Origin of the sequence: Nitrospira tepida, assembly GCF_947241125.1 — a bacterium.
In the GTDB taxonomy this organism is placed as follows: Bacteria; Nitrospirota; Nitrospiria; order Nitrospirales; family Nitrospiraceae; genus Nitrospira_G; species Nitrospira_G tepida.
This window is the reverse complement of the sequence record NZ_OX365700.1, coordinates 3321014-3436356: the sequence shown is the minus strand read 5'-3', so window position 1 is coordinate 3436356 and position 115343 is coordinate 3321014. Positions and strand designations below refer to the sequence as shown.

107 protein-coding genes (1 of these 107 cut by a window edge) are annotated in these 115343 nt (G+C 60.7%); 76 read left to right on the top strand and 31 right to left on the bottom strand.

All coding sequences use genetic code 11. The features are described from left to right. The first annotated feature begins 27 nt into the window (after window positions 1-27). On the top strand, window positions 28-543 hold the full coding sequence (locus tag QWI75_RS16260) for an IS5 family transposase (protein ID WP_289267878.1): 516 nt from the start codon (window positions 28-30) through the stop codon (window positions 541-543). Between the two features lie 1203 nt (window positions 544-1746). On the opposite strand, the gene QWI75_RS16255 is transcribed toward QWI75_RS16260, so the two are convergent. Both QWI75_RS16255 and QWI75_RS16250 read right to left on the bottom strand, forming a co-directional pair. Next, window positions 1747-2826, bottom strand: a complete 1080-nt coding sequence (locus QWI75_RS16255) for a PKD domain-containing protein (RefSeq protein WP_289269709.1) — start codon at window positions 2824-2826, stop codon at window positions 1747-1749. 46 nt (window positions 2827-2872) lie between these two features. Next, on the bottom strand, window positions 2873-4693 hold the full coding sequence (locus tag QWI75_RS16250) for an APC family permease (RefSeq protein ID WP_289269707.1): 1821 nt from the start codon (window positions 4691-4693) through the stop codon (window positions 2873-2875). A gap of 393 nt (window positions 4694-5086) precedes the next feature. Between QWI75_RS16250 and QWI75_RS16245 the strand changes: the two genes are divergently transcribed. From QWI75_RS16245 to QWI75_RS16105, 29 genes are all read left to right on the top strand, one after another. Continuing rightward, complete coding sequence (locus QWI75_RS16245; RefSeq protein WP_289269705.1) at window positions 5087-9958, top strand: cupredoxin domain-containing protein; 4872 nt, start codon at window positions 5087-5089, stop codon at window positions 9956-9958. Between the two features lie 126 nt (window positions 9959-10084). Continuing rightward, window positions 10085-11002, top strand: a complete 918-nt coding sequence (locus QWI75_RS16240) for a carboxypeptidase regulatory-like domain-containing protein (RefSeq protein ID WP_289269703.1) — start codon at window positions 10085-10087, stop codon at window positions 11000-11002. A 21-nt stretch (window positions 11003-11023) separates the two neighbouring features. Beyond that, on the top strand, window positions 11024-11965 hold the full coding sequence (locus tag QWI75_RS16235; RefSeq protein ID WP_289269701.1) for a carboxypeptidase-like regulatory domain-containing protein: 942 nt from the start codon (window positions 11024-11026) through the stop codon (window positions 11963-11965). A 37-nt stretch (window positions 11966-12002) separates the two neighbouring features. Further along, a complete protein-coding gene (locus QWI75_RS16230; protein WP_289269699.1) occupies window positions 12003-13376 on the top strand; it encodes a HEAT repeat domain-containing protein in 1374 nt (457 codons plus the stop codon). 275 nt (window positions 13377-13651) lie between these two features. Next, complete coding sequence (locus QWI75_RS16225; protein ID WP_289269697.1) at window positions 13652-14440, top strand: hypothetical protein; 789 nt, start codon at window positions 13652-13654, stop codon at window positions 14438-14440. Between the two features lie 182 nt (window positions 14441-14622). After that, complete coding sequence (locus tag QWI75_RS16220; protein ID WP_289269695.1) at window positions 14623-15606, top strand: methyltransferase; 984 nt, start codon at window positions 14623-14625, stop codon at window positions 15604-15606. A gap of 7 nt (window positions 15607-15613) precedes the next feature. Beyond that, complete coding sequence (locus QWI75_RS16215; RefSeq protein ID WP_289269693.1) at window positions 15614-16330, top strand: DUF420 domain-containing protein; 717 nt, start codon at window positions 15614-15616, stop codon at window positions 16328-16330. A 3-nt stretch (window positions 16331-16333) separates the two neighbouring features. Continuing rightward, window positions 16334-16885 carry a PCP reductase family protein gene (locus QWI75_RS16210; RefSeq protein WP_289269691.1) on the top strand — a complete coding sequence of 184 codons (552 nt, stop codon included), beginning with the start codon at window positions 16334-16336 and terminating at the stop codon, window positions 16883-16885. Window positions 16886-16896: 11 nt separating this feature from the next. After that, window positions 16897-18006 carry a hypothetical protein gene (locus QWI75_RS16205; protein ID WP_289269690.1) on the top strand — a complete coding sequence of 370 codons (1110 nt, stop codon included), beginning with the start codon at window positions 16897-16899 and terminating at the stop codon, window positions 18004-18006. Beyond that, window positions 18003-19874, top strand: a complete 1872-nt coding sequence (locus QWI75_RS16200; RefSeq protein ID WP_289269689.1) for a cytochrome ubiquinol oxidase subunit I — start codon at window positions 18003-18005, stop codon at window positions 19872-19874. Before QWI75_RS16205 ends, QWI75_RS16200 begins: the two co-directional genes overlap by 4 nt. 23 nt (window positions 19875-19897) lie before the next feature. Continuing rightward, entirely contained in the window at window positions 19898-20569 is a 672-nt protein-coding gene (locus QWI75_RS16195) for a DUF3047 domain-containing protein (RefSeq protein WP_289269687.1), read from the top strand. 43 nt (window positions 20570-20612) lie between these two features. Continuing rightward, window positions 20613-20972 (top strand): hypothetical protein, encoded by a 360-nt coding sequence (locus tag QWI75_RS16190; protein WP_289269685.1) that lies wholly within the window; start codon window positions 20613-20615, stop codon window positions 20970-20972. Between the two features lie 55 nt (window positions 20973-21027). Beyond that, a complete protein-coding gene (locus tag QWI75_RS16185) occupies window positions 21028-21957 on the top strand; it encodes a formylglycine-generating enzyme family protein (protein ID WP_289269683.1) in 930 nt (309 codons plus the stop codon). 114 nt (window positions 21958-22071) lie between these two features. Next, window positions 22072-22896, top strand: coding sequence for a formylglycine-generating enzyme family protein (locus tag QWI75_RS16180; RefSeq protein ID WP_289269681.1), 825 nt, complete (start codon window positions 22072-22074; stop codon window positions 22894-22896). A gap of 221 nt (window positions 22897-23117) precedes the next feature. Beyond that, window positions 23118-23240 carry a hypothetical protein gene (locus tag QWI75_RS16175; RefSeq protein WP_289269679.1) on the top strand — a complete coding sequence of 41 codons (123 nt, stop codon included), beginning with the start codon at window positions 23118-23120 and terminating at the stop codon, window positions 23238-23240. A gap of 83 nt (window positions 23241-23323) precedes the next feature. Continuing rightward, window positions 23324-23527 carry a hypothetical protein gene (locus tag QWI75_RS16170; protein WP_289269677.1) on the top strand — a complete coding sequence of 68 codons (204 nt, stop codon included), beginning with the start codon at window positions 23324-23326 and terminating at the stop codon, window positions 23525-23527. Window positions 23528-23590: 63 nt separating this feature from the next. Further along, entirely contained in the window at window positions 23591-25540 is a 1950-nt protein-coding gene (locus QWI75_RS16165) for a cytochrome ubiquinol oxidase subunit I (protein ID WP_289269676.1), read from the top strand. A gap of 77 nt (window positions 25541-25617) precedes the next feature. Beyond that, a complete protein-coding gene (locus QWI75_RS16160) occupies window positions 25618-26934 on the top strand; it encodes a cytochrome c family protein (protein ID WP_289269674.1) in 1317 nt (438 codons plus the stop codon). 33 nt (window positions 26935-26967) lie between these two features. Then, window positions 26968-27927 (top strand): c-type cytochrome, encoded by a 960-nt coding sequence (locus QWI75_RS16155; RefSeq protein ID WP_289269672.1) that lies wholly within the window; start codon window positions 26968-26970, stop codon window positions 27925-27927. A 32-nt stretch (window positions 27928-27959) separates the two neighbouring features. Further along, window positions 27960-29732 (top strand): c-type cytochrome, encoded by a 1773-nt coding sequence (locus tag QWI75_RS16150; RefSeq protein ID WP_289269670.1) that lies wholly within the window; start codon window positions 27960-27962, stop codon window positions 29730-29732. A gap of 120 nt (window positions 29733-29852) precedes the next feature. After that, entirely contained in the window at window positions 29853-30473 is a 621-nt protein-coding gene (gene mobA, locus QWI75_RS16145) for a molybdenum cofactor guanylyltransferase (RefSeq protein ID WP_289269668.1), read from the top strand. 372 nt (window positions 30474-30845) lie between these two features. Then, on the top strand, window positions 30846-31769 hold the full coding sequence (locus tag QWI75_RS16140) for a glycosyltransferase family 9 protein (protein ID WP_289269666.1): 924 nt from the start codon (window positions 30846-30848) through the stop codon (window positions 31767-31769). Between the two features lie 112 nt (window positions 31770-31881). Next, on the top strand, window positions 31882-33672 hold the full coding sequence (gene argS / locus QWI75_RS16135) for an arginine--tRNA ligase (protein WP_289269664.1): 1791 nt from the start codon (window positions 31882-31884) through the stop codon (window positions 33670-33672). Between the two features lie 19 nt (window positions 33673-33691). Then, the gene (gene tgt, locus QWI75_RS16130) at window positions 33692-34870 is read left to right on the top strand and encodes a tRNA guanosine(34) transglycosylase Tgt (protein WP_289269662.1); all 1179 of its coding nucleotides are present in this window, start codon (window positions 33692-33694) and stop codon (window positions 34868-34870) included. Then, the gene (gene yajC, locus QWI75_RS16125; protein WP_289269660.1) at window positions 34867-35193 is read left to right on the top strand and encodes a preprotein translocase subunit YajC; all 327 of its coding nucleotides are present in this window, start codon (window positions 34867-34869) and stop codon (window positions 35191-35193) included. The genes tgt and yajC overlap by 4 nt, the downstream gene beginning before the upstream one ends. Before the next feature lie 39 nt (window positions 35194-35232). Further along, window positions 35233-36876: a protein translocase subunit SecD gene (gene secD, locus QWI75_RS16120; protein ID WP_289269658.1), complete on the top strand. Its 1644-nt coding sequence runs from the start codon at window positions 35233-35235 to the stop codon at window positions 36874-36876. 43 nt (window positions 36877-36919) lie between these two features. Then, window positions 36920-37837 (top strand): protein translocase subunit SecF, encoded by a 918-nt coding sequence (secF, locus tag QWI75_RS16115; RefSeq protein ID WP_289269656.1) that lies wholly within the window; start codon window positions 36920-36922, stop codon window positions 37835-37837. Between the two features lie 59 nt (window positions 37838-37896). Beyond that, window positions 37897-41076, top strand: a complete 3180-nt coding sequence (locus QWI75_RS16110) for a PAS domain S-box protein (RefSeq protein ID WP_289269654.1) — start codon at window positions 37897-37899, stop codon at window positions 41074-41076. Beyond that, window positions 41073-42512: a sigma-54-dependent transcriptional regulator gene (locus QWI75_RS16105; RefSeq protein ID WP_289269652.1), complete on the top strand. Its 1440-nt coding sequence runs from the start codon at window positions 41073-41075 to the stop codon at window positions 42510-42512. The genes QWI75_RS16110 and QWI75_RS16105 overlap by 4 nt, the downstream gene beginning before the upstream one ends. Window positions 42513-42515: 3 nt before the next feature. Here QWI75_RS16105 and QWI75_RS16100 read toward each other — a convergent pair whose 3' ends face one another. Next, a complete protein-coding gene (locus QWI75_RS16100; RefSeq protein WP_289269650.1) occupies window positions 42516-43622 on the bottom strand; it encodes a WD40 repeat domain-containing protein in 1107 nt (368 codons plus the stop codon). A gap of 223 nt (window positions 43623-43845) precedes the next feature. Between QWI75_RS16100 and QWI75_RS16095 the strand changes: the two genes are divergently transcribed. The 13 genes from QWI75_RS16095 (at window position 43846) to QWI75_RS16035 (ending at window position 57565) form a co-directional block, all read left to right on the top strand. Then, window positions 43846-44844: a hypothetical protein gene (locus QWI75_RS16095; protein WP_289269648.1), complete on the top strand. Its 999-nt coding sequence runs from the start codon at window positions 43846-43848 to the stop codon at window positions 44842-44844. Between the two features lie 20 nt (window positions 44845-44864). Further along, window positions 44865-45473, top strand: coding sequence for a 4Fe-4S dicluster domain-containing protein (locus QWI75_RS16090; protein WP_289269646.1), 609 nt, complete (start codon window positions 44865-44867; stop codon window positions 45471-45473). 266 nt (window positions 45474-45739) lie between these two features. Next, the gene (locus QWI75_RS16085) at window positions 45740-46693 is read left to right on the top strand and encodes a TorD/DmsD family molecular chaperone (protein ID WP_289269644.1); all 954 of its coding nucleotides are present in this window, start codon (window positions 45740-45742) and stop codon (window positions 46691-46693) included. A 114-nt stretch (window positions 46694-46807) separates the two neighbouring features. Further along, on the top strand, window positions 46808-47761 hold the full coding sequence (locus tag QWI75_RS16080; protein WP_289269642.1) for an ethylbenzene dehydrogenase-related protein: 954 nt from the start codon (window positions 46808-46810) through the stop codon (window positions 47759-47761). A gap of 283 nt (window positions 47762-48044) precedes the next feature. Continuing rightward, window positions 48045-49811 (top strand): B12-binding domain-containing radical SAM protein, encoded by a 1767-nt coding sequence (locus tag QWI75_RS16075; RefSeq protein WP_289269640.1) that lies wholly within the window; start codon window positions 48045-48047, stop codon window positions 49809-49811. Window positions 49812-49834: 23 nt separating this feature from the next. Continuing rightward, complete coding sequence (locus tag QWI75_RS16070) at window positions 49835-50965, top strand: hypothetical protein (RefSeq protein WP_289269638.1); 1131 nt, start codon at window positions 49835-49837, stop codon at window positions 50963-50965. Window positions 50966-50982: 17 nt separating this feature from the next. Then, window positions 50983-51792 carry a tetratricopeptide repeat protein gene (locus QWI75_RS16065; RefSeq protein ID WP_289269636.1) on the top strand — a complete coding sequence of 270 codons (810 nt, stop codon included), beginning with the start codon at window positions 50983-50985 and terminating at the stop codon, window positions 51790-51792. 32 nt (window positions 51793-51824) lie between these two features. Further along, the gene (tatA, locus tag QWI75_RS16060; RefSeq protein ID WP_289269634.1) at window positions 51825-52112 is read left to right on the top strand and encodes a twin-arginine translocase TatA/TatE family subunit; all 288 of its coding nucleotides are present in this window, start codon (window positions 51825-51827) and stop codon (window positions 52110-52112) included. 45 nt (window positions 52113-52157) lie between these two features. Continuing rightward, on the top strand, window positions 52158-53411 hold the full coding sequence (locus QWI75_RS16055; protein ID WP_289269632.1) for an NHL domain-containing protein: 1254 nt from the start codon (window positions 52158-52160) through the stop codon (window positions 53409-53411). An 89-nt stretch (window positions 53412-53500) separates the two neighbouring features. Continuing rightward, a complete protein-coding gene (locus QWI75_RS16050) occupies window positions 53501-54325 on the top strand; it encodes an ethylbenzene dehydrogenase-related protein (protein WP_289269630.1) in 825 nt (274 codons plus the stop codon). Window positions 54326-54404: 79 nt separating this feature from the next. Beyond that, on the top strand, window positions 54405-54887 hold the full coding sequence (locus QWI75_RS16045; protein ID WP_289269628.1) for a serine protease family protein: 483 nt from the start codon (window positions 54405-54407) through the stop codon (window positions 54885-54887). Between the two features lie 18 nt (window positions 54888-54905). After that, on the top strand, window positions 54906-56270 hold the full coding sequence (locus QWI75_RS16040) for a multiheme c-type cytochrome (protein WP_289269626.1): 1365 nt from the start codon (window positions 54906-54908) through the stop codon (window positions 56268-56270). 53 nt (window positions 56271-56323) lie between these two features. Next, the gene (locus tag QWI75_RS16035) at window positions 56324-57565 is read left to right on the top strand and encodes a multiheme c-type cytochrome (protein ID WP_289269623.1); all 1242 of its coding nucleotides are present in this window, start codon (window positions 56324-56326) and stop codon (window positions 57563-57565) included. Window positions 57566-57620: 55 nt separating this feature from the next. Here the strand turns inward: QWI75_RS16035 and QWI75_RS16030 are convergent, their stop codons facing one another. Continuing rightward, the gene (locus tag QWI75_RS16030; protein WP_289269622.1) at window positions 57621-57875 is read right to left on the bottom strand and encodes a hypothetical protein; all 255 of its coding nucleotides are present in this window, start codon (window positions 57873-57875) and stop codon (window positions 57621-57623) included. Window positions 57876-58054: 179 nt separating this feature from the next. On the opposite strand from QWI75_RS16030, the gene QWI75_RS16025 reads away from it, so the two are divergent. From QWI75_RS16025 to QWI75_RS15990, 8 genes are all read left to right on the top strand, one after another. Continuing rightward, window positions 58055-60805 (top strand): site-specific DNA-methyltransferase, encoded by a 2751-nt coding sequence (locus QWI75_RS16025; RefSeq protein ID WP_289269620.1) that lies wholly within the window; start codon window positions 58055-58057, stop codon window positions 60803-60805. 55 nt (window positions 60806-60860) lie between these two features. Then, the gene (locus tag QWI75_RS16020) at window positions 60861-61067 is read left to right on the top strand and encodes a DUF2281 domain-containing protein (protein WP_289269618.1); all 207 of its coding nucleotides are present in this window, start codon (window positions 60861-60863) and stop codon (window positions 61065-61067) included. Window positions 61068-61069: 2 nt separating this feature from the next. Further along, on the top strand, window positions 61070-61471 hold the full coding sequence (locus tag QWI75_RS16015) for a type II toxin-antitoxin system VapC family toxin (protein ID WP_289269615.1): 402 nt from the start codon (window positions 61070-61072) through the stop codon (window positions 61469-61471). A 10-nt stretch (window positions 61472-61481) separates the two neighbouring features. Next, on the top strand, window positions 61482-64604 hold the full coding sequence (locus QWI75_RS16010) for a BPTD_3080 family restriction endonuclease (protein WP_289269613.1): 3123 nt from the start codon (window positions 61482-61484) through the stop codon (window positions 64602-64604). Window positions 64605-64886: 282 nt separating this feature from the next. Next, window positions 64887-66938 carry a sodium-translocating pyrophosphatase gene (locus tag QWI75_RS16005; protein WP_289269612.1) on the top strand — a complete coding sequence of 684 codons (2052 nt, stop codon included), beginning with the start codon at window positions 64887-64889 and terminating at the stop codon, window positions 66936-66938. A 152-nt stretch (window positions 66939-67090) separates the two neighbouring features. Then, window positions 67091-67294, top strand: coding sequence for a ubiquitin-like protein Pup (locus tag QWI75_RS16000; RefSeq protein ID WP_289269610.1), 204 nt, complete (start codon window positions 67091-67093; stop codon window positions 67292-67294). A 228-nt stretch (window positions 67295-67522) separates the two neighbouring features. Beyond that, complete coding sequence (gene recJ, locus QWI75_RS15995; protein WP_289269607.1) at window positions 67523-69223, top strand: single-stranded-DNA-specific exonuclease RecJ; 1701 nt, start codon at window positions 67523-67525, stop codon at window positions 69221-69223. A 10-nt stretch (window positions 69224-69233) separates the two neighbouring features. Continuing rightward, on the top strand, window positions 69234-71426 hold the full coding sequence (locus QWI75_RS15990) for a RelA/SpoT family protein (protein WP_289269606.1): 2193 nt from the start codon (window positions 69234-69236) through the stop codon (window positions 71424-71426). Window positions 71427-71439: 13 nt separating this feature from the next. Here the strand turns inward: QWI75_RS15990 and QWI75_RS15985 are convergent, their stop codons facing one another. Continuing rightward, on the bottom strand, window positions 71440-71919 hold the full coding sequence (locus tag QWI75_RS15985) for a DUF192 domain-containing protein (protein ID WP_289269604.1): 480 nt from the start codon (window positions 71917-71919) through the stop codon (window positions 71440-71442). A 112-nt stretch (window positions 71920-72031) separates the two neighbouring features. On the opposite strand from QWI75_RS15985, the gene QWI75_RS15980 reads away from it, so the two are divergent. Then, the gene (locus QWI75_RS15980; RefSeq protein WP_289269602.1) at window positions 72032-72217 is read left to right on the top strand and encodes a hypothetical protein; all 186 of its coding nucleotides are present in this window, start codon (window positions 72032-72034) and stop codon (window positions 72215-72217) included. Window positions 72218-72252: 35 nt separating this feature from the next. Continuing rightward, window positions 72253-72879 (top strand): flavodoxin family protein, encoded by a 627-nt coding sequence (locus tag QWI75_RS15975; protein WP_289269600.1) that lies wholly within the window; start codon window positions 72253-72255, stop codon window positions 72877-72879. A 202-nt stretch (window positions 72880-73081) separates the two neighbouring features. On the opposite strand, the gene QWI75_RS15970 is transcribed toward QWI75_RS15975, so the two are convergent. Together QWI75_RS15970 and QWI75_RS15965 are read right to left on the bottom strand one after the other, a co-directional pair. Further along, window positions 73082-73273, bottom strand: a complete 192-nt coding sequence (locus tag QWI75_RS15970) for a bacterioferritin-associated ferredoxin (protein WP_289269598.1) — start codon at window positions 73271-73273, stop codon at window positions 73082-73084. Window positions 73274-73428: 155 nt separating this feature from the next. After that, window positions 73429-75204 carry a M3 family oligoendopeptidase gene (locus tag QWI75_RS15965; protein WP_289269596.1) on the bottom strand — a complete coding sequence of 592 codons (1776 nt, stop codon included), beginning with the start codon at window positions 75202-75204 and terminating at the stop codon, window positions 73429-73431. A gap of 141 nt (window positions 75205-75345) precedes the next feature. Here QWI75_RS15965 and QWI75_RS15960 point away from each other — a divergent pair, with 141 nt between their 5' ends. Together QWI75_RS15960 and QWI75_RS15955 are read left to right on the top strand one after the other, a co-directional pair. Next, the gene (locus QWI75_RS15960; RefSeq protein WP_289269594.1) at window positions 75346-75675 is read left to right on the top strand and encodes a hypothetical protein; all 330 of its coding nucleotides are present in this window, start codon (window positions 75346-75348) and stop codon (window positions 75673-75675) included. Window positions 75676-75694: 19 nt separating this feature from the next. Next, window positions 75695-76564 (top strand): hypothetical protein, encoded by an 870-nt coding sequence (locus QWI75_RS15955; RefSeq protein ID WP_289269592.1) that lies wholly within the window; start codon window positions 75695-75697, stop codon window positions 76562-76564. Window positions 76565-76576: 12 nt separating this feature from the next. Here the strand turns inward: QWI75_RS15955 and QWI75_RS15950 are convergent, their stop codons facing one another. After that, the gene (locus tag QWI75_RS15950) at window positions 76577-76954 is read right to left on the bottom strand and encodes a tetratricopeptide repeat protein (RefSeq protein WP_289269589.1); all 378 of its coding nucleotides are present in this window, start codon (window positions 76952-76954) and stop codon (window positions 76577-76579) included. An 88-nt stretch (window positions 76955-77042) separates the two neighbouring features. On the opposite strand from QWI75_RS15950, the gene QWI75_RS15945 reads away from it, so the two are divergent. The 6 genes from QWI75_RS15945 (at window position 77043) to QWI75_RS15920 (ending at window position 82091) form a co-directional block, all read left to right on the top strand. After that, window positions 77043-77987, top strand: a complete 945-nt coding sequence (locus QWI75_RS15945; protein ID WP_289269587.1) for a histone deacetylase family protein — start codon at window positions 77043-77045, stop codon at window positions 77985-77987. Then, entirely contained in the window at window positions 77984-79255 is a 1272-nt protein-coding gene (locus tag QWI75_RS15940; RefSeq protein ID WP_289269585.1) for a multiheme c-type cytochrome, read from the top strand. Before QWI75_RS15945 ends, QWI75_RS15940 begins: the two co-directional genes overlap by 4 nt. A gap of 20 nt (window positions 79256-79275) precedes the next feature. After that, window positions 79276-80157: a sulfurtransferase gene (locus QWI75_RS15935; protein WP_289269583.1), complete on the top strand. Its 882-nt coding sequence runs from the start codon at window positions 79276-79278 to the stop codon at window positions 80155-80157. 100 nt (window positions 80158-80257) lie between these two features. Next, on the top strand, window positions 80258-80602 hold the full coding sequence (gene smbP / locus QWI75_RS15930; protein ID WP_289269582.1) for a small metal-binding protein SmbP: 345 nt from the start codon (window positions 80258-80260) through the stop codon (window positions 80600-80602). Between the two features lie 68 nt (window positions 80603-80670). Next, window positions 80671-81465, top strand: a complete 795-nt coding sequence (locus QWI75_RS15925; RefSeq protein ID WP_289269580.1) for a nitrilase-related carbon-nitrogen hydrolase — start codon at window positions 80671-80673, stop codon at window positions 81463-81465. A 23-nt stretch (window positions 81466-81488) separates the two neighbouring features. Next, a complete protein-coding gene (locus QWI75_RS15920) occupies window positions 81489-82091 on the top strand; it encodes a YqgE/AlgH family protein (protein ID WP_289269578.1) in 603 nt (200 codons plus the stop codon). Here the strand turns inward: QWI75_RS15920 and uvrA are convergent. After that, window positions 82088-84907, bottom strand: coding sequence for an excinuclease ABC subunit UvrA (gene uvrA / locus QWI75_RS15915; RefSeq protein WP_289269576.1), 2820 nt, complete (start codon window positions 84905-84907; stop codon window positions 82088-82090). The two genes, QWI75_RS15920 and uvrA, sit on opposite strands and share 4 nt — an antisense overlap. 190 nt (window positions 84908-85097) lie before the next feature. Between uvrA and QWI75_RS15910 the strand changes: the two genes are divergently transcribed. The 4 genes from QWI75_RS15910 to QWI75_RS15895 all read left to right on the top strand — a co-directional run bounded on the left by QWI75_RS15910 (window position 85098) and on the right by QWI75_RS15895 (window position 89230). Continuing rightward, a complete protein-coding gene (locus QWI75_RS15910; protein WP_289269574.1) occupies window positions 85098-85808 on the top strand; it encodes a hypothetical protein in 711 nt (236 codons plus the stop codon). Window positions 85809-85937: 129 nt separating this feature from the next. Next, window positions 85938-86282, top strand: a complete 345-nt coding sequence (locus QWI75_RS15905) for a c-type cytochrome (protein ID WP_289269572.1) — start codon at window positions 85938-85940, stop codon at window positions 86280-86282. Between the two features lie 241 nt (window positions 86283-86523). Continuing rightward, complete coding sequence (locus QWI75_RS15900) at window positions 86524-88296, top strand: nSTAND1 domain-containing NTPase (RefSeq protein ID WP_289269571.1); 1773 nt, start codon at window positions 86524-86526, stop codon at window positions 88294-88296. Then, a complete protein-coding gene (locus QWI75_RS15895; RefSeq protein WP_289269569.1) occupies window positions 88229-89230 on the top strand; it encodes a formylglycine-generating enzyme family protein in 1002 nt (333 codons plus the stop codon). The genes QWI75_RS15900 and QWI75_RS15895 overlap by 68 nt, the downstream gene beginning before the upstream one ends. 335 nt (window positions 89231-89565) lie before the next feature. Here the strand turns inward: QWI75_RS15895 and QWI75_RS15890 are convergent, their stop codons facing one another. From QWI75_RS15890 to QWI75_RS15845, 10 genes are all read right to left on the bottom strand, one after another. After that, window positions 89566-89847 (bottom strand): CopG family antitoxin, encoded by a 282-nt coding sequence (locus QWI75_RS15890; protein ID WP_289269567.1) that lies wholly within the window; start codon window positions 89845-89847, stop codon window positions 89566-89568. Then, window positions 89844-90134 carry a DUF4258 domain-containing protein gene (locus QWI75_RS15885; protein ID WP_289269565.1) on the bottom strand — a complete coding sequence of 97 codons (291 nt, stop codon included), beginning with the start codon at window positions 90132-90134 and terminating at the stop codon, window positions 89844-89846. The genes QWI75_RS15890 and QWI75_RS15885 overlap by 4 nt, the downstream gene beginning before the upstream one ends. A 264-nt stretch (window positions 90135-90398) precedes the next feature. Further along, window positions 90399-90653 carry a type II toxin-antitoxin system RelE family toxin gene (locus QWI75_RS15880; protein ID WP_289269564.1) on the bottom strand — a complete coding sequence of 85 codons (255 nt, stop codon included), beginning with the start codon at window positions 90651-90653 and terminating at the stop codon, window positions 90399-90401. Further along, window positions 90650-90916 (bottom strand): type II toxin-antitoxin system Phd/YefM family antitoxin, encoded by a 267-nt coding sequence (locus tag QWI75_RS15875; protein WP_289269562.1) that lies wholly within the window; start codon window positions 90914-90916, stop codon window positions 90650-90652. Before QWI75_RS15875 ends, QWI75_RS15880 begins: the two co-directional genes overlap by 4 nt. Window positions 90917-91094: 178 nt before the next feature. Continuing rightward, window positions 91095-91469, bottom strand: a complete 375-nt coding sequence (locus tag QWI75_RS15870; RefSeq protein WP_289269561.1) for a type II toxin-antitoxin system RelE/ParE family toxin — start codon at window positions 91467-91469, stop codon at window positions 91095-91097. Then, complete coding sequence (locus QWI75_RS15865; protein ID WP_289269560.1) at window positions 91459-91740, bottom strand: type II toxin-antitoxin system Phd/YefM family antitoxin; 282 nt, start codon at window positions 91738-91740, stop codon at window positions 91459-91461. Before QWI75_RS15865 ends, QWI75_RS15870 begins: the two co-directional genes overlap by 11 nt. A gap of 82 nt (window positions 91741-91822) precedes the next feature. Next, entirely contained in the window at window positions 91823-92161 is a 339-nt protein-coding gene (locus QWI75_RS15860) for a DUF3147 domain-containing protein (RefSeq protein ID WP_289269559.1), read from the bottom strand. Window positions 92162-92372: 211 nt separating this feature from the next. After that, complete coding sequence (locus QWI75_RS15855; RefSeq protein ID WP_289269558.1) at window positions 92373-93389, bottom strand: ribonuclease Z; 1017 nt, start codon at window positions 93387-93389, stop codon at window positions 92373-92375. Further along, window positions 93386-94129 (bottom strand): hypothetical protein, encoded by a 744-nt coding sequence (locus tag QWI75_RS15850; RefSeq protein ID WP_289269557.1) that lies wholly within the window; start codon window positions 94127-94129, stop codon window positions 93386-93388. Before QWI75_RS15850 ends, QWI75_RS15855 begins: the two co-directional genes overlap by 4 nt. Before the next feature lie 31 nt (window positions 94130-94160). Next, entirely contained in the window at window positions 94161-95729 is a 1569-nt protein-coding gene (locus QWI75_RS15845; RefSeq protein ID WP_289269556.1) for a TolC family protein, read from the bottom strand. A gap of 130 nt (window positions 95730-95859) precedes the next feature. On the opposite strand from QWI75_RS15845, the gene QWI75_RS15840 reads away from it, so the two are divergent. Both QWI75_RS15840 and QWI75_RS15835 read left to right on the top strand, forming a co-directional pair. Beyond that, on the top strand, window positions 95860-96318 hold the full coding sequence (locus QWI75_RS15840) for a hypothetical protein (protein ID WP_289269555.1): 459 nt from the start codon (window positions 95860-95862) through the stop codon (window positions 96316-96318). A gap of 10 nt (window positions 96319-96328) precedes the next feature. Beyond that, a complete protein-coding gene (locus QWI75_RS15835) occupies window positions 96329-96976 on the top strand; it encodes a MarR family winged helix-turn-helix transcriptional regulator (protein ID WP_289269554.1) in 648 nt (215 codons plus the stop codon). Between the two features lie 104 nt (window positions 96977-97080). Here QWI75_RS15835 and QWI75_RS15830 read toward each other — a convergent pair whose 3' ends face one another. Then, window positions 97081-98676, bottom strand: a complete 1596-nt coding sequence (locus QWI75_RS15830; RefSeq protein ID WP_289269553.1) for a M20/M25/M40 family metallo-hydrolase — start codon at window positions 98674-98676, stop codon at window positions 97081-97083. Window positions 98677-98844: 168 nt separating this feature from the next. Between QWI75_RS15830 and QWI75_RS15825 the strand changes: the two genes are divergently transcribed. The 5 genes from QWI75_RS15825 to QWI75_RS15805 all read left to right on the top strand — a co-directional run bounded on the left by QWI75_RS15825 (window position 98845) and on the right by QWI75_RS15805 (window position 102232). Then, window positions 98845-99108, top strand: coding sequence for a hypothetical protein (locus tag QWI75_RS15825; protein ID WP_289269552.1), 264 nt, complete (start codon window positions 98845-98847; stop codon window positions 99106-99108). A gap of 166 nt (window positions 99109-99274) precedes the next feature. Beyond that, the gene (locus tag QWI75_RS15820; RefSeq protein ID WP_289269551.1) at window positions 99275-100030 is read left to right on the top strand and encodes a hypothetical protein; all 756 of its coding nucleotides are present in this window, start codon (window positions 99275-99277) and stop codon (window positions 100028-100030) included. Window positions 100031-100302: 272 nt separating this feature from the next. Then, complete coding sequence (rbp, locus tag QWI75_RS15815) at window positions 100303-100581, top strand: RNA-binding regulator (RefSeq protein ID WP_289269550.1); 279 nt, start codon at window positions 100303-100305, stop codon at window positions 100579-100581. A gap of 265 nt (window positions 100582-100846) precedes the next feature. Then, window positions 100847-101377 carry an FKBP-type peptidyl-prolyl cis-trans isomerase gene (locus QWI75_RS15810; RefSeq protein WP_289269549.1) on the top strand — a complete coding sequence of 177 codons (531 nt, stop codon included), beginning with the start codon at window positions 100847-100849 and terminating at the stop codon, window positions 101375-101377. 165 nt (window positions 101378-101542) lie between these two features. Further along, window positions 101543-102232, top strand: coding sequence for a S16 family serine protease (locus QWI75_RS15805; RefSeq protein WP_289269548.1), 690 nt, complete (start codon window positions 101543-101545; stop codon window positions 102230-102232). 121 nt (window positions 102233-102353) lie between these two features. On the opposite strand, the gene QWI75_RS15800 is transcribed toward QWI75_RS15805, so the two are convergent. The 11 genes from QWI75_RS15800 to QWI75_RS15750 all read right to left on the bottom strand — a co-directional run bounded on the left by QWI75_RS15800 (window position 102354) and on the right by QWI75_RS15750 (window position 111741). After that, the gene (locus QWI75_RS15800; RefSeq protein ID WP_289269547.1) at window positions 102354-103424 is read right to left on the bottom strand and encodes a cytochrome d ubiquinol oxidase subunit II; all 1071 of its coding nucleotides are present in this window, start codon (window positions 103422-103424) and stop codon (window positions 102354-102356) included. A 6-nt stretch (window positions 103425-103430) separates the two neighbouring features. Then, window positions 103431-104756: a cytochrome ubiquinol oxidase subunit I gene (locus QWI75_RS15795; protein WP_289269546.1), complete on the bottom strand. Its 1326-nt coding sequence runs from the start codon at window positions 104754-104756 to the stop codon at window positions 103431-103433. A 12-nt stretch (window positions 104757-104768) separates the two neighbouring features. Continuing rightward, window positions 104769-105830 (bottom strand): SDR family oxidoreductase, encoded by a 1062-nt coding sequence (locus tag QWI75_RS15790; protein ID WP_289269545.1) that lies wholly within the window; start codon window positions 105828-105830, stop codon window positions 104769-104771. A 46-nt stretch (window positions 105831-105876) separates the two neighbouring features. Then, window positions 105877-106080, bottom strand: a complete 204-nt coding sequence (locus QWI75_RS15785) for a hypothetical protein (RefSeq protein ID WP_289269544.1) — start codon at window positions 106078-106080, stop codon at window positions 105877-105879. A 98-nt stretch (window positions 106081-106178) separates the two neighbouring features. After that, window positions 106179-106559, bottom strand: a complete 381-nt coding sequence (locus QWI75_RS15780) for an SPW repeat domain-containing protein (protein ID WP_289269543.1) — start codon at window positions 106557-106559, stop codon at window positions 106179-106181. Between the two features lie 24 nt (window positions 106560-106583). Beyond that, on the bottom strand, window positions 106584-107144 hold the full coding sequence (locus QWI75_RS15775) for a vitamin K epoxide reductase family protein (RefSeq protein WP_289269542.1): 561 nt from the start codon (window positions 107142-107144) through the stop codon (window positions 106584-106586). Window positions 107145-107774: 630 nt separating this feature from the next. Continuing rightward, window positions 107775-108152 (bottom strand): sensory rhodopsin transducer, encoded by a 378-nt coding sequence (locus QWI75_RS15770; protein ID WP_289269541.1) that lies wholly within the window; start codon window positions 108150-108152, stop codon window positions 107775-107777. Window positions 108153-108217: 65 nt separating this feature from the next. Then, on the bottom strand, window positions 108218-108646 hold the full coding sequence (locus QWI75_RS15765) for a response regulator (RefSeq protein ID WP_289269540.1): 429 nt from the start codon (window positions 108644-108646) through the stop codon (window positions 108218-108220). A 23-nt stretch (window positions 108647-108669) separates the two neighbouring features. Further along, the gene (locus tag QWI75_RS15760; RefSeq protein ID WP_289269539.1) at window positions 108670-109137 is read right to left on the bottom strand and encodes a DUF3015 family protein; all 468 of its coding nucleotides are present in this window, start codon (window positions 109135-109137) and stop codon (window positions 108670-108672) included. A gap of 106 nt (window positions 109138-109243) precedes the next feature. Further along, window positions 109244-110398, bottom strand: a complete 1155-nt coding sequence (locus tag QWI75_RS15755) for a YihY/virulence factor BrkB family protein (protein WP_289269538.1) — start codon at window positions 110396-110398, stop codon at window positions 109244-109246. A 50-nt stretch (window positions 110399-110448) separates the two neighbouring features. Further along, entirely contained in the window at window positions 110449-111741 is a 1293-nt protein-coding gene (locus QWI75_RS15750; RefSeq protein WP_289269537.1) for an MFS transporter, read from the bottom strand. Window positions 111742-112017: 276 nt separating this feature from the next. Here QWI75_RS15750 and QWI75_RS15745 point away from each other — a divergent pair, with 276 nt between their 5' ends. The 4 genes from QWI75_RS15745 to QWI75_RS15730 all read left to right on the top strand — a co-directional run. Further along, window positions 112018-112335, top strand: coding sequence for a hypothetical protein (locus QWI75_RS15745; protein WP_289269536.1), 318 nt, complete (start codon window positions 112018-112020; stop codon window positions 112333-112335). A gap of 266 nt (window positions 112336-112601) precedes the next feature. Next, the gene (locus QWI75_RS15740; RefSeq protein WP_289269535.1) at window positions 112602-113114 is read left to right on the top strand and encodes a mechanosensitive ion channel family protein; all 513 of its coding nucleotides are present in this window, start codon (window positions 112602-112604) and stop codon (window positions 113112-113114) included. Window positions 113115-113158: 44 nt separating this feature from the next. After that, on the top strand, window positions 113159-114733 hold the full coding sequence (locus tag QWI75_RS15735; protein ID WP_289269534.1) for a DUF748 domain-containing protein: 1575 nt from the start codon (window positions 113159-113161) through the stop codon (window positions 114731-114733). Further along, window positions 114730-115343, top strand: partial view of a YihY/virulence factor BrkB family protein gene (locus QWI75_RS15730; protein ID WP_289269533.1) — the 5' portion only. The gene runs 349 nt beyond the window's last position; only the first 614 of its 963 coding nucleotides appear in the window; it begins with the start codon at window positions 114730-114732; the stop codon falls past the right edge of the window. Before QWI75_RS15735 ends, QWI75_RS15730 begins: the two co-directional genes overlap by 4 nt.

Genomic DNA, 115343 nt, shown 5'->3' with positions numbered 1-115343 from the left:
TGACGCGCAGAAACTGCGCTGGAACGAGTGCTTCCTCGATGGGAGCTTCGCGCCGGCGAAAACGGGGGCGCCAACGTCGGGCCGACCAAGCGCGGCAAGGGCACAAAATGGATGGTATTGGTCGATGGCGCGGGTACTCCGTTGGGAGCATACCTGGATTCGGCGTCCCCGGCGGAGGTCCGGCTCCTCGACGCGACGCTCGACACGATCGCCGTGACACGCCCGCATCGGCCGGGGCGGCCCCGCAAGCGGCCGGAGCGGCTGATTGCGGACCGGGGATATGACAGCAATGCCGCCCGGGCCCTGTTGGTCCGTCGCGGGATTGAGCCGATCATTCCGGCCAGGGCCAATAACCAGCGGGCCACCCCTCAGGACGGGCGCAAGTTGCGCCGCTACCGGCGCCGCTGGATCGTGGAGCGCACGATCGGCTGGCTGGGCAACTTCCGGCGACTGACCGTCCGGTATGATCGCCTGATGGACACTTATGGGGGCTTCTTTCATCTGGCCTGTGCCCTGATCACGCTTCGGAAGGTTTTGAAATGACTTCTAGAATCTGCAGGTCTATTTTTCCGAGGTTTGGTGAAGCATTGGTATTACGTTCTATTAACGTTTCTCGCTGACCCTTTTGGATTACTGGATATGGTTTCAAATCACAACATTTCGCTTCCTTCCTCTTGGTGGCCATATTTCCTTTTGACCGGGTTCGTCGTTGCAGCCATTCTTACGTATCACGAATTGCGAATAGTGGGTGTATCAATTTGAGGAGCAACTTCAAAAATTGCAAAGAAAAAAGGTGAAGATAGTTGCCGGTACAGGGTATCCATACGAGCAAGTGGACACCATCTTTGATAGTCACGGAAACGCTGCGATACGGAGACTACATCGCGTTGGCGTGAAGAATGTTGGGGGAGTCACAATCGATCGAGTAGAAGTCCAATTGGAAAAGATTGAACCACCGACCCAGGTACGCACCCCAGTGCCTCTGCGCGTTATGCACGACAGGCCCGTCACTAATAATGCTGCGAGACGTGAATTTTCATTGGACCTTGATCAAACTGAATACATCGATGTGGTGATGAAGGATGAATGGCCCGGAAACCCGGCTAATCCGTTCGTCGTTCCTCATACCGTTACATTCGTACAAACTGGGATGGACCCTCGACGATATGAGTTCACTATTTTTGCACACGGCGATGGGGCAGAGCCTGATCGAGCAGTGTTTCTTGTCGATCTTGACGACAACAACCGTCTACGGGTTCAACCTAAACAGATATCGTCTTAGTTGGCCGTCAGTTTGTCAGGATAAAGGTTTTCCTGCGAGACAACATGAGGGTCGGAAACTGAAGCCGATGGCTTGTGGTATCTAGCAGACATGCGACTGAGGATAAAGTTTGCGGGAGTGTTCAGCAACGAGAGTGCCCAGGTTATTCGTGTACAGCCTTGGGAAACAGGTGAGACGGAATGCCACCGAATCCTTTCTTTCTCCGTGACAATCCAAACCGTGCAGATCTCTCTTATCTGGAAAAACGGGAAAGCCCTCGGTGTCCATGGCGGGTCGTCGCGAAATCGCGCAGTCGCGTGGCGAGACGGGCGCGTGGAGCCGAGAAGGAGGAAGGCGTACCCACCGCGGTACGTTGACCGACTGAGCGGCGAGCCCGCCCGACTACGCGCAAATGGAAGCGCGCGTAGGCTTGTCGCAGCAGCGAATGCGCGATTGCAGCAGAAGCGTCCATGGGCAACGCGGGCTCACGGTTCCACCGTGACATCCACAAACGCCGGCAAGCTATCCGCCCCCATCTTGTCGTAGACCCGCAGCCGGAACCGGAATAGCCGCGGTTCGGAGACGGTCGGCGCGACGAAGGACGCCCGGGGCATGTTCAGATCGAGCAACGGCACCTTGCTGCCGCGGACCTGGCTCCAATAGTAGAACAGCGCTTCGCCCTCCGGGTCCCGGCTTTTGAGACCGTTCAATTCGACCTTCCGGCCAGATTTCACCGTCCGATTCTCTCCGGCGTCGGCGATCGGCGGCTCGTTCGGCTCCTCGGACAGGGCGGCGATGACCTCCAGCGCAGCTTCCTTGCCACGATTCTTGACGGTCAGGATGGTGCGGCCGCTGCCGGTCAGCCGGAGCAAGCCGTAGGGCTCCACTTTGATGACTTCGGGATTGGAAGAGATGATCGTAGTGCCGGTCGAGGGGGAGGACAGGCTCCTCGTCACGCCGTCGGCGAAGAGGCCGACAATCGGCAATTCGATAGTCTTGCCGCGAAAGTCCACCTGTTCATAGCTGGCGGCCTGTCCGATCCGGCCGAGCTTCAGGGGCTTGTCGGTTTCGAAGTCGATGGCCGTGAGTTCACTGGGAGGCTCGGCCTTGACGAGGATTTCGTCGAAGGACGTCTGAATCCCGAGCCGGCCGCGCGAAATCTCCGCCACGGCCAGGAGCCGGATAGTGCCCACCGCCTCACGCGGGATCGTCAACTTTCCCCCGAAGGGCGGGTCGTTCTCGGCGGTCGAGACCAGGGCCGGCCTTGCGACGATCGGTTGGCCGGTCGCGCTGTCCTCCTCTCGGCCCCGCGGTCCCGTGGAGAGCGACGAAGTTCCCGCCGGCTGAGGTTCGTTCTCGTCGCCCTGCACCAACGTCTCGGCATGCTCCGGATACCAATAGTACCGGACCTTGATGACGCCGGTATCCTTGCCGAGATCGACCCTGGCGGTCACGGTCTGGCCGGATTGGAATTGTCCCTGCTCGGCTGGTTCCAGGATCTTGAACGGCCAGGCCGGCTCGACGAGCAACAGGCTGAGTCCGCCGGCGGCCAGAAACAGGATCATTTCTCGTCTCATTGGGCAAGCTATCGACATGGTGGACTCCTGACGGTTATCGCTGGAGGTGGTAGGGCACGTCGGTGAGGATCACGCGCTCTTTGAATAACAGCGCCGCTTTCAACATCAAGGCGCGCTGATTGTGCAGAATGTTCTGCCACCAGCGCGCCGGCAAGATTTCCGGCAGGACTACGGTCACCCATCCGTCCTGGTCCTTCTGCAAGAGTTGTTCGATATAGTCCAGCAGGGTTTCGAGGATCGATCGATAGGGCGAGGGCAGGACGATGAGTGGGACGCCGCATCCCCATTGCGCCCATTGAATCTCGATGCGGGCGGTTTCCTCGGGATCGACATCCACCAAGACGGCGCGGACATCGCTGGAGGCCTGTCGGGCATAGTCGATGGCACGAATGACCGCGCGATTGACGCCGCCGATCGGCACCAACACGATATTGCGGCGCGGGAGCGGCGGGCGGAGGTCCCTGGAGAGCATGACCTGATCCGCGACGGCCTTGTAATGGCTGCGGATTGACCGGAACCAGACGATGAGAATGGGGATCAGCAGGATCACAATCCAGGCCCCCTGCGTGAATTTCGTCGCGGTGATCACGAGCGTCGAGATCCCCGTCGTCACGGCGCCGAGCCCGTTGACCATCAATTTCCGTTGCCATCCCGCCCCCCGTTTGGTCTTCCATCGTAAGACCATGCCGGTTTGAGACAAGGTAAAGGAAATGAACACGCCGATGGCATACAGGGGGATGAGGGCGTGGGTGTCTCCCTCAAAAATGAGTAGGAGCAGCCCGGCCAGCACCCCCAGGATGATAATGCCGTTTGAAAAGACCAGCCGATCCCCCACACCGGACATCTGGTGCGGCATATAGCCGTCGCGGGCCAGCGCGCTTCCCAGGGGAGGAAAGCCGCTGAAGCTGCTGTTGGCCGCCAGGATCAGGAGCATCATGGTCGCGGCCTGCACCACATAGTACGGCGGGCCGTCTCCGAAGACGTGATGCGCCAGTTGAGACACCACGGTTTCGTCCGCCTTCGGCGCGACGCCATGATAATAGGCCAACCCGCTGATGCCTAAGAACAAGCCCGCGAGAATGATCGACATGACGCTCATGGTCGCCGCGGCGTTCCGAGGTTCGGGCGGACGAAACGCTTTCACTCCGTTGGAGATCACTTCCATGCCGGTGACGGCGGTGCATCCTGCGGCAAAGGCCCGGCAGATCAGGAAAAACGTAAGACTCTCGAGCATCGGCGTGGCCGCGGCTTCGGAAGGCCCGCCCGGGGGGCGTCCGCCGACGAGCAGTTGCGCGTATCCCACAATGATCATGGCGGAAAGGGCCAACAACGCAAAATACGTCGGAAACGCGAAGATCTTGCCGGTTTCCCTGACTCCCCGGAGGTTGATCACCACGACCAGCGCGACCGCCGACAGCCCCAAGGCGACACGATGCTCATATAAGGAGGGCCAGGCGGAGGTGATGGCCGCGATCCCGGCCGCCGTGCTGACGGCAACGGTCAAGGTGTAGTCGATCAGCAAGGCCGCCGCCGCGACCAGGCCGGGCAGTTCGCCGATATTGGATTTTGCGACCAGGTATGCGCCTCCGCCTTCGGGGTATTCGTAGATGATTTGCCGGTAGGAGACGTTCAGGATCGCGATCAAGCCGACGATGGCGAAGCTCAGCGGAATGGACCAATGCAGCGCGACGGTGCCTGCCAGCACGAGCACCAGGAGGATTTCTTCCGTGGCGTAGGCGACCGAGGAGAGCGGGTTCGGGCAAAAGATTGCGAGGGCAAGAGTTTTGGATAGACGCTCATGCGCCGCTTGCGCCGTCTTGAGCGGAAGCCCGACGAGCAATCTCTTGACAAGCATATCGCGGCATTATCTCACAACTGGACCGGATGAAGGAACTCACGGGCTCGTGCCGCGCGTCGCCGATGGAGTCGAACTGGACACATAAAACCGGTCCTCGCAAGGTCAGAACGAATCGAAAGAACGTCGGTCTGGCCGCGTGTTTGAGGGTTGACACGTTTCCTCAACTTGAGTATCTTGGGCTCGTCTTTTTGCGACATCATCATAATTAGTCACAACCTAGTCTGCATGCCTGCCGTGACCACAGAGTCCCCTTCGGTGAAAGCCCTCGTTCAACAAACGTCTGTCGTCACTGCCGGAATCGCTCGTGTGGACGCTTCGATACATGTCTCGCCCGATTCATTCAGTCCTTATTGATCAGCAGATTCATCAACACAGCAAGGAGGCCGGTCCATGCTTAATCATCACCATCAGATTCAACCGCTTCATGGTTGGGTCAGCCTGCTGGCGGCAGGCGCCTTTCTGGCGCTCCCGCTAGTCGGCGCGGCTGAAGACACGTCCCATGAGGGCCATGCTTCGGTCCATAAGACCTCCATGGGGCACGCCACGCCGGAGTGGGCGGAACAGCTCAAGGGCCAGACCGTCGTGGAAGACGCGATGTCGGGCCGCCCGGATCGTTCGGCGCAGGTTGAGCGGCAGCATCAACGGATCATGGAGCAGATGGCCAAGGATCCGCAGGTGCAGCAGGTCAGCACGGGGAACTTCAACACCATGTCCATGATGCACCAATATGGTGCCGGCGGCCAGGACCTCCTGTTGATGTCGGATCCGCGCCGCGAACCGGTCATGGAAGGCGGGGGCAAGTGTCCCGCGTACGCGCCCGTCAAGCAGTACAACGTGCAGGCGATTAACGTCGAGATCACCCTCAATCAGTGGCTCGATTACTATCCCGGCTACATGTATGTCTTGGCGGAAAACCTCGACAAGGTGCGGGCCGAAGAGACGAAGAACAAGGAGGCGCGGGAGAAGGAAGGCTATGATCCGGGGGCGGTGCTCCCCGGCGTCCAGGCGCAGTGGATCGAGCCGCTCGTGCTCCGCGCGAATCAGGGCGACTGCGTCAAGATCAAGCTGGAGAACAAGCTGGAAGGCGTGGACGAAGTCAGCCTGCACATCCACGGCTCCTATCCGGTGATCAGCGCCACGGGCCAGGCGGCGACCACCACCAACCCGGACTCGGTGGCCAAGCCGGACAAGGCGGTGGAGATGGAATGGTACATCCACCCGGCCGCGCAGGAAGGCGTGAAGCAGTTCCACAGCTTCAGCAACGATCGCGAGTTGACGGTCCTCGGGCTCTTCGGGGCCTTCGTCGTCGAGCCGCGCGGCTCGTCCTACCTGCAGGCGCTCGGAGATCCGACCTCCAAGGACGAGGCGGCCAGCAGTGGCTGGCAGGTGATGATCGACAACGGCTCGGGTCCGGACTTCCGGGAATTCGTGTTGATCTATCACGAAGTGGGCGACGAGGCGTTCCGCCCGGTCAACAAGAAGGGCGACTTCCTGCCGCAACGCGATCCGTTGACGGACGTGTATCGGCCTGGCGCCCGCGCGATCAACTATCGCAGCGAGCCGTTCGGCATCAACAACATGCACGTGCAGCACGAGTATTTTGGGTTTGAAGACGAATCGATGGGCTATAGCTCCTATACGTTCGGCGATCCGTCCCCGACCATTCCGCGGTCCTATTTGGGCGATCCGGCGAAGTTCCGGCTGGTGCACGGCGGGTCGGAGGTGTTCCATTCCCACCATCCGCACGGCGGGACGATTCGCTGGCCGCGCAGCCCGCGGGCCATCGACGACATGAACCTCTGGGCGGTTTCCGTGAACGGGCCGGTGAAGTATCCGGTCATCCGCCACAAGACCGACCGTGTCGACGTCGAAGTCATCGGACCGTCGGAAGCGCTGGACCTTGAGACGGAGTGCGGGTCGGGCCTGTGCCAGCAACTTGCCGGCGACTTCCTCTTCCACTGCCACGTGGCGCACCACTATGTGGCGGGCATGTGGGGCTATTGGCGGGTGTATAACACGCTGCAGCACGGGGACCATCGCAACGACACGATGCCGGACCTCCGCGAACTGCCTGATCGCAAGGGCCGCATCAAGCACCCCGTGACCTCCGACAAGCTGGTCGGCACGACAGTCGATTGGTTCGGAAAGAGCTTTAAGATCGTGGACAAGGGCAAGAGCAACTGGAAGGGCAACCCGGCCGTCATCAATATCAAGGACTGGGTCGAAATGCAGTTGCCGACGCAGGGCAAGCCCGGTCACAAGGATGACGAGAAGGGCCAAATTCTGTCCTATGACGCCACCGTGCTGGATTGGATCTGGGACGGCAACAAGGCCATGTCGGAGAAGGAAAGCACGTTCGACAATCCCAAGTACAAGTCCACGCATCCGGGCAAGCGGCATCCGATCACCTTCGAGCCGACGACCGGGCGCGTGGCCTGGCCGCATCTGACGCCGCATTTCGGGAAGCGCGTGATGTTCTCCCCGAATCACGTCGGCGCGCCGTGGCTGGAACCGATTCGCCGCGATGACAATGGCGAAGAGAGCCTGGATCAGGCCAAGCCCGGTGAAAACGGCGTGTGGAGCTTGTGCCCTGAGAATGCGGGCTATAAGCACTACAACGTGCACTTCATCAAGCTCCCGATCAAGCTGGCGAAGGCGCAGGGCAAGGAGCCGCCTGTGATCGACCAGACCGGCTTGATCTATGTGTTGCATGAGGAAGAAGCGGCGATTCGCGCCAACGACGACCTCAAATATCCGCTGGTCGTCCGCGGCAACATCTATGACTGCATCGATTGGACGTTGACCAGCGAATGGGAAGACGACGACTACACGAACTTCCAGGCGTCCAAGATCAATACACATTGGCACTTCCTTCAGTTCGACAACCAGGCGTCGGACGGCGTGATCACCGGGTTCTCCTATGAGCAATCGGTGCGGCCGTTCACGATGCTGGAGAAGAAGGACAAGAAGGGGCTGCCGGTGCCGATGAACACGGTGCTGACGGCGCCTGCCAAGAAGGGGGCCACCAGCATCACCGTGAAGAATGCCGCCCAATACCACCCCAAGACCTTGATCCTGGTTGGGGCGGATAACGTCAAGGGCAACGAGGTCGCCCGAATCAAGGAGATCAAGGGCAACACGATCACCTTGACCAAGGGCCTGAAGCACGATCACCCGGCCAAGGACATCGTGACGGTCGAGTTCGTGCGGCAGCGGTTCTGGGTCGATGCGGACGTGGGCACCGTGTTCTGGCACGACCACGCCTTCGGCGCGACCACTTGGCCGCACGGCGGTTTCGGGACCTTCATTGCCGAGCCGGTCGGGTCCACCTACCACGACCCCAAAACCGGCAAGCAGATCCGGAGCGGACCGATCGCCGACATTCATACCATCGAACCGGTCGGGCATAACGTGAACGGCAGCTTCCGTGAATTGATGGTGCAGGTCCATGACACCGTCCCCCACACGGTGAACATTGTGACCGCCGGCAACCCGCCAGGCCAGCCGGTCGAGGTGGCGCTGGAAGCGGGCAAGACCGTGTCGTTCCAGATGCCGGAAAAGATCTACATGACGCCCATGCCGTTCCTGAACGGGGGAACCCATACCACGGGGAGCGGTTTGAACTTCCGGGCGGGGCCCATCGCGCAACGGCTGGCGTCCAATCCCGACGTGCATCAGGTGTTCAACAGCGCGATCCATGGCGATCCTTATACGCCGCTGCTGCGCGCGTATGTGGGCGATACGATGGTGTTCCGCCTGCTGCACACGCTGATGAACGAGTCGATGGTGTGGACGTTGTCCGGCCATACGTTCTTGACCGAACGGTATGCGGGCGACGCGAACCGGAAGAACTCCATCCATATCGGGATCGCCGAACGGTATGACCTGGTGGTGCCGAAGGCCGGCGGGCCGCGGCTGCAAGCCGGCGATTACATCCACTTCAACGGACGCGCTTCCAAGCTGTCTGAAGGTGGGTGGGGTATTCTCCGCGTGTACGACAAGGAACAGCCGGACCTGCAGCGGCTCCCAGCCGGGTATTCGGGACGGAACGAAATTCCGGCTCCGATTCCGGTCTGCCCGGCCGAGGCTCCGGTGAAGTCCTTCAATGTCGTCGCGATCGACTATCCGAACATGAAGTTCAACGCGAAGGCGCCCGAGTCCATCGAGGTGGACTTCGAGCGGACGATCCAGATCACCAATCCTGACGCGAAGATCTACGTCCTGGAGGACGAGATCGCCACGGTGGCGAATGCGCAACCGATGCCGCTGACGCTGCACGTGAACGTGGGGGATTGCATCAAGGTCAACCTGAAAAACAAGATGAAGAGCAGCCGGGCCTCGTTCTCGGCCATGTCCCTGGCCTTCGATCCGAAGGACTCGCTCGGCTGGAACGTGGGCAACAATCCGAATGACCAGACGGTCGCTCCGGGTGAGAGCCGCACGTACACCTACTATGCCGATCCTGCCAACGGCGAGATCACCTCGCTGGTGTGGGACGGCGGCAATCCGATGGTCAATCCGCGGAACGGTCTGTTCGGCGCGATCGTGGTCGGCCCGAAGGGCTCCAAGTACCGCGATCCGAAGACAGGCGCGGACGTGTCCAACAAGAATGCCTGGATGGTGGACGTCATCGTGGACCGGACGATTTCCGGCAACGAGTTCCGGACGAACTACCGCGATGCGGCCTTGTTCTTCCAGGACGAAGACAACATCATCGGGACCAGCTTCATGCCCTATGTCCAGAACGTGGCGGGTCTGACGGGGGTGAATTACCGGTCCGAGCCCTACAAGTTCCGGGAAGAGTTAGGGTGCTCGCTGGGTCGTGTGTTCCAGCCCTGCGTGGCCGACAAGCCGGAAGATCCCGTCACGCCCATCATCGAGGCGCATGCGGGCGATCCGGTTCGGATCCACATTCTGGGCGCGACCAACGAGCAGAACGGCATGTTCAGCGTGGAGAAGCATGAATGGCCGATTGAACCGTACATGCGCGGCGCGGATATGATCAGCGTCGTCGAGTATTCCGGTTCGGAGGTCATCGATGCGTTCATCCCGTCGGCAGGCGGTCCATACCGGTTGTCCGGCGACTTTACCTACAGCAACCAGCGGCTGCCGTACTCGCAGTCCGGTCAGTGGGGCTATGTGCGCGTCCTGCCGGCCGGCGATCAACGGTTGCTGCCGTTGTCCGGGGCTGCGGTCGGCGTGAAGAAGGCGCAGGCCGATTCACTGGCTGAGGCTCAGGTACAACCGGTGGCCTCCCGGTAACGTTTCATCGACCGAGAGGAACGTGTGTGGGAGGGGGAGCCAGAACATGGCTCCCCCTTCTTTTTGGTGACAGGGTCTTGTAGACTGACGAATACCTGTGTGTGAGCCGTTGAGCGGAGGCCGGTCATGGTTCGATCAATCGCAGTCACAGTCGTGGCGATGTGGGTCCTGTGGTCTGCGCCCCGAGCGGGCGCCTATGAAGAGATGGCTGTTGTGAACGGGGGGACGATTGCCGGAACGGTGACCATCACCGGCGGGAAGCCGATTCCCAAAGGATTCAACCTCATTACGTTTCCGGACCCGGTCTATTGCGGGCGGATCTCCACCGGAACCGGATGGCGTATCCTCGAAGAGTTCACCGTGTCGAAGGACGGCGGGCTGAAGGACGTGGTGGTCATGTTGGCCGACGTGAAGCGTGGCAAGCCGTTCGCCTTTACGCCGCCGACGATCGAAGCGCGCGATTGCCGGTTTCTTCCCTTCGTCACCGTGGTGCGGGACGATCATGACGTCAAGGTCGTGAACATGGATCCGGTCATGCATGACATCCAGGCCTATGAGACCTCGCATCTGGGGCCACGGGTGCTGTTCAACGTCCCTTTGCCGATGAATCCGCACCATCCCAAGTCCGGGGTCGGAGCCGAGTACCACAAGCATATTCCCGGGGAGCCGATGATCCAGAAGGTCCGCATGACCAGGGATCGCCGGATCTTCGTCATGCAGTGCGGGTTCCACGCCTACATGGAAAGTTGGGGGTTGGCCATCGAGCATCCCTATTATGCGATCACGGGACCGGACGGAAGTTTTTCCCTGGCGGAGGTACCGCCCGGCGACTATGTATTGACGGCCTGGCATCCTCAAACCGGGCCGATGTTGCAACAGAACATTACGGTGAAGGCCGGGGAAACCGCGACCGCTTCCTTTGAGTTCAAGGCGCCGATGGGACGCCGGAGCGCGCATGAGATCGTCGAGAATCCCCACTTCGGGTTGGAAGCGCTCGGACGGTCGATCGAGATCCGGCCGACCTTGGAATTGCAGAGACCCTAAACAGTCTTCGGAGGTGATGGCATGAGCCGTCATGTGGTCCGTCCCCGTTTCTGCGTGAGCCGGCTCATCTGCTGCGCGATCGTCCTGGCCCTGTGGCTTCCGGCGCAGGCATCGTCGTATGAGGTCATCGAGGTCAAGGAAGGCGGGACGATCGAGGGACGCGTGACCTTGCAAGGCGACGTGCCTGAGCCCAAGGGATTCAACCTGATCACCTTTCCCGATCCGCAATACTGCGGCCGCATTTCCAACGGCAAAGGCTGGCGGTTGCTCTATGATTTCGTCGTGGACCGGAAGGCCGGGCTCAAGGACGCCGTCGTGCTTCTGGAAGGGGTGGAGCGCGGCAAGCCGTTCGACCTCTCGGTGCCGCTCATCGAAGCGCGGGACTGCCAGTTCAAGCCCTTTGTCACCATCGTGCGCAACGGCCATGCCGTGGAGGTGGTGAACATGGATCCGGTCATGCACGACATCCAAGGGTATGAGACTTCCTTGCAGGCCGGGACGAGGGTCCTGTTCAATTCGCCGCTGCGGATGAACGCCCTCCACCACCGGGGAGATCTACATGCCACCCACGATCATGAGCCTGGACGATCATTGGTCGGGCCGATCTATCTCAACCGCGGCCGGCGGACGTTCTACATGCAGTGTGGCTTCCATGCCTTTATGGAAAGCTGGGCCATGGCGGTGAACAATCCCTATTACGCTGTGACCGGACCGGACGGCTCATACCGTCTGGACCATGTACCGCCCGGCACCTACCAGCTCATCGTCTGGCATCCGCAATCCGGTCCCGGCGTCTCCCGAATGGTCACCGTGGGGCCACAGGGGCGCCTCGTCGAGGACATCGCCCTCGAGGCGCCGAAGGGCAATCGGTCAGCGTTCAAGGTGATGGAAAATCCCCGATTCGGGCCGGAATCGCTGGGCCATCCGGTCGATATCAAACCCCTTGTCGAATACCAACAGTAAACGCATCCTCCCGCGCTTCCTCGCGCGAATGGCGGGAATGGTGGGGTGGGTCGCCGTATGGCTGGGCCTAGGCCTGCCGTTCCTCGTTCAGGATGCAGGGGCTGCTGAGGGCGTCTCTGCTCCGGCCCTCGAACGGGAGGCGGAAACCGCGTTTGTGGAGCGGCGCTATCCCCAGGCTCTGGAGTTGTTGGATCGCCTGGGCGAGAACAACGCGCTGTCCATCCAGGCGCGCAGGCTCAAGACCAAGACGCTGGTCGAACTCGGCCGCCCCAAAGATGCGCTGGATGTCTATGACCACCTGGTGCAGGAGCGCGGACGCGACGAGGAGGCGCTCTTGGAAGGCGTCGCCATGGCGTTTATTCGGGTGTTGTTTAAAGACATGCGCGAGCAAATGCGAGGCGCCGCCTATTCGGCGCTGAAGGAGTTGGAGTCCGAAGCGGTGGTGCCAGACCTCGAAGACGGGCTCAGCGACGGATCGGGACTTGTCCGCGCGCTGGCGGCCGAAGCCTTGGGCCAATTGAAGAACGGCCGGAAGTCGGCCAGGCTGCGCAAGGCGATCGAAGACCAGGCCTCGATGGTCCGGGCCAATGTCGTGCGGGCGGTCGGGCTCAACGGCGACAAGCGCGAACGACCATTCCTCGAACAGGCGCTGAACGACGAGCAACCGATGGTGCGGGTGCAGGCCATCGGAGCCCTGCTGCGTTTCGGCCATAAGGAATCCTGGGCAGGGCTGACGCAGGCCGCGCAAGCCGCGAACCCCGAGGCGCGGAGCACGGCCTTGCGCGTGATGGGAGAGCTCAAGGACCCACGCGGGTTGAAATTCGCGATCGCGGGCAGCCGCGATCCACAACCGTCCGTGCGGGGAGGGGCGGCGGCGGCGTTGGGCATGTTGGGGAAGGCAGAGGGGTTCGAGCCGCTCGTCACGCTGATGAGTGACAAGATTCCGGCGGTCCGGTCCAGCGCGGCGGTTGCGTTGGGCGAATTGGGGAACAAAGAGGCTGTCCCTGTTCTCCGAAAGGCGTTTCAAGATCCGGATCCGGGGGTGAAGGGCGCGGCGGTGGACTCGATGCTCCGATTGGGCGAGCCCTTCCCGGATATCGAGGAAGCCGTGCGTGGCCTTATGCGAGCTCAGGACCCAGGGCCTCGTTCGGCGGTGGCCAAGGCGCTGGCGCGAGGCGCGGGGCCGAATCGGCAGGCCGCGCTGGCCTATCTGGATCAGATCCTGCACGATCCTCTGCCACGCCCCAGGATTGCCGCGGCCCGGTCCCTGGGCCGCATCGGAGACCGCAACCACATTCCGGACCTCAAGGAGGCCTTGCGTGACCAGGATGCGGCGGTGCAGGCGACGGCTGCCGCCTCATTGATTCGCCTGCTGCGCCAGGATCAGCAGACGGCGCCGGCGCGTTCGTGAGCCATCCCCTTACCGCGGTCCAGAGCGTGCAGCCGGCTCATGGAGCCGGTTGTGGCACGGTTGACTCAGGATGGTGGATTCTGTATAAAAGTGGCTCTTTTGGGAGTCGGTACAGTCCCTCCGATCACTCGTGCGTCTAACTAGGGGAATGGGTGTGGCCAACCAGCTTCACGACCCCTGCCTTGTGAAGCCTTGAGGCACAGAGTAGAATTTTCCTGGGGCTGGTCGGCATGGACACCGAAAGATTTTGTTCAACCATCAAGGAGGCAGTCATCATGAAGACAGGTGCGTTACTAGGTATGTCGGGTCTCATCGCAGCCTCCTTCCTGGCGGCTCCGCTGGCGTCCTTTGCCGGCGGCACCGTGACCGGGAAGGTGACCTATGCCGGCAAGGCCGAGCAGAAGGAATTCTTGTTTTCCAAGTTCCCCAATCCGAAATTCTGTCCCAAGATTCCGAACAAGGACGTTATGGATGGGGACAAGCGGTTCCTCAAGACGATCGAAGTCGGCAAGGACGGGGCGTTGAAGAACGCGGTGGTGTCGGTTCGTGACATCGAAGACAAGGCGTTCATGGACGGGTACGGGGGCACGGATGTCGTCGCGGAGTTCTGTGATTTTCAGCCGTTCAGCGGCATCGTCGTGAACAAGAAAATGTTCCGGGTCGAGAATCACGATTCGGACCCCGACGATCCCAAGTCCGTAAAGGGCGTGCTCCACAACCCGCATTCCTTCGAGGTCAAGGGACCCAGTTCCTCCACCATTTTCAACATCGGTCTTGCCGAGAAGGGATCCAAGCTCGAAAAGCCGATCACGCTTCGCCAAGAGAAGGCCGGGTCCTTCTTCCGTCTCCAGTGCGATCAACATGAGTTCATGCAGGCGTTCTTCCTCCCGGTCCAGAACAAGCACTATGCCGTGGTGAAAGAGGACGGGACGTTCGAACTCAAGGATGTGCCGGCCGGCAAGCACAAGATCATGGCCTGGCATCCGTTCGCCGGAAAGATGGAAGCCGACGTGGATGTGCCTGAGGGCGGATCCGTGAAGGCGGATTTCCAGGTCAAGAAGTAATTCCTCGCGTGCGCTGATTCGCGTTCGCGACAGAGCGAGACAGGCGGAGGGCAGCAGCTCGGACGAGCTGCTGCCCTCTTGCTTTTCCCGGGATGGCGTTCGGCGCCGGTCCGCTCGTCGCGACCTTGCCTTTGCTCGAACGGACTCGGTATTATGCCCGGATTCATTCTGATGGAGTGCACGTGGCTCGCGATCTGACTCTGGCCGAGATTTTCCAGCTTGGATACTACTGGGAAACGAAAATCCTGTTGACCGCCGTGAAGTTGGATGTGTTTTCCTGTTTGGATGGGAAGGCGTGGACGGCGAGGGAGGCGGCCGACAGGCTGGGAGTCCATGAGGGGACCTTGGCGCTGCTGCTCAATGCGCTGGTCGCGATGCGGGTGCTGGCCGCATCGGAGGGTCGGTACGCCAATACGCCCGTGGCCCAGCAACATCTGGTGAAGACGTCTCCGCAATATGTCGGCCACCTGTTGGTCCTGCATGACGCCGAATGGGACAATTGGGGGCGTCTCGAGACGGCGATTAGAACCGGCCGGTCTTCGGTCAGCCGGCATGTGTTCGAGACCGATCCGGAGCTCGGCGCGAACGTGTTGTCGGTGCTCCATCGTATCGGTCAGCAGTCCGGCCCTGGCTTTGCGAAGCGCCTGGATGCGGAACAGGCCCGAACGATGCTGGATTTAGGAGGCGGCGCGGGCACCAATGCCATTGCGTTTTGTCAAACCTATCCCGGCCTGACGGCCACCGTATTCGACTTGCCGGAAACCTTGCGCATCACCGAGGGGGTTGTGAAAGAGGCCGAGTTGGAGGGCCGCATCCGTCTTCAGCCGGGAGATTTCAACCGCGACCCGCTGGGCGGTCCGTACGACCTGATCCTGATGTCCGACATTCTCCACTATCAAGACTTCGAGATGAACGCATCATTGGTCGCCAAGGCCTTTGAGCGCCTGTCGCCCGGCGGGAGACTGGTCATCAAGGACCGCTTTCTGGATGAAAGCGGGACGGCCCCTGCCTGGACGACCGCGTTCGCGGTGCACATCCTGGTCAATACCGCGCGAGGCCGCTGCTATAAGACGAGCGAAGCCTTGGAATGGATGAGGCGGGCAGGATTCGAATCAGCCGAAGAGCTGGAAGCCACCGCCGTCGTCCAGGGACGCCGGGCGGCCTGAGCACACGATGACCGAGTGGCTTCGACAACCGGGGTTCTTTGCCACGCATGCGACGGTCGGGGCTGACCTGAGCCAATTGATGGCGACGCTGTTCACCGCGCTGTTCATCGTGGGCTGGGTGCAGGCCAAGCGGAAACAGGGCCATGCCCACCATTGGTTGATGCTCGGCGGCATGATCGCGATGCTGGTGTTCTTCGTGAACTATTATCTGTTTCGCTCGCTCGGCGTGCTGGCATTCGAGGGGAAAGAAGGATTCGGGGGGTCCGAGGAACTCTATCATGGCGTCTTCATTCCGTTGCTGACTTTCCATATCATACTGGTGGTGATCGGGATTGTGATGGCGATCTATATGATCGTGCTGGGGTTCCGTTCGCAGGCCCTTGTCGGCGACCGGCGTGTGCTGAAGGATGCCGTGCTCCAAACGTCCTGGCGGAAGGTCGGCCTGCTCTTCGGGTCGATCACGGGCGTCGTGGTCGTCTTGTTTCTTTCCCGGGTCGTGACCGCAGGCTTTTCCATGCGCAAGATGGAAGTGTATCTCGGATTTCTGGTGTTGCTCGCGATCGTGTTCGGTCTCGAGATTCTGATCCAGCGGATCTGGCCCAACGGCGAGCGCCGTCATCGGGCGCTCGGCACCTTCACGATGGTGATCTATTGCATCCTGTTCATCACGGGCAGCGTGACGTACACCATGCTGTATATTCTCTATCCCGGGAAAATCGGGTAACGGTTGGATCCGGTCGGCAACAGCCGGCGGAAGGCACGGGTCAAAGGCATCATGCTGGTCTGTGGATGCGGGCGGTGGATGCATACGCAGGGCGTTGAGGAGCGGCTCGGCCCGGCAGGCGAGCCGATGTGGTTCGTCCGGTCTGAGTGTTTGGGTTGCGGGTTGCGCGTCGGCGCGGATGTTGCAGCCGGGGAGGCGAGCGGCGAGACGTTCGGATTGGTCGATCGGCTGATCTGGAGCGACGACGCGAAGCATTGCTTGGAGCGGCTTCCGCCCTACGTGCAGGAGCTGTTGAAGCCGGAGGTGGAGCGCTACGCGCGCGCGGCCCGGCATCGTGTCGTCACCTATGACCTGTTTGCCGAGGCCCGGCAGGGAACGGCCGTGGCCTGGGACCCTGCGGCTTGGCAACGGCTGGATCGGGTTCCGGCCTCTATTCGAGCGATGGCGCGACTTGAACTGGAGCGGACGGCCGCCGATCGCGGTCTCTCCAGCGTGTCGGTGGCGTTGATGGAGGAAGTGAAGGCCAAGTATTTCGGAATGGCGCAGAAGCCCTGATTGATCGTCTTATGTTGCACCGACTTGCGCTTCGTGTCCTGCCTCAACTCAGTCTGACCGTGACTGAACCGGCCGTTCGCTCCCGGAAGCGGATCGTAATGTTCGTCGCGGGGCTGGCCATCTTCGTGGCCTATCGCGCATTGAAACTCGTCGTGCCACTGTCCGAGGCGGTGCCGTTGCTGGTCACGAGCGGGAGCCTGGCGGTCGTCACCGCCGGGGTCTGTTATGCCGCAGGGCGACAGGCGCCGTGGTCCGATCTGCCTCGTGCCGAGCGTCCAAGCCGGTGGGCCTGGCTGCTCGGGTGGGTCGGATTCGTGTATGCGGTCCAACTGTCGTTGCTGGTGCTGGCTCTCTTGCAGGTGGCGGTGAACTATGATTTCCTGACTCACCCAGAGGGGCCGGCCATGATGGCGATCATCATTCCCAATACCGCCGTGGCTCGTGATGCGTTTGAGATCGGCCATCTGCGACGGATGGAATCGCAGGGCCGTTCGTTTCTCACGTTTCCCAGCGGCGCGAGCCTTCGCGGAATGTTGTGGCAGCGGCCGCGGGTGCTCTTGAGTTGGACGGCTGCCGGCGTGGGTGCGACAGCCTTGCTGGCGCTGGCCGTGACCTCGGCGGCTTCGGAGGGGCCGGTGCCGCTTCTCCACCTGGTGATGGCCATCTTGGCCGCCGGCTCGATTTCCCTGGCCGCCTACCTTGCCGGGCTGAACGAGTCCTCCGATTGGCTCGCGCAGTGGCGGCGCACCGGCTGGCTGGAGCTGGCCAAATTCTGGTGGTGGCCGGGATTGGCCTTTGCCGCAACCTATCTTCTGGCGGTCTATGGCCTGTTCGTATTCGCCTTGCAACGGCCCCTTCATGTCGGCTGGCAATTCGCGGCCGTTGCGGGATGCGTCGGCGGCCTCATGGGACTCTACTCCTATTATTTGGGCGCCCGCCGGTCGTTTGAAACCAGGTTACAGGGGACGATTCCCGCCGCCGTGCTGCGCTGTCCGTTCGTCATGGGATTGCTGTCGAAACAGATGGGGATGGGCGATGGCATGGTCCCGCCGCCGCAGGCGTTGCCGGTTCCGGAGACCCATCAATCCATGCCGGCCGTGACTGTGGAGCAGATCCGATGAACGCCGCAAAGCTCATCCGGCGCGGGCTGTTGTTGTGGATCGTCGTCCTTGCCGTCGGCGTCGCACCGGCCGGTGCGGAGTCTCCGATCCCGGCGGGGACGGCGACGGATTCCGTCGATGTGTTTTTCAAAACACCGGGCGTGCCCAGCGGACCGCCGGCCCCTGTCGCTGAGGAGATTGCCTATCCGACGATCGGGTCATTTGACAGCCGCCTGCTCGTCTGGTTCGTCACGCAACAGCATACCTACTTCGGCGGATTCGTCCTCGCCCTTCCGATCTTTTGTGTCTTGATCGAATTTCTGGGGCTGATCGCGCGGGACCCGGCGCTGTCCGCCAAGTATGACCGTCTGGCCAAGGATTTTGCGCGCGTAGCGTTGTTGGCGATGTCCATCACGGCGCTGGTCGGGAGCGCCATGCTGGCCTTGTTCATCCTGCTGTATCCGCACTTCATGCAGTATATGGGCGGCACCTTCAAATCCATGATGCCGGCCTATGCCATCGTATTCCCTGGAGAAGCGCTGTTATTGATTATCTACTACTACAGTTGGGATCGCCTTGCTGTGGCGGGGTGGAAGTGGATCCATGCCGCCATCGGGGTTGTCACCAACGTGTTTGGCGGCGCCCTGCTGTTGCTGGCCAACGCCTGGGCGGCGTTCATGATGTCGCCGGCGGGCGTGGACGCCCAGGGTCGGTTTCTCGGGAACGCCTGGCATCTGTTGCATTCCGCCTTGTGGAATCCGTTGAACGTCCATCGTTTTCTGGCCGACATCATGTCGGGAGGCGCGGTGGTGCTGGCCTATGCGTCGTACCGCTTCCTGACGAGCAAGGAACCGGAAGAGCGGGCCTACTATGATTGGGTCGGTTATATCTTCCTCTTCGTGACGGTCTGTGCGTTGCTGCCGATGCCGTTCGCCGGCTATTGGCTGATGCGGTCCGTCTACGCCTGGCGTCAGAGCATGGGCGTAACGATGATGGGTGGACTGCTGACCTGGCTGTTCGTCGTGCAGGCGCTTCTGATTGGCGCGCTGTTTCTCGGCATTAACTACTATCTGTGGCAAAGTCTCGCGAGATTGAAAGGTGGGGAGCGATATCAGCAGTATACGCAGTTTCTCGTGTGGGGCTTGATGATCGTCGTGATGGTGTGGCTGACGCCGCATACGGTCATGATGTCGCCGGGCGAGCTGAAGGCGATGGGCGGGGCTCAACATCCGGTCATCGGCAACTACGGCGTCATGTCGGCCAAAAACGGCGCCGTGAATTTGATGATCTGTCTGACCGGGCTGAGTTATATCTTTTACCGCCGCGCCAATCGGACGATGACCGTGCCCTGGGTGCGGAAGGGGAACCTGGCCATCGGGGTGCTCTATCTGCTGGGAATGGGACACATCACCTGGCTGTCGATCTATGGGTTTTATCTTCCCGCCAGTCTCCGGGTGGCCTTGTCAGGTCCCCAGGCGCTGACGACGTTGACGGTGGTGATGGGAGGCGCCTTGATCAACCGCGCCATGTTGCGCGGGGCGGTGGTGCATGGGCCAGTCCAATGGGGCCGCATGACGGATCGCGGCATGGTCGGACTGTTCGCCATCGCGGCGGCGTTCACGTGGGTCATGGGGTTGATGGGCTACATTCGTTCGTCCGGGCGGCTGGCCTGGCACGTCAGCGAGCTGATGCCGGATGTGTCGCCCTGGGCATTCACTCCCTCGCTTGGGTTTGCGGCCAAAATGGTGACGTTGAACATGGTGGTGTTCTGGGTCGCGGTGCTGTTCGTCTTCTGGTTGAGCGAGAAGGGGTTGGCCTCGGCCGCGGACCGACGCGCCGCTTCGGCTAAGTCGCCCGCCTGGGTTCCAACTCCAACGCAGGAAACTTAGCTTGTCTCACGATGCGAGGTGCCATGCTACGCAAGAGGGAAGGATTCGTGTGGCTGAAGCGGCTCTCTGTGCTGGGAGGGGCGCTGCTAGGACTCGCCGGCACGTTGGTCTGCGTCGACGAGAGCCGCGCGGCCGAGCAACTTGTGCTGGAAGCGTTTCAGGCCAAGGAGGCCGACGGCTTCCCCAGTCTCTGGGAGAACGAGAGCCAGCGCAGTGAAGCCCGGGCGAGAAGCGCGTATAAGGTCCATGATGAACAGGGCAACGGATTTCTGGCCGCCCGGGATGCCGATCAGCGCATCAAGAAGAAAAAAATCGACTGGGATCCCAAGGCCTACCCGGTGTTGACCTGGCGCTGGCGTTTGCTGAAGGCTCCGGCGACGGCCGACCCCATCGCCACGCTTTACGTATCGTTGGATACCGATTTCTTTTTCATTCCCGTTTTCACGAAATACATCTGGAGCGCCACCAAGGCGGAGGGGCTTCTGAGCGAAGGGAGCATGTTCAGCGGCGCGGAGATCGTGGTCCAATCGGGAGCAAAGCCCATCGGCGAATGGGTCGAAGAAACCGTGAACGTGTATGAGGACTTTAAGCGGATTCATGAACACGAACCGGCCCCGAAGGCCTGGGGCATTTCGATTTTGAGCGGCCCTGGCGTGGAAATCGATTTCGGCTCGATTGTGGCTAGGGCCCGATAGGGGCTTCGCCGAGGTCCCGCGAATATCAGGACGCGAGTCGCCTGTGAGTGGAAAGATTATCGACGTGGTCCTCGGCATTGCCGTGATGGGAACGGTGGGCGTCCTGATCGGCGTGAATATGGGAGACGTGTCTCTCCCGGTGGCCGCGGGCCTCGGAGTGGCGCTCGGCACGGTTGTGGGATTGCTCGGCGGGCGGCGGTTTCTCTTCAGTATTTTGATCGGCAGCGTGTTGGGCGGGCTCCTCGCCTGGCTGGTGGCCGGCGCGGACCGCATGTCTGTCGGAGCCGGTGCGGGCGCCGCCATGGGCGGGTTTCTGGGGGTGCAGATTTCAATGTTGTTGGATGCCTGGGCGGAACGAAAGCGGGAGGCGGCCTCCACGGAGCCGCCGGCGCCGAACACGTGACTGCGCTCCGATGGTTTGGCGGGCATGTGAGCCTCGTGGGTGAAGGTCAATCAACATGGATAATAACAAGGTCCTGATCGGATCGATCATCTTCGTCTTCGGATCGTTCTTTCTGATGATCGTCGGACTGATGAGCCAGTCGTATGACAATAAGAAAGCGCGTGAGGAGGCGCTGGCCCAGCTTAAAAGAACGGAAACGCAAGCGGTGCCGGCCGTGTCCGAGCAGGACTATTCGATGTACAAGACGTTCGTAGGCGAGGACGGGCACGAAATGGTGCAGATCCCTGAAGGACCGTTCCGCATGGGCAGCACGGAAGGCGACCCAGACGAGGCGCCAGAGCATCAGGTCTATCTGAGCACCTATTACATCGACAAAAAAGAGATCACCCAAGGGGAGTACGAGCAATACGTCAAAATGACCAAGCGCGGAAAACCGTTCATTCCGGTGTTCGAGGACGATATTACGAAGATCACCAAACCGGAACTGCCGGCCATCGGGATGTCCTGGGCGGACGCGACTGCCTACTGTAAATGGGCGGGAAAGCGCCTTCCGACTGAGGCAGAGTGGGAGAAGGCCGCTCGCGGCGAAGGGCGTCGCCGCTATCCCTGGGGGGATGATTTCGGGTCCCATCGCGCCAATCTGGACGGCGCCGAAGATGGATTTAAGTATCTCGCGCCGCCTGGTTCATTCGAGGCGGGCCGAAGTCCGTACGGCCTTTACGACATGACCGGCAACGTGGCCGAGTGGGTGGCGGATACATATGATGAGCACTATTATGCGAAGTCGCCCTTTCGAGATCCTCAAGGGCCCACCGAAGGCGAACATAAGGTGATTCGCGGCGGGTCCTGGAGAGAGACCGCGCATGGAGCGCGGGTTGCGAAGCGGTTTCAGGCCAAGATGTGGCGAACGGACAGTTCCATCGGATTCCGATGCGCGCGGGACGGAGAAAAGTCTGCGGCCGGTTCTCAGAAGTCGCAGGGCTGAGGCGGCTTTGCTTCGGGTGACGCTATGCTCGAAACGAGATTCAAAGTCGCGATTCTCATCGCGGTCGCCGTATTCGCCGGTCTTCCGATCATGGGGATTCTCCGCGGCACCTCCTTGACCCCATTTGAAAAAGTGGAAAATCCCTCGGGTCGCTCACTTACCCAGTCATTGCCGTCCCAGGATCTTGGTCGGGAAGAGACACCCATTAACGAAGAGATGGTATACATTCCCCCCGGGCCGTTCATTCGCGGCTATGACCAGGGCGGTTTTGACGAAGCGCCGCAGAGGGAGATCTTTTTAGACGGCTTTTCGATCGATCGTTATGAAGTCACGAACCATCAATATGAGGCCTTCGTCGCGGCCAGCGGTCATCGAAAGGCGGGACCGCCTTCCCGATATGCGAAAAACATGGCACGGATGCGCTCCGCAAACCAGCCGGTGGTTTACGTGTCTCATGACGACGCGCAAGCCTATTGTGCCTGGAAAAACAAGCGACTCCCGAGCGAGGCAGAATGGGAAAAGGCCATGCGTGGTCCGGATGGGCGGCTGTGGCCCTGGGGCAACGAGGAACGGCCTGGAAGCGCCAATTGGGCCCGCGTACAGGATGGGGCCGAAGTGACCGCCCCGGCCGGGTCATTTCAAGACGACCGCAGCCCTTATGGGGTGATGGATGGCGCGGGCAACGTCATGGAATGGGTTGCCGACTGGTATTTGGAAACCGCGTACAGGGACTCGCCGGAGAAGAATCCGCCCAGCCCGGAGTACGGCATGTTTCGTGTTCTCAGGGGGGGAAGCTATACGACGACAGGGGGAGACGTAAGGCTGACAAGCCGAAACAAAATGGTTCCTGATTTTCGGGACGAAACCATCGGATTTCGCTGCGCCGTGAGCGGAAAATGGGGTGGAGATCAGAACAGGAAAGAGGCCGAAAAATCATAGAATATCAAAGTAATAGAGGATGAGAAACACGGCCAAAATGATGTTGACAACCATGCCGGCCAAAACTATAATGTCAAACAATTTTGAACTTTTTTCACCCATTTGTTTCCCCTTGCCGAATGAATGTCGCGTGACTCCCTTAGCACTTGCCTCGTGGTGTGTCAAGGCAAAACCTTAGGATGAAGAGCTATCAGTTATCACCTGAAGAGGAGATGTGAACCATGGCGGAAGTTGTTCAGGATCCAGAATGGAAAATAAAACTCGGGAAGATGATTTTCTACGTCACGCTGGCGGTGGGCCTGTGGTTTTTCTACTGGTTCGCCGGAATTCAGTGCCCCTGTTGAACCCGGTTTAAATACGGACCTGAAGGAGCCGGGGGCGTGACCATTTTAAGCTTCTACTATTCAGAGTTTAGGAGGATCGAGCGATGACAAGTCCATACTTTTGGCTTGCGACGTTGATCGCGGGGTTTGTGCTTCTGTTTATAGGGGCCAAGTCCAAGACGCTGTTGAACAATACGGTCTTCGCCGTTGTGGTGTCGATTCTCATCGTGGTTTCTTATTTAACCCTGGTGGATCACTACCTGATGGACATGCAGGGGTTGGATTACTGGTACCTCTTCCGCAATTAGTTTTAGTGTCATAAGGAGCGATCCGAGATTCGGGCATATTAGAATTTTTCAAGGAGGTTAGCCATGGGCAGTGTAGGGCGAAAAAAAATTCTGTCGATCATGGCGTTGAGCGTCATGGTTGGCCTCCTTCTTCTGCCGATCATCTCTTCGATTCCTGCTCTTGCCGGAGGCGGTGGACCTGCGGCGGGTGGTCCTCCGCCTGAAGTGGCGGCGGCGAAGAAAGATGGGGATAAGAAGGAGGAGGCAAAAGTCGAGAAGGGACGTGACGTTTATTACAAGATCGAAGGCATTGTGTCCGGCGCTCCGGCGCCCAAGACAACCGATGGAGAGAAGGATTACCCCCGGTACAACTTTGAGAGTCGTGTGCTGATCTGGTTTGCCAACCAGCAGCATCTGTACTACGGAAGCTTCGTGCTGGCGGTGCCGATCTTCTGCATGATCATCGAGTTCGTGGGGGTGGTGTCGAAAGATAAGGCGATGGGCAAAAAGTACGATCAGTTGGCCTACGACTTTATCAAGATCAGTCTGACCGCCTATTCATTGACCGCCATCTTGGGCGGGATCCTGATCTTCACCTTTCTTACGCTCTATCCTTCCTTTTTCGGTTACCTGTCGAGCATTTTCCGTCCGGTCATGCATATCTATGCCTTGATGTTTGTGGCGGAGAGCGGGACCCTCTACATCTACTACTACGGGTGGGACAAGATGAAGACGGGCTTTCTGAAGTGGATTCACCTCAGCATGTCCGTGATCTTGAACGTTATTGGAACCGTGCTTATGTTCCTCGCTAACTCTTGGATCGGATTCATGATGTCGCCGGCCGGAGTTGACGAGCAGGGGCGCTTCCTCGGAAACATCTGGCACGTGCTGCATACAGCTCTGTGGAATCCCCTCAATGTACATCGCATCCTTGGCAATATGGCATTCGGAGGGGGCGTCGTGGCGGCCTATGCGGCCTATCGATTCCTCTCTTCCAAGACCGATGAAGACCGTGCGCATTATGATTGGATGGGCTATGTTGCCATGGCCATCGGGGTGGCGTTCCTCATCCCGTTGCCGTTCGCCGGGTATTGGTTGATGCGGGAGGTCTATGCCTATCGCCAGCAGATGGGGATCACGCTCATGGGAGGTCTGCTGGCTTGGTTGTTCATCATCCAGGCAACCATGATCGGCATCCTGTTCTTGAGCACCAACTATTATCTCTGGCAAGCGCTTGGCCGTATGAGAGGCGCCGAAAAATACTTCCGCTACATCAAGTATTTGGTGTTTCTCCTGATCGTTGGATTTACCGTTTTCATCACCCCTCATACCATGGTGATGACCCCCGCAGAGTTGAAGGCTATGGGAGGCCAGCAGCATCCAGTGTTGGGCAACTACGGGGTCATGTCGGCTAAGAACGGCGGTATTAACGTCATTATTACGACTACCGTTCTGAGTTTCATCTGGTATCAGCGAGGGAACAAGGTATCTACGGTGTCGTGGTCGAAGTTTGGGAACATCTTCATGGGGGTGTTCTTCTTCTTTGCGTATTTCAACATCGTCTGGCTGGCGGTCTACGGATACTACATTCCGGCCAACGTCCGAGTCGGACTGTCAGTTCCTCAGGTCGCAACGACGCTTTCCTGCCTGTTCATGATGGGGGGGCTCAACCTCGTCATGCTCAAAGGAGCCAAGCAGATGGGGGAGGTGGAGTGGGGCAAGATCTCCGCCCGCTCCCAATATGCCCTCATTATGTTGGCGACAGCGTTCACCTGGATGATGGGGCTGATGGGGTATATCCGCTCATCTGTCCGGTTGTTCTGGCACGTTAATGAAATCATGCGCGATAACTCACCATGGGCATACACCCATACGGTTGGGTTCGGCGCCAACATGATCTCATTTAACGTGTTGTTCTTCTGGATCAGTATTCTCTTTGTCTTCTGGGTCGGGTCGCTGACGAAGAAGGCGGCGCCGGTTGAAGCGAAAGCTCCGGCTCCAGGGGGGGCCCCACAGCCAGTGGGTGGCCACTAATACGAGCTGTCCATTCTTGGGGATCCCGGTCCTAAAGGGTTGGGGTCCCCTAAAGCTATCCTGAGGAGGATCGAGCTGTGGGGAATCTACTGTCGACTGCATTGGATATGGGATGGCCAGTCCTGGCTTTGCTCGCAGGCTTACTGGTGTATTTTCAGGTTTCCATCTCAAATCCTGATGTAAAGAAACGGGCAACATTCAAGACTTTCATCGGTATGATTGCGACCGTGATGCTCTTTGTCGCAATCGCGAATTACAAGATCAATTTCTTCGCAGAAAGCCGGCTGCTCCCCGTGTCATTGGCGATAATTACCGCCATGACGCTGATGATGGGCCTGTATTTCGCCAATCTCAGCGCCTTGTTCAAGATCGGCGGCATGATGTTCTTCGTCGCAGCGTTCTTGTCCGGCTATGGGAATTGGCTACCTCAGGTTGAGGGTGGATTTCCTCCTCCTGAGGTCAAGTTAGACTTCAACTCGATGAGCCCTCAACAGTTGGCCGATGAGGGGGAGAAGATCATTTTCGGCGGCGTGGGGCAAAGCAAAGTGCAAGGCGCCATCGGGAAGGGGCAGTGTCCTCTTTGTCACGGATTTAACCAGGGGTTTCTCAGCGAGCGCGCCCCGAACTTGTGGGGTTTGCCGGGAAGACTTGAAGAGCGACTGAATGATCCTCGGTATCACAAGGGCAAGCCGCAGGACAGAGATACGGTCGAGAAAGAAGCGTTTCCGGGGGCCGGAACTGCAGAGACAGGGCAAGAGTACATTGCCGAATCTCATGCCTGTCCAAACTGTTATGTCGTGGCGGGTTTCGGAGTCAAGGGTACGAATGACAAGGAAAGCCCGATGCCCAAGATCCATAAGCCTCCGATCTCTCTGTCCATCGGAGAGCTGGCGGCCGTCGATACCTGGATCTATGTGCGGGAGGGCAAAGATGCTCCCTCGTATGATGAGATTGCGAAGTCGTATGAGAAGTTCATCCCGGAATCGGATCGTCCGGCTCAGCAGGAAGAAAAGAAAGACGCTGGTGGAGGCGGGGGTGGATTGTTGGCTGACGGATCCGAGCCTGTCGATCAAATTTTTGCGAAGGCGCAATGTATCGTCTGCCATACGATCCCCGGTATTCCTGGAGCCACAGGCGCAGTAGGTCCAAAACTCGAGGAGGGGACCAACGCCCCGCTTCGAATCAAGTCTGCGGATTACAAGGGGACCGCGAAGACGACTCGTGAGTACATTATGGAGTCGGTCATCAACCCGAGCGCGTACGTCGTGAAGCCATTTGCCGACGGCGTGATGCCTAAGATCTTCGGTCAGAAGCTCAGCGCGGGAGCGATCAACAAGATCATCGATTACCTCTCGCAAGTCCAAACGGGAAAAGAACCCCCGAAGATCAACTAGGGAATATTTGAGCCCAAGAAGGAGAGTAGAATCATGACCTGGCTAAAGTTGGTCGAAGGGTACATGCCGATGCAGATGATATTTGAGCTCGCCTTCTGCGTCGGTGTGTTTGCCTTGCTGAGTTATGTGCTGAACAAGAGCGGGCTCGCGATGTCCCGGTTCTGGCAGGGTATCTTGTTTTGGGTCTTTCTCGTGATGTACCTGAAATACAGGATCTATCCGCCGATTCCGTTCAGCGTGAGGGCTATGTATGGAACCGCCGCGCTCGTGGCGGTCTTCATGTGGCTGTCCAGCAACGAAGAGGATTGGAAAAAATTCAAACAACCGATTCTTAATGTGTTGGACGCGAATACCGGACTGCACAAGTTTCTCCGTACCGTATGGCTGGTCGCATTACCCCTGCTCATCGGTGGCTTTGCGTATAATTCGTTCCTGCCCAGTCTGGATGAGCCTATCGAATTGCGAACCGTCCATCCGGCTCCCCCGCAAAACACCAAGGTGCATGGCAAGACGTTTACTCTTCAGACCGCCTACAACCCCTATCGAGTGAATCTCGAGGGAAAGTTCGATGAGGACTTTGCCAGAAAGCTCATCACCGAGCAGAGCATGGGGCGTCTGATGCAGCAGAAGCCGGAAGCCAATCCCTGGGATCCGAACGCCCAAGGCTATATCAAGTACGTTCGCGAGGGGGGAGAGATTTTCTTCCAGAACTGCCACTTTTGCCACGGTGACAATCTGAACGGCCGGGGCCTTCACGCCTTTGCGTTCAATCCTATTCCGGCGAATTTCACCGATCCCGGGACATTGGCGCAGCTTCAAGAAACCTTCGTTTTCTGGCGTGTGGCCAAGGGCGGAATCGGTCTTCCACCCGAGGGGTTCCCTTGGGCGTCCGTTATGCCGCCGTGGGAGCAACATTTGACCACGGATGAGATTTGGAAGGTCATTCTGTTTGAATACTGGCATACGGGTTACTATCCCCGTACATGGGATTAATTATTCACGAGCAAGGCGAAGAGGGACAAACCATGACAATGCAGAAAGGAACTCGTTCCAAGGCCCTTCTCGGCCTCGCCACGGCAGGGTTTGTGCTGCTTTCCGGCAGCGCAGTGGTCACGGCTCATGCCGAGCAAGCTGCGCCCGAAGGGTTCAAAAGCCAGACGCTTGCTCCGGAGCCTCCTGCCGACATGATTGAGGCCGGGAAGCGTGTGTATTTTACGAAGTGTGTCTGGTGCCATGGTGTGGACGGTGCGGGGGATGGCCCGGGGGCAGATCGGTTGTGGCCTCGGCCGCGCAATTTCAATCAAGGCACGTTCAAGATCCGCCATACGGCGAGCGGCGAGTTGCCTCTGTTCAACTACAAGGAACAGACTCCGGGAAAGAACGACCTCTTTGAGACCGTGACCCATGGGTTGCCGGGATCTGCCATGCCGCCGTGGGAAGGTATTTTGACTGAGGAACAGCGGCTACAAGTTTTGTCGTTCGTGACCACCCAGTTGGTCAAGGATCGCAAGTTCACCGATAAAGATACTGAGACGCAAACCGTTCTTCAATTGGCCGAGATCAAGCAGGTTCCCGCAACCAAGGAAAGCATCGAAAAGGGAGCTCAGTTGGTGGTCGATAAGAAGTGTATTGAATGCCATGGCGTGACTGGCCGCGGTGATGGGAATGCCTTCAACTTGAAGGACGACTGGGGATTTTCGATCCAACCGGCCAATTGGCACAAGTGCTGGAATTTCCGCGGGAGCCGTCAGGATCCTTACAATGTGAAGAATATTTTTAGAACCTTCTCCACGGGGATCAACGGGACGCCGATGCCCTCGTTCGCGGACAGCACGACGCTGGAGGAGCGCTGGGATATTGCCAATTTTGTCAATTCGCTCTGTGAGCGAGACAAGGATGGCAATCCTCTGGAAATTGATCCGTTGACGGACAAGCCGAAGATCAATTTCGTGGTGCGCTCCGGTCCGGTCGAGGGCGACATTTCAGACGATCCGGACAATGAAATGTGGACCAATCGGGAGCGGAGAATTGTAGCGCTCGGGGGGCAGATTACCCATAAGCCACGGAATTTCGTGACCCGGATTGACGATGTCTGGGTAAAGTCCCTGTACAACAACGACAACATCGTGTTCTTGTTCCAGTGGGATGATCGGACAAAGAGCGTGGCCGAGGAAAAGCCAGAATGGGATCCGACCGAGGTCAATCTAGATACGTACGGGGTCAAGGAGCAGGCTCCCAAGACAGGCGAGCCCGGGTCGATTGCCGCTGCCCAGAACAATTATCGGGCGTTCAACGATGCGTTTGCCTTCCAATTCCCTATCAAGTGGCAGGAGCTTCCCCCGCCTGCTAAACCTCGGTATCTCTGGGGCGATAACAAATACCCGGTCGATATCGTGAAATGGGAAGCGGACGGCACTGTCCGGTCTTTCAAGGGGACCGGATGGGATCAGGACTTTGAAGAGCGCGATGACTTTGAAGAAAAGCTGAAGGTTCTGAAATCCGAATGGAAAAACGGTCGATGGACGCTGATGGTGCAGCGTCCGCGCAAAGACGACTACGAGGAGTATGCGTACTTTGAAGCGGGCAAGTATATTCCGACTGTCTTCTTCGCGTGGGATGGCCACAATGGCGATGCCGGCAGAAAGATGTCGGTGTCGGCCTTTTACTATACGATCCTGGAACCGCCGATTCCGAAGGAAACCTACATCTATCCGGTGCTGATCGGACTCGGTGTCGTGGTGCTGGAGGGGTGGGTCCTAGCCCGCCGGGCCAATAGGAGGAAGGGCAAGACCTTCTAGGTTCCGGTTGACGTTTCGTGAGATGAGAGAGGGGGTGGGATTATCCCACCCCCTTTTTTATTTCAGCGATGGGCGTGGATTGGTTGGTGAACAGCCCGCGGAAATCAGAAAATCATTGGCATGTCACAATCGACAAAGATCGAGAACGCAACCGCGCTGGTACTGGCCGGAGGACGAAGCGTTCGAATGGGGGAGGATAAGCGGTTCATCAAGGTCGGCGGACGGACACTGTTCGATCGGGTCCTCGATAGCTTGGAGCCTCTGTTTGAAGAAGTCATCATTTCAGTGGCCGTGGAGTCGGATTGGCTGCCGGTCAGAGGGCATCGGGTGGTGCCTGACGCGCTACCCAATTGCGCCACGCTCGGGGGCGTCTACAGCGGTTTGTCGGCATCAGATCGGGACTGGGTGTTTGCGGTCGCCTGCGATATGCCGTTCGTCAACCCGTCCGTGATCCGCACCCTGGCGGATGCGCGCAATGACGCGGATTTCGTGATTGCCAGAGTAAAGTCGCGTCTCCAACCCATGCACGCGTTCTACCGAAAGACCTGTCTGCCTGTATTGGGCAAAATGGCGCAGAACGGAGATTTGAGACTGCAAGGGCTGGTCTCCAGCTCGGCATTGCATGGCCTCGTGCTGACGGACGCGGAGGTGATCCATGGCAGTGAGGAGGAGCTGTCATTCTTGAACGTGAACACGCCCGCTGATTTTGATCTCGCTCGGCGGTTACTCAAGCCGGCATAATAGGCTTCGGGGTCCGGCTATCCGGTTCCATGCTCCCGTGGTCGTAAGGCATCCAGCGAAAACCTTTTATGAATTCTCTCGGAGATCAACGTTCCCTGCCTGGGTGACAGAAAATTTCCCACAGGATGCATAGAAGGCAGATCGTCCGACCCATTGAGGCGTTCCTCCAAGACGAATCTTCCGACATGTCAGGGCGCGGCCGGCCTAACGATGAAGAATACTTCCCGGGCAACCGTTGGCCGTTCCGGTGCAACGGGTGAGAACCTTGCGCGTGGCATGAGGGCAAAACTTGCGGACGCGGCCAATGTCCTGCTGGTCATTCACCCTGGGACATTGGGTGACGTCTTAGTGGCGATCCCTAGTTTGAGGGTCATGAGAGCAAAGTTCCCTCGGCATGATCTGGCCCTGGTGGCCAGAGGGGAAGTCGGAGACCTGCTCAAGCAGGCTGGTGAAGTGTCGCAGGTCTGTGGCTTAGAAGGAGCATTCGGCAGTACATTGTTCGGCGGAGAGCCTATCCTGCCCTCCCCATGGCGCGAGTGGTTGGGACGGTGCGATCGAGCGATTGGGTTTCTCTCCGATCCGGAGGGAACAGTCAGAGCGACATTGGACCGCTTCGCCATTGCCCACGTCACTCTTCGGTCGCCCTTCGACGGCACACTGCAAGCCATTCACCAGTCCGCTCGCTTCATTGAAATTGTCGACCAGGCAGTGCCGACGAAAGTAAGGCTTGTCCCGCCGTTGCAAATTTCTCACAACCGGCGGGCAGAGGCGGGAGAAATCTTGCGGAGCATGGGAGTGAAGCTTCTGGGCGATGGTCTGGTAGCCGTGCATCCCGGGAGTGGGAGCCCGCATAAATGCGCCGATCCTCGACTCTATGCCGGTGTCATCACGTGGGCGTGGGATCGAGGTGGCCAGGCTGTCATGATAGAGGGCCCAGCGGACGGAGAGGCGGTATCGGCGGTCACGGGGCTGCTTTCGCACAGACAGGTCCCAATCCTGAAACAGGACGACCTGAACGTCCTGGCGGCCGTCCTGGCGCAGGCCTCGCTGTTCGTTGGGAATGATTCGGGAGTGACGCATCTGGCGGCCTCGGTTGGAACGTCGACCGTGGCGCTGTTCGGACCGACCGATCCTTCCCGCTGGGCGCCGATCGGCCCGGCCGTGCAGGTCTTGCAGGGTGGCCCGTGCGGATGCCGGCCGGACTGGTCGCGCGTTCGGACTTGCGAGGCACGACCCTGTCTCCGCATCGATGTGTCGACGCTTCTCTCCCTCTGCCAACGTATCGTAGGCACGTAAATTCACCGATTGAGCGGCGGGATGGCAGGAGCCGCCCTTGTACCCTGTCTTCCAGATATGCTAGAGTGCGAAGTTAATTTTCTCCTTTGAAAATGACCAGTTAGGAACGCTCATGTCGCGCGGAGTCGTACGGGAAAAAATCGAGGCGTTGCTCCACCAGGCCCTCCGGCAGGCACGGGAACGAGGAGAACTGAAGGCGGATCCCATGCCGTCGATCACGCTCGACGCTCCCAAGAGGCCGGAATGGGGGGATCTTGCCTCGACGGTTGCCATGGCGCTGGCGGCCCCGGAACAAAGGGCGCCTCACGAGATCGCCCAAATCATCGTGAGCAACATGGCCGAGCGCGAGCGGTGGCTCGATCGCGTCGAGATCGTGCGGCCTGGATTTCTCAACATGACCGTGAAGCGTGAAATGTGGCTGGAAGTCTTACGGGAAATCGAACGACTGGGGACCCGCTACGGCACCAACCAACTGGCGCAGGGGCAGCGCCTCCTGATCGAGTTCGTCAGCGCCAACCCCACCGGTCCGCTCCACGTCGGGCATGGACGGGGAGCCGCGGTCGGCCAGGCGCTGGCCAATTTGTTCGAAGCGGCGGGCGCCGAAGTGGTGCGCGAGTACTACATCAACGATGCCGGCCGGCAAATGAAGCTGCTCGGGGCGTCAGTCCTGGCGCGCTATGAGCAACTCAACGGCCGCGAATCGCCGGTGCCGGAGGACGGTTACCAGGGACAGTACATCGAGGACGTCGCCGCACAGGTCCTCGCACAGGTGGGCACGGCCTTCCTTCAACTGCCGAGGGAGGAGGCGGAGCGGCGATGCCAGAGCGTGGCCTATGATCGGCTGGTGAACGAGATTCGAGCCGATCTCGCCCGGTTCGGCGTGACGTTTCAGTCATGGTTCAGCGAGGCGTCGCTTCAACAGTCCGGGGCCGTCCTCCGTGTCGTTCAGGAGCTGAAAACCCGCGGCCTGATTGTGGAACAGGAGGGCGCCATCTGGTTCCGGTCGTCCGCCTACGGCGATGAGAAGGATCGGGTCGTGCAGAAGCAGGATGGTGACTTCACCTATCTGGCCTCCGACATCGCCTACCATCGCGACAAATTGCTTCGGGGCTATGACCGTCTCATCAATGTCTGGGGCGCCGACCACCACGGCTACATTCCGCGGATGCAGGCGGTCATGGAGGCCTTCGGATATCCGAGGACTCACCTGGGAGTGGTCCTGGTCCAGATGGTCAGTCTGCTTCGCGGCGGGAAGAAGGTGGAAATGTCGAAGCGCGCGGGGGAATTCATCACGCTTCGCGAGGTGATCGACGAAGTGGGGGCGGATGCGGCCAAGTTTTCCTTTCTCATGCGGCGTTCCGACACGCATTTGGATTTCGATCTGGAATTGGCCAAGCAACAATCCGCCGACAACCCCGTCTATTACGTGCAATATGCCCACGCCAGGGTGGCCAGCCTCTGTCGGGTTGCAGAATCGCGAGGCATCACGGTCCCTGATCCCAGCCAAGCCGATCTGTCCGCCCTGGCCGACCCGGATGAATTTGGCTTGATTCGGAAGCTGTCGCTCTATCCGACGATCGTTGAAGGCGCCGTGCTCGCGATGGAGCCGCATCGCGTCGCCGTCTATCTCCAGGAACTGGCCGGTCAGCTTCATGCCTTTTATTTCCGACACCGTATTCTCCCGCCGGCTGCGGAGGCCGAGGTGGAACAGGAAACAACGGCCCAGGAATCGGAAACGAAGCCTGGAGCGACGGGAACAGACGCGGCGGCACTCTCCTCCTGTCACCGGGACGTGCTGACGCCTGAATTGACAGGCGCGCGGTTGGCCTTGATGCGACAGGTCCGCCAGGTGATTCACAACGGGCTGGGCCTTCTGGGAGTGTCGGCGCCGGAGCGGATGTAACCCCACGGGAGGAGCGGGCGTGTTTGCATTTCGCGTGCACCAGGAGGATGTTTCGAGCAAGGCCAGGCGCGGCACGCTGGCCACGCGACACGGCGCGATCGAAACTCCGGCCTTCATGCCGGTCGGGTCGCTCGGCGCCGTCAAGGGGATCAGCCCGGCAGAATTGGAGCAGCTTGGGTACGGGTTGATTCTCAATAATGCCTATCATCTGTTCCTGCGCCCCGGCCATGTAGTGGTGCAACAACTGGGAGGATTGCATGCCTTCACGGGGTGGCAGGGCGCCATCCTGACGGACAGCGGCGGCTTCCAGGTGTTTAGCCTTGCCAAACTTCGGCGGATCTCCGATGAAGGCGTCACTTTTCAATCGCACTTGGACGGGTCTTTGCAGCATGTGACGCCCGAACGGGCCATGGAAATTCAGGAAGCGCTCGGGGCGGACATCATCATGGCGTTTGACGAATGTCCCGCCTTGCCGGCCGATCGCAGGCAAATCACGGGGGCGGTCGCTCGGACGGCATCCTGGGCTCGGCGTTGTCTGGCGGCAAAGCGTCGTTCGGACCAGGCCCTGTTCGGGATCGTACAGGGAGGATTGGAAGCAGACCTGCGGGCTCAGGCGGCTCGCGATCTGGTCTCATTGGGCTTCGACGGCTATGCGGTCGGAGGGCTCTCCGTGGGAGAGGACAAACCCTCCATGTACCGGATGCTCGACGTGACGGTGCCGGAATTGCCGGCGCAAAAGCCACGGTATCTGATGGGGGTCGGAATGCCCGAGGACCTGGTCGAGGGCGTGGCCCGCGGGATCGACATGTTTGATTGCGTCGTGCCGACCCGCCATGGCCGCACGGGCTGGCTTTTTACAAGAACCGGCCGGGTGCTGATCAAGCAGGCGCAATATGCCCGCGATGCAGGTGCGATCGATCCGGAGTGCGGATGCCCGGTCTGCTGCCGCTATTCCCGGGCCTATCTGCACCATCTGTATCAGGCCAAGGAAATGTTGGGGTTGCGACTGAACACGCTGCATAACCTGTGGTACTTCGCCTCGCTGATGAGGGACATCCGGTCCTCGATCGAGCAGCGGACGTTCGCTGCCTTTCGACAGGCGTTTTACCGGTGCCGCCAGGAGGCGGAGTCGCCGGAGTCAGGGACGGGACGGGAGGCGGCTACGGGATCCGTGATAAGCAGGGAGGAATCATCGTGAATTGGCTGGTATCGGAGGCATGGGCGCAGTCCGGCAATGGAGGAGGGGGAGGGCCGGGTCTGTTGCTGTCGCTGATTCCATTCCTCCTGATTTTTGCCGTGTTCTATTTTTTGCTGATTCTGCCGCAGCAAAAACGGCAGAAGCAGCTCAAGGAGATGCTGGACCAACTGAAAAAAGGCGACAAGGTGGTCACGGCATCAGGGATTTGGGGCACGATCACGAACATCGGCAAGCACACCGTCACGTTGCAGATTGCGGATAACACCAAGATCAAGATGCAGCGGGAACACATCGCCCGGGTGCGAACCGAAGAGGATGAGTAGATCCGAAGAAGACGATTGGGCTGAGACTGTGGAGCGCGCATGAAAAAAGTCGGCGGTCGGTTGACGTTGTTGCTGGTTGTGGTGCTGGTGTCGGTCATCTGTTTTCTCCCGTCCTATCCGGCGGTCTATCGCGAATTGCCCGATTGGATGAAGAAGGTGCTACCCAGCAAGGGCATCTCGCTGGGCTTGGACCTGCAAGGCGGCATTCACCTGGTCTTGGAAGTCGAGGAGGACCGCGCGGTCGAAATCGCCGTCGATCGGGCGGTGACGTCGCTCCAGGATGCCTTGGCAGACAAGAAGCTCGCGGCGGAGTCGGTTTCGCGGACCGGCCCGACGCAGTTGATGGTCACGGCGCAGAACGCGGAAGGCAAGAGTCAGATTCAGAAGCTGATCGACGAGTTTCCCAGCTTTTACGAGGTGGAAGGCAAGGGGAGCGGAAACAGCCTGGTCTGGGAGCTGCGCGAGGCCGAGATCAAGCGCATCAAGGACACGGCCATCAATCAGGCGCTGGAGACGATCCGCAATCGAGTGGACCAGTTCGGGGTGGCGGAGCCCTTGATTCAGCGCCAGGGGCTCAAGCAACTGGTCGTGCAATTGCCGGGGATCGAAGACCCGAAACGGGCGAAGGACCTGATCAAGGAGACCGCGATCCTCGAATTCAAGCTGCTGGATGACGGCAGCAAGATGGCGCTCGACCTGCCGGCGCGCGTGGACAAGGGCAAAGAGGAAGAGGTGCTGGCCAAGATCAAGGACAAGCTGCCCGAGGGCGACGAGGTGCTGTTCGAGCGCGTGATCGACAAGGATCTGGGCCGCGAGTACCGCATCCCTTATCTGGTGAAGAAACGCGTGATGTTGACGGGCGACGTGTTGAGCGATGCGCGGGTGGCCATCGGCCAGTTCAACGATCCCTATGTGTCCGTCACGTTCGATACGAAGGGGGCGCGGGAGTTCGAACGGATCACCGCCGAGAACGTGAAGAAGCGCATGGCGATCGTGTTGGACAACACGATCTACTCGGCGCCGGTCATTCAGGAACGGATCAGCGGGGGGCGCGCCCAGATCAGCGGGACCTTTACGACCCAGGAGGCCAACGATCTGGCCATCGTGCTGCGGGCGGGCGCCCTGCCGGCTCCCTTGAAGATCATTCAGGACCTGACGGTGGGGCCGTCGCTCGGCCAGGACTCCATTGAAAAGGGCGTCAAATCGACGATTTTCGCCGGGGTCCTCGTGGTCGTCTTCATGGCCACCTACTATCGCCTGTCCGGCGTGATCGCCGATTTCGCACTGGCCTTGAACCTGATCTGCCTGATCGGCGCGCTGGCGGCCTTGAATGCCACGCTGACCCTGCCGGGCATTGCCGGGATCATTCTGACCATCGGCATGGGCGTCGATTCGAACGTGTTGATCTTCGAGCGGATTCGGGAAGAACTCCGCCTTGGGAAGCCGATTCGGTTGGCGGTGGACGGGGGCTACGACAAGGCGTTGCTGACGATCATCGATTCGCACGTCACGACCCTCATCACGGGGTTTGCGCTGTTCCTGTTCGGAACCGGCCCCATCAAAGGATTTGCCGTCACCCTCTGCATCGGCATCATCATCAATCTCTTCACGGCCTTGGTGGGTACGAAAGTCGTCTTCGACCTCATGAATCGCCGGACCAAAGTCGAGCACCTCAGCATTTGAATCAGTGTCGGCAACGGGAAGGACAGAAGGACAAAGGAGTCGCATGTTTGAGATTCTGGGAAAGACCAACGTGGATTTCATGGGGAAACGCCGGGTGGCCTTTGCGTTCTCGGGTTTCATGGTGCTCCTTGGCCTGGTGGCCTTGGTCCAGATCGCCCGGGGGCAGGCCAACCTGGGGATCGACTTTGCGGGCGGGACGGCCGTGCAGTTAAAATTCGAGAAGGCCATGACCATCGAGGCGGCGCGCAAGACCCTGGAGGCGAACGGTCTCGGGCAGGCCGAGTTGCAGGAGTTCGTGGCCGAGAACAAACTGCTGATCCGCGTGAAAGCCTCCACGACCATCGAAGAGAAGGTCGCCGAGCGGATCATGGCGGTGTTCAGCAAGGAATTCCCCGACAACCAGTTCGTCGTCGAATCGACCACGGAGATCGGGCCGACCATCGGGAAAAAATTGCAGCAGGATGCGATGATCGCCGTGTTCATTTCTTTCGTCGGCATCATCGCCTACATCGCCGTGCGGTTTCGGTTCGTGTTCGGGGTGGCGGCGGCGCTGGCCACGTTTCATGACGTGCTGGCGGTGCTGGGGGTGTTTTTCCTGCTTGACAAGGAGATCACGCTGCTTGTCGTGACGGCGTTGCTGACCCTGGCCGGCTATTCGCTGACCGATACGGTGGTGGTCTTCGATCGCATTCGAGAGCAGCTCCGCCAGCGGCGCCGTGAGCCGATGGACCAGGTGATCAACGGGGCGATCAACCAGGTGCTCAGCCGGACGATCGTGACCAGTTTGACCGTCATCTTGGTCTTGCTGCCGCTGACGTTCGCCGGGGGCGAAGTTCTCCATGATTTCTCGCTGGCCCTCCTGGGAGGCGTCGTGTTCGGCACCTATTCGTCGGTGTTCGTGGCCAGTGCGTTGTTGCTGGCTTGGCCTGGCGGCGAAGCTCAATTGGCCAGGCGGACCTGACATCGCGCCGGGCTGGCGAATCGCGGAATTCTGCCGGTCGTCCAGCAAGAGGTCGCGTCATGGCAGTCTGGAGCCGGTCGCATAGCTTGCAGCGCAAGATCATCACGGCCATCGTGATGGTCGGCCTGTTGCCCCTCTCGCTTTCTCTGGTCCTGACCTATTTCGAACAACGCCGGGCCCTGCGCGAAGTGATCGGGGTCAACTTCAAGGAAATCGCCCTGGATGCCGCCCGGCGGGTCGAACTGCAAGTCACGCGCGGCATCAACGAGGCGCAACAGTTGGCGGCGGTGCCGTTTTTGCGCACCTCGGTGACCGAGGCCAACCGCAGTTATGAAGGCAAGAGCGAGGAGCAGATTCGCGCCTTTATCAGGGACTGGCAACAACGATGGAAGAACCGGGCCAAAGGCAGCGAGTTTCCGCTGTTCATCAACCGGATCGTGACCAACTATCTGATCCGGTGGCACGATGTCCGCAAGTCGGATTACGTCGGCATTTTCGTCACCGATGAACGTGGTGCGCTGGTGGTGAGTTCCATTCCCCAGGTCGAGTATGATTATGGCACGGCGCCCTGGTGGCAGGGGATCAGGAAGGACGAGGGGAATCGGGTCTACGTCAGCGACCTCTATTTCGATCCCTCCTACGGCACCCACGTCCTGAGCGTTTCGGTGGCGATCATCGACGATCAACGCAAGACGGTGATCGGGGCAGTGACCGTATTATTGCGCCGCGACGCGCTGTTCCACGCGATTTCCGAGGTCGTGGTCGGCCAGACCGGGCATGCCATGCTGCTGGGTACGGACGGCGCCGTGCTGATGTGCCCGGTGCTGGCGTTGGAGGAGCACGTGGTCGGGCCGGATGTCGTGCAAGCCCTGGCGACCGTCCACGGCGGGTGGGCGGAAGTCGAGAACGACACGCACGGCGGTCGGCAGGGGATCGTGGGATTTGCCCCGGTGCGGCTGGGCGAGGATTTGGTGCCGGGCAGCCTCGGGGGGCGGCGCTGGATCACCTTCGTGCGGCAGAGCCCGGAGGAAACCTATGCGTCATTGAACCGGCTGCTGTTGAAGGTGGCGCTGTACGGGCTCGTGGTCTTCGCGGTCTTGTGGGGCACGGGGATCGCGGTGGCGCGGCGTATCGTCAAGCCGATCCGCACGCTGCGGGAGGGGGCCCAACGCCTCGGCAGTGGAGAACTCGACCACCGCCTCGATCTCAAGACGGGCGACGAGATCGAAGAATTGGCGCTGGCGTTCAACCACATGGCGGCCAATCTGAAGGATTCGTTCGGACGGTTGCAACAAACCATGTCCGACATGCGCCGGCTGCAGGAGCGTTATCGTGATCTGATCGAAAACTCTCCGGAAATGATTCATCAGCTCGACCGCACCGGCCAGTTCGTGCACGTCAACAAGACCGAGCTGGAGAAGCTGGGCTACAGCCTGGATGAAATGCTCGCGATGCGGTTGTGGGAGGTCGTGCCCAAGGGCCGGGAGCCCGAGATCCTGGCTTATTTGGAGCAGCTCCTTGCCAAGGGACACAGCCGAATCGAAACGGTGTTCCTCACCAAGGACGGGCGGCCGATCGACGTGGAGATTCACACAACCGCCCTGTTCGATCCGGAAAGCCACGGCCTGGTCTATTCCAGGGCCTTCGTGCGAGACGTATCGGACCGCAAGCAATTGGAGCAGAAGCTGCAACGCTATACGCTGCAGCTTGAGCAGGAGGTCGCCGACCGGACCCACGAATTATCGACCTCGCAAGCGCGGTACAAGGCCCTGTTCGATTTCGTGGCGGATTCGGTCTTCATGGTGGATCACAATGGGATCGTGGTGGCGGTCAACAAGCGGGAAGAGCAGGTGTTGGGCTACCGCGAACAGGAGATGGTGGGGCGCCGGATTCTGGACGTCGTGCCCGCCCGGTATCATGAAGATCTGGCCTGCATGATCGGGACATTGGTGCAGGGGCAACGCCGCGTGCCGACGCAAGAAATGGTCGTGCTGACCGGCGAGGGGGAGGAGCGGCATGCCGAGATCGATCTCATTCGCGTGGAAACCGGGGAACTTCCCACCGTGATCGTCCAGGTTCGGGACATCACGGAACGGAAGCGGCTGGAGCGGGAGCTGCAAAGCCACCGCGAAGAGCTGGAAGTGAAGGTGCGGGAACGGACGCGCGAGATCGAGGAGACGAAGCAATACCTTGAAAACCTGCTCGAAAACGCCAACGACGTCATCTATACCCTGGACGTGGATCAGCGATTCACCTATGTGAACGGCCAGGTTGAGTCCTGGGGGTATCGCAAAGACGACCTGATCGGGCGGCCGTATCTCTCGCTGCTCTCCAAACGGCACCGCGGCCGGCGGCTCAAGAACACCTTGGATATCGGCGCGAAGCAGGTGTATGAGGTCGAGGTCGTCAGCAAGTCCGGAGAGCCGCGCTCGGTCATGGTCAGCGTCTCGCCGCTCTGCGATTCGGACGGCCGCGTGACGGGCGTGCTCGGCATTGCGCGCGACATGACGGACAAGAAGCGGTTCGAGCAATACGTGAGAAATTCAGAAAAATTGGCGTCGGTCGGCAAGCTGGCGGCCGGCGTGGCGCACGAGATCAACAACCCGCTGGGCGGGATTCTCAATTGCCTCTACAACTTCCGCAAGGGCACGTTGCCGCCGGCCCGGCAGGAGGAGTATCTCTCGGCGATCGAAGACGGGCTGCGGCGGGTCCAGAAGATCGTCCGGCAATTGCTGGACTTCTCACAACAGCACGAGCCGGAGTTAGCCCCGACGGACATCAACAGCGTAGTCGATCGGGTGCTGGTGCTGACGAACCATATTTTCGTGGCCAACCATATCGTACTGGATACGCAGCTCGGCCGGGACCTGCCGGCGCTGATGATCGACCGCCACATGATCGAGCAAGTGCTCATGAATCTCGTGCTCAATGCCGTGCAGGCGCTGCGGGGCGGCGGCAAGGTTTCGATCCGCACGCGCGTGATCGAAGGGGTGTGCCAGGTTCAGGTCCAGGATTCGGGCTGCGGCATTCCGCCGCATATTCTCCCGCGCATTTTTGATCCGTTCTTCACGACCAAGGCCACCGGAGAGGGCACGGGACTGGGATTGTCCGTGAGCCTCGGGATCGTCGAGCGCCACGGGGGCCGGCTGTTGGTGGACAGCGAGGTCGGGCGGGGCTCGACGTTCACCCTGTGTTTGCCTGTGGTACGGGAATCCTATCCCACCGAGAAGGCGCGATGAGTCCGACCTCGATTCTCCTTGTCGACGATGAGCCGCTGATGCGGCTGTCCATGCTCGACGCCTTGAAGGCCGTCGGCTATGACGTCCAGGCCGCGGCGACCGGGAACGAGGGCAAGGATCTCCTGCTCAAGGGCCAGTTCGACATCCTCATCACGGACCTTCAGTTGCCGGGGATCGACGGCCTCGGCCTGTTGCAACTCTGCAAGGAACCCTCCCGGCGGACCGAAGCGATCATGATCACGGCGCATGGATCGGTGGAGACGGCGGTGAATGCCATGAAGGCCGGGGCCTACGACTACATCACCAAGCCGTTTCAGATGGACGAGCTGCTGTTGGTGGTGGAGCGGCTGTCCAAGGTCCAGGCTCTGAAACGGGAGAACCAGCAGTTGCGGCAGCAGTTGGAAGGCAAGTTCAACTTTCAAGGCATCGTGGGGCGCAACGAGCGGATGCGGGCGGTGCTGGAGAAGGTCAAGCTCGTCGCCGGCACGGACTCCACGGTCCTCGTGGTCGGCGAGAGCGGGACCGGCAAGGAACTGGTTGCCAATGCGATCCATCACCACAGTCCCCGCAAGGATCAGGCGTTCATTAAGGTCAGTTGCGCTGCCCTTCCCGAAACGCTGTTGGAGGCCGAATTGTTCGGGCATGAGAAAGGGGCGTTTACCGGAGCGTTGCGCCAGCGGAAAGGCCGGTTCGAGCTGGCTCACCGGGGCACGTTGTTTCTCGATGAGATCGGAGAGATCTCGCTGGTCGTCCAGGTCAAGTTGCTGCGGGTGTTGCAAGAGCGCCAGTTCGAGCGGGTCGGGGGCAACGAAACCATCGAGGTCGATGTGCGGTTGATCTGCGCGACCCAGAAGGACTTGAAAAAGGAAGTGACGCAGGGTCGGTTTCGGGAGGATCTGTATTACCGGCTGAACGTCGTGCCGATCATGTTGCCGCCGCTGCGCGAGCGGCGGGAAGACGTGCTGATGCTGGCCGAGCATGTGTTGGGCAACCGCTCGGAGCACGTCAAGAAGGCGATCAAGGGCCTCTCGCCCGCGGCGGAGGAGCTGCTGTTGCGCTACTCCTTCCCCGGCAACGTGCGCGAGCTGGAGAATATGATCGAACGGGCCGTCGCGCTCGGGCGGGAGCGCGAGGAGATCCAGCCCTGGGACCTGTGCGGCTATGCGACCTGTCCATTCCTGGGCGGCATGCCCCAGGAGACATGCGGATTCTGCAGCGAGGGGCTCACCGGGCGGATCGAGCGGAAGGATGCGAGCGAGTCGCTGGCGACGGCCCGGGAACGGTTCGAGCGGGAGTACATCCTCTCGGTGCTGGCCCAAACCGAAGGCAGCAAGACGATGGCGGCGAAGATCCTCGGCCTGTCCCGAAAGGGACTCTGGGAGAAGTGCAAACGCTACGGGATCGCGATCGGCGCCACGGAGCCGGAGGAAGACTGACCGTCAGCCCTCCGTCTCGGTCCCGCCCTCCCACAACTTCACGGTACGGTCCCACGATCCACTGGCCAGCCGGCGGCCGTCCGGCGAGAAGGCGATGCTGCGGATGGGGCCGGTGTGGCCCTTCAGGGTCCGTACCGGACGCCCTGTGGCGAGGTCCCACATCTTGATCGTATTGTCGTCGCTGGCGCTGACCAGCACCCTGCCGTCCGGCGAGATCGTCAACGCGCGGACCCATGCCGCATGGCCCTTCAACATGCGGACTTCATTGAGCGTGGGCATCTCAAAGAACTTGATGGTGGTGTCGCGGCTGCCGGAAATCAGATACTTTCCGTCCGGCGTGAAGGTCAACGCGCCGATCCAGTAATCCATCGGCTTCTGGAAGCTGCCCTCGTCAATTATGTAATACCCGCGGGTCTCGGTCGTATCCTCCTCGTCGTCTTTCCAATGGCCGGCGATCGTGAGTTTCTCTTCCCCGCTCGGCAGCACTTCCCACAGCTTGATTTTGCCGATGTCGTTGCCGCTGGCCAGATGGACGCCGTCGGGCGAGAAGGCGACACAGACGGACCAGTGGTTGTCGTATTGGTCTTTGCCGAGGAGGGTCATCAACTCGGTTCCGGTGGTGACCTCCCAGATTTTGATGTCCTTGTTGTACGCGCCGCGCGCCATCATCAGGCCGTCGGGCGAAATCGAGAGGCTGACGACGTTGTGGTCGTAACGGGTAAAGAGGAGCTTCTTGGGTTCGCCCGTCTGAGGATTCCAGAGGCGGATCGTGCGGTCGTCGCTCCCGGTGGCGAGCGCCTGGCCGTCCGGCGTAAACAGGGCCACGCGGATGTCCTGCGTGTGCCCGCGTAGCGAGCGCAGGAGGCGGCCGGTCTCGATATCCCAAATCCTGACGAGACGGTCCACGCCGCCGCTTGCCAGGGTTTGCCCGTCGGGCGAGTAGGCGACGGTCCAGATCCCATGGGTGTGGCCGCGGAAGGTACGGACTTCGCGGCATCCGGCCTTCCAATGGTCCAACAGATTGACCGGTTCCGCCGGCGGGGACGGTGGCGGAACCGTGGACACGGAAGGAGAAGGAACGGTCTGGGTGTGGCTCGTGTGCTCGCTCATGCCGTCATCCTTGTTGGCGGTTCGTCGTCCGGAACGTGCGTCGTGCCCCGCCCCGGCTCAGGGACCGGTTTGCATTGGAGGAAAACCGATCGGTATAATCGTGGAAGCCCAAATCATAGGCAATGGCTCAAAGCCAAGTCAAGCCGGTGAACGGCGCCCTTGCGCAGGGCGGACCGCGATCACCCGCGCGTAGTGTGCAGGCTCTACCAGAGAGAGGGGACGAATGGACATCCGATTTCAACCGGCGTTGCTGCAAGAAGTCATTGATTCCTTCATCGAGAAAACGGAACGCGAGGGGGACCCGACCTATTACAAGGAGTTTCACGAGTTGGCGGATCCCATCTATGAAAAGTACACGCTGGAGGACCGGGAGCCGGAATTCAAGAAGCTCTACCAATATCTGTTCGGCACCTGGGGGTTTTCCGACATCATCAACTCGGCGTTCGACGAATATCCCATTCTCAAGGAGCGGGTCGGGATCGTGTTGATCAAGGGGGTCCTGAAGGAGGCGGAAGAGGGCGTCGATATTCTTCGCAAGTGGGGCGCCGTCGAGCAGGACCTCGCCAAGCAGTTCGAGCAGAAGGGATTGAAGGGGGTCGGCATCAAGCTGATCCCGAGACGTTTTTACGATCCCGCGCTCTCCCGCTATTGCCGCCACGAGCTGATGCACATTGCGGACATGCTGGATCCGGAGTTCGGTTACGATCCGGACACCAAAGTCGGCCAGAATCCGGGAGAAGAAACCCTCATCCTCCAGCGCTACCGGGTGCTCTGGTCGCTGTATGTGGACAGCCGGCTCGAGCGGGCGGGCAAGGAAATGATGCTGACCAAGCAGGATCGGTTCAAGGAATTCCGGTCCTGGTATCGGAAGATCCCGCCGCCACAGTTGAAATCGGTGTTTGAAGGGCTCTGGCAGACCGAGACCTTCAACCATTCCGAACTCGTGGAAATGGCCACCGATACGCTTCGGGTTATGGACCGGGCGATCGATGTGGAGGGCGGCGAGGTCCCGGAGACCCAGAACAAGGTCATGCTCATGCCCGGGTTCCCCTGTCCGCTCTGTCGCTTTCCGACGTACTCGTGGGTCGAAGACCTCGACACAAAGGTGGAAGGATACGTGCTCGACTTCATTCGCGAGAACCATCCCGGCTGGGATGTGCAGTACGGAGCCTGTGACCGGTGCGTCGAGGTGTATAAGCTCCGCGCCGACGGCGTCATGTAATATTATGTAGAGGAAGAGGCGTGGCACGAGTCATGGCAGCCAAGGACGAATACGGGCGCCGCCAATTTTTCAAGGATTCGGTCGTTTCCATTGCTCGGGCGGCCTACGAATTTAAGAAACAAAGCGATGTCAAGCCGCAGCCAGTGGCTGCCCCCGCGCCGCCCCGGCCGGATTTTCTTCGCCCTCCCGGCGCCGTGGAAGAGGCGCTGTTTTTAGAACGGTGTACGCGCTGCCAGGATTGTGCCAAGGCCTGTCCCCATGGCAGCATCGGCTTCCACACAGGGGATGGTACGCCGGTGATCTATCCCGATCAGGCGCCGTGCTATCTGTGCGACGATACCCCTTGCATCCAATCCTGCGCGACCGACGCCTTGCTCACCCTTGCCGATCGCGCGGAGGTCCGGATGGGCCTGGCCGTCGTGTCCCATCGATTCTGTACGGCCGGTCAGGGGTGTCACGCCTGTGTGTCACAATGCCCGATGCACGCGCTGGAGATGGATTTTGAGACGATGCGCTTGCACGTGCTCGACGACCGGTGCGTCGGATGCGGAATCTGCGAACATATATGCAAATCCGTCAATGATAAGGTGGCCATCAAGGTCTATCCGCCCCGCGTCCCGGCCTCCTAGGAGCCTGTCCGGCAGTCCTGAGGGCCTCCGCGAGGAGAGGTATGGAGAGGGGGGAATTCAGGACATGTCAAGAGGGATCTCGCCGGGGCAGGGGGGCTGCCGGGAATTTTTGAGCAGCAGGAGGCGGCCTATGGTTCTTGCTTGACACAGTTTTGTCCTTTACCTATGATACGCCAGCCTGGCCACAGGTTTGTGCGCTCGATGCAGATCATCGACGGAAACGATCGCGTTTCCATCGAGTGTAAAACCGAGGGGGTGAAAATAGAATGACTGGGAAACACAGTGCCACCAGCGGTTCCGCCACGGTCGTTCCCGCCACAGCAGCAGTGAAGGATTCTCCTGCAGTCGAGCGAGCGCTCAATCGAAGCAAAGTCTATCTGTTGATCTCGTGGAGTCTCCTGTTCCCCGAGGATGATGAGTTTCTCGACTATCTCCAGTCCGGTGAATTTGTCGAGGACGGACGCGCCGCGATCCAAGGGCTTGATAAGGCTCTCGCCGGAGCGGGCGGGGAGCGGGCCACTCATCGGCTGCAGGCCATCGGTCAATTGCTCGACGATGTCGAGCGGTGGGTGGCGGCGGAATGTTCCAACTGGAAGCTGGAAGATCTCCAGGCCGAGCACCGCCGCGTCTTCAGCAACGTGATCACGCTGGATTGTCCTCCCTACGAGACCTTGTTCGGCAACGACCACGTGTTCGCCCAATCGCATGTGATGGGGGACATCGCGGGATTCTACAAAGCCTTCGGCGTGGAACTGTCCAAGGATATCCATGAGCGTCTGGATCACCTGAGCGTCGAACTCGAGTTCATGCATTTCCTCGCCTACAAGGAATCCTATGCGCTGTGCCATGACGGACCCGAGAAGACACAAATCGTGGTGGACGCGCAAAAGAAGTTCGTCAAGAATCATATCGGTCGATGGGTTCCCCTGTTCTCCCGTATGCTCTCCAAGAAGTCCGACTCAGGGCTGTTCCGCTTCATCGCCGATATCTGTGGAGCCTGGATGGACTTCGAGGCTGCGTACCTCGGAGTGACCCCCCAACCCTATTCTGAAACGGATTATCGTCCCGCCACCTTCAATGCCCCAGAAGGTCAGACCTATGAATGTGGCGCTCAGGATCGCGGTAACGAATTGAGCATGCTCTTGAGCGAGGTCGGGGCGCAGTCTTTTCTGGACAAGCAGGAGGAAAAGGAGGAGAAAGGGCCGTTCGGGACGGCGTAAGGCTCACGATCGCCGTGCTGTTTTTTCATGTGGGGCGTTCCATGCACTTATTGCGGAGTTTGGGTGAACGGTTTTTGAGTTCTTAATCCTACTTATCGAGAGGAGGGCATATTCATGAGGCTCGTGCAGACACGCAGCAAAAGCCTAGTGTTTGGCATTCTCGTCTCTGCTCTGGTCGTCGGCGTGATGCTGACGATTGGGCAGATCCCTCTGGCGGTCAGCCAACCGGTGACGATCCCGGTCAAGGCGATCAAGGGCCCCATCCCGATGGATGGAGCGAATCCTCAGTGGGAAGGGGTGCCGGGCGTGATGATCCCGCTCAGCGGGCAGACCATCACGACGCCGATGCACCCGAACTTCGCCGTCAAGACGGTCTTCGTCAAGGCCGTGTCGAACGGCAAGGATATCGGCTTCCGGGTCGAGTGGAACGATCAAACGAAGAACGATACGACGATCGGACCGCAGGACTTCCGCGACCAGGCCGCCATCCAGTTCCCGGTGAATACGTCCGGCGCGCCTCCGTTCCAGTGTATGGGGCAGTCCGGCGGGACCGTGAACATCTGGCGGTGGAACGCCGAGTGGCAGAAGGACCTTGGAAAGGACAGCGCCGGTCTCTGGGATGTGGATGACCAGTATCCCGGCATTTTCTGGGATTATTACTTTGAAGAACCGGCCGGCGGCGTGACCTATCCGGATCGGATCGGCCGGAGCCTTGGTCCCTTCAACCCCGGTATTTGGTCCGGCAACATCATGTCGGATCCGACCCTGCGGGTGAGCTCGGTCGAGGACCTCAATGCCAACGGCTTCAGCACTTTGACGACGCAGGCCCATCAGGATGTGATCGGCAACGGCGTGTGGGAGCCCTCCGGCTCGGTGAAGGGCGGCGGATTCACCGGTCCGACCTGGCGTGTGGTCGTGAAGCGGACGCTGGAAACCGGCGACCCGAACGATGTGCAGTTCAAGGCGGGAGCCTCTGTGCCGATCGCGTTTGCGGCCTGGGACGGCAGCAACGTCGAGCGGAACGGCATGAAGGGTATCTCCACCTGGTATACCCTCAAGCTTCCGTGAGGAAGGCTGAGCGAGGGAGCGGCCGAGGATCGCGCTAGCCGAATCGGTCGTTCCGTGAGTCGAGAAAAGCCCCGAGGGTTGAAAGACCTGTCGGGGCTTTTCATTTTGGACGCGCCGACTCCAAGCCGGACGAGCCTGCGCGGTTCCCGCGCCGCATGTCGAAGTCTGGCCCGGCCGTCTGCGCTCCGCCGGGGTTGCAATTGCGCGAAGGCGGGGTGTATAAAAATTCGAGATTCTTCCGCAATTCAGGGGTCTTGGGTCCAAACACCGTCAATCGAGGCACATGAAGATATCTCTGGTCTTTCCTCCGACATGGCATCCCTCGCAGCCGTATCTCAGCTTGCCGTCCTTGACCGGGTTTCTGCGGCAACACGGTGTGCAACAGGTGGGGCAGCGAGATATCGGCATCGAATTGCTCGATTGGCTGCTCACGCGCGAGTATGGCGTGGAGGTCTACGAGCGGCTGAACGACAAGGCCAAGCATCTGGAGCGGCAGGCGCAGGGCGAGTCGGGCCCGGGCAGCGCCGAGCACTATGCCCGTGTCGTGGAGTCGTTGGATCGGTTTCCGTACCTGATCGATCGGATCGAGCCGGCCAAAGACACGTTGCGGGGGGAAGGCTTTTACGATCTGGAACGGTACCGCGAGAGCCTGTTTCTCGTCGACAAATGGCTGGAGCTGATTTCGACCCTCTATTTTCCCACCCGGTTGACGGTCGTTGACAATCAATTCAACAGCTATTCCCTCTACTCATCCAAAGACTTGATGAAAGTCATTCGCGATGAGGCGCAGAATCCCTATATCGATTTTTTCCGGCAACGGTTTCTTCCTTCCATCCTGGCGGAATCGCCGGACTTGGTCGGCGTCTCGATTACCGCCACCTCCCAGATCGTCCCCGGGTTGACGCTCTGCCGGTTGATCAAGGAGGCCAATCCCGGCCTGCATGTAACGATCGGCGGCAGCATCTTCACGCGCTTGGTGGACAATCTCCGGCGTTGCCCGAGCCTGTTTGATCTCACGGACGATTTCATCGTGTTCGAAGGGGAGACCGCACTGCTGGAGTTGGTGAATCAACTCAGCGGGAAGCGGGACTACAGCAAGGTTCCCAACCTGATCTATCGCCAGAACGGCAAGATCACGGTCAACCAGCCTTTTTATTCGGAAAATATCGGGCAGCTTCCGGCCCCCGACTACGACGGTTTCCCGCTGGATCTCTACCTGGCTCCGGAAACCGTCTTGCCGGTGCAGTTCTCGCGCGGGTGCTACTACAAGGACTGCGCCTTCTGCGCCTTGACGCTCGACCATCAGAATTTCCGGCAAAAAGATCCGGGCAAGACGGCGGATGACCTGGCGATGATGCGGGACAAGTATGACACGCCGTACTTCTTCTTTACCGACGAATGCCTGGCGCTGTCGCCGACCAAGCGGCTCTGCCAGATTTTGAACGAGCGCCGCTTGAACCTTCAGTGGACGGCGGAGATGCGCTTCGAAAAGAATCTCAGCCGCGAATTGCTGGAACAGATGCGCGACGCCGGCTGTCTCAAGATCGTTTTCGGGCTGGAGACGTTCAACCAGCGCATGATGGATTTCATGAAGAAGGGGATCAAGCAGGAAAGCGTGCGGCGGATCACGAACGATTGCATCGACCTGGGAATCGCCGTGCACTGTTACGTGATCGTGGGCTTCCCGACGGAAACGGAAGAAGAAGCCCTGGAGACCATGAATTTCGTCGTGCAGAATTCCAAGCTCCATGATTCCTACGGCTTTTCCTGCCAACCCTGCCTGTTCGACCTGGAGAAGGAAGCGCCGATCATGAGCGATCCGGGCGGGTACGGCATCCGGCGGATCATGCGGCCCTCCTCGGAGGATCTCAGTCTCGGGTACTTCTACGAGGTCCAAGAAGGCATGACGCCGGATCAGGCGGAGCGGGTCTACCAGCATGTGTATGAAAAGATCAGCGAGGTCGTGTGCGAGCTGCCGTTTAACTATTCCATGGCCGACGGCCTGTTGTATATCGCGCGGGCCAAGTCCACCGTGCCGTCGGCGCCGTAACGGGCCGGAGTGAGAGTGAATCGATGACGACCCCGATGGCCGCGGAGAAGACGATCGGTCGGGTCGATGAGCAGGGGCTGCTGTTCGAGTACACGATCAAGCTCACCCTGTTCGCCGGCCTGCTGGAGCTGATTCTCTATCGGCTCACGTCCCGCCTCGGCATGCATTTCAGCAAGGTCGCCCAGGAGCACGAATCGGTGCGATGGCTCTTCAAGGGGCTGTCCTCGATCGGATTCGTGCTGCTGAACGTGGTGGCGCTGCTGGTCTTCCTGGCGCTGGGGCTCCTGCTGGTGCGCGCCGTTCATGCCGCCTCCGCCTCCTGGCTCGAACGGGCCATCTGGCCGCCGGTGGCGCTGCTGCTGGTCTTGACGTTGGCCTATGTGGTTCTGGTCATCGCGCAGGTCGAGATGGGCATGCTGGCGTCCGTGGCCTACAATGCGGTCGCCTGGCTCGCGATCCTGCTGCTGGTCGTCCATTATCTGCGGACCCATGCCTCCTGGAGCCAGCGGATCTTCGTGCTCACCTTTTTCTTTGGGATTTCCGGCTGGCTCTATTTTCAAATCATGTCCACGACCTACGGCGTCCTGGGGATCGCCACCCCCGTCCCCTTGGTGCACGAGATCAGCCGGGGCGGGGAGGCCCTGATGGTGCTCGCCAGCATCCTGAGCTTTGTAGCGTTCGGCGCAGAAGGGTTTTGGAGCCGGAACCGCCGGCAGCGCCGCCGGGTGATCTGGTTCGGGGTGGTCGGCGGCGGCATCTTTCTTGCGCTCTTCTTCATCGATTTCCTGCTTGGCGCCTATGATCCGGAGGCGGCCTTCCGGATGCGGAAAGCCGGGGAGGGGATCAGTTGGATCTTTCAAATGGGGATGGGCTATACCTTCTATCTGCCGTTCGCCCTCTATCTGGTCGGCCTGTTGTGCTGGTCCTATACCGTGATCAAGCTGGTGCGGATGGGCCGGTTGGCCGGCTATGGGATCGGGTTGATGTTCACCGCCGGGTATGCCTTGCAGTTGTCGCATTTGACGCTCATGGTGGTGCTCGGCCTCATCCTTCTGGGCTTGGACCGGCTGAAGTTGGCTGCGGCCGATCCGCAAGCTGAGACGCAGGAGTCGCTTGTGCCATCATCGAGCCCGCTGGTCGGGACTCACTCATAGAGACGAACAGGAGCACCATGGAACAGCAGACCCCATCACCATCAGAGCCCGGCAGCGCGGGCGTGGCGTCCGAAGAGCATCCGCTCTCGCCGGACGAAGAAATCAGCGAACTCGAAAAACTACTGGCTGAGGAGCCGGATGACTTTCAGGCCCGGTGCCGCCTGGGGGAACTGTATTTCAGCAAGGGCCGGCTGGACGACGCCTTGACGGAGGTCAAGAAGGCGATCGACATGGCCGAAGGCCTTCGGGCAGAAATGAACCGATCGCTGGCGATGTACTATTCCAATCTCGGGACGATCTACGCCACCAAAGGCATGGTGGATGAAGCGGAGGCGCAGTTCAAGCAGGCGCTCACCGTCTTCTCGGGCGACGTGTTGAGCCTGTTCAATCTCGGGCGCCTCTACGCGGACCGGAAGAATTTCCTCCAGGCCAAGGAGCATTTCGAGCGGCTGGTGGAGATCACGCCGGAGGATCCGATCGCCTGGTACAACCTGGCGGGCGTGTATGTCGAGCTCGACAATCCCCAGGTATCGGATTACAACACGATCGACATGGCCATGCAATGCTACATGCGCACGCTGGAGCTTGATCCGAAGCATTTGGAATCGAGCTTCAAGCTCATGGAGGTCGCGCTGGTCCACAACAAAGTCGATCTGGCCATCCGGGTGATGGAGAGCGCGGTCGAGCACAATCCCGATGAGCCGCTGGCCCACTACAATCTGATCAACGTCTATGATAAGTGTAAGATGTTCGAACAGGCCGAGGAAGCCAGAAAGCGCCTGAAGGAGCGGTTCTCGAAGCGGGCTAGGGAAGCGAGCGCGCCGTAACGTTACACCCTAAGCGAAGGAGTACCCCGACCATGTTTGGAAGTCTGGGATTCACAGAGCTCATTCTCATCCTGGTGATCGTGCTCATCATCTTCGGCGCGGGCAAGCTGCCGCAGCTCGGCGAAGGACTGGGCAAGGCCATCAAGGGGTTCAAGAAGTCGGTGCACGAGGCGGAAGCGATCGAGGCCGAAGCCCAGCAAATCGCGGCCGCCCAACAGGCGCAGTCGACGGCGGCGCCGCCACAGGCGCCGGCCCAACCGGCCGGCGCGACGGTGGCGGACGTCCAGGCTGCCCCGGCGCCTCAGGCTCCGCGGGCGTAATCCTCAGCAACGGGCGGCGCCGACGCGCGAAAAGGAACGTCATTCATGGAAACCCAGGTCCAGTTGCCAGTCGGATGCATCGAACGGTTTGCGGGCAACGGCAAGGCGCGGAGCACCGGCGACGGCAAATTGGCCGTCAAGGCCGGCATCCCCTTGCCGCACCACGTCACGCTTGATCGTGACGAGGCGTGGCTCTACATCGCCGAGTCCGGATCGGATCGCATCCGCCGGGTCAATCTCCGCGAGGGCACGCTGCACAACTTTGCCGGGATCGGCGAAACCTGCTACAGCGGCGACGAGGGGCCCTGCGGGGAAGCTGGCCTGTACCTCCCGCTGGACGTGGCCGTCGATTCGCAGAACAATCTGTACGTCTGCGACAGCGGCAGCAATCGAATCCGGAGGATCGACGCCGAAACCGGCATCATCACCACGGTGGCCGGCACCGGACAGTTCGGCTTCAACGGAGACGGGCCGGCTCTGGACGTCAATCTCACCTACCCGGCCGCCATCGCGATCGACCGCGACGACGTCATGTATATCGCCGACACCCAAGCCCATCGCGTGCGGCGGTTCGACATAAAACGCGGCCTGATCGAGACCATTGCCGGCTTCTGGACGAGCGAGGACGACGAGCGCGAACAGCCGCTGGTGGCAAAGAATCTGGTCGTGCTGTCCGGCGACGCGATCGGCATCGACTTTACGGGCGACGACGAATGGCTGCGTCCCGGCTGCGCCGAGGGGGTGGACCTGTCCCTGTACCTGGACGACGGCAAGTCGGCCATGGAGGCCAGGCTGTACGATCTGGTCGGGATTGCGGTGGGACCGGACGGCCATATCTATGTGGTGGACAAGGGCAGCAATCGGGTCCGGAAGATCGACCGCCACAAGGGGACGATCTCGACGGTAGCCGGCAAGTGCTTTTACGGCTTTGACGGCGACGGCAAGCCGGCCGTGAAAGCGATGTTGCATGCGCCGGAAGCGGTCACGTTCGATCAGCAGGGCCATCTCTACATTTCCGACACCATGAATCACCGCGTGCGAAAAGTCGATGCCCAGACGGGGATGATCGCCACGATCGCGGGAAACGGGGACAGCGGCTACGAGGACAAACACATGGGCGGCTGCGGCGCGGCCCGCTTCGTGGCCAAGGACGAGGTGCTTCAAGCCAAAATCGGCGATGCGCCAGTCGCCACCGAGGCGGTGGTGAATTCCCCCGTGGGATTGGCGTTGGATCGCCAAGGGCATCTGTACGTGTGCGAGCGGGGAGAAAATCGGGTCCGGCGAGTCCGGCTCTGGTAACCGGCCCCGCAGACAGTTGACAGCGCACCAGTCTGGTACGCGACCATGGGCGATCGTGTGAGGCGTACCATCGTGAAAGGTCGGATCCGGTGCCACTACCTTCAGCCCGTCTGTCGCTTCGTGCTCCTTCTACGATCCTCCTCTCGTGTCTTCTCTGCGCGACGCTCCTTGCCTGGCTGGGCGTGCCCCTGGTCGGCTCGGAGGGCATGGTCATCCGCGCCCACCTGGTAACGGGCGAGATCCCAAGCAGCCCTGACGACGCGGCCTGGGAAAAAATCCCGGTCATGACGCTCCCGCTGAGCGGCCAGGTGGTGACGCGGCCCGTGTGGCCGGAGCCCACTGCGCGCGCGCTGACGGTCCGGTCCGTGCATAACGGCAGCGACATCGCCTTTTTGCTGGAATGGCAGGACAACACGAAAAACGACCGCCTGACTCCGGGGACGTTCCGAGACGGGGTGGCGATCGGGCTGCCGCTGGGCGACGCCCCGGCCTTTTTCTGCATGGGGCAGCTTGACCACTACATCAACATCTGGCATTGGAAGGCCGACTGGCAGAGCGACGTCGATCGCCGGGCGGCCAAGGCCGGCGAACGGCAGAAGGGCGGCGTGCGGACCTTCGAGGTGATTCCCCGCCGCGCCTCCTCGGTGGAGGATCTGGTCGGGGGAGGCTTCAGTACCTTAACCAGCAAGCAGAGCCAGGGCCGCATTCAAGGCAAGGCCATCTGGAAGGACGGGGTGTGGCGCGTGGTGATGAAGCGGCCGTTGGCCTCTACCGATCAGGAGAACGAGGCCAAGTTGGTGCCGGGACGGGTGCAGACGATTTCGTTTGCGGTCTGGAACGGAGAGAACAAGGAACGAAACGGGCAAAAGGCTGTGGCGCCCTGGTTTCAGCTTTCGATCGATCCGACCGTGTGAGCCGGTTGATGAGCGGAAAATGGGCGGCGGCCTCTGAGTGAGTGAGAAGGCCGACGCAGCGAGGAAAGGAACGGATCGAGTGGCGAGCTTTCCGCGTAAGGCCGCCGGCCAAGAAGCCCTGCCGTCCGGTCGGGCTTTTTTTGTTGCCGGAGTTGTGCTTCTGACCATCGTGGGAGGGCGGCTCGATGCCTTTGCCCAGGCTTCTATAAAGGGTTGCGAGATGAAAGAAGAAGAGGCGATGGTGTTGGGAGAGGAGTTCGGCATCGCCGTCGGGCCGGTGGACGAGGAGATTCAAAAACAGCTCAAGCTGCAGCGGGCCGAGGGGGTGGTGGTGTTCGAGGTGATCGGCGGGACTCCCGCGGATCTGGCCGGGATCAAGGTCGGCGCGGTGGTCAAAGAGATCGACAAGATCGACATCAAGACCATGAGCGATTTCGGCTGCGCGCTCCAGCGGGCCATGAAGACCGAGAATTTCACGGTCGGGACCTATGAGACGGCCGACCCATCAGACCCGGTCGGCTGGGGCGTGAATTTTCATTTCGTGCGCATCCTGAAGGACTGACCAGGCCGTGAGGAGGGCATGACGACGTTGCGGACGTGGCGATGGATCAAGGCGGGCAGCCTGTTCCTGATCGCGGTGCTCATGGGGGCCGTTGCGGTCTACGACGGGGCGGTCGCGCAGAAACCGGACGGGCCGGCGGGAGCCGGCGCCGGGGACAAACAGGCAGGCCAGGCCTCCGGCCAAGCATCGGATGGCGTGGAAGGATGGGTCGCCGAAATCGAAAAGACCTTCATCCGGTCGGAGGATTGCAAACAGTGCCATGACCGCCATTACGAAGAATGGAAGGGCATGCGCGAGCAGACGCCCGACCTCAAGACCTTCGGCCGCGTCGATGCGGCGCTGCTCCACGGGACTTCGCTGGAGTCCCCGGTTTTCAAGACCGTCTTCGGCCTCTGGATGCAGACCAAACCGACCGCGGAGCAACAGACGAAATGCTTGTCGTGCCATGTTCCGGCCACGACCGTCTATCCGCAACATGCGGGGAAAATCGCCGAGCAGGTGCTGAACGGAAAGGTGACGGTGGAGGGCATCGGGTGCGCCTCCTGCCACCTGATCCATGCCATCGAACCCAACGGCGGGCCCCCGCCGACCTTCAAGATCAAGCCCGGGAGCACGCTCTACGGCCCCTACAGCGATCCCGAAGAGAACCTGGTCCATACGGCCGAACAGTCCGACCTTTATCGCGGCGCTAATTTCTGCGCCTCGTGCCACTTCGACAAGGTCAAGGACGTCACGAAGCGGGACCTGCCGGGCGAGATCCTGCAGGGGACCATCTGTCAGGATTGCCACATGGAGCCCTCCACCGGCAGCTCCACCTCCAAGCGCGGGTCGCTCACGCGGCAGATCGGACGCCACTGGTTTCGCGGCGTGGTGATTCCGGGGACGCTGCTCAAGAACCGGAACCTGCAAGCGGAATGGATGCCCCGGGTCGATATCGAGGCGACGAAATCGGCCAACTCAGTCGCCGGCACGGCGCTCGTCAGGGTCGGCAGTTTGCCCCACAGCTTCCCGGACGGGGACCCGGTGCTCAAGCAATTCCTGCTGACGATCACGGTCAAGGACGCGCAGGGGAACGTCCTGACCACCGAAGAGAAGCGGTTCGGCCTGCCCTACGAGCAGATTCTCAGGGGACCGATCCCCGACCCCTTCATCAAGGGAGGGACCACCAGAAAAGTCCCGTTCTCCCATACCTGGCAAGGCGCGGCGGTTCCGGCATCCGTCGAAGCCGTCTTGACCTATCAACTCATCCCCGAGCCCTCGCCGGCGCTCCGCGATCAGTACCTGGCGACGCTTCCGAGTGAAGATGAACGGAAACGCGCCGGGAACATCATCGACGAGTACATTCAGCCGCGGGTCCTGACCTATCGAGTGAAAACCTTGTAGCGTCGTCGTGCCAGGAGCAAGCACCTCGGCTGGCTGGTTGAAGGGGGGCTGTTGTGAATCGAGACAAGGCATGGAGGAAGGGCGTCATCGTCGGGGCGGTCGGGATGGTGGTCCTGCTCGTCGGCCTGTCGCTGGAATCCGGACGGGCGGAAGAGGCGGCCAAGGGCAAGTTGCCATTGGAGAAGGCCTTTCCCCTCGCCGCCAAATGCAAACGGTGCCACGAGCGGGTCTATGAAGAATGGGAAACCTCGCCCCTGTCCCGTTCGCTGCATTCGCCGGCGTTTCGCGCCGCCATCGATCAATATTTGGCCTTTTCCGGCGGGAAGGACAAGGCCCTCTGCCTGCGCTGCCATGCGCCGCACATCAAGGAGTATCCGGATCTCGCCGAGTCCTTCATCAAGCAGGTGCAATCGGGCGATCCCTCGATCGACGGCGTGGCCTGCGCGCAATGCCACCTGATCAAAGAAGTGGATCGGACGGCGCATCCGCCGATGCCCAAGTACGATGTCGGGAGCAAGACCCTCTACGGGCCCTACAAGGACGCCGCGCCGAACCTGGCCCATCAATCCGCGGACCTGGACCTCTTCCGAAAGTCCTCCCTCTGCTTGAATTGTCACCTGACCGTGCCGACCGCGGGCAACCTGGGAACGAGCAATGATCTGCTGGGATCGTGGGAGACCAGCAAGGCGGTGAAGTCCGGCAAGGAATGCCAGACCTGTCACATGCCGGAGCAGCTTGGCGAATCGGCCAACGGAGAGAACAAGCGCAAGGTCGCGAACCACACCTTCCCCGGACGAGTCGGGAAGCTGCGCCAGGAGGCCGCGAAGCTGGAGGTGACCAGCGAGGTGCAGGGCGAGAAGACCAAGGTCACGGTCAAGGTCCACAGTCTCGTGCCCCACAGCCTGCCGACCACCCATCCGGGCTGGGCCAGCGTGGCGCTGGACTTGACGATCAAGGGCAAGAACCTCCGGACGGTCCATACCGACAGGCGGGTATACGGCAGGAAATACCTGGACGCCAAGGGCCAGCCCACGGTGTTCGACTTCGAAGCGGTCAAGGTGGCGGAAGACACTGTGCTCAAGCCGGAGGAGACGCGGGTGGAAACCTTCACGTTCCCGACCCCGAAGGACACCAAGAGCTTCGACGTGGAGCTGTCGCTCAACTACGCCCCCGTAGCCGGACCGAGCGCGTTTCTCCAGCGCATCGAGGCGGAATCCCCCAAGGGGGCGCAGGATCCCGTGTTCGAAGCCGTGCCCATCACCAAATACGCGGAGAACGTTCCGATCAGCAAGTGACGGCGTTCGCCGCGGATGAAGAAACGGTGAGTCAGGACGGGCGGACGGCTGGGCGTCAATCGGCAATGATCGTCGAGCCGGGGGATTTCATCTTAAAGATCTGAATGGCCGCGTACATGCCCTTGGCGGGGTGATTCAGGATCAGGCGGCAATTGGTCACGCGCGTGTCGATCAGCTCATAGGCGCCGCCGCAGTAGTAGATGTCGCAATCGTCGAGCGTGCAGTTCTTGTAGACGTGGCTGTCCAGGGTCAGTTTGGCCTTGCTGAACTCCTGCCCTTCCACCACGATATACTCCGGCGCCATTCCCATCGGGTCCTCCCTCCGTGATCCGCGGACTATAACAAACCGTCTTTCATCGGCGCAAACCCGGCCCGCGATCCCGTTCCCTGCGCCGCAAGCCCGGGAGACAAGACAGGGCTGGACCTTTTGAACCGGTTCTGCTTTACTTTGCCGCCGACACGTGTTTCCACTAAGTTGGAGCCGGTTCGATGGCGAAAGCATCCCCACGCAAGCCCGCCGGAAAGAAAACAGCGGCGCCCTATCAGCACCCTGACGCCAAGGGGCTCCTGCGGCCGGACGTCGGCACGCAGGCGCAGTTCAAGAAGAAGCAAGCGCCCAAGACCTACCGGTACGACTCCTCGCTGTCGCCGGCCCTCGATTGGGATGCCACGAATCCGGCGCGGGAACAGGGCGAGGCCTTGATCGCAAGGCTTGAGCGGCACATCGCCGAGTTACGCGTTGCATCCATCCCCTCTCCCTCGATCGGAGAGGGCGGGGGCGAGGGTGAAGTCGCCAAGGCCCTGCGTCAGGCCGAAGAGGCGCTGCGCGAACTCAAAACACTCAGCAAGCCGTTCTTAAACTGGGCCGGCAAAGCCGAGCGACTGTCGTTCGACGTGCCGACCTTACCGCTCTTCATTCACGAGCGGCTGTCCACCAAAGCCGTCATCGAGACACTGGCCGGGCACAAGCGAGACCAGCAGCAAACGATGTACGACCTGTTCGGCGATCCGCAGCATTCGATCACGGATCAGGTGCTCAAGGCCTACGAGTATCAGGATAACTGGACGAACCGGATGGTCCTGGGCGATTCGCTCGTCGTGATGAACTCGCTGCTGCATTACGAAGGGCTCGGCGGCCAGGTCCAGATGATCTACATGGACCCTCCCTACGGCGTGAAGTTCGGGAGCAACTTCCAGCCCTTCGTCCGCAAGCGCGATGTCAGCCACAACGACGACGAAGACATGACCCGCGAGCCGGAGATGGTCCAGGCCTATCGGGACACCTGGGAACTGGGCCTGCACTCGTACCTGACCTATCTGCGCGACCGGCTGCTCTTGGCGCATGATCTCTTGACCCCCAGCGGCAGCATCTTCGTCCAGATCAGCGACGAGAACCTGCACCATGTGCGGGAGGTGATGGATGAGGTGTTCGGGGCAGACAGTCATGCTGGACTCATATCGTTTCGAAAAACCTCGGCTCTGACATCTGGCTTAGTCGCTCAAAACGCTGACTATCTCATCTGGTACTGTCGTGACTTGAGCAAGATAAAGTATCGTCAGCTTTATGGAGAAAAAGGGTCGGACAGCGATCTTAGCTTTTATTCCTATGTCGAGTTGGCGGATGGATCTCGTCGCCGTGTATCTAAAGATGAAGCTGTCGGTTCTCTCCCCAGAGATGCGAAACTATTTTCGGTGAGCGATCTCACAAGCAGCCATTTCTACAGCGAGGGCAAGACCCCTTTTGAGTATGAAGGGAAATCCTATGTGCCTGGTTCAAGGTTTTGGACGACTTCTCCAGGAGGAATGAGACGTATAGCTGAAGCTGGGCGCATCTATGTAAGTCAAAACTCTCTCAGATATGTTCGGTATCTCAACGACTTTCCTTACCAGCCCTTGACCGCCAATTGGACTGACACTATTACGGGGCAATATTCTGAGCCACGCATATACGCGGTCCAAACCGCTACGCGAGTTCTCCAGCGCTGCCTCCTCATGACCACCGACCCAGGCGATCTGGTGCTGGACCCGACCTGCGGCAGCGGCACCACGGCTTACGTTGCCGAGCAATGGGGCCGGCGCTGGATCACGATTGATACGAGCCGCGTGCCGCTCGCCCTGGCCCGCCAGCGGCTGCTGACCGCCACGTTTCCCTGGTACGAGTTGAAAGACCAATCACGCGGTCCGGCCGGCGGATTCGTCTACAAACGGAAACAGAACAAAAAGGGCGAAGAGGTCGGTGGCATCGTTCCGCACATCACGCTCAAGTCCATCGCGAACAATGAGCCGCCACAGGAGGAAGTGCTGGTGGACCGCCCGGAGGTTGAAAACGGCATCACCCGCGTGAGCGGGCCGTTCTGCTTTGAAGCCACGATCCCGACGCCGGTGGATTGGGAAGGGGACGGTGTTGAGGATTCCGGGACTGTTTCAACCGAGGCCTACGGTTCCTTTGTGGATCGCATGCTCGAAGTGTTGCGCAAGAGCCCGGTGCTCCGGCTCGAAGGGAACAAAACTGTCACGTTGAAGAACATCAGGCCTCCGGCCAAGACCCTTTCACTGTCAGCAGAAGCCCTCGTAGCGAATGGTCAGGATAGGCCGGTGGCTTTTGTCTTTGGACCAGAGAACGGCGCGGTGAGCGAGAAGCTGGTCTATGAAGCGGCGCGGGAGGCCCATGCCAAGAGTTACACGCACCTCTACGTGGCCGGCTTTGCCATTCAACCGAATGCGAGAACGTTGGTGGAGAAATGTGCCGACGTGATGGGTGTTCCCGCCACCTATGTGCAGGCGACGCCGGATTTGATGATGGGCGATCTGCTCAAGAACATGAGGTCGAGCCAAATCTTCAGCGTCTGCGGCCAGCCGGAAGTCCAAGTCAAGAAGCTCAAGAGCCCCTCACCCCGCAAGGGCGAGGCTGTGCAATACCAAGTCGAGCTGCTTGGTTTGGACGTGTTCGATCCCGTCACGATGGAGGTCGATCATAAACCCGGAGCCGATGTGCCGGCCTGGTTCCTGGACACGGACTACAACGACCTCTGCTTTCACGTCTCCCAAGCCTTCTTCCCTCGCACCAGTGCCTGGGACAACCTGAAAAAGGCCCTCAAGGGCGAATATGAAGAACACGTGTGGGATCATCTCTCCGGGACGACCAGCGCGCCGTTTGAGGCCGGCGAGCACAGGCAGATCGCCGTCAAGGTGATCGACGATCGCGGCAATGAATTGCTGGTGGTGAAGAAGCTGGCGTAGAGTAGTGGTACAGAAAAACCTCATCCGGCCTGTCGTTGTGTATTGGAGGGAAACGATGAAGACTTTAGAAGAACTTGTGCGAGAGCTTCCGCCTGATATGCAAGAAGAGGTTCGAGAATTCGCACAATACTTGTTGGAGAAGCGTGTCAAGGGCAGGAAGAAGTATTTGGCGCAGACCTGGGCTGGCGGGCTCAAAGAATTCCGTGGCCAATACACCTCACTCGAGCTTCAAAAGAAAGCGCTCGAATGGCGGGGGGATTGAGGATGTATTTGGTCGACACGAATGTCTGGTTGGAGCGTCTCCTTGAGCAGGAACGATTTGAGGAAGTTCGTCGGTTTTTCGATTCAACCGAAACCGGCAGACTGTTTCTCACCGACTTTTCCTTCCACTCGATCGGGCTGGTTTTGACAAGGCTGAATAAGAGCGGCCTCTTGCTGAATTTCACGCAGGATGCCCTTCTGGAAGGTGCCGTGTCCTTGGTCCATCTCGCGCCGGAAAACACGCACGCTCTTGTGGACGTGATGCAACAGTTCAGGCTGGATTTCGACGATGCCTATCAGTATGTGGCTGCCGAGAAGCATAATCTCGTTCTCGTGAGTTTCGATTCGGATTTCGATCGTACGGAACGTGGAAGAAAGACCCCTCAGGCGGTATTGCAGGCCTAACCGTCATCCGATGAGCGGCTACGAAGTCCCCGAGCCGATTCTGAACTCCCCCTTCGATGAACCCACCGAGCATTGGCACATCGTGGAAGGCGAGACCCCGGAACGGCGGACGGGGCGCCGGCCGGCGATGTATTTCTATCGCGATCCCAAGGCCAAGCCGGACACGGAAGCCGGTCGAGTGGTCGGCACGGCCATCGAACTGACACTCGTCAACCACATTCGCGCCCAGATCAAGAGGTGGCGCCTTGAGGGCTATCCGGGCGTGACGAGAACGACGCTGGAGTTGTTGCAGTGGTGGCGACGGGACGGGCGGGCGCAGCGACTCTTCTTTGCACAGCTCGATGCGGCGGAAACGATCATCTTCCTCACGGAGGCGAGGGCCGACTTTCGGCAGGGGATCGATGTCCCCCAGGAGGAGGTCAGCGAGGACAAGCGGAAGGACGGTTTCGCCGGATTTCTCCGCTATGCCTGCAAGATGGCCACCGGCTCGGGCAAGACCACGGTGATGGGCATGCTGGCCGCCTGGAGCATACTCAATAAGGTCAACGACCGAAGCGATGCGCGGTTTTCCGATGTCGTCCTGATTGTCTGTCCGAATGTGACGATCAAGAACCGCCTTCGGGAATTGGACCCTGACGCAGGGGAAGCGAGCCTGTACCGCACGCGCGATCTGGTTCCGTCCCACCTGATGCCGTTGCTCACACAAGGCCGAGTGCTGATCACGAACTGGCATGTGTTCGAGCCCCAGGCCATCCAAACCGGCGGTGTCGGCGCGCGCGTGACCAAAGCCGGGGTCGAAGTGCGGGCGAAGGAGACCATTACCATCAGTGCCAAGACGACGACGGCACGTGGCACTCGATATCTCACCTTGGAGGATTTCGAACGGCAAGTGGACGCCGGGCTGTTGACGGTACTGGGCGAGGAGCGCGAGAAGGACGGCACGCTGAAGAAGGTCACGGTGGAATCAACGAGGCATGTGGAAAGTGATACGGCGCTCGTCAACCGCATTCTTGGACGAGAAGTGGGAGGGAAGCAGAACATCCTCGTGATGAACGATGAAGCCCACCACGCCTATCGAATCGTGCGTGAGGAGCGCGAGGAAGGCGAGGACGATCTCTTTGGCGAGGAGGAAGAGGCCGAGGACTTTTTCAAAGAGGCGACGGTCTGGATTGACGGGCTGGATCGTGTTCAGAAACTGCGCGGCATCAACTTTTGTCTCGATCTGTCCGCCACGCCCTATTTCCTCGGTCGCGTCGGTCAGGACACGAATCGGCCTTTTCCGTGGGTGGTAAGCGACTTCGGGTTAATCGACGCGATTGAGTCGGGCTTGGTGAAAATCCCTCAGCTTGCGGTGCGCGATACGACCGGGAAGGAGATTCCCGGGTACTTCAATATCTGGCATTGGATTCTTCCTCAACTGACCCCGGCTGAGCGCGGAGGGAAGAAGGCAAATCCGAAACCTGAAGCGATCCTGAAGTACGCCAACCATCCGATCGCGATGCTGGGCAGCCTCTGGGACAAGGAACGAGAAAGCTGGGTGGCTCATCGCGATGATCCCCGGCCGCCGGTCTTCATTCTTGTCTGCAAGAACACGCAGATTGCCAAGGTGCTCTATGAATGGTTGGCGGAAGATAAGGCCCCGACGGGGATTCCTCCCGTGAAGATCGAAGGGTTCAAGAACAACGGTCGGCAGAATACGATCCGGGTCGATTCCAAAGTGGTCCATGAGTCGGATTCCGGCGAGGCCAAGAATGATGAGGTTCGCTGGATGCGATTCACGCTCGATACCGTGGGAAAGATGGCTTGGCCGGCGGATCGTGTCGGCCGACCGCTCTATCCGGAAGGTTTCAAGGAACTGGCCGACAAGCTTGGGCGTCCGGACCATCCGCCCGGGCGGGATGTGCGGTGCATTGTCAGCGTGGGCATGCTCACGGAAGGATGGGACTGCAACACCGTGACCCATATCATCGGGCTTCGTCCGTTCATGTCTCAGTTGCTCTGCGAGCAGGTGGTCGGTCGCGGGCTGCGCCGCGCGACCTATGAAGTTGGTCCGGACGGGAGACTCACAGAAGAAGTGGCAAAGGTGTTCGGCGTTCCCTTTGAGGTGATCCCGTTTAAAGCGAATACCCAGGGACAGCCGCAACCTCGCGTCAAGCGATACCACGTCCATGCCCTTCCCGCCAAAGCACAATTCGAGATTCAATTTCCTCGCGTGGAGGGCTATACGCAAGCGATTCGCAACAAAGTGGCCGTGGATTGGGCCACTGTTCCTCCACTCGTTTTGGAACCTGGGCGGATACCACCAGAGGTCGAAGTCAAAGGACTCCATAGCACGCTGCAAGGAAAGTTGACTCTTGCCGGTCCAGGCCGCAGAGAAACGGTCTCGTTGGAGGAGTTGAGAGCGAAGCTTCGCTTGCAGGAAGTCGTGTTCGATCTCGCCTCCGCTCTGACCAGGGACTACGCTTCGCAGAGCATCTGTACGGTGCCAGCCCACCGATTATTTCCCCAATTCGTTGCCATCGTGAGGCGGTTCGTGGATGAAAAGGTCCAGGCTCCTCCGCCGACATCGAAGAAGGATGTCATCCTCTCTCCCTACTACGGTTGGGCGATTGAACGGTTGCTTCCGAATATCCATGGAGATACACGGGCCGGCGAAGCGCCTGAAGTGCCGCGCTATGAGTCCCGCCGCGGCCCTGGATCGACGGCTGACGTGGATTTCTGGACGAGTCGTGATGTGCGTGAAGTGGTAAAGAGCCATCTCAATTATGTCGTGGCGGATACCAAACAGTGGGAGCAGTCGGCGGCTTATCATCTCGACCGGCATCCCGCGGTCGAGGCCTTTGCGAAGAATGCAGGACTCGGGTTCGCGATTCCCTATCTGCACAACGGCCAGATGCACGACTATGTGCCGGATTTCATTATTCGACTGAAGGCCGAGTCCCCATGTCACGTGATCCTGGAAACCAAGGGATACGACCCGCTCGAAGAGGTGAAACGGGCTGCGGCCGAGCGGTGGGTCGCGGCGGTGAATGCCGACGGGACCTATGGCTGGTGGGCATACTCATGCGTGAAACGCGTGAGCGATATTGCTCGTATCCTCGCCGATCTGACGCCCCCTGCGCACCGCACATGAGGGTGTTCCGTTCTCTAACGGGCTTTCCGTTTGCTATGGCACGGCCCCGCAGGGAGGGCAGAGGTCACCTGAGGGCTCAGCCCCCACCTTTCGGCTTGATCCCTGAAAGCCGTCCATATAAAATGGCCCGATTTCTCACGTAGTTATCCGCGCAGATCCAACCCGCTCCATCCGCGGTTGTCCCTTCGCAGACTCCTGTTGCAACGTTCTGTCGATGGGCTGAAGGCACAGGGAGCGGCATGAACAGACGGAGCGTCTCACCCATGGCAGGAGGACAAGACAGTGAGTGATTCAGCGATTGTGACGTTTGCGCTGGTGGCGGCGGCGGCCGGTATCGCCTACGGGCTCTATTTGGCCATGTGGGTCTTCAAGCTGAATGCGGGCAATCAGAAGATGCAGGACATCGCCAAGGCCATTCAGGAAGGGGCCGGGGCTTACCTGAACCGGCAGTATCGCACCGTCGGCATCGTGGCGGCGGGGCTCTTTGTGGTCCTCTGGACCGCCGGTTTCGTATCCGAGAAGTTCGGGCTGCTGACCGCCATCGGGTTCCTGGTGGGAGCGGGTGCCTCGGCCATCGCGGGCTATGTCGGCATGATCATCGCGGTCCGCGCCAACGTCCGGACGGCCCAGGCCGCGCACGAGGGCATGAATGCCGCCCTGACCGTGGCCTTCCGCGGCGGAGCCGTAACCGGGTTGCTCCTGATCGGGCTCGGCCTGCTGGCGATCACGGCCTTCTACACGCTCGCCCAGTCCCTTGCCGGACAGGAGAAGGCGATTCATGCCCTGCTCAGTTTGGGATTCGGCGGGAGCTTGATCTCGGTGTTCGCCCGGGTCGGCGGCGGCATCTATACCAAGGCGGCGGACGTGGGCGCCGACCTCGTCGGGAAGGTCGAGGCGGGTATTCCCGAAGACGACCCCCGCAATCCGGCGGTGATCGCGGACAACGTGGGCGACAACGTCGGCGATTGCGCCGGCATGGCGGCGGATCTGTTTGAAACCTATGCGGTCACGACGGTGGCGGCCATGGTGCTGGCCTATACCCTGTTCAAGGGGCAGACTCAACCGATCCTCTATCCCCTCGCGCTGGGAGCCGTGACCATCTTTGCGACGATCATCGGGATTCTGTTCGTGAAGGTCAGCCCCGGCGGCGAGATCATGCCGGCCCTGTACAAGGGCCTCTTCGTGGCGGGCGGAATCGCGGCGGTGGCCTTCTTTCCCATCACCAACGCGATCATGGACGGGGTGGGCGGCGTGAGCGGCGTCAGCTACTATATCGCGGCCCTGCTCGGTCTGGTCGTGACCCTCGCGATGGTGTTCATTACCGACTACTACACGTCGAAGAGTTTTGCGCCGGTGAAGGACATCGCCAAGGCCAGCGAAACCGGCCACGCGACGAACATCATCGCCGGGCTGGCGGTGGGGATGCAGGCGACCGCCTGGCCGGTGGTGGTGATCGGCGCGGCCATTCTGCTGAGCTTCTGGATCTGCGGCGGGGCGGAGGGCGGCGGGCTCTATGGGGTCGCCGTGGCGGCAGTCTCGATGCTCTCGATGGCCGGCATCGTGGTGGCGATCGACGCCTTCGGGCCGATCACGGACAATGCGGGGGGTATTGCCGAGATGGCGCATCTCGGCAGCGAAGTTCGCAACATCACCGATCCGCTGGACGCGGTCGGCAACACGACCAAAGCCGTGACCAAAGGGTATGCGATCGGCTCGGCTGGCTTGGCCGCCGTCGTCCTGTTCGCCGAATATGCGCGCGAGGTGGAAAAAGGCAGCGCCGCCAGCAGCTTCGATCTTTCCAACCCCTCCGTGCTGGTCGGGCTGTTCCTGGGCGGGATGCTGCCCTTCATCTTCGGCTCGCTCTGCATGAAGGCCGTGGGGCAGGCCGCGGGCCTCGTGGTCGAAGAGGTGCGCCGGCAGTTCCGGACGATCAAGGGGATCATGGAGGGCACGGGCAAGCCGGAATACGGCACCTGCGTGGACATCGTGACGCAGGCGGCCATCAAGAAGATGATGGTGCCGGGCATTATTCCGGTGGCCTCGCCGATCCTGGTCGGGGTCATCCTGGGCCCGCAGGCCTTGGGCGGCGTCCTGGTCGGGAGCATCGTGACTGGCCTTTTCGTGGCGATCTCGATGACCAGCGGCGGCGGCGCCTGGGACAATGCCAAGAAGTACATCGAGGAGCAGGGCAAGAAGGGCACGGAAACCCACAAGGCGGCCGTCACCGGCGATACGGTCGGCGATCCCTACAAGGACACGGCCGGTCCGGCCATCAACCCGATGATCAAGGTGATCAACATCGTGGCCTTGTTGATCGTGTCGCTGATCGTGTGAGGCGTCGGAGCAATCGGATTGAAGGGATCGACGGGATCAGTTGCGGCGAATCTTCGGCGGCTTGACGGGCTGAATCTCCCTAGAGTATGGTGACCGGTAGATGATCCATCACGGGTACGGAAACGTCCACGGGCGTGACTGGGAGGTGCTCCATGGAAAAGCAGGAACGGAGACCGGAAACCAGAAAAGAGCCGCAAGCGAAGGACAAGGACGAGGTCAAAGCCAATCCCAAGGTCGTCGAAACCGGGAAGAAGCTGAAAGAAGACATCGATAAGCTCGTTGATGAGATCGACGACGTGCTCGAAAAGAACGCCGAAGAATTCGTGAAAAACTACGTGCAAAAAGGTGGTGAGTGACTCGAAACCCGAGTCACTCACGTTTCCGCACTTCCGACCGCGCTTCTCTTCTCTCCACTATCCATCAGCCCCTGGCCCTGCCGGCCGAGTTCCGCAGCCTGCTTACCGACCCCTCCACCGCATCGGTCGCCGGTTCGTTTGACATGGGCTTGCCGGCCCGCTAGACTCGCGCACCAATCGTTCAACGACCTACGCACTCATCCTCGCACCGTTCCTCTTCCTGGAGCCATGCGTTCTCGACTTTGGATTTTCCCCACGATCGATCAGGACCGCCAGAGAGGGCTTTCGCAGGCCTTGACCATTTCGCCCGTGACCGCGTCGGTGCTGCTCGCGCGCGGAATCACGAGCCAGGCGGAAGCGTCCCGCTGGCTGGGAGCCGAGAGCGTCTCGCTGCATGATCCCTTTCTCTTGCCGGATATGGAGGCGGTGATCGACCGACTGGAACAGGCTCGTATGGCCGGCGAGCTGGTCTGTTTCTACGGCGACTATGACGTGGACGGGATGTCGGCCACGAGCCTCTATGTGACCTTCTTCGCAGCCTGCGGGCTCCGGACCTGCCTCTATATTCCGCATCGCATCCAGGAAGGCTATGGGCTCAATGAGGCGGCGGTGCGGCGGCTCCATGCGCAGGGCGTCACGGTGCTCGTGACGTCGGATTGCGGGACCACGTCGCACCGCGAAATCGCGGCCGCCAACGAACTGGGCATGGATGTCATCGTGACGGACCATCACCGGACGGACCAGGCCATGCCGCCGGCCCTGGGGGTTGTGAATCCTCACCGTCGGGACGCCAGCTATCCGTTCCCGGCCCTCTGTTCGGGCGCCCTTGCCTATAAGGTCTCGCAGGCTTACTCCATGAAGTATGGGGGCGCGCCGGAGGTCCTGGCCCAGCAGGACGATTTGGTGGCCCTCTCGACTGTGTCCGATGTCGTCCCGCTGGTGGACGAGAACCGCCTGTTCGTCCGGCGCGGCCTGGCGCTCATCAACAAGGGGACCCGCCCGGGCATCCGCGCCCTCAAGGAGGTGGCGGGCCTCACGCGGCCCTGCAATACCGGGGTGCTGGCCTTCAAGCTCGTGCCCCGGCTGAATGCCTCCGGACGCCTGGACCATGCGAGGCTGGGCGTCGAACTCCTCACGACGCCGTCTCAAGAACAGGCGCGCAGTCTGGCTGAACGTCTGGATGCCCTCAATCGGGAACGCCAACAGATCGAAGAAGGCGTGGTCGGGGAGTTGACGGCGGAGCTCGCTGCCGCGGCGGAGCTGTCCGCAATCGTCGAATGGTCCCGGCAGTGGCATCTGGGCGTGGTCGGGATTGCGGCCGCGCGCCTGGTTGAACGGTACCATCGGCCCGCCGTCGTCCTTACGGTCAATGACCAGGGAATCGGCAAGGGGTCCGTGCGCAGCGTGCCGGGGTTCGACGCCTACGAGGCGCTGGCCGCCTGCCGCGATCTGCTCGACGGATTCGGCGGCCATCCGGGCGCGGCCGGCTTGACGATCCGGGAGGAGCGGCTGCCGGCGTTTCGCGAGCGGTTCCAAGCCCTGGCCGGCGGGCATGAAGCGGTCAGGCAGGTCCCTACGTTGCGACTCGATGCTGAGGTACAATTAGCCGACGTGACCCTGAAGCTGATCCGCGAGCTGGACGCGCTGAATCCCTTCGGCGAGGGGAACCCGGAGCCGCTCCTGGCGGTGCGGAATTTGAAGGTGTTGGATGCAAGGGTCGTCGGGGACAACCATTTGAAATTGACGGTGAGACAGGGGCAGTCGTTTCCGTTTTCCAGCATCGGCTTTCGCATGGGGTCGCTGGCCGAGCGGGGCATTCCCGCCCATCAACCGGTGGACCTGGCCTTCGTGCCGGAAGTCAATCGCTGGGGAGGGTTGGAGCAAGTTCAACTGCGCATCCGGGATCTGCGGCCGACGCCTGCGTCATAAGGGACGGGCCATGCCCTACGAAACCATCACGGACATCGATGCGCTGATCGCCCGGCTGCAGAGCTACTATGCCGACGCGGACGTCAATTTGATCCGCAAGGCCTATGACTACTCGGCCAAGGCGCACGAAGGCCAGACGCGGAAGTCCGGGGAACCTTACCTACATCACCCGCTCGCCGTGGCGGGCATTCTCACCGCCTTGAAGAGCGACGAGCATGCAATCGTCGCCGGCCTGCTGCACGACACGCTCGAAGACACCCTCGCGACGCATCAGGAGTTGGAACGCCAGTTCGGCAAGGAGATCGTCCGGCTGGTCGAGGGGGTCACCAAGATCGGCAAGATCCCCTTCAAGAACTACGAGGAAAAGCAGGCGGAGAACTTCCGCAAGATGGTGCTCTCTATGGCGGACGACATCCGGGTCGTCCTGGTGAAGCTTGCCGACCGCCTGCACAACATGCGGACCCTCCAGCATCACCGGGCGACCAAGCAGCAGGAGATCGCCCAGGAAACGCTCGAAATCTATGCGCCGCTCGCGAATCGTCTCGGCATCGGATGGTTGAAGAACGAGCTGGAAGACCTCTGCCTGCGCTATCTCAAGCCCGATGTCTACGAAATGCTGGTCCAGAAGGTCGCCAAGCGGGACGAGGACCGCCAGCAGTACATTCAGGAAGTGATCCAGGTGGTGAAGCAGGCATTGGACGAGGCTGCGCTCCCGGGGGAGGTGCACGGCCGGCCCAAGCATCTCTACGGCATCTACCAGAAGATGCAGAAGCAGAGCATTTCGTTCGAGGAGGTCTATGATCTGACCGGGATCCGCATCCTGACCGACACCAAGATGAATTGCTACGGCATCCTGGGGTTGATCCATTCCCTCTGGCGTCCGGTGCCGGGCCGCTTCAAGGACTACATCGCCATTCCGAAATCGAACCTGTACCAGTCGCTTCACACGACCGTCGTGGGGCCGAAGGGGGAGCACGTCGAATTTCAGATCCGCACGGAGGAGATGCACCGGGTGGCGGAACAGGGCATCGCCGCCCATTGGAAATACAAGGAGCAGGGGGCGGTCGATGAGAGGGACAGCAAGGCCTTCAGTTGGCTGCATCAATTCGTCGAGTGGCATCAGGACCTGCCCGACAACCGGCAGTTCATGGATTCCGTCAAGCTCGACCTCTTCCACGACGTGGTCTACGTCTTCACGCCGAAAGGCATGGTCAAGGAATTGCCCCGCGGGTCTACGCCGGTCGATTTCGCCTACGCCATCCATACCGAGATCGGCAACCACTGCATCGGCGCCAAGGTGAACGGCAAGATCGTGCCGCTGAAATACCAACTGCAAAGCGGCGACGCGGTGGAGATCCTGACTTCATCGACGCAGGTGCCGCACAAGGATTGGCTCAAGTTTGTGCGGACCTCGCGGGCCAAGGCCAAGATCAAACATTGGATCAAGGTCGAGGAGGATCGGCGCAGCGCCGAGATCGGTCGGCGGTTGTTGGAAGTGGAGCTGAAGAAACACAATATCGCCCCGGCGCAGCTCCTCAAGTCCGAGCAGTTCACGGAGGTCGCGCGGGCGTCCGGTTATGACTCGGCCGACGACCTGGTGGCGGCGGTCGGCTACGGGCGGGTGGCGAGCTCGCAAGTCGTGAGCCGTCTCCTTCCCCAGGGAACGGAGGAGCCGCAACGAACGGTCCAGGAGCCGGCCGCCTCGACGAAGGCCGGCGGTCCGAAGAGCGACGAAAAGGGCGTCAAGGTCAGGGGGGCGCGCGATCTGCTCATGCAGTTGTCGCGCTGCTGCAATCCGGTGCCGGGCGACCGCATTCTCGGCTATATCACGAGAGGCCGCGGACTGACCATCCACGCCGTGGGCTGCCCGAATCTCGATGCGTTGGACTATGACCGCGATCGGCTGGTCGAGGTGGATTGGGACACGTCGGTGCCCAGCACGCACGACGTGAAGATTTCCGTCTTGGCGGTGGACCGGCCGGGGGTGTTGGCCAACGTGTCCTCCTCCATTGCCGGGTGCAACGCCAACATCAGCCGCGCGGAGATCACGACCAGGGAAGACCGGAAGGCCGTCTTGAACTTCGTGATCGAGGTGACGGATACGGACCACCTGAGCAAGGTGCTGCAGGCGGTCGAGCGGGTGGAGGGCGTGATTTCTGCCAAACGCCTGCGCGCCTGGCAAGACCACCGGACTTCGGCGTAGGACCTGGTCCTTCTCAGGGAAACTGGAGTTTCACGCCCTTCTTGAGCTTGAGCGCCTGCGCGCGTCCTCCCGCCAGTTCCAAGACATACATCGCTGGCTCGTTCGATTGATACTGAGGGCAGCCGTTGTCGGTTCTTGTACAGATCGGGGCATTCGCCTCGATATGCACGATGGTTTTGTGCTCGTTCAGCCAAATGATGTCCAGCGGCATCCTGGTGTTCTTCATCCAAAAGGTCCAGGGTTGCGCCTCTCCGAAGATGAAGAGCATCCCATGGTTCTCGGGAAGCGACTCTCGGTACATGAGGCCCATGGCCCGCTTCTGCGGCGTGTCGGCCAACTCGGCCTGGATGGTCGCTCCTGAAGGAGTCCGGATGGGCAGCAGGAACTCTGCGGCCGCCGCAGTCTCGCTCATGCCGAAGAGCGGCGCAAGGGCCAAGGAAAGCGCAAGCGTAGAAACCAGATGGGCGAATCGATGACGGTGAAATGGCAACATGGCTTGAGAGGAGCCTAGGGGCTGCCCGCCAGCCTGTCAAGCCTGGCGCTGTCCTCCTTGCATTGCCGCCGGTTGATGTGCGATTCTCGGTCGTCTGTCAGGAGGCGAGTCGATGAAGGAAAAACGACGGGTGCTCTATAAAAAGGGCGTGTTCGTCTGTCCCAAGTGCCGGCAATCCTATGTGCAGGACAAGTGGTTGGAGGAATGGCGGATTCGGTGCCACAAATGCGACTACCGGGGCACCCTCACGGAAGTGTCCGTCGAGGAACATCTCGACGAAGAGACCATCCGGTATTGAGCCGGCCCATTCCAGACTCCGTGTGTGACCGTCCAGTGAAGCCCGCTCGCGCTGCCGTCCTATTGATCATCGCCCTGGCCGGTTATTTCCTGTTCGAGGCCGGCCACTCGCCTCTTGACGCCTGGGCGCATGAGGCCGGCCGTCCCATTACCGTTCTCGTCACCTACCATTCCGGAACCGGTCACACCGAAAAAATGGCCCGTGGCGTTGTGGAAGGGGCGAAAAGCCTGGCGGGGACGACCGTCGTCGTCAAACAGGTCGAGCTGGTGACGGCCGAGGACCTCTTCTCCGCGGACGCGCTGGTCGTGGGCTCGCCGGTCTATTGGTCGAACATGGCCGGGCCGGTCAAAACCTTCATCGACAATTGGCAGTTCAAGTTCGGCGTCTGGCCCGATCTCAAGCTGAAGAATAAGGTCGGAGCGGCCTTCGCCACCGGCGGGCAGGTCTCGAGCGGCAAAGAACTGACGATGCTCGGCATCCTCGCCGCCATGCTGGGGAATCAGATGATCGTGGTCAGCGGGGGCGGGGCCTTCGGGGCGTCGGCGACGACCGAGGGCGACAGTCCCGGAATCGACGACAAAGAACTGGCTGCGGCAAAAGAGCTGGGGCGTCGAGTGGCCGAAGTGACACACCTCGTCGTCCGCGGGCGATCCGAGCCATAAATAGTCAGATCCCTCCCTCCGGCATTGCTCTTTTGCAGCATCTCCTCCCGTCCGTCTCGTCGAATGGGGCATCAATCCAGCCTTGTGAGGTTCGCGAGCGTTATCACGCGCGCATCATCGCGTGGGAAAGCGGTCATCAAAAAACAACGGACAGGGCGAAGAGGAGGTATGGAAGAGGTCAACCGGGAGAATCGGCCGGGATTCAATGGGGGAAAGGGGAAAGCTGTCCCGCAGCTAACTGAACCAGGTCGTCGATGTTTTCGGCGCAGCGTCCGCAGCAGCCCTCATCGTTCAAGCCGAACGAGGCGATCAATCCGGCGCCGGTGATCTGGCCGCATCGCCCCGCTTGCTGCACATCACTCTCGGTCAGACCCTTGCAGAGACAGACATACATGATGATCGTCCTTTCTCTGGTGCTACGTGGTCTTGCCAGGTAACGATTATGAGAACCGTTATCAACATAATACCGCGAGAGCGCGTTTGAGTCAAGGGCCATTTCAAGATTTTCTTCCCCGATGTAGTCTGAATAAATCGATGTCTATCAATAACTTACGAGATCGTCTTTTCGAGATCGGTCACCATTTCCTTCAGGGTGTCGAATCCGGATTGCCAAAAGGCCTCGGAGGACATGTCCACCCCGACCGATCGAAGGATCTGGTCCGGCGATTGGGACCCTCCGGTCGCCAGCAGGTTGAGATAGCGCGGGATGAAGGCTTGGCCCTCCTCCTTGTACATCCGATACAGCGCCAGCACGAGCAGGTTGCCGAAACTGTAGGCATAACAATAGAAAGGGCTGGCATAGATGTGGGGAATCGTCAACCATTCCCACTGAAATTCCTTCGGGACCGGCACCGCCGTCCCCAGTTGTTCCCGCAACAGCCGTAGATACTCGGCCGCCACCTCTTGCACGGTCGCGCCTTGGGCGATCAAGTCGTGCGCCGAACGCTCGAACTGGACGAAATAGGCCTGGCGCATGATCGTGGCGTAGGCGTCGTCGAGCTGGGCCATCAGCAGTCCCTGTTTCACCTGTTGGTTGCGTTCCTGCTGGAGGAGGGAGTCGGACAGGATGCGCTCGCCGAACACGGAAGCGGTCTCCGCTAGCGGCAACGTGGAGTGAAACGTAAAGACCGAATGCTTGGCCGCCATCATCCCATGGACCGCATGTCCCAACTCGTGGGCCATGGTCGCGACCTCGCGGGCCTCCCCGGTGAAATTCAGCAGCACGTAGGGAGTCATGCCCGGCACGATGCTGTAGCAATAGGCGCCCCCCATCTTGCCGGGCTGCGTGCGGGCATGGACATGACGCTCCTTGAACACCTGCTCCGCCAGGTCGGCCAGGTGCGGCGAGAACGAACGGTAGGCCTCCAGAACCAAGCGCACCGCGTCCTGGTAACGGAACCGTTTCTCCGCCGTTCGCACCGGCGCATAGATGTGGTAACGAGTCATCCGCGGGAGACCGCAGAGACGGGCTTTGAGCTTAAAGTAGTGCTGAAACACCAGCGCGTTCTTGGTGCAGACGGAGAGCAACGCGGTCACCGCGCCATCGGGCACGTCGTTCTGGAGATTGCGGACGCTGAGCGGCGCCGCAAACTTGCGAAGATCGAGTTGCTCGGTCTTCCAATCGTTCACCAACATCTTGTAGGTTTCGCCCAACAGGTCGCGTTGTGTTTCGAATACCCGGTACAGTTCTCGGTAGGCCGCCTCGCGATGGCGCGCGTGGGGGCTGCGCACGAAGGCGGAGAGTTGCTCCCGGTTGAGCGTGCGCCGCTTCCCCTTCACGGTCAGCGTGAAGGAGAACCCGTTCGTCACGATCTCGTAGAGCGTGGTCAAGGCCGTGCGACCGGTCGTGTTCTTCAGGTTGATGACCTGCTCTTCCCGCTCCGACAGCGTGTGGGGACTGAAGCGCCGGATCGTATCCAGGTGATAGCGCAGATCTCCCGCCGCCTCGCGCAGACGATGGGCGTTCGTCTCGTCCAGGCCCTGCCACCAGAGATCGAAAAATAGCAGGCGATTCTGAAGCGCGGCGAGCCGCTGTTCGACGGTGGCCTTATGGGAGCGGGCCTTGGCATCCTTGGTGTTTTCCGAATACCACAGGTAGGCATGGGCCCCGATCGTCGTGGAAATGGTGGCGATCTGTTCGCTCAGGTCGAGGACGTTGCGAAACGAGGCGGTGGACAGGTCGGGAGACAAGGTTTCTCGGAAGGATTCGAATTGCGCCGCCAGCTCTTCCAGCTTGCGCAGCGACCGGCCGACATCCTGTTCTCCCTGCGGAAACAGATCGGAGAGAGTCCATTGATCTCCATAGGAGGGCGGTGTCCGGGACATGGTTCGTGTTCTCGATGCGGGACCTGTGGCCATCAGTCTGTTCTCCTCTTTTGCCTTGGCAAGGGACGGGGGCTACTTGTATCACAATCCGGCCGGTTTCTGGAGCGTTGACTGAGGTTTCCCGGATGTTAGAATCCAGCCATGACCGAGCAGGAAATCAACCGGGCCGTGCTGTATGTCACCGCGGCAACCTCCTACGATCGCGCGCTTGTCGAGCGGATCGTCCGCACGGGCTTGCTGGAACTGGAGTCGCTGGCGGCAAGCGAAACCCTTTCCTGCGGGCGGGACCCGCTGCTGGAATATGTCTGCCAGTGGACCATGAAACGGACCGGACAGGCCGAGCCGCTGGTGCGCGAGGTCTTGGGGTGCGCAGGCCGCTGGCTGGACGAGGCTTACGATGAGATCGCCAAGCACCATCCCGAACTGGTCAAGCCGTCGGGCGAAGAGGGAAGCGGATTGACGTCGGTGTAGCGAATCATGCGAGGAAACCATGGTGCGGTTCAGCGAGGCCCACGATGTCGGCCGGCTCGTCGCTCCGGAGTCGGGCCTGCGCGGTCGGGAATGGTTGCCGCGAGGGAAAGGGTTTTGGCGGCAACTCGCGAGGGATTGGGAGCGGCTCCACGGGGCCTGCCACGATCGGGCCAGCCAGCGCCGCTTGCAACATCTCCAGCGGCGATTAGCCAGTTCCCATGTCGGCGCGCGTGAATCGGCGATCGCCGAGCTTGACGTGGCAGCTAAGATCCACCGGGCCGGCGGGTCGGTGCTGTTCCTTCCGGAATCCGTCGCGCGGACGGCGGACTTGGAATGTTGGTTCGGAAGCGAGCGGCTGTTTATCGAAGTCACGACCATGATCGGCGCGTCGAAGCGGCCGCACGGCGTGGCTCGTCACCGTGCGGCCTTTCAGCATGAGCCGGAAGGCGACTTCACCATCGGCGACCTCCTGATCAACCGGATCTTGGCCAGGATCGGGCAGAAGGCCCGCCAGTTGTCCGACTACTGCGCGCCGGTTCTTCTGGCGGTCCATGTCCGGCAGGCCCTGGACGGCCGTGACCAGGATCGGCCTGCAAGATTCGAGGGGGGAAAGCGAAGGCATAGCCTGGTCCCGCTGGACCTGAGAAGGCTGGCTGGGGCGGTGACCAACCTCCTGCTGCCCTTACGCCATTTGAGCGGCGTGCTGTTGGCTCTATGGGATGTGGAGGCCCTGCCGGCTCCATCCGGCGTGCGCTTGGCCAATGTGGAGATCGCCGAACGAGCCGGCGGCGATGCCCTGCATCCGATCCATCGAGTCTGCGTGCTCAATCCGGAGAGCCGGTTTCAGGTGGGCGAGGGGGGACGTCACGGTCTTCGCGCCTTGCTGTAATCGCCTGTATGTTCATCCGATCGTCTGGAGAAGTGCTTCGAGATTCTTGGTGACCATCGCGTCGCCGTTCTTGGTGGACACCTCGATGCCCTGCCGGCAGATCTCCCTGCAACGATCCAGCCGCGCAAGTTTCTGAAGCGATTGGGCCAGGGCGAGGTAGGCTGCGGAATAGGCCGGTTTGACACGGATGCAACTCTCCAGCGATTCGACCGCCGCGTCCCAATTGCCATCGTCCATGTAGGCCTTCCCCAGTCCGAACCAGGCCACCTCGTCGTTCGGGTCGATCGCGAGCACCTTCTTCAATGGTTCGATGCGGGGATTGGGCACGCGGTCCTCCTGTCTCGCTGTGAAGCCGTTACGGCGGTTTCGATCCGGCGCAGACCGTAGCATGCTCGCTCCGCATTGTCTACCGCTCGCAGCGCATGCTACGATCAATTGCCCTTTTCTTCATTCGAATGCATGATCCGACAGAGCAAGCATGGCGCGAACCGGCTTCGTTTCCGATCCACAATACTTAGAGCACGACATGGGATGCGGCCATCCGGAGTCTCCCGACCGTCTCCGCGCCATCACCAGGCAACTCGAATCGACCGGGGTGATGGATCGGTTGGTCCGCATTCAGCCGCGACCGGCGGAAGATCGGTGGATTACGGAGATCCATTCCCAGTCCTATGTTGCTGGGCTCAAGCACAGGTCACCCTCGTCCGGCCGAGTCCAGCTCGATCCCGACACGTCCATCTCGCCCGGGTCGCTCCAGGCCGCCTACCTGGCGGCCGGCGGGGCCTTGGCCGCCTGCGATGCTGTGCTGGACAACCAGATCGAGCATGCGTTCTGCGCTGTCCGGCCTCCCGGCCACCATGCGGAACACAACCGCGCGATGGGGTTCTGCCTGTTCAACAACGTCGCGGTGGCGGCCCGATACCTCCAGAAGCGGCACGGCATCGGCCGGGTGCTGATCGTGGATTGGGACGTGCACCATGGAAACGGCACGCAACAGAGTTTTTACGAGGATGATTCGATTCTGTTCTTCAGCACGCATCAATATCCGCATTATCCGGGAACCGGCCGTGCGACCGAGTCCGGAGCCGGACCAGGGGCCGGCTATACGATCAATGTGCCCCTATCGGGCGGGGAGGGGGACGAGGAATACGAGGCCGTGTTTCGCGAGGTGCTGGTCCCCGCGGCCGACCGGTTCGAGCCGGAGTTCGTCATCATCTCCGCGGGGTTCGATGCGCATCGGGATGATCCGCTGGCCAGCATGGGGCTGACGGAACGGGGCTATGCCTCATTGACCGGCATCGTGGCCGAGATCGCCGCGAAGCATGCCCGGAAACGAATCCTGTCCTGCCTTGAAGGCGGCTATCATCTCCCGGCCCTGGCGGCCTCGGTCGAGGCGCATCTGCTTGCGTTGTTGGCTGCATGACTCGCTGGATGAAGATCGCGCTGGCGGGGTTGGGCCTCGCCGGGCTGGCGTACTTCTATTACACGGAGATCAAGCCGGTGGTGATCTTTGGTCTCCGCGACGACTATGCCCGCGCGATTCCCTATCAGGCGGTCCCGGCCGGGTTGGACAGCCTCAAGGCCGAATCCTGCGGGACCTGCCATCGGGAGATCTATGAGGAATGGAAGAGCAGCATCCACGCGCAGGCGTATGACGATCCGTTCTTTCAGGCCTACTGGGCAAAGGACAAGCACATTTGGGTCTGCCTCAACTGCCACACGCCGCTGGAAAACCAACAGCCGACCTTGATCAAGGAGATTCCCAGGGGACGCGTCGAACGGGCGGTGCAGGAGGTCAATCCGCGGTTCGATCCGGACTATCAAAAGGAGGCCATCACCTGCGCCGCCTGCCATGTCCGCGACGGGGTCATTCATGGACCCTACGAAGATTCCGCCGCGCCGCATCCCACCAAGTTCGATCCGAGCTTTCGCACGGCGCAGATCTGTTATCGCTGCCATAATGTCGTGTCCGGGCCGGCCCAGTTCTACAACGTGGGACCCTGCGGCACCTATGCCGAATATGAAGGCAAGTATTTCATGCAGGAGCGGGGATTCATCTGTCAGAGCTGTCACATGCCGGAAGTGGACCGTCCGGTGGCCGACGGATCGCCGATCCGGCGGGGCCGCCGGCACCTCTGGCGAGGCGGGCACGATCCCGACATGATCAAACGGGCCGTTGCGGTCGAGGTCACGGCTGAACCTCGTCGGCCCAAGCCGGGCGATAACGTGACCTTCACCCTGACTCTGGTCAATGCCGGCGCGGGCCATAAGATTCCGACTGGCGATCCGGACCGGCATTTCACCGTGGAGTTCGACGTGGAGGACGCGAGCGGGCGGGTGGTTGCGCACCAACAGGACACGATGGGGCGCTGGATCCTCTGGCAACCGGCCATCCTGGAGTTGTACGATAACCGCCTGTTGCCGCTGGCCAGTCGGGACTACCGATTCCGCCAGAAGTTCCCGGGCGGGGCGGAGCGGCTGACGGTGAAGGCCCGTGTGCGGTACCATATCCTCACGGACGGGCAGCATGAGATGCTGACGAAGAAATATGGCTTGACCGCCGATGATCCCTATTCCTTCGTGATCTATGAGCGGGCATTTCCTTTAACCGACGACTTGCCCGGCCTGCTCCAGGCCGCGTCAGGCTCCGACACCCAGGCCTGTCGCGCCGATGGCAAGGCCGCAGGGTAAGTCGCAGACGAGGCATCGCGATGAATCATCCCTACCTGATCGACACCGAAACCTTGCAGCAGAATCTGGGACGGCCGGGGTTAGTCGTGCTGGATGTCCGCGGAAAGGCCGCCTACGAATTCGGCGGGCATATTCCGGGCGCCGTCCATTCGACCTGGCACGAGTACAGCGATCCAAAGGCGGTCGCCAAGGGAGTGCTGGACCCGGACATCTCCAAGCTTGAGCAGAAGATCCGGACGCTCGGCATCAACAACGAGAGCGACATCGTCATCTACTCGAATCCCTTCGACAACTGGGGCGACGAAGGGCGGATGTTCTGGATGCTCACCTACCTCGGGCATACCCACCTTCGCATTCTGGACGGTGGATGGGTGAAGTGGGTGGAGGAGCGTCGCCCTTACGAGTACGGGCGTCCGTCGGTTGCTCCGGGAAATTTCAGGGCCACGGTCAATCCGGACGTGAGTATTCTCAAAGACGATCTCAAACGCCTTGTCAAAGGCCCTGAGGCGAAACGGCTCACGATCCTCGATGCGCGGAGCCTGGAGGAGTACTTGGGCAAGGAGATGGTGGGCATTCCAAGACCCGGCCATATCCCGGGCGCGCTGAACGTGCCCTGGAACGCGTTCCTCAATCCCGATGCCACGCTCAAGAGTCCGGAGAAGATCAAGGCCGTGCTGGAAGAGAAAGGCCTGGCCGATGCGGCGGATATCATCTGCTATTGCACGGGAGGCGTCCGCTCGGGATGGCTGTGGTTTGTGCTGAAAGTGCTGGGGTACCCGAAGGTGAGAAACTATGCCGGGTCCTGGTGGGAATGGAGCCGCGACTTTGCCGCGCCGGTGGAGAAGGATGCCAGGGGCTTGCAACATGTGCTGGGGCAAGACGAGTCGGTCCGGCCTTCTTGACTCAGCGCGTCCGGCTCAGTAATGTGAAACCACAAGGGCGGGTCCTTCGACGGCGGTCGGTGGAGCACACCCAATCACGCACCTACCAAGGAGGAGAACGATGAATAAGATCACGGTCATGGCTCTGGGAGCCTTCGCGCTTCTGGCGGCTCCTGTCGCATCGAACCTGGCGCTGGCGGCGGCGAATCCGCATGTGGCGGAGGCGCTCGATCATGCCAAGGGCGCGGTCACGCATGGACAAGAAAACCATGCCGGGGAAGTCGTGAAACATGCGGAGGAAGCCCTCAAACATGCGCAAGCGGCTCAAAAGGACATGAAGAATCCTCACTTGGATGAGGGCGTGAAGCATTTGAAGGAAGCCATCGAGCACGGCAAGGCCGGGCATGCCGACGTGGCGACCAAACATGCCGAGGGCGCGGTGACGCACCTGTCCGAAGTCAAGTAAGCACAGGTCAAAGCGGGCGTCGAAACGGGCAGGATTCTTCCTGCCCGTTTTTGCATGGGGACTATCATATGCGCGTCGGGTATCTTCAGTTCGATCCGATCTTCGCCGAGGTGAAGCGCAACCTCGACCGGGTCGCGGAGCGTCTGAGCCGCGAGACCTGCGACCTGATGGTGTTGCCCGAATTGTTCGCCTCGGGTTATCAGTTTGTCTCGGAGACCGAGGTGCGGGCGCTGGCCGAACCGGTTCCGGATGGTCCGACCACTCAACGATTGGTCGAAATTGCCCGCGAACGGAACATGCACCTGGCGGCGGGACTGCCGGAGCGCGGGACGGACGGCTGTTACAATTCCGCCGTGCTGGTCGGGCCGCAAGGCTTCATCGGCCTCTATCGAAAGACGCATCTGTTTTTTGAAGAGACCCTGTGGTTTCGCCCGGGGAATACCGGGTTTCAGGTATGGGATCTCGGGGTGGCGAAAGTCGGCCTGATGGTCTGTTTCGATTGGTATTACCCCGAGTCCGCCCGCACCCTTGCTCTCAAGGGGGCGGAGATCATTTGCCATCCCTCGAACCTCGTCTTGCCCCATTGTCCGGACGCCATGGTGACGCGCAGCCTGGAGAACCGGGTGTTCGCGATTACCGCCAACCGCATCGGCACGGAGGCCAGGGGCGGGAAGCCTCCAATGACCTTCATTGGGAACAGCGAGGTCGTCACGCCGCGGGGCAAGATCCTCCAACGCGCGCCCCGCGACCGAGAGGAGGCGGCGGTGATCGAGATCGATCCGGCGGAGGCGGCCAACAAGGCGTTGAATCCGTATAACGACCTGCTCAAGGATCGCCGGGTGGAACTGTACAATCCCTCGTGATTGGTCACAAGGCGGCGTGAAAGGTGGCAGAGCCGGCGCGTGAGGCTGAAATGAAGGAATTGTTTCAAAAGGCTCCGCTCGGGAAGGGGATCTTCCTGGTCGCTTCGCCGGCTCTGCGCGATCCCAATTTCCGCCAAACAGTCGTGCTGCTCTGCGAACACAGCGCCGAAGGGGCGCTCGGATTTGTCGTGAATCGGCCGACGGCCATGGGTCTGTCGGAAGTCTTGCCCCAGATCCCGATTCTGGAGGGGCAGCGCCATGTGTTGTTTTCGGGCGGGCCGGTGCAGACCAACCAGGTCATGGTGCTCTATCGGCTCCAGAATTTGCCGGACGGCAGCCACCATGTCTTCGATGGCGTCTTTCTCGGCGGCGACTTCAAGTTGCTCGATCAGATCTTGACGAGCGAGAACACGACCGAGCGGTTTCGGGCCTACGCGGGCTACTCCGGGTGGGGGCCCGGGCAGTTGGAGAATGAAATGCAGTCCGGCTCCTGGATCACGCTGCCGGCCGATCCGGCGCTGGTCTTCGAGACCGATCCGGCGAAGGTGTGGGCCGAGATTCTCCGTTCGCTGGGCGAGCCGTTCAGGATTTACGCTGAGATGCCGTTCGATCCTAATCTGAATTAGGAGGGACGCGCCGCTACATTGTTGGCCAGGGCGGCGGCCAGAAACCGGCCGGTGTGCGATTGACTGTGCTGCGCCACCTGTTCCGGCCGTCCCTCCGCGACGATCCGCCCTCCTGCCTCTCCGCCTTCCGGTCCCAGGTCGATCACCCAATCGGCGGTCTTGATCAGATCCAGATGGTGCTCGACCAACACCACCGTGTTGCCGGCATCCACCAGCTTGTGCAGCACGGCGATGAGTTTTTTCACGTCTTCGAGATGCAGGCCGGTTGTCGGCTCGTCCATGATGTAGAGGAGGTCCCGGACGGAGGAATCCTTCAGTTCTGCCGCGATCTTGAGCCGCTGTGCCTCGCCTCCCGAGAGAGTCGTCGCCGGTTGTCCAAGCCTGAGATATCCCAATCCGATCGATGAGAGAAGGTGAAGCTTTTCTTGAAGTGTCGGCGAGCCGGTGAAAAACGACAAGGCCTCATCGACGGTCATGTTCAGCACATCGTGGATGGTCTTGCCCCGCAGGGTCACGCCGAGCACCTGCGGCTTGAACCGGCGGCCTCCGCATTCCTCGCAGGTCGCGTAGATGTCCTCGAAGAAATACATCTCCAGCTTTTCGTAGCCGTTGCCCTGGCAGCGCTCGCAGCGGCCGCCGGTGGTGTTGAAGGAAAAATGCGCCGGCTTGAGTCCCTGCTTTTTGGCTTCGTAGGTGGCTGCGAACAGTTGCCGGATGTCATCGAACACCTTCATATAGGTAACAGGGTTGGAACGGGGCGTGCGGCCGATCGGTTCCTGATCGATCAGCCGCACGCCCTTGAGATGCTCCAATCCTTTGATCGCCGCGAATCGCCCGATCGGCAAGGATTCGACCCGAAAGGCGCGGGCCACCGCCCGATAGAGTGTATCCTCCACCAACGTGCTCTTTCCCGAACCGGAGACGCCCGTCACGCAGGTGAGCGTGCGCAGCGGAATCTTCACGCTGATGTTCTTGAGGTTGTTGGCGCAGGCGCCGGCGATCATGAGGGCCTTGCCGTTGCCGTTGCGGCGCCGGGACGGAATCGCGACGGATTCGTCGCCGCGAAGGTACCTGGCCGTCAAAGCGCGGCGATCCTGCGTGAAGACCGAACGTGAGGCGGCGCAGACGACTTCTCCGCCCTTCTCTCCGGACCAGGGGCCCAACTCGACGATGAAGTCCGCCGCCTGAATCATCTGGGGGTCATGCTCCACCACCACAACCGTGTTGCCGGCGTGGGATAGATCTCGCAGAATTCCGGCCAAGGTTTCCGTGTCGCGCGCATGGAGGCCGATGGTCGGTTCATCCAGCACATAGAGAGTGCCAACCAGTTTCGATCCCAACTGATTGGCCAGGGTGATCCGCTGGGCTTCGCCCCCGGAGAGGGTCCTGGTCTGGCGAGATAGGGTCAGGTAACTCAACCCGACGCGGAGCAGAAAGCTCAGCTTCGTTTTGATCTGCGCCAGCAGGTCGGCGGCAATCTTGGCATCGAAGGCCGAGAGCGAGAGGCGATCGACCCAGGAGGCCAAATCTTCGACCGTGAGTTGCAACAGGTCCGCAATGTCACGGCCGTCGATTTTGACGTAGCGGGCCTCCGGCCTCAGCCTCGTGCTGTCGCAGGTGGGGCAGGGAAAGGGGCTGCGGTACCGGCTGAGAAACACGCGCACGTGCAGCTTGTATCGCTTGCCCTCCAGATATTCGAAGAAATCGTTGATGCCCTCCATCTTTTTCCCGTCGCCTTGCCATAAGAGCCGGCGTACCTCCTCGGGCAGATCCTTGTAGGGAAGGGTGAGGTCCACGCTGCGCCGCTTCATCGCGAGCAGCATCTGTTGCTGCCACCAGTCAGTGCCGGGCTTGGTCCAGGGCTCGATCGCGCCGTCGCCAAGCGAGCGGGCACGATCCGGCACGACCAGGTCTTCGTCATACTTGAGGATGTTGCCGAAGCCCTTGCATTCCGGGCAGGCGCCGAGCGGATGGTTGAACGAAAAGAGCAGCGGGCGGATCGGCTCGAAGGACCGGCCGCAGGATTGGCAGCAAAAGCTTGTGCTGAACGTCCGCGTACCCTGGCCGATGACCTCGACCCGGCAGGTCCCGTCGCCTTCATGGAAGGCCGTCTCGACGGCTTCGGCCAGCCTCGCGCGGCTGTCGTGGCGCAGGATCAGCCGGTCTAAGACGACGAGCAGGGAATCGCGATTGGTCGTGGGCAACTTGGTATCCGGCTGGAGGTCGATCAGCGTCTCCCCGCACTTCAGCCGGACGAACCCTCTGGTCAGCAGGGATTCAATCAGCGAGCGATCGTGTTTCGGGCCTTGATCTCTCAGCGGGAAGCAGACCATCGCCCGGCCCTCGGGAAATTGTTGCAGTAGCTCGTCCGCGACCGATCCTGGGGCATAGCTTCGCGCCTCAATCTGGCAATCCGGACAGACTGGCTTGCCGATCTTGGCGAACAGAAGCCGCAACAGGTCGGCGATTTCGGTGGCCGTGCCGACCGTCGAGCGGGAGGTCCGGACCGGGTTCTTTTGTTCGATCGCGATGGCCGGGCGGATGTTGACGAGCCGGTCCACGTCGGGCCGATCGACCTTCTCCAGGAACATGCGCGCATAGGTCGAGAGCGATTCGACATAGCGCCACTGCCCTTCGGCGAACAGCGTGTCGAAGGCGAGCGAGGACTTGCCCGATCCGGAGACGCCGGTGACGGCGGTCACTCGATTGTGGGGAATGCGCAGCGAAATGTTCTTGAGGTTGTGCTGGCGCGCCCCTTCGATGATGAGGTCGCCGGAGCCAGTGCCGGAATCAGATGGAAGAGCAGTACCAGCCATCGCTACATCCCTGAGAGGAGGCAAAAACAAACCATCCTAGCAAGGGGCCTCCGCCAGAGCAACGAGCTGTTGTCGTTGAGCGCGATTTCTTGATTTCCGCAATGGGAGTCGGGGTGTGCCTCGAAGGAGAACCGGGTACAATAAAGCATGACGGCGGTCTCGTCCGTCCGTCGTTGCGGGATGTGCGCTCATGCCGGCTGCTGTCTTTGCCATCATTCTCCTGCTTAGCCTGCCCCAGATCGCGCCTGAAATTGCCCGGGCCGACAGCTCTCTTCTCCGGCCGTTTTGGACGGAACAGGCGATGTTCCGGTTTGGGGATGAGGTGTACTTTGTCGGCGTGGCTTCCTGCGCGCGAACGGCCGAAGAGGCGCGGTCGCGGGCGTTCGACGCGGGCATGAAAGAATTGAACGCCTATGCGCAGGGGCGAGACACCTCCCGCCTGTTGATCGAGACCGCCATGGTCTATGAAGAGCCGGATGCGCCCGGCTGTCCGAAAGGCACCACTTCGGCCTGGCGGTTGCTACGCGTCAATCAAACGAAGGTCGCAGCCCTGCCGAAACGGGCGACGATTCCGGAGCGGTCGCGCAAGGCGCCAACCTCGGAACAGGAAGAGTCCAAACCGTCGGAAACTGCACCGATTACACCGCCGCCTCCATCCCCTCCAATCCAAGACCTGTCGCCGTACGCCGGGATGAGCCGCGATGAGATCGCGCAGCGATTCGGCAAGCCCAAGACGATCAAGAAACGGGGGCAGGAGGAGATCTGGACCTATTCGGACACGGGATTGACGATCACGTTCAGCCCGGATGAAACCTTGATCAGTTGGACCGTCACCGGCAAGCCCAATGCCGAGCAGCGGCCTCGGCGATCCGAGCCGACCGAAGCAGCCGGAACGGCCTAGCTTGTCGAACCGCCGAAGTCGACAGAATCGATTAAGCCGTCGAGTGAGCCAAGAGCAGCAGAATCGTCACAGCCCGAATCCCCGCAGCCTGAACCGGTCCAGCAGGTGCTGGCGCTGCCAATGATTCCCTTGTCCAGAGATCCGGTCGCCGAAGGGCGGGCCCTGTTCAACGGCAAGGGGGCCTGCAACACCTGCCACGGTCGGGATGCCGACATGTTTACGGATGTGAGGCAAGAGATATTGTTCGGTGTCGCGCCGGGCTATATCCCGCCCATCATCACGCCCTTTGCCGGACCTTCTCCGCGCCGCGTGCCGCCGAACCTGCGTGATTGGTTCGCACTCCGGATCAGAACCGACCTGGAACTCTACCGCGCGATCAAGGACGGCATCGGCGGTTCGACCATGACCGGCACGCGCCACCTCTCCGACCGCGAAATCTCCGACCTCATCGCCTATCTGAATTCGCTGCGCTAGCCTGATCCATTTCAGTCGAAAAGCGGACCATTTTTTGGCTCACTTCTGGGGCTTCATCATTCCAGCCACCTTGCCTTAATCTGCTGAAAGCGTACAATCCACGCCATTCGGGCGATGCTCCGTAGGTACTGTCTGCGGAGTGACTTGGTGACCACATTCAGTCGTTCAAGTTGTGAGAGACCAATGTCTCCTGATCACTTCGATGTGTTCCTGAGTTACCACTGGCGCGATCGGGAGCCAGTTGAGCGCATCGCGCGATCACTCCGCGATCAGGAACCTCAAGCCATTCCTCGATCGCTGGTATCTCGTGCCCGGTCGACCGTGGCCGCAGGCGCTGGAACAGACACTGGCTTCGTGCCGTGCGGTCGCCGTGTGCATTGGTCCCGGTGAGATGGGGCCATGGCAGCAGCGGGAATCAAACTTTGCGCTGGATCGGCAGGGGCGCAAAGCGGACTTTCCTGTCATGCCCGTGTTGCTGCCGGGCTCGGATCCGGTACTGGGCTTCCTTGGCCAGAATACCTGGGTCGATTTGCGTCAGGGAACGGATGATCCGCTTCTGCTTTCGCTGCTTGCCGGAGCTATCCGAGGTGAAGCGCCTGGGCCGGACCTTGCCGAACGCATCAGAGTCACCCGTGCGACCCTCTGCCCTTACCGCGGCCTGCTCTACTTTCGGGAAGAGGATGCGCCGTTCTTTTTTGGGCGGAACGCCGCAATCCGGGATCTTTATGAGGCCATCCGTCAGCATCGATTCATCGCCGTAGTCGGGGCATCGGGCTCCGGCAAGTCGTCGGTCGTGAGAGCCGGCTTGGTCCCGCAGCTACGGCAGGAGAAAGACACGACCTGGGAAGTCGCGACACTGTTTCCTGGCGATGAACCGCTGAAGGCCCTTGCGCGGGCGGTATCGCCGCTCCTTGAGCCGGAAACGATGGATGAAACAGATCGCTTGTTGAAGATCAACAAGCTCGCGGACGCCTTCGCGAAGAAAGCAGTCAGCCTGCACGACGTCGGCCTGCGCATTTTGGAAAAACAATCGGGAACGAATCGGTTGTTGCTCGTCATCGATCAAGCCGAGGAACTCTATACGGTCGCGAAGGATGATCACCAACGCCGCCGGTTCATCGATGAAATACTCGATGCCAGCGAGAGAGGCTCATGGACCGCGATTCTCACAATCCGCGGGGACTTTGTCGGAAAGGCGCTCTCCTATCGCCCGCTCTCCGACCGACTGCAGGGCGCGCAGGTCAATGTGGGACCGATGACGCGAGCCGAATTGGAGCAGGCCATCACGTCCCCGGCCCGACGCGTCGAACTGTCCTTTGCCGCCGGTTTTGTGACGCGGATCCTGGACGACGTTGGTGATGAGCCGGGCCATCTGCCCCTGCTCGAATTCGTGCTCAAACGCTTGTGGGAGGACCGCCAAGGGCCGGAGCTGTCGCACCAGGCCTATGAAGCCATGGGCGGATTGCAAGGCGCCGTGGCGAAAAAGGCCGAAGCGGTCTTTGCCAAGCTCACGCCCCCGGAACAAGAAGCGGTCAAACGCGTCTTCCTTCACGTGGTCCGAGCGGGCGAGACCGGTGACGATACCCGCCGCAGAGCGGCGCTCTCAGAAATCGGCTCGGCCGCCATGGATGTCGTCAAAAAACTCGCGGACGAGCGACTGCTCGTCACGAATCGCGCGGTGGCCGGAGAAGAGACCGTCGAAGTCAGTCACGAAGCGCTGATCCGCCAGTGGCACCGGTTGCAAGGATGGCTGAATGAGGATCGTGAGTTTCTGCTGTGGCGGGAACGGTTGAGAGGGCGCGTGAACGAATGGCAGCAAAATACACAAGACGACGGCGCCCTGCTCCGAGGTGCGTTGCTGGTGGAGGCGCAACGCTGGCTCTCTCAGAAAGCGGACATTCTCACGGATGAGGAAAAAGAGTACATCAGGCAGAGTGCCGAGGCTCGTGAGCGGGCGGCGCGGGCAGAGCGGCAACGGGCCGAGCACGAGCTGGCACAGGCGGCGCCTCGCTGAGGAAGCGGCCAAACGTGAAGAAGCCGAACGCGCGCGAGCCGCCGCGGCCGAACAAGCGCAGAAGGCAGCAGAGGATGCGCGGCAAGTGGCCGAGCGAGCGAGGCGACGACAAAGGTATTTCAGCCTGGCGCTGCTGATCCTCCTCGTGGGGCTCTGGATAGCTACCTGGCTCTGGGAGAAGAAGTATAACGTCGATCAGGCCATCCTGAAAGTTCAATCCTTCTTTGTCAGCATCCAAACCGAGCCAGAGATGGTAATTGTGCCAGGTGGCGTCTTTCGGCGAGGTGACTTATACGGTACAGGAGGGTCAAACGAGCAACCCGTGCAGGAGGTTACGCTCAAACCGTTTGCCTTGGGCAAGTATGAAGTTACCTTTGCCGAATATGACCGGTTCGCCTTAGCCACGGGTCGGACGTTGCCCAGTGATATGGATTGGGGACGTAGGTCTCGTCCGGTCATCAACGTATCTTGGGAAGATGCGCAAGCCTATGCTCAATGGTTATCCGAAGCGACTGGCAAGCGCTATCGGTTGCCGACGGAATCCGAATGGGAATACGCGGCGCGAAGTGGAGGAAAAGATGAAATTTGGGCAGGCACATCCGATGAGCGCCAGTTGAAGGACTATGCTGTGTACCGCAAAGCAAATCGCACAGAGGAAGTTGGCAGTAAGAAGCCCAATGGACTTGGACTGTATGACATGAGCGGGAACGTGTGGGAGTGGGTCAAAGATTGTGTGCACGACGATTACAGAGGGGCACCGAGGGATGGGTCGGCCTGGTTAGAAGCGAACGATGGGAATTGCGACAGGCGCGTGGTACGGGGCGGCTCCTGGAGCTACGGTCCCTGGGACTTGCGTGTCTCGAATCGGGGTAAGGGCGACCGCCATCTCGTGAACATCGATGCGGGCTTCCGTCTTGCTCAGGACATTCCGTAACCCTTTGCTCTTTGACCCTTTACCCTTCCGAAATTCTTCCTCGCCCGATTTTTGATCGGGAGAGGGGTGGGGTGAGGGAATCATGGCTGCCACCGTTCCGCAGGCCGTGCAATCCTGCCATGAGCTGCTCAGCTGGCTGATTCCGCAGCTCGACAAATTTCCCCGATCCCGGGGTCTTACCCTGGGCGAGCGAATCGAAATGCGGTCTCGAGCATTCGTTCATGCTGAGCCAGTCGAAGCATGAGGCAGTCGCAGCATGAGCCCTTCGATCGACTCAGGACAGGCCAGTCGAAGCACACCGGTCAGGGTTTCCGCAGCCGGCTATCCGGGTCTGGTTAGTTCGTGTGTGGCGCAGAGCGGCTTACGTATTTATGAAGAATGCTGGCTATCAGACTTTGATAGGGCAGGCCTTCCTCGGCGGCTCGCCGCTTCAGCATTTCAAGGTCAGCGGTCGATAATCGGATATTGATCCGGGCATCCTTGCGCATGTAACGGCGGGCGGCTTCCATGGCTTCTTTTCTGGCCCTGTCCTGATTCTTGACCGGTCTGAAGGCGCCACGCTCGTAATCAGCGATCAGCTTTTCCTCGTCTTCATCCAGCACAGTTTTCTTCTTCATGGTGTGCTTCCTTTGGCACGGTTTCTGGTGGCTTTTCGGCTGGGATAGATCGTCTTTAGAAACAGTGTCCGGTGTGCTCTGACGACCGGGACGACGTAGATATATCCCTCAATATCGACCTCATAGAGAAGCTGGTTGGGATAGCGCTCGCGGTCGTGGTGTTCCAGCACCCGAACGAGATTGCCGCCTTCGATCAGCGCGATGATCTGTTCGAAGCTGATTCCTCGTTCTCGGATGAGCCAGGCGTTCTCGTCCGGGTCGAAGGCATAATCCGATTCCTCCATCATATTGCGGTAGGCTATGACGATGTGTGCCTGTTGTCAACAGTAAGTTCGCCCACAGTGAGTCCGCCCGCACGGTGCATTGGTATGGTGCCGGCCCGGAGCCGGCCGGTCTACGGACCGGCCGGCTGAGGCAGCGGGTGTCCATGAGCCCGCTGCCCGGCCTCCTGCCGGGGCGGGAACGCCGAAGAGAGGGCCTGGGGTGAGGCGATCGGGGCTGGTCGGCAATCCGACGGCCCCGACGCTGCCAGATCGCTTCCGCACGCGGACCTAACGATAGACGTCTTTCCGGTGCTCGAGCGACAGGACGTCCAACCATTCCGATCCTTCCCTCCGGTACAGAATGCGGTATGGCCAGACACGGTAGGACCAGACCTTATCTTTCTGGAACTTGCCTTTGAGTGGCTTGCCGTCGAGGGGGTGTTGCGCAAGATGGCGGAGGGCGTTCTTGATTCTCTGGCGGGTCAACTCATCAAATACGGTCAAGTCCTTGACGGCCTGCGGCGTCAGCCGAACCTCCCTCACTGAGGCTCACCAAAGACTCGCTCAAACGAACGAAGCTTGCCAGCCTTGGCTTGCTTGAGTCCTCGCTCCAGCGCTTTGACGGCCTTTGGATTGGACAGTAACTCCAAGGTTTCTACCCAACTCTCGAATTCATCTGCACCCATGACGACGGCTTTCGGCAGGCCGTTCTTGGTGACGACAAAGCGCTCGGATAAGCGATCGGCTTTTTCCACCAACATGGAAAACTTCGCCCGGGCTTCCTTGAGAGAAATGGTACGGCTCATGGTGCCTCCTATCCGAATGCCAGTGTACAGAATTAAGGTCACCGTCGCAAGATTCGTGTGCTCATAAACCCCGTGCGCATTCATCGCAGCGCCGACCACAATAATCGCACGCAGCCCATGTATACGGTGAGCGATTCTATCTTGGTCGGCCAGAAGCTGACGCCATTTGTTGAGCCGGCTATTCCTCCAGCCAGAATTGCGCGAGATCGAATGAGAGTTGCCGATGGTGTTTGATCGAGAGGAAGATCACCTCGTTGCGGCGGACGAGGTACAGGATCAGATAGTCGTCCATGACGTATTCCCGCAGGTCGTCGCCCGGTCGAAGCATCCGGCGCAGATCTTTTACGAGTGTCTCGGCCTTGGTGGATTGCACCGTCCGTTCCAGAAAGGAGCAACCCGATCGAGGGAAACGGCAGAGAGTCGGAATGATGTCGTCGAACAACCGGTCCAACAGGCGCGTGAAACGTCGGCGGCCGTCGGGACCGAGAAAGACTTCGATGGCGGTGAGGTTCGCGGAGAAGTTTTCGGCGAAGACCGGACGTTTACCGGCCATGCCGCGACTTGAGTTGGGCCAGGCTGAGCCTCTTCTTGGCTTTCAGGTCGGTCAGGCCCTTGATGGCTTCCTGCAGCAACCCGACATGGATGTGCTCGCGCTCCAAGCGGTGGTAGTAGTCGAGGCGCTCCGCATCGATGAGTGCGGCGCAACTGCCCCCGTTTTTGGTGATGATCTTTTCGCTGCCCTTGGCGCGAACTTCCTCGCAAAGCTCCGTCAGCTTCGCTCTGGCATGGCTCAACGAGATGATGTCTTTGGATGTGATGGCCATGAGTGGCTCCCCTTGTACCCTGTCAGGTGCAGTCTAAATACTGTACAGGATTCTGTCAAATCATGATCCGCACAGCCGAGTGCTATTTCAGCGCCAGCCGCAATAGCCCCACGCAGCACATGTAGACCGTGAGCGAGCCGGCCATGGTCGGCCAGAAGCCGAACCGGTTGAGGCCGAAGATCATGAAGCCGACGTAGGCCAGCCAGGGGGGCACGAACCACAGGAGGTGCTTGGCGTAGATCAGGGTCGAATCGGTCCCGCCGTTCATCTGAATCAGCATGAAGGTCACGCCGGTGATGGCGGGAAACGTGCTCGCAAAGGCGGCCAGAAATCCCTCTCCCTTGGCCCCCAGGTAGCTCGATACGCTTACGACCAGCCCGCCGATCAGAAAATACAGCGCATACTTCGCGAACTCACTCATTCAACCCTCCTTGTCCGTCTGATCCAGATGCGATGTGGCGAGGATGCAAGCCGATTGCGCCGGAGAATCGAGGACCCACTCAGGCGCGTTCGGGCGGGAGGCGGAAACTGACTGAGTCTGCGAAGGAATTTCCGAGGGACCCGCCCCAACGCGACGAAATGGGTCGATTTGGAGGCGTTGAGCGCGCGTCCTTGCCACATCGAAGTCTGTCTCATCCAGCAAACGCATCCATCGCCTCTCGCTCGATCAATCCCCCCTGCCCCGTGTAGCGCGGCGAAAAGTGAAAGACCACCAGTTTCAACACCTGCGCCTTTCGCGCCATCAGTCCGGCCTGTCGCGCCGTCAGATGATACCGGTCCCGCGCCTTGTCCGCATCGGCATCAAGATAAGGCGCCTCGCAATAGAACAGGTCCGCGCCTCGGACCAGCGCGACGATCTTGGCCTCGTTCTCCTCGTCATAGCGGGCGTCCACGACGTAGGCGATCTTCTGGCCGCGAGTGATCTGGACGAACCGCTCGCGGACCTCGCCGAGCACGAATTCCCGCTCCTCTCGGCGATGCTCGAAATAGAGCGTGGCGGTGAAGCGGAATTCATCCGGCTTTCCCTGCCAGAGGTACTGTTTCACGTCCTTGAGCCAGGAGCCGACCGGGAGCCCTGCCGCATGCAGTCGTTCCCTCAGAATGTTGACGTGGAACTGCTCTTCGAGGGCATAGGCGAAGGAAGGGATCCGATGGTTCAAGGCCACGGCCTTGACGGTGAACATGGGATCTTCCAACACGGGAAAGGCGCCATCATCGGCCGCCGTGGTCGTCGGCTGCGCGTGAGCGCGCCGCATCGTGAACGCTTCGGCGGCATGAAACGTCGTCACCTGCATCCGGCCCTTGTCGAACTCGCGGACCTCGATCGTCAGGGGATAGCCGTCCACCAGGTTCCAGGTATAGCCGCGCAGCTTGCCGTCCACGTTGGCGGAAAGACCGGGAGGACCGTACAGTCGCAGGGTCTTGCCGCGCCCCAGGGCCACCCGCAGCACCTGGTCGAAGCCGATGAAGTGATCCATGTGCGTGTGCGAGATGAAAATGTCCTGAGCCCGCAACAACCGGGTCGGCCCGAGCGAGAAGTTCTGGCCGAGGTCGAACAGGAGGGCGCGCCTGGCCCAGGCGATATCCACATATAGGCCGGGATCGCCGAAGGTGTCGTTGACCAAACAACAGGAAAACGATGGCCTCATGGCATGCCGGGCCGGTGGTCAAGCCACCAGCGAACGGAGAGATATAGGATCATCACCTCGACTGCATGGGCGGTGATCGTGGCGTAGAGGTTGCGGCGCCGCAACCAGATGGCCCCCCAGATGAGGCCGTCCCACACCGCGATCCAATGCAGGTATTGAAAGGTTGCCACCATGAAGGGATCGAAGGCAAATGCCAAGGCCGACAGCGACAACGCCAGGAGCAGGGCCACCTCTCGGCCTTGGGAAGAGCACCAGGCCGTCAATAGATAGTGGAGCCGGCCCAGCAGAAATCCACGATAGTTCACTTCCACGAGCAGCGCGATCCCGCTGATGAACCAGGGGACCATGACGAGCAATGGGAGAGTGGCATGTGGTGTGTCTCGCAGGAACCCGATGTCCTTGCCGAGTCGTGGGACCAGCCAGATGATCACCAAGCTGTTGATGACGCCGAGGGACAAACCGACGGCGGCACCCAGTCTTAACCCATCGACACATCGGTTCCGGCTCAACCCCAACCGTTCGATGGGATGTCGGTTCAACGTCACCCACGCGGCCAGGCAGAGATAGGCGAGAATTTGCGGCAGGAATTGAACGACAACGGACGATTGATACGAGCGGGGCAGCAGATAGAAGGCGAAGGTGGCGAGCAGGGGAGGCAGCGACAGGGCCGCCGCCCGCTCCGAGCCGCCGTCCTCTTCAGCCTGTGTCGAGCGCGATCCTCTTGCTCCAGGGGCGGGCATTGATCGGATCGCATCGCTCGTCCGGCCGGCGCTAGTCCAACTCAATCTTGTAGAGGTCGAGCGCAGTGGCCTTTTGCCGGTTCAGATTCGAGAGCGACTTGTTGTAATCGACGATCGCCCGCAACTCATTCCCCTGCGCCGTGGCCAGGTCGCGTTGGAAATCCAACACAAACCGCGTGGTGCTGAGCCCGACCTTCAGCCGCTCCTGCTCGGCCTGCAACTGCTTCTCCGCCATGATCCGCGCTGAGCGAGTGGTTTCGATGCGTTTGAAGTCCGTCTGCACGCGGCGGATGGCTTCGCGGACGGCGAGGATGATCTGTTGCCGTACGCTCTGCAGCGAGGTCTCGGCGTTGCGTTGCTCCAGTTGTCGCTTATTATAGGTGCTCCAGGCGGACCGGTTGCCCAGTGGATAGCTCAGGACCAGGCCGGCGCCGTAGTTGTAATAGTCGCCGCCGAAATTGCGCTTCACGCTGTCCGGATAATCGGCGCCGAGCCCCGCGAGACCGGTGGTGCCTTGAAACGAGAGGGTGGGCAACAGTTGGTTCTTGGCGAACTTGACGTTCAACTCGCTGGTCTCCACGTTCTTTGAAGCCTGGAGGATTTCCGGCCGCCGTTCCAGCGCCACGTCGATCGCCTCCTGGGCGCTCAAGGGCTCCAGCGAGTGTTTCGGCTGATCGACCGGAATCAGCCGGACTTCCTGCCGCAACAGGTCCTCGGACGGGTTCATCAGCCGCCGCAACTGGTCGCCCTGGTCGAGGATCGACTTGTCCGCCACCAGGACCTGTTCGACGCGCGAAGCCACCGCCGCTTCCGCTTGCAACACATCCACGACCGACATGACGCCGGCTTTGGCCTTGGCCCGGTTGGACGCGAGCAGTTCCTCCGCGGCCTTGAGGGCCGCCTGCGCGACTTTCAGGTTCTCGATCGAGAAGACGACTTCCCAATAGGATTGTTCCACGGAAGCCAGGACCCCCAGCACCCGGTCGCGGAAGACGTGTTCCTCGACCTTGGCATTGTTCTGCGCCACCTTGATAAAGGTCTGATTCAGCTCGATGCCCGCATTGCGCAGCAAGGGTTGGGTGAAGGTCAGCGCCAGCCCGCCCGTATAGGAGGGATTGAACAGGAAGCCCGAGGCCACGTCCGCGTTGACGTTGGTGCGTTGCGGGCTGTAGTTCAAATCGATATTGCCGCCCGTCATCAGGTTGGAGGTCACATCGAGCGTCACGGCATGGTTGCGCTGGTCGAACGTCTGAATATCGGTCAACTGACCTTGCGTGCCGCCGAACACCGGTCGATTCAAGGGATTGACCGTGCGGGTGTAGGTGCCGTTCAAGCTCAGCGTCGGATCGAACTTGGCCTGTTCGATGATGATGTCCGCCAGCCGACTCTCTTTGGTTTGGCGACTGATCGTGATGTCGAGGTTGTTCTTCAGGGCTCGGAAGACGGCGTCCTCCAGCTTGATCGGTTCCCGCTGTTCCTTCGGTGCCGCGGCCGGAGGCGGCTCGGCTGTGTGGCTGGGGAATGGCTCAACCAGCCCGAACGCAACCAACCCCGCCGTCAACAGTGCCCCAACGCGGAAGCGAATAAGACCCTCTTGCATGACCGACTCCTTGGTGAGAGAAAAGCGTGGTAGGAAAAGGACAGCACGTATACTATCCAACGGATGATTGGCTGTCACTGAGTATCTCGTGTATGATACAGAAGACGTTATGGACCGACCGATCAGTACGATGAGACTGACACAAAAACGATCGGCTCACGGCACGACTCGCTGGGCGCTTCGGTGGGTCCTGTGTGCCGCGACCTTGCTCCTGAGCGCGCCGGTCACCACCGAGGTCTGGGCCCAAGCTGCACCCTCGGGAGGCAGCAGCGTGTCCGGGGTCCGCTCGTTCGACGGCGGCGTCGGGCCCTTGTTCAGTCTTGTCGGACCCGGAAACCTCTATTTGGACGGGTCCGGGACTCAAGGCTACATCTACAATTTTGGATCGTTCCAAACCTTTAACTTCAGAACTCCCGGCGGACAGGCCTGGTCCGGCGCCCAAGGATTGCTCGGCCCCCAACTGTCAATCGGGCTGATCCAGGGAGCCAATCAGGTCGGCGCGCCGGTGGTGTTGCCTCCGCCGCCGCGATCGGTGGTGCCCCCGCCGCCGGTGCAATCGACCGTGCTCGATATCGAAGATTTTCCGTAGAGAGGACGTCATGGCCGAGGTGAATCACGAGCCGTTGCAGAATCGCATCGCGAACGGATTGGCCAAGATCGCGCTCGCGATCAAGAGCCGCGCGTGGCGGGAGGGCGGCAATCAATGGCTGCCGCCGTTGCAGGCCCAGACATTGCGGCTCCTGTTGAAACGGGTCGGCCACGACACCCCGGTTTCGCTGATTGCGCAGGATCTGGCGGTGACGATGCCGACCGTCTCCGAGATGCTGCGGGTGCTCATGCGCAAGGGGATGATCAAGCGGGTTCAGTCGAAAGATGACCACCGCGTCTTCAACATCGAGTTGACGGCCAAGGGCAAGCGCGAAGCCGCGCGTCTGTCCGAATGGCCCTATCTCCTGGCCGCCACGCAAGACCTGTCACAGGCCGAGCAGGTCAGTCTCCTCAAGGCGACGATCAAGGTGATCCGGTCGCTTCAGGATCAAGGCGAGATCTCCACCGCCCGCATGTGCGTCACCTGCCGGTATTTCCGTCCTCATGCACATCAGGATGAGGTCAATCCGCACCATTGCGAATATGTCGATGCGGCGTTCGGCGATCACCTTTTGCGCGTCGACTGCTCCGAGCACCAGGCGGCTCCCGACGAAGCTCAGCAGGCCAACTGGTCGGCGTGGCTGAAGACCGGCTCTTAGCCCGCTGTTCTCCCTCCCTCATTGCTTCCGGTCCGATCCCTTCGCTGTTCACCTTGTTTCGCCATTTCCCGGGCGGTGTGTTGGGAGCCAGCCGTGAATGCCGGTCACGGCTGGTTTGCCAGGCTCCATGCCAGCGCCAGCACATAGCGGGTCGCGGACAGCAACACCTCTGGATTGATCGTCTCGATCCGGTCGCCGGGTTGATGAAAGTGCGGATGGGGGCCGCCGCTGACCACGGTGACGGTCGGCACTCCCGCTTCCTTGAACGGCACATGGTCGCCGCCTGGGAAAAACCCAAAGAGGTCCAGCTTGTCGGCCAGCTCGGCCTGCTCCCCCGCCCGAGCCGCGACCGACTTGTCCAGACCCGTCACCCCGACGGTGAGGCGTCCGTTCCCGATGCCCGCATGGTCGATGTTGATCATGACCTTGGTCTGAGCCAGCGGACGGGGCGGCCGCTCGACATAGAGTTTGGACCCCCACAGGCCCTGCTCTTCCCCGCTGAAGGAGACAAACACGAGAGATCGAGCCGGTTTGGCGCCCGATTCCATGAACAGTCTGGCGACCTCCAGGATGACGGCCGTGCCGGAGGCGTTATCGTCCGCGCCGGGAAACAGGAGCCCGCCTTGCCGGCCGAAGTGATCGCGATGTGCGCCGATCACGATCGCTTCATGACGCAGGCTTGGGGCCTTGCCTTCGATGATCCCGACGACATTGCAGAGCGTGCCGGTGCCGGTCGTGCTCTCCCAACGCAGGCGGAGTTGCGCGTCCGCCTGGCGGCTCTGCGGCAGCCTCTTCTGTTGGATCTGCTCCTGCACGTTCTGCAAGGAAAATGGCTGCTCTCGGCCGGTCCCATGGAGGATTGATTCCACCAGGGCGGGACTGGCCCAGGCTCCCGGCAAGGTCTGCTCCTTCGTGAGGTCTTGACTGCCGTAATAGGCCAGCGGGTTGGTGCCGACGCCTCGCCTGGCTTCGTAGGGGCTCATGACCGGTCCGGTGACCGTGAGGGAGCCGACGGCGCCCTTGGATTGCGCCGTGCGGATCTTGTCCGCATGCGAAACCGCCCGCTCATACCAGGTGGGCTTGCCACGCAGAAAGACGACGACATGTCCCTTCACGTCCAAGCCCTGATACTCTTCATAGCCCTGCGCCGGATCGGAAATTCCATATCCCACGAAGGAAACCGGCGCCTGAAGATCTACGGACGGCGAGTCCAACATCGGGAGATAGTCGGGGCCGGCGACGGCCGTGGTGACCAGATTGCCTGCGATGACTTGCAAGGTCGGGGGAGCAGGCAGGCTGAAGACCGGCGCTTTTGTTCCCATCATCCAGGGCTGAACCAGGGACGCGAACGATTGGTCGAGCGCTTGGTCTTGTACCGGAGTCCCCTCCGGAGGCGTTCCGGCTCGGAGCGGTGCTGGGACGAGGGGCAACAGTCCAAGGGTGCGCCAGCGCTCCGCCACCCACCAGGCCGAACTGAGGTCTTCGGGCGTGCCGGTTTGGCGGCCCTGGAACTCCTCGCTGCTGAGGCGCCGCACGTCCGCCATCAGGCGTTCCGGATCTATCCGGTTCAGGGCTTGACGCAACGGGGCCGCATCGCGAGCCTCCTGCGCGGACGCCGCCGGGACAAGTCCCGCTGCCGGTGAAAGCCAGAGGCAAGCCGACAGGAACCAGGAGAAAAACCTCTGTTGATGATGTGTCATAGGGATCGATTCAGCCCTGAAGCCTATCACGGTTGTTGAACGGCTGCCATGTCGATCCGGAGGATACAATGTGTAAATGGCAGACCGCCATCTTGCCGTCGTGGATGCAAGAAGGCTATAGTCCTGGCCAAGTCTCCAGTGGTGGCGGTGGTGCGGAGCGTGGCTATTATGGCCGATTCCAACAAGGGCCTGTACGATCATCTGTATGAGCGGTTCTTTCGAAACCGCGACAAGGTGAAGGGGTACGATTTTCAGCAGGCTCCGGTCGGCAACCTTCCGCCCCCCGTCGTCACATTTCCCGAGAAGATTCGATGGTGGACCCTGGACCGTTGGAAGCGCCGGCAGCGGATTCGCCAGGAACGGGACCGCCGGCTCCAGGAGATTGTGCAACTCAAACGGAGGTCTCCGTCGTCCCCGGCTTCTTCTCAATGACTCCCGTTTGAGAGCCGCAGGGAAAGGACGAGGGCGCATGAACAGCCGGACCATGTAATGATAATGAGAGGGAGAAGACCGTTCGCCGTCTTTTTATGAGGTCACGACGATTATGCTGAGGACATATACGCCATTTACGCCATTGTATTGTAGGTTTTCGAGCCGCATGCGGCCGTTGAAGATGTTGGCTGGGATACTCTCTGTGCTGCTCTGGGGGACCCCGGGCCTCGCCCCGGCGGTGGACTATGAGACAACACAGCAAAAGGAGGAGCGGCTGAAGCAACAGACCCAGGCCGACCTGTTTCGCCAATGGAGTTTCGATACCGATATCCCAGGTAAGACCCCGGCAGGGTTCGCTGTCCACGCGAGGGATGGCGACAAACCGGCGCAGTGGGCCGTCCAATCCGGCAAAGACGCCCTGTCCCTGCCCAACGTCCTGACGGTCACCGACGGGTGCAACGGTCAATGTCTGCACATGCTGGTGGTCGAGGGATTGATCTACGAATACCCCGACATTTCGGTGCGCTTGCAAGGAGGGCCGCCGGAAGGTCGCTCGATTGGAGGGATGGTATTCGGGTGGCAGGATTCCCGGAATTTTTTCGCCGCCCTGGTGGATTTGCGCAGCATGACGCTGGAAGTCATCAAGGTCTTTGACGGGCAGGAGAGCCGGATCGGGCATACGCAGCTCAAGGCCAAGCCTGCCGCCTGGCATACGCTCCGCGTTCAGCGCAATACAATCGTCAGCCAAGACTTCTTCGAGATCTCGTTCGACCGTAAGGTGGTGCTGAGCGTGCGGGACCAGGCCTTTGGCTTGGGGCAGGTCGGTCTGGCCGTCCGGGGAACCGCGGATATCCGGTTTGATAATTTTCACGCGGCTCCGTTGTTTTCCCAGCGTCCCTTGTCGGACCCGGCCCCCTATTGACCGTGGGCGGGCGATTAGGGCCGAAAGCCGGCATCGGCGCTTGCTTGCAATTCCTTGTGGCCTGAGCTAGCATGAAGTCGCTCTGCTCAGAAGAGGCCACCGAGCAGAGTGTGAAGCCGCAGGGCCTGAAGTAGATGTTGTTTTGCCGGGAATCAGCTCGGAAGTCCGACCAAGTCGCGGTTCTACTTGCGCCTTCGGGCCGCTCCTTCCTGCCAGTGTGCCATTCTCGAGTCCAAGACAACATTGGGTTTTCTTGAAGGAGGTGGACCCCAATGGGTTCCAAAGTCTATGTCGGCGGGTTGCCCTATTCGACCACTGATCAGCAATTGAACGATCTGTTTGCCCAGCACGGCAACGTCACGTCCGCGCGGATCATCACCGATAAGTTCACCGGCCAATCGCGCGGGTTCGGATTCGTCGAGATGGCGACGGATGACGAGGCGAAGAACGCGATCACGGCGCTGAACGGGACGCAGTTTGGCGGTCGGACCCTGACGGTGAATGAAGCCAGGCCGCAGGAACCTCGCTCCGGCGGTCGCGGCTCCCACTAATCTCTTCGGTCTCGCACACGAAGCATCTTCACTGGCGGGGCCGCGCATCGCGATCCCGCCAGGTCACTTTGAGGGGACAGATGCCATCCGGGACGGCTGATGCCGGCAGGGGGCTCCTCACCGGTTCCTCTGTCAGGCGCCCCAGCCCCGGCTGGTTGCTGTCCGCCTCACCGCTGTTCTCTTCCTGGAACCGGTTTCTGTTCCCGTCGGTCCGTTAGATCGTCTGTGAAGTCGGGCGATGACGCACATCGCCGAAGGAGTTGCGATGAAGGCTCGCATGCTGGGTTTGGCGTTGTTCATGCTGGGGGTAGGATTGTGCGGAGGCGAAGCCGCCACGGCCGTCGTGCAAGACCCGGTGATTGGAGAAGGGATGACCGTGACGTTGGAATATACCCTGACGTTGCCGGATAAGACCGTGGCCGACACCAATGTTGGCAAGGCGCCGTTCTCCTATGTCCACGGGGCCGGTCAGATCGTGCCGGGGTTGGAGCGGGCGCTGGCGGGGATGAAAAAGGGACAGAGCAAGCATGTCGAGGTAGCAGCCGTTGATGGATACGGCGCCTATGACATGAAGAAGCGCGTCTCCGTGGAAAAAGCCAAGTTGCCGGACGGTCTGAAGGTGGGAGACCTGTTGCAGTCTCCGGACGGGCAACTGGTCACGGTGCTGAAGATCGAGGATGCGCAGGCCTTGCTGGATTTGAATCACCCCCTGGCCGGCAAGAACCTGACCTTCGATGTGAAGGTCCTCAACGTGGAAAAGACGGAGGCCGGCCAAGCCGATCACCCGACAAAGTGACCGCTGCGGCAGGAAGGGGAACGCTCCGGCATCCTGCGCCAGGTCACTCGGCTGTCCGGAAATCGCCGCGTCACCCCTGTCACGCGACGAAGGGCGGTATGCTAACTATAGGTAGTCGAGCACAGAGCGTACAGCATGCACCGTTCGGATCATGAGGCTATCGGGATGGACAAGAGGCTGAACTACGCCGGCGTCTGGCTCCTGCTTCTCTCGGGCTTGTGGGCGTCGCTTCCGGATTGGGCGTGGGCGAAAGGGGAAGATGTCGTCTGGCGCCGCGTACAATCCATTCGCATCCTGGGGACGACCGTCAACCAGCGCAATGAACTGGTCGGCGCCGTGGGGGAGGTGGCAGTCGGGCTCGAGCGACGCCAGGATCGACAGGGGATCATGGTGACGTTTCGCAACGCGCCGGGACAGTTCTCGCCCTATGCCCAAGGGGCGGTGCTGACCGCGATCGATCGGGTGGCCAGGCAAGCGCATCTCGATACGGACTCTTGGTCGGTCTCCTTTGCCGTCATTGATCCCGGAGTCGTGGTCTACGGCGACAGCCTTTCCGCCATGGCGGGAATTGCGGTTGCGGCGTTGGCCAAGGGAGATGAGATCCCGCGGGATGCCGTCATGACCGGGACGGTCACCGAGGACGGCCACATCGGCTCTGTCGGCCAAGTCCCGCTCAAGGTCAAGGCGGCGGGAGAAAAACATCTCCGCCGAGTCTTGGTGCCGGATGAAACCGACGTGTCCGACGCCGATTGGCAAACCCCGTTCTTGATGCAGGTTTCGCCGGTGCGGTCCGTGTCTGATGCCTATGAAGCCTTGACTGGCAGGTCGCTGGAAGACTCGTCTCCTTCACGCTGAGCGTTACGCTTCCTTCCCCTCCTATCCTCTGTGCTCATCCAGGCAGGTCAAACCCGTTCCCGTTCAGGGCGCATACAGATCTGGTCTGAATCTTGACCGATTCCGTGCGGCCCATTCTCAGTCACTGCGTGGTTTGATCCGTAGCTTGATCAGGATGGGGGCTGTCCCGAATGTGGCTGCCTTTGAACAGCCGGTACAGGATGTAGAGGGAAGGGAAGAGCAGCAGGGCCCCCAGAAACAGGCTGGCGAGGAGCAGGCCCATCGTGCCGGGAGGGGCGGAATCGAAGAGGGTCAGCGAGGGCGCCACGATGTAAGGGTATTGGGCCGAAGCCCATCCCCAGAGGATGCCGATCGCCACAGCCGCGGCGGCGAGGCGAGCCGTCCGGTCGCGGCCGGTCCGGACGGCGACGAGGCTCGCAATTGCCGCCAGAGCCGTGAAGCCGATCAGCACAAGACCCAGTCCGGTATGAACGAGGCCCTGGTAGATGGCAGGCGCCTCCCGGCGGGCCAAGGCCAGGGCGATGACGCCGAACAGGATCGTCGCTCCCCATGAGACCGCCGCTTTCACGCGAAAGACACGTTTCAAGTCCTGATCGGTAGCCTCAACGGTCAAATAGACCGCAGCAAGAAATGTGACGAGCGCCAGCGAGAGCCCGCCGACCGCCAAGGGCCAGGGCGCAAGCCAGGGTCGCACGAAGCCCTCCGTAAATCCGACAGCCTCCCGGTCGAGCCGGCCGGAAGAAATCGCGCCGATCACGATACCCAGCATGATCGGACTCAGGATGCTGGAGAGACCGAACAGCCATTGCCAGAATCGCATGACACTGTTTCGCTCTATCCGGTAGGGATCGGAATCCGGATCATGGGTGCGAAACACGAAGGCTGAGCCGCGCAGCACGATGCCGAGCAGCAACAGCGTCAGCGGAATGTGCAGTCTCGTGGAGATCACCGCGAAGGCCGCGGGAAAGGCCGTGAACAGGACCGTCACGACGAGAATCAGCCAGACATGGTTGGCCTCCCAGATGGGCGCGATGGCCCGGTCGATCACCCGCCGCTGTTCCTTCGCCCGTGGGCCGGCGGCAAACAGGCTCCAGACACCCGCGCCGAAGTCCGCGCCCCCGGTCAGCACGTAGAGTGTCAGCGCAATCAGCAACGCTCCAGACAGGAGCAGTTCAAGGTCGATCATCGTCATGATAAATCACAACCCGGCTTGAGACTCCCTGCGGCGGTGTTCGGCAGTGGCGGCGATGTGGCGCCACATGGTCCAGATGACGATCAGGGCAAGGAAGCCGTAGACAAGGGTAAAGGTCGTCAATGGGACCCATAGGCCCGGCATCGGCGTCACCGCCTCCGCGGTGCGCATGAGCTGGTACACGACCCACGGTTGCCGCCCCACTTCGGTGACGGTCCAGCCCGCTTCGATGGCCAGGAAGCCGAGTGGAGCCGCGACGACGAGCGCCCGAAGCAATGTCGCATCCTCATGAAGCGGCGTCTTCGTTGCTCCCCGCCATCCACACCAGAGGCTCAACCCTGCGAGGACGAATCCCGCCGCGACCATGACTTGAAAGGCGAGATGGACGACCGCGACCGGGGGCCAATCGTGTCGGGGCGTCCGGTCCAGTCCGGGGACCGTGGCATCCGGGTCGGCATGGAGCAACAGGCTGAGACCATGGGGAATTTCGATCGAATAGGGAACGGTGCCGGTCTCTTCGTCCGGAATCCCTCCCAGGTGAAAGGGCGCGCCCGCCTGGGTCTGGAACAGCGCCTCGATCGCCGCGAGCTTGGCCGGCTGGTCGTGGGCCACCGATTGCGTGAGCACATGGCCGCTGACAGGCTGCAACAGGGCTGCCACACCTCCAACCCACAGAGCAATCCCGAGCGCGTGGCGATGGAACCGATCCCCCGGCCGTCGCAGCAGGAGAAAGGCGTGGATGCCGGCGACGAGAAAGCCCGTTGCCGCGAGGGCGGCCAGAACCATATGGAAGCTTTCATGCCAGGCATGGGGGCTCCGCAGCGCGGCGAGCGGATCGATCCGGACCGGTTGCCCATCCGCCAACTCGAATCCGACCGGCACGTTCATCCAGGCGTTGGCTGTCACGACGAACAGCGCCGAGGCGACGCCGCTCATCGTGACGATGAAGCCCGCCGTCAGATGGGCCCAGGGACTCATGCGGGACCACCCGTACAGGTACAGGCCCAAAAAAATCGCCTCAGCGAAGAAGGCGAATCCTTCGAGGGCGAACAAGGGACCGATCAAGGGGCCGGACCACTCCATAAAGGCGGGCCACAAGAGACCCAGTTCAAACGACAGGACCGTGCCGGAGACCGCTCCGACGGCGAACAAAATCGCCGTACCCTTCGCCCAGCGTTTGGCGAGGAGCAGGTACTGGTCGTCCTTGGTCCTCAGCCACCGCCACTCCGCCAGCGTCATCATCGCCGGCATGGCGATGCCGATGGCGGCGAACACGATGTGGAAGGCCAGGGACATGGCCATCTGGGCGCGGGCGGCGAGCAGGTCGCTCATGCCCGTCCGATCCTATCTGGAGGCCGGTGCGTGGATCGCACGGTTCCGGCGGGGCTGGCGGTCGGCAGCTCGGCGGGTTCGCATGAGCCAGAGGCCGGCCATCGCCGCGGCTAGGAAGAGGAGCGGGCCGCGGTGCTGGTTCGCCCACACTTGCAGGCTTGAGGTGCGGGCTCCCCCGTCGAAGAGACCATGGGCGCCGTAGTCGCCGGGCAGCGGGGAGTGGAGATTGTCCGGACGATCAGGGTCAATGGGGTCGCCGGTCTGTTGTGAATCGTATCCGACATGCGCCAGGTAATGGTCCAGGAGTCCGGGAATGAACTTATCGCCGACGATGGCCTTGACGGTCGGGAATCCGATCCAAAACTCGCGTCGCGGGTGGTACGCGACCCAATGAACGGCATCGGCAATCACTTCGGGTTGATAAATCGGCGGGACCGGTTGGGGATGCCGAGGCATCCGGGATCGGATCCAGGAAAATTGCGGGGTATTGACCGCCGGCAAATGGACGGTCGAAAGGCTGACACGGCTGCCGTCGTGAATCAGTTCGGAACGAAGTGATTCCGTAAATCCTTGCACGGCATGTTTTGCGCCGCAATAGGCGGATTGCAAGGGAATCGACCGATAGGCCAGGGCGGATCCGATTTGGATGATCACCCCGCGATCCCGCGGAAGCATCCGACGCAGGGCCGCCAGGGTGCCGTGGACGTAGCCGAGGTAGGTCACCTCCGTTACTCGCCGATATTCCTCCGGCGTCATGTCCATGGCCGGAGAGAGCACCGATACCATCGCATTGTTGATCCAAATATCGATCGGACCCAACTGTTGCTCCACCTTGGCCGTGGCCTGTTCAACCTGTTCCGCGTCGGCGACGTCGGTGGGCAGGACCAGCGCCTTCCCGCCGGCTTGCTCCACCTCCTGCCGCGCCGCCGTCAATCCGTCTACTCCCCGGGCCAGCAATCCGATGAGGGCGCCCTCCCGGGCGAAGCGCCGCACGATCGCCCGGCCGACTCCGGCGGAGGCCCCCGTCACGACCACGACCGGTGGGCCTGTGTGCTTCTGGGTATCGTTGTCCATGTCCCGGTCCTTCGGCCTTTAGTGATAATTCCAATAGTCTGTCTTCTCATCGCGACGCATCTGGCGTGGGATCGTAACCTTCGAACGGATGATCTCCCAGGGCGTAGACGATCATGACGGCGAACACGAGCATGATCAGATAGAATGCGAACCGGAATGCATTCGAATAGGGAGTCGCAAAGAAACCGAATGCATAGAGGGCTGTCAGGATCAACAGCCCGAACGCCCCGGCAGCCAGCAGGGTCATCATGCCATCACCATTCTTTCTCCAGTAGCCTGATTCATGACGGTTCGTGACGACAACGGCATGTCGGTGGTTGCAGTCGAAGCGTTCATGAATCATGCGCGCTAGGCGTAGGACTTCTCTTCTCTCTTCGATTCCGATTGACCGCGTCTCCTCCAGATCCCTGTCCATCCGTCGCCGAATCGCTCTTTCAAGGCCCCCGGAATTCTGGCCATGAGCACGACCAGCAGGCCGATCGAGAAACTATGGAGAGTCTGCCGGCTCGAATAGTCGAAGACCAACGGCGACAGCATGAGCCAGACCCCCAACGTCAACGTGATCCACCGGACTGATCTCACGGATTCCGACATGGCGATCGTCGCACAAGTCAGAATGAGGGGGCCGATGACGTGATCATTTGTTCCCGCCGGACCGCCGTAGCCCAGGAGACTTGGGGCGGCCATCAACCACCCGCCGACCAGTACATTGACCAATCGAGGCCACACGGATCCCTTCTTCCTTTCAGGCTCCTATGCGTGGACGACGGCCGTCCGGTCGTCTCCCTTCCAGAACGCGCGCCACAGGGGAATGTTTTGGTCGTGTGCCCGTCGTAAAAACTGTAAGCTCGCTAGCACTTCATCCATAGCCGGGCCGATCATGACGACGGAGATGATCGCGGAGGCCAGGCACAGCGTGCACCACGCTTCCAACAGGACCGGCTGTGCGATGACCAATAAGACACTCACGATGCCCAGCGGACCGACGGCGAAACCGAACAACAGCACCATCCAGGGCATGGTTCGCCACCGCCTGGTGCCGCCGATCGCGCCCGTGACCGCGTCGAGTGCATAAGCAAAAGCGCCGAGCGCGGCGTCGGGGATCGGCAACAATTGAGAAAGAAACGAGTGCAAGACCTCTCGGCTGCCGGATCCGAAAAAGGGTTCCCAGACGTCGTCCACGAGGTTGAGTTGATATCCCGCCAGGTAGGCTGAGATCGCCAATCCCAACAGCGCCACGCCGATCAGCCACAGCCGCTCCCCCCATGACGAGGGGTTGTACGTCCAGCCTGGCGGGTGTGGCGGATCCGTCATCGTGTCGTCCCACGATCAGGTAGACCGAGCCTCACTATGACAGGAAGCCAACCGGAGATCCCCTAGGCAAGACCCTGAACCGTCTTTATCCGAGTCCCACGGTCGCGATGGTCGAAACCGGATTTGCGGTCCCGTTAGTGGGTCATGAGGGAAGCGGTTATCAGGGTGCCGCTAATCCTAATCCGAAAATAATCCAGGCCCCACAACACCGTATTGCCCTCGCCCCCACGAGGGAGGGTGAGGGGCACATCCTTGTGGCCTACCCTCACCATTCTCCTCTCCCCTCCCTGGGAGGGAGAGGATGCAGTATCGAGGCGAATGAGATCGTCGTCTCAGGTGAAATTATTTTCGGATTGGGGCGCTAATCCTGGAGCGAGTTTACTGGGAGGAGGCTCGTCCGGTTCTTTTCTTGCCGGAGGGGTTCGGCCCGGTTCCTTGACGGGAGGGGAGGGGTCCGGGGGCTCTTCGCGAGGGGCCGGAGGCCGGCTTGGAGGTTGGGAAGGCGGAGCGTCAGACTGCTGGGCGGATCGGGGCCGATCTTCCCGTGTGGCCAGCGTCATATTGTGAACGGCATATTTCATGAGAGCAGACCAGGCGTGCGACCGGTTGTGCCAGCCGGTGTGACTTCCGTCACTCGGCGGCGGCAAAGGCAATCGTGCTCAACAGCGCATTCGCCGCCTGGCGCGAATCCAGACGCGTATGTTGCACGACGATCGGCACGCTGGATTCAATCACGCTGGCGAAGTCAATGTCCGTCGGGATCGGCTCGGGATCGGTCAAGTCGTTGAAGCGGACATGTTTGGTCCGCCGCGCCGGGACGTTGACCCGATAGGGTCCGGCCGGGTCGCGGTCGCTGTAGAAGATCGTGATGCGAACCTCGGCATCCCGATCGCCGGTGTTCAGCAGGCACACCGTTTCATGGCTGGTCATATGGGGTTCCGGACCGGTGCTGGAAGGAGGAATATATCCCTCCGCGATGGCCCATCGTGTGCGTCCTACTGATTCCATCCCGTCTCGTTCTCCATCTGTGTGATATTGATAAGGAGAGGGCCGAGGTGCCCGCGAGCAACCCGTCACGAAATACCGGCCAGCTCCACGCCCGTGTCGCGGGCGGGAGCCGGCTCTCCATGTGTGGCTTGTCGAACGAGACAGAGCACCTGATAGAGGTCAAAGGGTTTCGGCAGACAGGCGTACAGGCCGGCGACCACGTCGGCCGGGCCATGGGCCTCGCTGGCCAGCACGATCATCGGACGCTCGGGCCATCGCTGTCGGCAAATCCTGATGAAGATCACATCGCCCGGTTGAGAGAAGCAACAGTCGGCCAACACGGCGTCATAGCGACGCCGGCCCATCGTCGCAAGGGCCTCGAAGCGATCGGTCGCTTCATAGGCGTTGTAGCCGTTGCGCATCAAGGCCGAAAGGAGGAGATCGCGAACCGGCGCATGAGCCTCTACCACCAACACCCGCTTTCCATACCCATCCAATCTCGCCGCTTCCGTCATGGCCACACCTCGCTCTCTGCGCCCTACTGATCATTTCCGCTTCTCATCGCCCACGCGGTATCGACAATGCGTCGCGATGACTCGATTCCCGTGATCGTCTCATCAAACAGCGTCGCGTAGCCGCTGCGCATGCTGTGGCGGAATTCCTCGTGTCGTTCCTGCGGCACGCCGGCCAGGGTGGCGAGCGAGGTCACGTATTCTCCGCTCCCTCGGGCAATATCAGCCCGCAGGTTGTCGTAGGAGTAGGCGGTAAAGAAGATCATCCGTTGCCTGGCTCTTAGGAGAGAGTCGCCGGCCGACGCGCCCGGCGTGGTGCTTGACGTGAATTCCGATATCGGCTCCAGCAATTCACCAATGGCTCGCGAGGTGCCGTCGCTCAGCGCCGACGTTGCTTCGAAGGGGGCTTTGGTCAATTCGACGGTCGCGTCGGTGGTGCAGCCGGACAGGGCCAGCAACAGACCGGGAACCAATAGATTGCGGAAATGTCTCATGTCCTATTCTCCTGGGTGAGCGGCGTCTCGTCCTGATCATAGGACGAATCGAGTCCCATGCACCTAGGAGAATCCACAGGTTTCGCATGGTTCGCCGCTTGGACTCTTATCCGCGCCGGGCCTCGCCCGTCCGGAGGTTTTCCCTGCGACGCAGTAGTTGAAGCCCCCACCAGATCAGCAACGTCCCGCCCACCCACCGGTCCCACTGCCCAAGCGGCCGGCTGGATGACCGTCTCACACCGCCTGCTTCCAAGCGATCCGGCCCGTAGGCTGCCGAGGAGGCAGGCGTGGCGGTTGTTGATCGCATGGCGGCCGATGTCCGGTGAAGCCCTGCGCGTGGATGCCCGCCCCCGACATTTTGTTCGTCAACAGCGACGGCTTGTTCGGTAGGCACAATGGCGGTTCCGCCGGCATTCGCATACACCTGTGTAAACTCAGCGCCGAATAACAGGATCTGCGCCGAATAATAGACCCATACCAGCACGATCACGAGCGATCCAGCCGCGCCATAGGCCGATCCGACATCACTCTTGCCCAGATAGAGTCCGATGAGAATTTTGCCCAGCGTGAACAACAGCGCCGTGATGCCCGCGCCCACCCATACGTCCCGCCACGCGATGCGGGCGTCCGGAAGCAGTTTGAACATCATGGCGAACAACACGGTGATGACTCCGAGGGAGAGGAGGAAGTTCAGCGCCTGGAGCAACAGTTCCGGCGCGGGGAGCAGGCCGCCGAACCAGGTCCCCAATGCGGAGAGCGCGGCGCTCAGGACGAGCGACACCAGCAGCAGAAATCCCGTTCCCAGCACGGCCATGAGCGACAGGAACCGATCCTGAATCAACCCCCACATGCCGCGTCCCGGCCTCGGTTTCACCCCCCAAATCGTATTGAGTGCATCCTGCAGTTGTCCGAACAGGCCTGAGGCGCCGAGCAACAGGGTCCCGCCGGCGACGGCGGTGGCAACAATTCCGGTGGATGGCTGGTTGGCACGCTGAAGCATGTCACGGATGGCTTCGGCCGACTGTGGCCCGACTAAACCGGCAAGCTGGGTCAGAATGTGACTCTTCGCCGCCTCTTGGCCGAAAAACAGGCCGACCATCGCAATAATAATGACCAAGAGCGGCACGATCGCGAAGATCGTGTAGTAGGCCAGGGCTGCGCCGAGCCGAGGCACCTTATCCTCGCTCCACTCGATGGCGGTTTGCTTGAAGAGCCCCCACAGGACTGCAGGGCGAATCGAGGACCAAGACACCGATTTCATGGCCTTTGCTCCTTCACAGGGGTGGCGGATGGGCGGTCTCGTAAGCGGGATCATCCCGTCGCGGTCATGTGTTTCGGTTCACGAGAGCGCAGGAGGAAGCACCAAGGGATCAACACCGCGGTCAGCACGGCGGCCAGAATACTCACGGCTGCGATCGCCACGAGACTCGCGATCGGTCCCATGCGATCGGCGATCCATCCGCAGGCCGTCATTCCGACCATGGCCGCCACGAGCGTGCCGATATTGAAGACGCTGAATACGCGCGCCAGCATGTTCTTGGGAGTCCGTTCCTGAAGCGATGCGGAGACGAGCGGATTGACGACGCCCGAACTGGCCCCGATGGCTGCAATCAAGCCCGCGCTCGCGACGAACGAAGTCATCAGCGTGAGCCCAAGCATCGCCCCGCCGCCAACCAAGGCCGCCGCCGCGATCAACCAGAGCCTCCCGCACAATTCTTCCGGCGGATCGCTGAACATCCACAGGGTCACGGCCAACAGGCCCAGGCTCAGGGAAGCCCACTGCCAACCGAGTTCGACGGAATCGGCATGGAGATAGTCCTTGGCCAGCACCGGCAAGAGATAGACAAACCCCGTCGAACCCAGCATGAAGAGCGACGCCACAGCCATCAGCAACAGCATGAGCCGGTGCTTATGGAGGACGAAGCGAATCCCTTCCATCAGATCATGCAGAGCGGCCTGCAGCGGGGAGGAACGACCGGCGGGGCGTTGTGTTTCCTTGACATGGATCGGGACTTTACAGAATACGGACAGCAGAAAGGCGCCGGCATTGGCGTACAGCACATTTTGGGCGCCGATGCCTGCGATCAGCATTCCGCTGATGGCTGGTCCCAGGAGCTGACCGATCGTCATGGTGCTTTGGTCCAGCGCGTTGATCTGCGTCAGTTGGTGAGGCTTGACCAAGAGCGGTTCCATCGCCTTTAACGCGGGTCCGAAAGCCATGGAGAACATGGCCGTGGCGAACACCAGCACATAGAGCGACGGGAGGGTCAACCAGTCCATCCAATAGAGCGTCGGGATGAGAGTCAGAAGTCCCGCTCTGGCCGTATCGATCACGATCATGGCCGTGCGTTTCGAGACTCGATCCACCAACACGCCCGCGAAGGGGCCGAACAGGAGCGGCGGGAGGGTCTGGAGGATGCCGATCATCGTCATCTTCAGCGCCGACCCGGTCAGGTCGTAGACGAACCACAGCAACGCCACCTTGGAAAGCCCTTCGCCGACCTGAGAGATCGCCTGTCCGACGAACAGCCACATGACGTTGCGATTCGTCAGGAGCCCCCTCACCCTCACAAGGATCGAGGAGACAGCGGTACCGTGGGCCATGATCATCCCTGTGTCATGTGGTTCGAACAGCGCAAGACGACTCCATCACAGACCCGATCCTGCTCCTACTGGGGGAATGCCGAGCAGGTTCCCATCGTATGAGCACCAGTTGGCGCGAGGAATGGCTGAGAAGAAACCAACCGGTCCACTGGATAGGTGGGCTAGGCCTTTTACTAGTTCCGTCACTGATGTGGGCAGGAGAGCATGGGTTCGTGTGCAAAGAGGATTACGCTGAGCATGTCAGCTCATCGTCCGCAAGCACCAGAAAAGGAGGAGATGGCTATGAAAGTCTTGATGGTGTCCTTGTTCGCAGCCGGAATCTTGAGCTTCGGCATCGGCGTTGCGGGAGCGGCTGATCCCATGTCCGAGAAGGAAGCCTCGCCGACGTTGAAGGAGCGCATCATGAAAGATGCCGTGAAAGGAACCTTGATGAAGGTGGAAGGAGAGTACTACTGGATCAAGGACGAGGACGGCAAAACGACGAAGGTCCACGTTGACAAAAGTACGAAACTCGACAAGGTCGTCGAAGGTGACAAGGTCAAGGCCTACATCACCGATAAAGGCCACACGACGACGCTGCAACGTCTGGATTGAGGGCCAAGCCGGTATCGGGCGCCACCCGCCGAACAGAGGTGAATGGAGCTGGCGCCGGCCATGGCGCCAGCCTCCTCCTCGATGTGTGTTGCACAGGCTGCAAGCAGATGGCTCGTCCCCCACAGATCCCTCCTGCTCAGGGTGACCGTATCAGCGAGGATCGTCGCAGATGAGTTTCATGGACTCAAGGCGACGTCTGATTGCCATTGCGCGGCTGCATCGGAGCACGATGGCCTGCTGCTTCTTGGTCGTAAGTCGGATGCGCCATGATCGAGACCTTCCTCACTGAGATGGAGCATCAACTGGCGGCCTGGACGCCGAAAATCGGCATGGCGGTTCTGGTTCTTGCCGGGTTCTGGATCGCCAGTTCCGTGGCCCGTAAGGTGATCGTGAGGCTGGCTGCCAATACGGAGGCCAATCTCAATTTCGTGTTGCGTCTCGCTGCACGGGTCGTGTCCGGAGCCCTGCTTCTGTTCGGTTCCGTTACCGCGCTCGGAACGATCGGGGTGAACGTCTCCGCGCTGGTGGCGGGCTTGGGCCTCACGGGGTTCGCCTTGGGATTCGCGATGAAGGACATTCTGTCGAACCTCATGTCCGGTCTGCTCATTTTGCTGTATCGGCCCTTCAGCATCAACGATCGGATCACGGTGACGGGATTGGAAGGGTTGGTCACGGAAATCGACCTGCGCTATACGAGACTGGAAAAGGGGAGTCAGACCTACCTCATCCCTAATTCCTTGCTGATCACCAATACGATCGGTCTGAACCGGCCGGAATGAATGAACGCGAAGCGCGAAGACCACGCACGATTAACGGTTGACGGATGGCCCAGCCGCTGACAATTCCTCGTTGGCTCACATGGACGGTCGGGATCATGGCCGTGCTCGCCGTCACCGTTCTGGTCGCGGCGGCGGTCGCGGATGAGCCGGTCCGCCGTTATGTCGAACAGCGGGTGAATGATCAGTTAACGGTAAACGGCTACACCCTCCGCATCGGCGAATTGGATCTGCATCCGCTGTCCTTCTCGCTGGATCTCGATCAGGTCTCGCTGGTGCAGAACCGGCATCCGGAGCCCCCCGTGGTCCAAATTCCCACATGGCATGCCAGCGTCCGCTGGACCGAGCTGTTCAAGGGAAGGCTTGTCAGCGATCATGTGATCCAGCGGCCGGCGATCAATATGACGCGGCCGCAGGCCAAGACGGAGATTCAGGAATCCCGGGACGACCGGTGGCAAGACGCGGTGCGCAGGATCTTTCCCCTTCGGATCGATGTGTTCAAAGTCGAAGATGCCGACGTCACGTATTACGATCATCCCAAGGCCAGGCCGCTGGAGTTGACTGAGGTGCAATGCGAGGTCTCGAATATCAGCAACCGTGGACCCGAGCAGGAATATCCGTCGACCGTCAAGCTCGACGCGCGGCTGCTCCAAGGCCGCATCAAGGCCGAGGGAAAGGCCAATTTTCTGGCCAAGCCGTTCGCGGGAGCCGAGGTGGACTTCGATCTGGACAATGTCCCCGTAGAAGGTTTCATGGGGGTGACCGGGCGATACAGCCTGCTGTTGAAAACCGGGGTGTTGACGGCGAATGGCCGCGTCGAATATTCGCCATGGAAACAGGCGGCGGACGTCCGGAACCTGCTGTTGGAAGGGGTCAAGGCCGATTATGTCTATCGCCGACATCCCCGCGATGACGCAAGGCGAAAGCACGTGGCCGAGATCGTGGAGGAGGCGCGCAACAATCCCGTCCTGGTCGTGACCGTGAAGCGCGGCAAGGTGCTGGGCGGCGAGTTCGGGTTCGTGAACCGATCCGTCGATCCGGACTACCGGCTGTTCGTCGGCGACGTGAACGCGGAACTGGACAACTTCAGCACCCGATTGAAGGATCTGGAAGGCGGGGATGCGGTGGTCAAGCTCACGGGCCGCCTCATGGGAACCGGCCGGACCGTGGCGACGGGGACGTTCCGGCCCGAAAAACCACATCCGGATTTCGACCTGGACGTGCAAATCGTCAAGACTGAGCTGAAAGCCTTGAACAATGTGTTTCGCGCCTACACCGACACGGACCTCTCCAAAGGCCATCTGTCGCTCTTCAGCGAGATCTCCATCAAGAACGGCCGGGTGAACGGATATGTGAAGCCCATCTTTAAGGACGTGGAGGTTTTTGATCCCGATCAGGACGCCGACAAGGCCTGGACCAAACGGGTCTATGAAAGGGTGATCGAAGGGGTGGTGGAGTTATTGAAGAATGAGGAACGGCAGCAGGTCGCCGCCGAGACCGACGTCTCCGGCCCGGTCCCCAGCCCCCGCGCGGATACGTGGAAGATCGTCGGGACGTTGATTCAGAACGCGTTCTTCAAGGCCATCCTCCCGGGGCTCGAAAAGGAGTACGGCAAGGCATGAAGACGGGATCGACCACCGCCTCGCTCGACAGCTCGTCCCCCGCCTACAATCCATGGAAGCTGGGCGGGCTCACCCTGCGTGAACTGGCCGGGCGGTTGTGGCATGAGATGGAGCGGGACGAGCTGCTTGGCCGCGGGGCGCAACTGGCTTACTATTTTCTGTTGTCTTTGTTTCCCGCGCTCATTTTCCTCACCGCCCTGATGGGATTGTTCCCGATTCAGAACGCCATGCCCGAATTGATGGCCTATCTCCAGAATGTCCTGCCAGAGGACGCCCTCTCGCTCGTCCAGCGTTATTTGGAGCAGGTGGTGCAAGGGAGCGGCGGGAGCCTGATCTCCTTGGGGCTTCTGGGCGCCCTCTGGGCGTCCTCCAGCGGCGTGACGGCGATCATTGAATCGCTGAACACCGTGTATGGAGCGAAGGAGACCCGGCCGTTTTGGAAAGTCCGGTTGGTGGCCATTTTGCTCACGATCGCGCTGGCCGGCTTCATCATCCTGTCGGTCACGCTCGTGCTCTATGGAGAACACATCGGCTCCTGGATCGCGAGTTTTGTCGGGTTGGGCTGGCTGTTCGAGCTGGCCTGGGTCCTGTTTCAATGGCCGGTTGCGAT

What these genes read in the sequence shown, in the direction of transcription:
- QWI75_RS16095 (WP_289269648.1), top strand. Translation starts at nt 43,846, where the DNA reads ATGGACATCCGATTTCAACCGGCGTTGCTGCAAGAAGTCATTGATTCC.
- QWI75_RS15950 (WP_289269589.1), bottom strand. Translation starts at nt 76,954, where the DNA reads ATGCTACGGTCTGCGCCGGATCGAAACCGCCGTAACGGCTTCACAGCG.
- QWI75_RS15820 (WP_289269551.1), top strand. Translation starts at nt 99,275, where the DNA reads ATGCGGCCGTTGAAGATGTTGGCTGGGATACTCTCTGTGCTGCTCTGG.
- uvrA (WP_289269576.1), bottom strand. Translation starts at nt 84,907, where the DNA reads ATGGCTGGTACTGCTCTTCCATCTGATTCCGGCACTGGCTCCGGCGAC.
- QWI75_RS15800 (WP_289269547.1), bottom strand. Translation starts at nt 103,424, where the DNA reads ATGACGATGATCGACCTTGAACTGCTCCTGTCTGGAGCGTTGCTGATT.
- QWI75_RS16070 (WP_289269638.1), top strand. Translation starts at nt 49,835, where the DNA reads ATGACGACCCCGATGGCCGCGGAGAAGACGATCGGTCGGGTCGATGAG.
- QWI75_RS16025 (WP_289269620.1), top strand. Translation starts at nt 58,055, where the DNA reads ATGGCGAAAGCATCCCCACGCAAGCCCGCCGGAAAGAAAACAGCGGCG.
- QWI75_RS16255 (WP_289269709.1), bottom strand. Translation starts at nt 2,826, where the DNA reads ATGATCCTGTTTCTGGCCGCCGGCGGACTCAGCCTGTTGCTCGTCGAG.
- QWI75_RS15860 (WP_289269559.1), bottom strand. Translation starts at nt 92,161, where the DNA reads ATGAGTGAGTTCGCGAAGTATGCGCTGTATTTTCTGATCGGCGGGCTG.
- QWI75_RS15865 (WP_289269560.1), bottom strand. Translation starts at nt 91,740, where the DNA reads ATGGCCATCACATCCAAAGACATCATCTCGTTGAGCCATGCCAGAGCG.
- QWI75_RS15750 (WP_289269537.1), bottom strand. Translation starts at nt 111,741, where the DNA reads ATGGCCCACGGTACCGCTGTCTCCTCGATCCTTGTGAGGGTGAGGGGG.
- recJ (WP_289269607.1), top strand. Translation starts at nt 67,523, where the DNA reads ATGCGTTCTCGACTTTGGATTTTCCCCACGATCGATCAGGACCGCCAG.
- QWI75_RS15925 (WP_289269580.1), top strand. Translation starts at nt 80,671, where the DNA reads ATGCGCGTCGGGTATCTTCAGTTCGATCCGATCTTCGCCGAGGTGAAG.
- rbp (WP_289269550.1), top strand. Translation starts at nt 100,303, where the DNA reads ATGGGTTCCAAAGTCTATGTCGGCGGGTTGCCCTATTCGACCACTGAT.
- QWI75_RS15940 (WP_289269585.1), top strand. Translation starts at nt 77,984, where the DNA reads ATGACTCGCTGGATGAAGATCGCGCTGGCGGGGTTGGGCCTCGCCGGG.
- QWI75_RS15760 (WP_289269539.1), bottom strand. Translation starts at nt 109,137, where the DNA reads ATGAGACATTTCCGCAATCTATTGGTTCCCGGTCTGTTGCTGGCCCTG.
- QWI75_RS16155 (WP_289269672.1), top strand. Translation starts at nt 26,968, where the DNA reads ATGACCTGGCTAAAGTTGGTCGAAGGGTACATGCCGATGCAGATGATA.
- QWI75_RS15745 (WP_289269536.1), top strand. Translation starts at nt 112,018, where the DNA reads ATGGCTATGAAAGTCTTGATGGTGTCCTTGTTCGCAGCCGGAATCTTG.
- QWI75_RS16080 (WP_289269642.1), top strand. Translation starts at nt 46,808, where the DNA reads ATGAGGCTCGTGCAGACACGCAGCAAAAGCCTAGTGTTTGGCATTCTC.
- QWI75_RS15805 (WP_289269548.1), top strand. Translation starts at nt 101,543, where the DNA reads ATGGACAAGAGGCTGAACTACGCCGGCGTCTGGCTCCTGCTTCTCTCG.
- QWI75_RS15990 (WP_289269606.1), top strand. Translation starts at nt 69,234, where the DNA reads ATGCCCTACGAAACCATCACGGACATCGATGCGCTGATCGCCCGGCTG.
- QWI75_RS16150 (WP_289269670.1), top strand. Translation starts at nt 27,960, where the DNA reads ATGACAATGCAGAAAGGAACTCGTTCCAAGGCCCTTCTCGGCCTCGCC.
- QWI75_RS15935 (WP_289269583.1), top strand. Translation starts at nt 79,276, where the DNA reads ATGAATCATCCCTACCTGATCGACACCGAAACCTTGCAGCAGAATCTG.
- QWI75_RS15885 (WP_289269565.1), bottom strand. Translation starts at nt 90,134, where the DNA reads ATGATGGAGGAATCGGATTATGCCTTCGACCCGGACGAGAACGCCTGG.
- QWI75_RS15795 (WP_289269546.1), bottom strand. Translation starts at nt 104,756, where the DNA reads ATGAGCGACCTGCTCGCCGCCCGCGCCCAGATGGCCATGTCCCTGGCC.
- smbP (WP_289269582.1), top strand. Translation starts at nt 80,258, where the DNA reads ATGAATAAGATCACGGTCATGGCTCTGGGAGCCTTCGCGCTTCTGGCG.
- QWI75_RS16185 (WP_289269683.1), top strand. Translation starts at nt 21,028, where the DNA reads ATGGATAATAACAAGGTCCTGATCGGATCGATCATCTTCGTCTTCGGA.
- QWI75_RS16000 (WP_289269610.1), top strand. Translation starts at nt 67,091, where the DNA reads ATGGAAAAGCAGGAACGGAGACCGGAAACCAGAAAAGAGCCGCAAGCG.
- QWI75_RS15945 (WP_289269587.1), top strand. Translation starts at nt 77,043, where the DNA reads ATGGCGCGAACCGGCTTCGTTTCCGATCCACAATACTTAGAGCACGAC.
- QWI75_RS16165 (WP_289269676.1), top strand. Translation starts at nt 23,591, where the DNA reads ATGGGCAGTGTAGGGCGAAAAAAAATTCTGTCGATCATGGCGTTGAGC.
- QWI75_RS16065 (WP_289269636.1), top strand. Translation starts at nt 50,983, where the DNA reads ATGGAACAGCAGACCCCATCACCATCAGAGCCCGGCAGCGCGGGCGTG.
- QWI75_RS15810 (WP_289269549.1), top strand. Translation starts at nt 100,847, where the DNA reads ATGAAGGCTCGCATGCTGGGTTTGGCGTTGTTCATGCTGGGGGTAGGA.
- QWI75_RS16030 (WP_289269622.1), bottom strand. Translation starts at nt 57,875, where the DNA reads ATGGGAATGGCGCCGGAGTATATCGTGGTGGAAGGGCAGGAGTTCAGC.
- QWI75_RS16225 (WP_289269697.1), top strand. Translation starts at nt 13,652, where the DNA reads ATGAAGACAGGTGCGTTACTAGGTATGTCGGGTCTCATCGCAGCCTCC.
- QWI75_RS15770 (WP_289269541.1), bottom strand. Translation starts at nt 108,152, where the DNA reads ATGGAATCAGTAGGACGCACACGATGGGCCATCGCGGAGGGATATATT.
- QWI75_RS16175 (WP_289269679.1), top strand. Translation starts at nt 23,118, where the DNA reads ATGGCGGAAGTTGTTCAGGATCCAGAATGGAAAATAAAACTCGGGAAG.
- QWI75_RS16205 (WP_289269690.1), top strand. Translation starts at nt 16,897, where the DNA reads ATGTTGCACCGACTTGCGCTTCGTGTCCTGCCTCAACTCAGTCTGACC.
- QWI75_RS16250 (WP_289269707.1), bottom strand. Translation starts at nt 4,693, where the DNA reads ATGCTTGTCAAGAGATTGCTCGTCGGGCTTCCGCTCAAGACGGCGCAA.
- QWI75_RS16085 (WP_289269644.1), top strand. Translation starts at nt 45,740, where the DNA reads ATGACTGGGAAACACAGTGCCACCAGCGGTTCCGCCACGGTCGTTCCC.
- QWI75_RS15870 (WP_289269561.1), bottom strand. Translation starts at nt 91,469, where the DNA reads ATGGCCGGTAAACGTCCGGTCTTCGCCGAAAACTTCTCCGCGAACCTC.
- QWI75_RS16245 (WP_289269705.1), top strand. Translation starts at nt 5,087, where the DNA reads ATGCTTAATCATCACCATCAGATTCAACCGCTTCATGGTTGGGTCAGC.
- QWI75_RS15785 (WP_289269544.1), bottom strand. Translation starts at nt 106,080, where the DNA reads ATGATGACCCTGCTGGCTGCCGGGGCGTTCGGGCTGTTGATCCTGACA.
- QWI75_RS15890 (WP_289269567.1), bottom strand. Translation starts at nt 89,847, where the DNA reads ATGAAGAAGAAAACTGTGCTGGATGAAGACGAGGAAAAGCTGATCGCT.
- QWI75_RS16010 (WP_289269613.1), top strand. Translation starts at nt 61,482, where the DNA reads ATGAGCGGCTACGAAGTCCCCGAGCCGATTCTGAACTCCCCCTTCGAT.
- QWI75_RS16195 (WP_289269687.1), top strand. Translation starts at nt 19,898, where the DNA reads ATGCTACGCAAGAGGGAAGGATTCGTGTGGCTGAAGCGGCTCTCTGTG.
- QWI75_RS16200 (WP_289269689.1), top strand. Translation starts at nt 18,003, where the DNA reads ATGAACGCCGCAAAGCTCATCCGGCGCGGGCTGTTGTTGTGGATCGTC.
- QWI75_RS16110 (WP_289269654.1), top strand. Translation starts at nt 37,897, where the DNA reads ATGGCAGTCTGGAGCCGGTCGCATAGCTTGCAGCGCAAGATCATCACG.
- QWI75_RS16100 (WP_289269650.1), bottom strand. Translation starts at nt 43,622, where the DNA reads ATGAGCGAGCACACGAGCCACACCCAGACCGTTCCTTCTCCTTCCGTG.
- QWI75_RS16240 (WP_289269703.1), top strand. Translation starts at nt 10,085, where the DNA reads ATGGTTCGATCAATCGCAGTCACAGTCGTGGCGATGTGGGTCCTGTGG.
- QWI75_RS16055 (WP_289269632.1), top strand. Translation starts at nt 52,158, where the DNA reads ATGGAAACCCAGGTCCAGTTGCCAGTCGGATGCATCGAACGGTTTGCG.
- QWI75_RS16235 (WP_289269701.1), top strand. Translation starts at nt 11,024, where the DNA reads ATGAGCCGTCATGTGGTCCGTCCCCGTTTCTGCGTGAGCCGGCTCATC.
- QWI75_RS16015 (WP_289269615.1), top strand. Translation starts at nt 61,070, where the DNA reads ATGTATTTGGTCGACACGAATGTCTGGTTGGAGCGTCTCCTTGAGCAG.
- mobA (WP_289269668.1), top strand. Translation starts at nt 29,853, where the DNA reads ATGTCACAATCGACAAAGATCGAGAACGCAACCGCGCTGGTACTGGCC.
- QWI75_RS15980 (WP_289269602.1), top strand. Translation starts at nt 72,032, where the DNA reads ATGAAGGAAAAACGACGGGTGCTCTATAAAAAGGGCGTGTTCGTCTGT.
- QWI75_RS15850 (WP_289269557.1), bottom strand. Translation starts at nt 94,129, where the DNA reads ATGCCCGCCCCTGGAGCAAGAGGATCGCGCTCGACACAGGCTGAAGAG.
- QWI75_RS15855 (WP_289269558.1), bottom strand. Translation starts at nt 93,389, where the DNA reads ATGAGGCCATCGTTTTCCTGTTGTTTGGTCAACGACACCTTCGGCGAT.
- QWI75_RS15830 (WP_289269553.1), bottom strand. Translation starts at nt 98,676, where the DNA reads ATGACACATCATCAACAGAGGTTTTTCTCCTGGTTCCTGTCGGCTTGC.
- secF (WP_289269656.1), top strand. Translation starts at nt 36,920, where the DNA reads ATGTTTGAGATTCTGGGAAAGACCAACGTGGATTTCATGGGGAAACGC.
- QWI75_RS15790 (WP_289269545.1), bottom strand. Translation starts at nt 105,830, where the DNA reads ATGGACAACGATACCCAGAAGCACACAGGCCCACCGGTCGTGGTCGTG.
- QWI75_RS15765 (WP_289269540.1), bottom strand. Translation starts at nt 108,646, where the DNA reads ATGACGGAAGCGGCGAGATTGGATGGGTATGGAAAGCGGGTGTTGGTG.
- QWI75_RS15840 (WP_289269555.1), top strand. Translation starts at nt 95,860, where the DNA reads ATGAGACTGACACAAAAACGATCGGCTCACGGCACGACTCGCTGGGCG.
- QWI75_RS15755 (WP_289269538.1), bottom strand. Translation starts at nt 110,398, where the DNA reads ATGAAATCGGTGTCTTGGTCCTCGATTCGCCCTGCAGTCCTGTGGGGG.
- QWI75_RS15910 (WP_289269574.1), top strand. Translation starts at nt 85,098, where the DNA reads ATGCCGGCTGCTGTCTTTGCCATCATTCTCCTGCTTAGCCTGCCCCAG.
- QWI75_RS16020 (WP_289269618.1), top strand. Translation starts at nt 60,861, where the DNA reads ATGAAGACTTTAGAAGAACTTGTGCGAGAGCTTCCGCCTGATATGCAA.
- QWI75_RS15835 (WP_289269554.1), top strand. Translation starts at nt 96,329, where the DNA reads ATGGCCGAGGTGAATCACGAGCCGTTGCAGAATCGCATCGCGAACGGA.
- QWI75_RS15955 (WP_289269592.1), top strand. Translation starts at nt 75,695, where the DNA reads ATGGTGCGGTTCAGCGAGGCCCACGATGTCGGCCGGCTCGTCGCTCCG.
- QWI75_RS16215 (WP_289269693.1), top strand. Translation starts at nt 15,614, where the DNA reads ATGACCGAGTGGCTTCGACAACCGGGGTTCTTTGCCACGCATGCGACG.
- QWI75_RS15970 (WP_289269598.1), bottom strand. Translation starts at nt 73,273, where the DNA reads ATGTATGTCTGTCTCTGCAAGGGTCTGACCGAGAGTGATGTGCAGCAA.
- QWI75_RS16140 (WP_289269666.1), top strand. Translation starts at nt 30,846, where the DNA reads ATGAGAGCAAAGTTCCCTCGGCATGATCTGGCCCTGGTGGCCAGAGGG.
- QWI75_RS15960 (WP_289269594.1), top strand. Translation starts at nt 75,346, where the DNA reads ATGACCGAGCAGGAAATCAACCGGGCCGTGCTGTATGTCACCGCGGCA.
- QWI75_RS16170 (WP_289269677.1), top strand. Translation starts at nt 23,324, where the DNA reads ATGACAAGTCCATACTTTTGGCTTGCGACGTTGATCGCGGGGTTTGTG.
- QWI75_RS16075 (WP_289269640.1), top strand. Translation starts at nt 48,045, where the DNA reads ATGAAGATATCTCTGGTCTTTCCTCCGACATGGCATCCCTCGCAGCCG.
- secD (WP_289269658.1), top strand. Translation starts at nt 35,233, where the DNA reads ATGAAAAAAGTCGGCGGTCGGTTGACGTTGTTGCTGGTTGTGGTGCTG.
- QWI75_RS15775 (WP_289269542.1), bottom strand. Translation starts at nt 107,144, where the DNA reads ATGACGGATCCGCCACACCCGCCAGGCTGGACGTACAACCCCTCGTCA.
- argS (WP_289269664.1), top strand. Translation starts at nt 31,882, where the DNA reads ATGTCGCGCGGAGTCGTACGGGAAAAAATCGAGGCGTTGCTCCACCAG.
- QWI75_RS16105 (WP_289269652.1), top strand. Translation starts at nt 41,073, where the DNA reads ATGAGTCCGACCTCGATTCTCCTTGTCGACGATGAGCCGCTGATGCGG.
- QWI75_RS15985 (WP_289269604.1), bottom strand. Translation starts at nt 71,919, where the DNA reads ATGTTGCCATTTCACCGTCATCGATTCGCCCATCTGGTTTCTACGCTT.
- QWI75_RS16040 (WP_289269626.1), top strand. Translation starts at nt 54,906, where the DNA reads ATGACGACGTTGCGGACGTGGCGATGGATCAAGGCGGGCAGCCTGTTC.
- QWI75_RS15825 (WP_289269552.1), top strand. Translation starts at nt 98,845, where the DNA reads ATGGCCGATTCCAACAAGGGCCTGTACGATCATCTGTATGAGCGGTTC.
- QWI75_RS15845 (WP_289269556.1), bottom strand. Translation starts at nt 95,729, where the DNA reads ATGCAAGAGGGTCTTATTCGCTTCCGCGTTGGGGCACTGTTGACGGCG.
- QWI75_RS16230 (WP_289269699.1), top strand. Translation starts at nt 12,003, where the DNA reads ATGGTGGGGTGGGTCGCCGTATGGCTGGGCCTAGGCCTGCCGTTCCTC.
- QWI75_RS15875 (WP_289269562.1), bottom strand. Translation starts at nt 90,916, where the DNA reads ATGAGCCGTACCATTTCTCTCAAGGAAGCCCGGGCGAAGTTTTCCATG.
- QWI75_RS15740 (WP_289269535.1), top strand. Translation starts at nt 112,602, where the DNA reads ATGATCGAGACCTTCCTCACTGAGATGGAGCATCAACTGGCGGCCTGG.
- QWI75_RS15735 (WP_289269534.1), top strand. Translation starts at nt 113,159, where the DNA reads ATGGCCCAGCCGCTGACAATTCCTCGTTGGCTCACATGGACGGTCGGG.
- QWI75_RS15965 (WP_289269596.1), bottom strand. Translation starts at nt 75,204, where the DNA reads ATGTCCCGGACACCGCCCTCCTATGGAGATCAATGGACTCTCTCCGAT.
- tatA (WP_289269634.1), top strand. Translation starts at nt 51,825, where the DNA reads ATGTTTGGAAGTCTGGGATTCACAGAGCTCATTCTCATCCTGGTGATC.